We start from the raw sequence: 112650 nt of genomic DNA, 5'->3' as shown, positions 1-112650 counted from the left end.
CCATCATCCAGGACGGCGCCCCCGTGGCGCAGGCCAGCGCGCTGTTCGTGCGGCGTGGTCCCCAGCCCGACGGTCGAGTCTGGTCACCACCGGTGCAGATGCCGCCGATCCCGCTGGGCGAGCCGTACCCGACGCTGTTCATGCGCACCTACGGCTGGGGCTCGGATGTGCAGAACCCCGATCCGGACTGGCCACAGACCGGCGGCCCGAAATACACCTGGCTGCACGAGAATCGCCCGTTGATCGACGACGAACCGCTGAGCGCCTTCACCCGCGCGGCAATGGCCGGCGACATCACGGCCTCGATCGCCAACTGGGGCACCAATTCTCTGGAGTTCATCAACGTCGACTACACGCTCACGCTGACCCGGCTGCCCGAGGGCGCCCACATCGGGCTGGCCTCTCTCACTCATCACAGCCACGACGGGGTGGCCAGTGGCTCCGCGGTCCTGGTCGATGCGAAGGGGCCGATCGGCACCGGCGTGTCGGTGGCCGTCGCGCACTCGGGATTTCGTCCGCCCTCCACCAATCCGTCGGCGCGGTGACGGTGGCGGGCGGCACGTTCTGGGCGTTGATTGCCGATGCGGCGCAACGCGGATCGAACCGGCCGCTGCTCGCCGACGAGCATGGACGCAGCCTGACCGCACGCCAACTCCACGACGCCGCCTGCGCAACCGCCGCCGCCCTCGCGGAACGGGGAGTCCGCGCGGGAACCGTGGTGTCCTGGCAGCTGCCCACCACGCTGGAAACCATGGTGGTGATGGCCGCACTGGCCCGGCTCGGCGCGGTGCAAAACCCGATCATCCCGCTGCTGCGGGAAAGCGAAGTCGGCTTCATCACCGGCCAGTTGAACACCGAATTCTTTGTCGTACCGGAAATTTGGCGCGGCTTCGATCACGGCGGCCTGGCTCGCGAGTTGGCGCGCGACAACAAGTTTGAGGTCATCACCCTCGACCTGGCAACACCCCCGGCCGGCAGGCTGCGCCTGCCCCACGCCGACACCGACTCCCTTCCCGCGCCCCCGCGATCGGCTGACGACGCCCGCTGGGTCTACTACTCCTCAGGGACGACCGCGGCCCCCAAGGGGATCCGCCACACCGACACCTCGGTCATCGCGGGCTCGGCGGGAGTGGTGGGCATGGTGGGCGCCACGAGTAGCGACGTGGACCCCATCGCCTTCCCGATCGCCCACATCGGCGGGGCGGCGATGCTGGCCACCGCGCTGCTCACCGGCATGCGGCTGGCCCTGTTCGAGTCGTTCGACCCGGCGACCACGCCGCTGGCCATCGCCGCCCACAACCCCACCTTCCTGGGCACCGCGACCCCGTTCTTCGTGGCGTTCCTCGAAGCCCAACGCGCCCACGGAGATCGACGGTTGTTCACGAACGTGCGGGGTTGTCTGGCAGGAGGCGCGCCCATCACCGCCGAATTGGGCCGCCAGGTCCGCGAAACCTTCGGCATCGCCGGGATCGCCAACGCGTGGGGGATGACCGAGTTTCCGTGCGCGACGTCGCCGTCCCTGACCGCCCCGCCGGAGGTGCTCGACCATACCGTCGGCCCGCCGGTGCCCGGGGTCAAGGTCCGCGTTGTCGGCGCCAGGGAAATCGAACTGGGCGCCGGGCAGGAAGGGGAGCTGCGACTCAAGGGGCCCCAATGTTTTCTCGGCTACGCCGATCCGACGCTCGACGCCGAGGCGTTCGACGACGACGGCTGGTTGCGCACAGGCGATCTCGGCCTGATCGATGCCGACGGCAACGTCCGCGTCACCGGTCGCACCAAAGACGCGATCATCCGCAACGCGGAGAACATCTCCGCCCTCGAGATCGAAAATGCGCTCGCCACCCATCCCGCCGTCGCCGACGTCGCCGTCATCGGGATCCCCGACGCACGCACCGGCGAACGCGTCTGCGCCGTCGTCGTGCCGGCCACGGCCGACGGTGTGTCGCTGGAATCCCTTGTGCGGCACTGCCAATCGCGGGGGCTGAGCCGTTACAAACACCCCGAACATCTCGTGGTCGTCGACACGCTACCCCGCAACCAATTCGGCAAGGTGATCAAGAAGGACCTGCGCGAGGCCTTCGGGTAGGCGAGCCCGACCACCCGCGCGAATGTAACGCCATGGCGAGATTCCTCTGGATTTTGCGCCGCGGCGTTACGCCCGCGGCGCCATTCCTACAGTCCCTTGGGTGCGTCGCGAACCGCCTGCACCGCCGCGGCGTCGCCGTCGAACTCAACCTGGGCCGCGCGCCCGACGGAGAACAGCAACAGCTCCGCGGGCGCGCCGGTCACCGTCACCGCCGGACCCTGGCCGGCGGTGAGCAGCGTCTTGCCCTCCGGGGTGCGTAACGCCACCCGGGCGGGCGCCTTGGCGAGGGTCAAGCGGGCCATCAGCGGCAGGGTGCGGCGCAGCATCGTGGCCAGCGCGGGCTCCAGCGACCGCGGCTGCCAGCCCGGCTGCGCGCGGCGCACATCCTCGTGATGGATGAACATCTCGGCCACGTTGGCGACCGGGTCGAGCAACTTGAGCGGCGAATACACCGGAGGACCGGCTGCGACCTTGCCGACCAGCTCGTCCCACTCGCTGCGCTCGCTCACCTGGTTTTGCACCTTGGCGGTGTGGGAGGCGAAGAACGGGATCAGGATGCCCGGGGCGGCGTCGGGGCGGTACTCCCGGATCACCAGGTGGGCGGCCAGGTCCCGGGTCGTCCAGCCTTCGCAGAGAGTGGGTGCGTCCGGACCGACGTCGCGCATCGTTTCCACGAGGGCGGCGCGTTCGCGTTGAGCAACAGACATGCGTTCAGCCTAGAGCCGGCCGCGCCCGAAGAGGATGGGTCCACCGACACCAACGACCGACGGCTCGGTAAATTTGAAACGTCATGTTGTCGAAGGGAATGCCATGAACGCGCGCGTCGAGCAGTTGGAGTTTCAAGCAGAGGCTCGGCAACTGCTGGATCTGATGGTCCACTCCGTGTACTCCAACAAGGACTCGTTCCTGCGGGAGCTGATCTCCAACGCCTCCGACGCGTTGGACAAGCTTCGGCTCGAAGCGTTCCGCAACAAGGACCTCGACGTCGACACCTCCGACCTGCACATCGAGATCGACGTCGACCACCAGGCGCGCACCCTGACCATCCGCGACAACGGCATCGGCATGACCCGCGCCGAAGTGGTCGACCTGATCGGCACACTGGCCAAGTCGGGCACCGCCGAGCTGCGCCAGCAACTCCGCGAGGCCAAGAACGCCAAGAACGAGGCCGCCTCCGAGGAACTCATCGGCCAGTTCGGCATCGGCTTCTACTCGAGCTTCATGGTCGCCGACAAGGTCGAACTGCTGACCCGCAAGGCCGGCGAGAGCGACGCCACCAAATGGGAGTCCAGCGGCGAGGGCACCTACACCATCGAATCGGTCGACGATGCGCCACAGGGGACCTCGGTCATCCTGCATCTGAAGCCCGAAGACACCGAGGACGAGCTGCACGACTACACCTCGGACTTCAAGCTCCGGGGTCTGGTCAAGAAGTACTCCGACTTCATCGCCTGGCCCATCCGCATGCAGGTGGAGCGGCGCGAACCGGCGACTGAGGAGGGCGGCGAGGAGACCGTCACCATCGAGACCGAGACCCTCAACTCGATGAAGGCCCTGTGGGCCCGGCCCAAAGACGAGGTCTCCGAGGAGGAGTACAAGGAGTTCTACAAGCACATCGCGCACGCCTGGGACGACCCGCTCGAGGTCATCGCGATGAAGGCCGAGGGCACCTTCGAATACCAGGCGCTGCTGTTCATCCCGTCGCACGCGCCGTTCGATCTGTTCAACCGCGACGCCCAGACCGGCATCCAGCTCTACGTCAAGCGCGTGTTCATCATGGGCGACTGCGATCAGCTGATGCCCGAATACCTGCGCTTCGTCAAGGGTGTGGTTGACGCGCAGGACATGTCGCTCAACGTCTCGCGCGAGATCCTGCAACAGGATCGGCAGATCAACGCCATCCGGCGCCGGCTGACCAAGAAGGTCCTCTCCACCATCAAGGATCTGCAGTCTGAGCGCCCCGACGACTATCGGACCTTCTGGACCCAGTTCGGCAGGGTCGTCAAGGAAGGCCTGCTGTCGGACTTCGACAACCAGGAGACGCTGCTGCAGATCTCCTCGTTCGCCTCGACGCACAGCGAGGAGGAAGCCACCACGCTCGCCCAGTACGTCGAGCGCATGAAGGACGGCCAGACGCAGATCTTCTACGCCACGGGCGAGACGCGCCAGCAGATCCTCAAGTCGCCGCATCTCGAGGCCTTCAAAGCCAAGGGCTACGAGGTGCTGCTGCTCACCGACCCGGTCGACGAGGTCTGGGTGGGAACCGTCACCGAATTCGACGGCAAGCCGCTGCAGTCCATCGCCAAGGGCGAGGTGGACCTCAGCGCCGAAGGCGACGAGAGCGAGGCCGAGCGCGAAGAGCAGCAGAAGGAATTCGCCGACCTGCTCACCTGGATGAAGGAGACGCTGGCCGACCACGTCAAGGAAGTCCGGCTTTCCACCCGACTGACCGACTCGCCCGCCTGCCTGATCACCGACGCCTTCGGGATCACGCCCGCCCTCGCGCGCCTCTACCGCGCCTCGGGCCAGGACATCCCGGTGGGCAAGCGGATCCTCGAACTCAATCCCAACCATCCGCTCGTCACGGGCTTGCGCCAGGCGCAAAAGAACGCCGCCGACGACGCTGCGCTTGCTGAGATCGCCGAGACCGCCGAATTGCTCTACGGCACAGCACTTCTCGCCGAAGGCGGCGCGCTCGACGACCCGGCCCGGTTTGCCGAGATGCTGGCCGACAGATTGGCCCGCACGATCTAGACCCGGCCCGATCGGCAGATGGGCACGTTTTCGGGATTGAAAAGCCGCCGGCAGGGATACTTAGGTCCCATGGCTCAGTTCCGCGTCCTCGACCCGCACGGGCGGGTCGTCGCGACGAAGAATTTCGCCAACGCGGAAGCCGCCCACGCATGGTTCGTCCACTCGGTGGGCGGCAACACCGAACTGGGCTGGCGCATGGAGGTCAACGACGACGGGCAGTGGGCCTTCTTCGATGACACCGAAGGCTTTACCGCCCCGGTGAGCCGCCGGCCCACGAAGCGCTGAATCGACGATCGGCGCGCGCGGCCGGCCACGTAGGCTCCCCCCATGCACGTCGACGCGATGACGACCCCGCAGCCGCTCGGCCAGATCGGCGAACTTGCCCGACGAACCCGATCCGCCGGCTTCTCCGGTCTGTTGTTCACCGAGACGGGCCGCACCGCCTACCTGAACGCCGCCGTCGCCTCGCAGGCCGCGCCCGATCTCGAACTGTCCACGGGTGTCGCGGTGGCCTTCCCGCGCAGCCCGTTCGTCACCGCCGCCGCGGCGTGGGAACTGCAGGAGGCGACCAAGGGAAAGTTCCGGCTGGGGTTGGGAACCCAGGTGCGCACCCACGTCGTGCGACGCTACGGCACGGCCTTCGAGCGCCCCGGGCCGCGGCTGCGCGACTACCTGCTGGCCGTCAAGGCATGCTTCGCGGCGTTCCGCTCGGGCACGCTCGACCACCACGGTGACTTCTACGATCTCGACTTCATCACCCCGCAGTGGAGCCCGGGGCCCATCGACGCTCCCGACCCGAAAGTCGATATCGCAGCGGTGAATCCGTGGATGCTGCGGATGGCGGGCGAGGTGGCCGACGGGGTGCACGTCCACCCGATCGGCGAACCGGGCTACCTGTCCCGCCACGTCCTGCCGACCGTCGCCGAAGGGGCGGCCAAGGCCGGGCGTTCGTTGTCGGATCTCGCGATCATCGTGCCCGTCATGACGATCGTCGGCGACAGCGACGAGGAGCGCGACAAGCAGCGCGAAGTCGTGCGCGCCGGCATGGCGTTCTACGGAAGCACGCCCAACTACGCGTTCATCTGGGACGAGGCCGGTTTCGAGGGAACCACCGCGCGGATCCGGGAGAAACAGAAGGCCGGCGACTTCGCTGGGATGGCCGCCCAAGTCAGCGACGACCACATCGCCGTCTTCGCCACCGAGTCAAGCTGGGACGGCCTGGCAGACGCGTTGACCGACAAATACGCCGGGACGGCAACGCGTTTGGTGATGTACAACTCCGTGGCCGACCAGGATCGGTTCGAGCGCTACGGCGAGGTGGCCCGCCGGATACGGAACCGCCAATAGGGTTATGCCAGAAGGCATTTGGTGACGTGCATCGACCGCTACTGTTTGTCGACCTTCGCGGCGATCTGATTGGCGATGTTGACGCCGAAGTCCCCGACATCCTTGCGGCACGCGTCGACGTCGATGACGACGTTTCGGCGGGCGGTCAGGACCCGCTGACAGGGGACCGTGACGTTGGTGCCGTCCCCGTTGACGGCCACGTTCACCACGGTGCTCAGCATCCCGTTGGCGTTGGACACCGGCCCCACCTTCCACTGAAGTTCGGGGTGAGTGCCGTCGGCGGGGACGGTGTCCTGGCGGTTGGCGCAGGCGGGCCAGCGTTGCGACGACGTGGTGAAGAAGGCGTTCGCCTGCTCGGGGGACGGAAACAACACGACGAACTGGTAGACGTCAGGGGCTTCCAATTGATTGGCCCCGGGGGGCGTGGGCGCGAGGTCGTGGTAGCCGTACACCCCGGTGCTCCCGCTGTCGGCGTATTCGGACGCCAGCCCGGCATGGATCGTGTACTTGCATTCGGCCGGAAAGGTGTAGTCGGTGCGGTGCACCGGGTCTTCGCCGAAATTGGTGAACGGCGGATCGCTCGTCGTCCCGCGGGTGCCCAGCGCGCTGTCGATGTCGTCGGGGCTCAGCATCAGATCGGGCAGCGCGGCCTTCTCGAGGGGAGTCTTCGGCGACGCCGTCGTGGTCGTGCTCGACGGCGCGGCGGTGTCGCCCGCGTTGCTGTCCCCGCAACCCGCGACGAGCATCCCGGCGGCAGCGACGGCGACGGCGGCAGTTAGCTGGCGCATGGTGGGTGCCCTTCCTGCTTGAGCCGACTCCTCAGGGGTCGTTTGCGGTGGAGCATACGACAGCACCCGTGCGCCGCGAGCGGGTTCGGCGCGAAGCGCTATCTTCGCGGGGTGTCAGCAGTGAACTTCGCTTCGGTCGCGCCGATCGTCCCCGTCCGACATCTCGACGTCGCGCTGGACCGCTACCGCCGGCTGGGTTTCGATGCCCGCGCATACGACGGCCCAGACCGCTACGGCTTCGTCGACCGGGGATCGGTGTCGCTGCACCTCACCGAGTGGGACGAACACGACCCTTTGCGCACCGCCGCGAGCGTGTACTTCTACGTCAGTGATGCCGACGCCCTCTACGCCGAGTGGTCCGCGCTGGTCAATCTCGAGGGCCGCTTGATCGCGCCGCAGGACACCCCCTATGGCTTGCGCGAATTCGCCTACGTCGATCCCGACGGCACCGCGCACCGGGTCGGCTCGCCCCTGAACTGATCAGGCCGTTTCCCTTGACAGGCCGGGTTTTTCGTCAGCCGACGGGGCGGAAGCGGCCTGGCTGTGGGCCAGCGCGACCGTCGCCGCCGCCATCACAGCGATCGAAACGCCCAGGGCCGCCAGGCCGGCGCCATTGGTGTGCAGCGTCTCGCCTAACACGATGACACCGAGCAGCGACCCGACGACGGGCTCGGCGACGGTTACCGCCGGTAGCGACGCCGTGAGCGGGCCGGCCCGAAACGCCGATTGCTCCCAGGCCGTCGCCGCGATCGCCACCGCGATCAACACGTACAGCTCGGGTGTGCGCAACAACGCCGGGATGCCGCGGTCGAGCTGGTCCACGACGCCCTTGGTCACGACCGAAAACAGCCCCCACAGAGAACCGGACATCAGACCCAGCAACAGCGCGCCGACCGAACCCGGGAACATGCGCGCTGCGATCACACACAGGATCAGCGCCGGACCCATGACCAGCCCCACGATGGTCCAGGTCTGCAGCGACCCGCGCGGGGTGCCCGCCTGGGGGTCTCCGACCGTGAGTATCACCGCGACCGCGGCCACCAGCAGCACGGCCCAAAACCCTTGCCGGCGCGTGACTCTGCGGTGATTCACGCGCGCGCTGATGACCAACGCGAACAGCAGCGACGTCACCAAGATCGCCTGCACGAGGACCACCGAACCCACGCCCAGCGCCGCGGCCTGGAATCCGAAGCCGGCGGCGGCGACCAGGCTTCCCACCCACCATCGGCGATCGCGCAGGAGCCGTCGAAACAGCGCGACGGTGCCGACCGGTTGATCGGTGACCTGTTGAGCGGATCGCTGCTGGACGACGTCGCCGATGCCGACCATCAGCGCGGCCGCCACCGCGAGCGCCGCCGCAATGCCTGTCTTGCCCACTGGTCCTGTCCTCGACGATTAATCGGTTGCGCCGCAACGGCTTTGTGGCGGTATCTTCACAGCATGCCGGTCACAGACGCCACACGCGTCTCTCCGCCGGGCGACAGGCGAAGTGCCCGCCACTTGCACTCATCCTCCCGGGGCGGGGCCGGTGCGCCCAAACGCGACCGCGGTGAACATGGGGGCAGGTGGTGCCCGACGGTCGTGTCAGCTGTCGCGCCGGATCTTGAGCGCGGTGGTGATCATGGGAATCTGCAGCGGCAGCCGCGCCAGCGCGACGATCCGCATCGCCCACGGCTTGTCCCACCACAACCGGACCATGTTGACGTTGCCGGGAAAGACCCCGACGAACAGCGCTACGGCGGCCAGCGCGGCGCCTCGCCGAGTGCGACGCGGCACCAGCAGCGCCCCGATCGCCAGCTCGGCCACCCCCGATCCGTAGGTGTAGAGCCGCGGGCTCCCGGGCAGTTCGACGGGAATGATCGAGTCGAACGGTTTGGGCGCCACGAAGTGCAGGGTGCCGATGCCGAGCAGCATCGCCGCGACGCGGTAGGCGAGTTGCTGGCCGGCGGCAGCGCCGGCGAGGGGTCTGATTGTCATGAAGACATTGCATTGTGCCCATTGCGCCCGCTGCTTACGCGCGGTCGGCGTCGGTGAAGCGGATGATGCCGCGAATGTTGCGCCCCTCGAGCATGTCGCGATAGCCGTCGTTGATCTGCTCGAGGGCGTACTCGCGCGTGACCATGTCGTCGAGGTTGAGCTGCCCCAACTTGTACAGCTCGAGGATCGCCGGGATGTCGTATTGCGGGTTTCCGCCGCCAAAAATGCTGCCCTGCAAGCTTTTTTGCAGCAGCGAGAGTCCCGCAAGGTTGAGGGTGACGTCGTTGGCCATCACGCTGGCCATGCCGGTGAGGCAGCAGACCCCGCCTTTGGCCGTCAGGCCCATCCACGACTCGACGTCTTTGCCTTCCACGTGGCCCACGGTGACGATTACCTTGGGGCACATCATGCCTCGCGTCGCCTCGGCAATCCCGGCCGCGGCGCTGCCCACGTCCGCGAAAGCCGCTGTGGCTCCGAACTTCAGCGCCTGCTCGCGCTTCCATTCGTAGGGATCGACGGCGAATATGCGTCGGGCGCCGGCGATGCGGGCGCCCTGCAGCGCGGCGACGCCGACGCCGCCGATGCCGACGACCGCGACGTCCTCACCCGGGGATACCGCGGCGCTGCGCACCGCTGAGCCGTAGCCGGTGGTCACCCCGCAGCCCACCAGGCAGGCGACGTCGAAAGGGATCGCGGGATCGATTTTGACCACCGAGGTGTGATGCACCACCACATACGGCGCGAACGTCCCCAGCAGTGACATCGGGATGACGTCGCGGCCCCGCGCGGTGACCCGAAACGATCCGTCGGCCACGGATTGGCCCGACAGCAACCCCATACCCAGGTCGCACAGGTTGCGCAGCCCCGTCTGGCACGGCGTGCACGTGCCGCAGGACGGGATGAACGACATGACCACGTGGTCGCCGACGGCCAGGTGCTCGACGCCGTCGCCGACCTCGGTGATGATGCCGGCGCCCTCGTGCCCGCCGAGCACCGGGAAGCTGGGGATGGGGAAGTCACCCGTCAGTAGGTGGTGGTCGGAGTGGCACAAACCGGCCGTCTCCAACTGGACCGCCACTTCGCCGCGGCGGGGATCGCCGATCTCGATCTCGTCGATCACCCAGGGTTCGTTGAGATCCCAGACCAGGGCGCCTTTGGTTTTCAACGGGAGGCCTCCTGAAAACGTGTACTAACCGCTTAATTGTTAGCGCGGTCACAGACCGGCCCCCACCGAACTTAGACCAATACTATTGTCTATACAGTATTTGAAACGATTCGCCGCGACTGAACGCCGCCAGACCGCTCGAGGTTGGAAACATGGGTACACCCGTCATCGTCGGAGCCGTTCGAACGGCGATCGGCCGTTCCTTCAAGGGAACGCTCGTCAACACGCCGCCCGAGACGCTGATCACCGCGGTACTTCCCGAGGTGGTGCGCAGGTCCGGCGTCGACCCCGCCGCCATCGACGACATCATCTTCGCCGAATCCCATTACGGCGGTGGCGATCTCGCGCGGTACGCGGCGACCGCGACCGGCCTCGAGCATGTCCCCGGCCAGTCGGTCAACCGGCACTGCGCGGGCAGCCTCACCGCGATCGGCAACGCGGCGGCGCAGATCGGCTCCGGCATGGAGCGGGTGCTGATCGCCGGCGGTGTGCAGTCGCTGTCGATGACGCCGCTGACCAACTGGCGGATCCCCGGGCCCGAGCTGAAGTTCGAGGAGCGGTGGATGCCGCCGACGCACGTCGAGACGCCCGACGCGCCGGCCAAGGACATGTCGATCACGGTCGGCTGGAACACCGCCCAGACGGTCGGCATCACGCGCGAGGAGATGGACGCCTGGGCGGCTCGCTCGCATCAGCGCGCCGTCGCGGCCCAGGATGCGGGCAAGTTCGCCGACGAGATCCTGCCGCTGAAGATCTCCCAGGCCGACGGTTCGGTCATCGAGTTCGCCGTCGACGAGCACCCCCGCCGCGACACCACCGTCGAAAAGCTTGCCGGCCTCAAGGTGTTGCACCCCGAGATCGAGGGTTTCTCGATCACCGCGGGCAACAGCAGCGGCACCAACGACGCCGCTGCCGCGGTCGCGCTGGTCGACCGCGAGTACGCCGACGCCGAGAAGCTCAACGTGATGGGCACGGTCCGGGCGTGGGCCGCCGCGGGTGTGCCGCCGCGCGACTGCGGGCTGGGCGCGGTCAAGGTCATCGGGAAGGTGCTGCAGCGCGCCGGGTTGTCGCCCGGCGATGTGGCGTTGTGGGAGATCAACGAGGCGTTCGCGTCCGTGCCGATCGCGGCGTGCCGGGAATACGGCATCGACGAGGAGAAGGTGAACTTCTCCGGTAGTGGTTGCAGCCTCGGCCACCCGATCGCGGCGTCCGGCGCGCGCATGGTGACCACGCTGGCCTACGAGCTGGTCCGCCGCGGCGGCGGCATCGGCGTCGCGGCGATGTGCGCCGGCGGCGGCCAGGGCGGCGCCGTCGTTATCGAGGTCTAGCGGCGATCGCAAGGGCAGCGGGTCGCCGCCATGAGCTCTGACGGCTTCAGTTGCAGAACGTGTAGCCGATGAATTGGGTGCCGCGGGTGTCGCCGCTGGCGTAGTTGGCGAAGTGCACCGCCGGTTTTCCGTCGTACTGGGTGTTCATCTGCTGCACGGTCGGTGGCGGGAGGTCCTTGGGGAAGGCCAGGATCATGTCGGCGAAGATCTCCAGGCCGACCTGGCAGATGGCCTCGCGCCGCGGCGGCTGCGGATTCCACGCGTGCACGACGACCGGCTCGGTGAGCTGCGATCCGGCCGCGCAATTCGGGTCGCAGAGTTTGAACACGGCCGTGCCGGTCCCGTCGGCGCCCTGCGGCCCCCAGGAGTTCCACGACATGTCCTGCAGCGCAACGGCGACGCTGGCGCACCCGAGCACGTTGAGCTTTTTGGGACGCGCGACCGGCGGGACGGACGGGTTGTAGCAGCCCGGGATGGCAAAGCTCTCCGGTGCCGACGGCGGTGGGGTAGTGGTCGGGCCCGTCGCGCGGTGATTGCCTTCGGTTACCCGCACCCCCACGAAGGCCAATACCCCGGCCAGCATCACCGCCGCGATGCCGATCGCGATCAAGCGCCCCCGCGAGATGTGCCGCAACCGCCTCGAGGATCCGACGTTGGCGTTGCCGCTCACATGCACCAGATTACGGACGAATTTCCCGTCGGGGGTGGCGCCCGCGGTAGCTTCTCAGGGTAAAGTTGGTCATCACTGCCAACTTATTGAGGATTCAGTGGAGACGCCGATGAATGATCATGATCTGGCCGCGCGGTTGGCCGCCGAGGCCGGTCAGTTGTTGCTCGGGGTTCGGCAAGAGTTCGCCGAAGCGGAAGCGAGCGAACGGAAAGCCGCGGGGGACAAGCGATCCCACGACTTCCTGGTGGCGGCGCTCACCGCGGAGCGCCCCGGCGACGCGGTGCTGTCCGAGGAAGGCGCCGACGATCCCGTGCGGTTGCGCTCCGAGCGCGTCTGGATCGTCGACCCGCTGGACGGGACGCGGGAATTCTCCGAGCTCGGGCGCGACGACTGGGCGGTGCACGTCGCGCTGTGGGAGGCCGGCGAACTGGTTGCCGGCGCCGTGGCGCTGCCGGCGCAGGGCATCACGTTCGCCACGCCCGACATCGCCTCACCCCCGGCGGCGCCGAGCAAGCCGCGCATCGTGGTCTCGCGCACCCGCCCGCCCGCCATCGCGCTGAGCGTCCGGGACGCCCTGGACGGTGTGCTGGTGGAAATGGGTTCGGCCGGTGCCAAGGTGGCCTCGATCGTCCAGGGCTTGTCCGATGTGTACGTGCACGCCGGCGGACAGTACGAATGGGACTCGGCGGCCCCGGTGGCGGTGGCCCGCGCCGCCGGGCTGCACACCTCCCGCATCGACGGGACCGCCCTGGCCTACAACCAGCCGGACCCGAAGCTGCCTGACCTCGTGGTGTGCCGTCCCGAACTCGCGGAAGCCGTCCTCGCGGTTACCCGCTGACGCCCCGGATCGAGCTGTGTGTGCCGCCGCATGAGGCCTTGACTCATCCTCATGAGGCGGCGACAATCAGATATTACATCATTTGTAACGCTGTATAATTCCTTTCGGGAAATGAGTCAGTGACCGATCTCGAGGTGCGTCGGCCCAGGTTCGATTTCACGGATGATGTTCCGTGGGTGTGGCATCCGCAGAATCCGGCGTTCTCCTTCTTCATGAACGCGACGTCGATCATCGCGATCTGTTTCGAGCAGATGGTCGTGGCGGCGGTGCGGGAAGCCAATCCGCGCATGGTCGGCACCGAGGTGGCGGCCGAGGCCACCGCCTTCCTGCGGCAGGAGGCCCAGCATTCCAGCTCGCACCGCAAGCATGTGAACGCCCTCATCAGGCACTACCCGGGGCTGCAGCAGACTTTTGACGAGGCGATGGCGTGCTTCGACCGTCTCACCGACACCGCACCGCTCGAATTCCGCCTGGCGTACGTCGCCGACCTGGAGGCGACCTTCACGCCGTCGTTCAAGCTGATGCTCGACAACGAGGCGACGCTGTTTCGCCCGGGCGACGATCGGGTCGCGTCGCTGTTCCTGTGGCACTTCGTCGAAGAGGTCGAGCACCGCAGCTCGGCGCTGCGGATCTACGACGCGGTGGTCGGCGACAGCTGGTACCGGATCCGGGCCCTTCCCGCGGTCGTCCGGCACCTGCTGCGCGTCATGTCGGTGATCGCCGGCGGCGTGAACGCCCATGTGCCACTGTCGGATCGGAAAATCGATGCGCGAACGCTGTTGCCCGCCTACGGGGCGGCGCACAATCTGAAACGTAAACTTTCACCCGATGCGCGCGGCCAGGGTGTGCCATCGGCCTTCGCCGCCGTGCCCCGCAAGCAGATACTCGTCGCCGCCGGGCGGGTGCTGCTGAGCCAAACCCCGTTCCACAAGCCGGAACACGAGCCGGTGCCGCACTTCGCCGACCGGTGGTTCCGGCGCTGGGACGACGGCGGCGACGTCACCCGCTGGTACACCTCCGCCGCGACCGGCTAGGTCAGGGCGACGTCGCCGGCGTGACGAATCGCTCGACGTAGGGGGCGAACCGCCGGCGCAGGTCGTCCTTGTCCAGGCCCAAGTCTTCGGCGTGGTACTCGACGCGGCCCAGTCGTCCGCGCTGGTGGCCGGCCAGGTACGCCGCCACTGCCTCTCGCGAGTCCGCGGACGGGCGGTAGCCCGCAACGTCCCAGACCCGGCGCACCATCGCGAGGTCGTCGGCCATGAACTCGTCGAAGCGCACGTCGATGGTGCGGTCGGCGGGCAGCCGGTCGTGATCGCGCAGGCACGCGCTGAGCAGCTCGTCGATCCGGGTAATCCAGTACTCCGCAACTGTTTTCACGTCGACCTCATCGACGCTCATTCGCATGGTGTAGGTCATCATCGTGGCCATCGAGACCGCCACATCGACGGGATCGCGGTGCGTGACGATGAACGTCGCGTCGGGAAAGACATTGAGAATCGGGACGAACTGCTCGAGGTGCTGGGGCGACTTGAGCACCCAGCGCCGGTCGTAGCCGTCTTGGTGCTGCAGCAGTTGCAGCATCATGCGCAGGAATTGGTAGCCGGGAGTCTGGTCGTGGTCGCGCAGGTAATCCGACCAGCGGGGCAGGTGGGTGAGAGTGGTGAAAAAGCCGCTGGAGAAGTCCTGGACCATCAGCCCGATGTCCTCGTGGATGTGGTCGATCGTCATCTCGTGCATCAGCGTGAAGTACGGCATCAGCGTGTTGGAGATGTTGAGGGCGTCACCGGTGCGCTGGCGGCGCGGCTCGATGGTGCCCTCTTCTCCCGGCGCGGGCAGCGGTTCCTGGGCCTCCCAGTAGGGCAGGGACCGCAGCGCCGGGTCGGCCGCGAGCAGGCTGTGCAGGTGGGTGGTGCCGGTGCGCGGCAGGCCGGCGATGACCATCGGCGCCGCGATGTCGATGTCGAAGATCTCGGGGTGGTGCTTGAGATGGTCGATGACACGCAACCGGCCTTTGAGGAAGGTCAGCATCAGCGAGAACGCGTAGGTGCGGCCGAACGCCGTCATGTGGGGCAGTTCGCCGAAGGCCTCCAGCAGGACGGCCATCCGCCCCCGGTAGTCCTGATCGCCGAAGTCGGTCAAACCCGTTTGAGCAGAAGCCTGTTCGTGCAGGGCTTCGGTGGTCAGCGGGCAGTAGTCGGCCATCGCGGCCATGCCGTCGATGATCATCTGGGCCTCGGGCGTGAACGTCGGCCTGGCGAGGTCGGTGATGTGGATGGCGTCGGTCACGTTCGGACCCTACCGTCGGCGTTACACATTTTACAAGATACGATACACTGTATCATATTGCGATGACCACCTCCCCGGCCTCCGCCGCATGGCGCGAACTGCTCACCGCCTTCGCCGATTTCGAGACCCTGTTCCTCGAGGGGCCCAAGGCGGTCCGCGGCGAGTTGGCCGTCGCCGAGGGCTATCAGTTCCTCGCCACCATGCTGGGACTGTCGTTGGACGTGACGCTGTTCAGCGACCCGGTGGCGCCGCGATTCCTCGATCTGCTGACACCGTTCCGCCACGACCGACGCTGGGGTGGGGACAACTCCGACGCGTACTACAGCTACGCCGTGGTCGACCCGCACCGCACCTACCGCGTCAGCGGCACCCCGAACGGCAGCGCCATGTACTCGGTCGCCGTCTACAACGAGCCCGAGCCGGGCGCGTGGCCCAATCGCACCCTCGGCGTGCTGTACGGCGAGGACATGCCCCTCGACAGCGACGGTCGGTTCTCCTGTGTGCTGGGCCCGTCGCGGCCGGCCGGCTACGACGGCCCGTTCATCGCCCTCGACGACGACGGGCACGGCGTTCTCACCCGTGACTACCACGAAGACCCCGCGCGCAGCCGACGGGTGGACTGGTCGATCGAGGTCATCGATCACGGCGGCCGGCCGGCCGCTCCGGTGAAAACCGAAGAGGGCGTGGCGCATTCGCTGCGGTCGGCGCTGCGCTACGCCCAGGACATGTTCGCCCTCGTGCCGCTGGTGCTGCAGGAGCGCAAGCCGGCCGAACTCGCCGACGGGCAGAACCTCTTCCACAACACGTTCGCGCCCCCGTATCGCGCCGGCGGCGCGACGCATGGCTATTCGATGCAGAACGCGGTCTACAGCCTGGGCGCCTACTCGCTGGAGCCGGGCGAGGCGCTGGTGATCACGACGCGTCATCCGCGGTGCCGGTTCTGGAACCTCACGGTCTGGAACCAGTACATGGCCGCGACCGACCTCGAATATGGCCGTGCCGGAATCAATTCCGGCTCGGCGGTCGCCAACAGCGACGGCACCGTCACCATCGTGATCAGCCGCGAGGCGCTCGACCACCCGAATGCCATATCCACCAAGGACCATCCCGAGGGATTGCTGTCGTTCCGCTGGTTTCACGCCGACGAGCTGCCCGAGCAGCCGGCCACGACGGTCGTCGCCGCCGCCGAGGCGCCGCGCGAGGTGACCTAACCCGCTGAGCAGACGCAGAATCGCACTAAGTCCGGCGACTTCGTGCGATTCTGCGTCTGCTCGCCACGGGGCGCGGCGGCGTCATCACCACCGGGCCGATCCAATGTCTGAGCAGGGCACGGAGCTCGGTCGCGGGGCGCGGCGGCTGGGAGGGGACCAGCACCATGGACTGGATGAGACGCAGCAGGTACTCGACCAGAACGTCGAATTCTTTGCCGCGATAACCCAACGCCGCCCAGTCGATCCCGGTGTGCTCCAACAACACTCGCGATCGTGCGATCGATTCCCCCGTCACCATCTGACGGCTCATCAACCGCGTTCGGTCGGTTTCCAGCAGCGTCATCAGCAGCGGTTCCTGGGGCAGCCGCTCGACGAGATAGGCCACCGCCTCGACAAGCAGATCCACCGGGTCCTTGATGCCCGACGTCAGGTCGGCGATCCGCGCGGTCCACCCACCCAGGGCGACATCGCTGGCCGCGGTCACGAGCTCGTCGATGGTGGCGAAGTAGCGGTAGACCGTGGGTCGCGTGATGCCGAGGTCGCCGGCGATGACGGACAGGCTGGTCCCCTGCGGACCACGGCGCTCCATGCTGCGAATGGCCGCGTCGACGATGCGCTTGCGCGCCTCCTCGTCGTCGGCCGGCGGCGCGCCGCCCCACCCTTTCCTGCCCATGATGCGAAGACCTCACCCCGTTCACCGCTCAGTCACCCAATCATACAGCTGATCCCGAATTGTCAAATTCCAACGGGGATGAGCGGTAGTGTTCTGTCGAAAAGTGTTGTCGTCGATCAGTTTTGGCGAAATATCAGAGTAGGGCCTGCTGCCACGACTGGACGCGTTCGGCCAGTTCGGGTCCGCGGTCCTCTTGGATGAAATGACTGGCGTTGATGCGGGCGTGCGGCTGGCCCACCGCGCCGGGGATGTGCTGGATCAGCGGAGTGTCCGCCTGCCCGAGGATAGGGTCGCGGGCGCCGAAGATGGCGAGGAACGGCTTTTCCCAGCGGCCGAGCGCCTCCCACGCCCTCCGGTTGGCCGGAACCGCCGGATCGGTGGGCGAGGTGGGAACCAACTGAGGGAACGCCCGGGCCCCGGCCTGATACGTCTTGTCGGGGAAGGGGGCGTCGTATCCGGCGCGCACCTTCGACGACACCCGCCGCACCGTCCCGGCGCCGACGATGCGGCCCGCCGGCAGCACGGGGGAGTAGCGCGCGAAGGCGCGCCAGAGGTGGAAGGCGGGCGGGGTGCGCCGTTGCGCGGTCGGCAGGAAACCGTTGGCCACCACTAGCCGCCCGACGCGGTCGGCTTGTTCGGCGGCGATGCGCAGCCCGATCAGCGATCCCCAGTCCTGCACGAACAGCGTGACATCCCGCAGGTTGAGGTGCTCGAACCACGAGATCACCCACTCCACGTGCCGCTGGTAGGTGTAATCCTCGATGCGGCTGGGCTTGTCCGAACGACCGAAACCGATCAGGTCGGGTGCGAGCACGCGGTTCCCGGCGTCGGTCAGGGGCGGGATCATCGTGCGGTAGAGATAACTCCACGTGGGTTCGCCATGCAGCAGAACGATCGGCGGTCCCTCGACCGGCCCCTCGTCGAGGTAGTGCATGCGCAGCGGCCGGGTGTCGCTCGCCGTGACGTCAAGGTAATGCCCTATGAACGGGTAGCCCTCCAGGTTTTCGAATCGGGAGTCCGGGGTCCGCAGCACATGCATATTCAGCTCCTCCGGTGAACCGGCACCTCTGCTAGCCTCTCGCGCCGGCGCGTATTCGTCTAGTAGGAGATTCATTGAGCTAGGCCTGCGAGGCCATTAAACTGGCTTATTCATGGCAATTCGGCGCGCGGTTCTGCTCATAGCCGACATCGGCGGTTACACGCATTACATGCAGTGGAACCGGACGCACCTTGCCCATGCCCAGCTGACGGTCGCGGGCCTGTTGGAGGCGGTCATCAATGCCGGCAAGGGTCTGAAGCTGGCCAAGCTCGAGGGTGACGCCGCGTTCTTTTGGGGACCGGACACCAACGCCAAAGTGGTGGTGTGCGAGCGGCTGTCACGGATGCGCGCGTCGTTTCTGGAGCGGCGCGAGCAGATGAAGAACGACATTGCCTGCCAGTGTGCGAGTTGCGAACAGCTGGAGAAGCTGTCGCTCAAGTTCGTCGTGCACGTGGGTGAGGTGGCGGATCAGAAGGTGAAGCGCCACGTCGAGCTGGCGGGCTTCGACGTCATTGTGGTGCACCGGATGCTGAAAAACCTGGTGCCGGTTGCCGAATACGTGCTGATGACCGATCCCGTCGCGGAATGCCTCGACGAGCCGATGCGCGAGCTGTGCACGCCCCTGACCCACGTGTTCGACGACATCGGCGAAACGTCGACGCATTACATCGACCTCGCGACCTTGCAGGTTCCCGTGGTAGCACCCGAGCGCAGCTTGCTGCGCCGGCTCGGCGCCACGATGAAGTTCGAGTTCAACACTCTGCCGTTCACCCTGGGCATGAGGGAGCCCGCCGAAGGGTTCCGCAATCTGGGGCGAGGCGACGAAGAGATCTCCGCGTAGCCCTGCGACGCTATCGCACCTCGGCGAGGGCGCGGCCCATGCGCGACACGGCCTCGGTGAGGATGGCGCGCGAGGTAGCGAAGTTCAGCCGCACGTGCCCGGCTCCTCCGGTGCCGAACACGTGGCCGGAGCTGAGCGCCACCCGCGCGTGATCGAGGAACCATCGGGACGGCCCGGACAGGTCGGCAACCACCGCGAGGCCATCGGTGACCTCTTCGTCGAAGCCGAGTCCGGTGCAGTCCAGCCACGCGAGGTAAGTGCCTTGTGGCCATTGATATTTCACGTCCGGTAGGTGCTCGGCGACCAACTGGCCCAACAGTGCCCGGTTCCCGTCGAGCGCCCGCAGCGTCGCGTCAAGCCAGTCGCTACCGCTGCGGAACGCCTCGGCGTGCGCGATGACGCCGAGGTGGCTGGCCCCGTGACTGACCTCCTCCGGCATCCGGCTCAGGTCGGCGGCAGACTCCGGGCCCGCGATCGCCACCGCCGCCTTCAGCCCGGACAGATTCCAGGCCTTCGACGCCGAGGTCAGGGCGAAGGCGTTCTCCGCCCCGGGGACGGTCAGAAAGGGGGTGAATCGCGATCCCGGCAGAATGACGGGCGCGTGGATCTCGTCGGACACCACCCGGACGCCGTATCGGCGGGCGAGCTCGGCCACCGCGCGCAGCTCCTCGGGTGTGTGCACCGAGCCGGTCGGATTGTGCGGATTGCACAACAGATAGGCGACTTTGGCGTCCTTGCCGGCGCCCGCGCGGGCCCGGGAAAAGGCCTCCTCCACGGCGTCCGGGTCGATGCGGCCATCGGCGAGCGGCGCCTCGATCACCCGGCGGCCGTCGTGCGTCACGAACGCGTAAAACGGTGCGTAGACAGGGGGATTGACGACGACGGCATCACCGCGATCGGTGATCAGACGCAACACCTCGACGATGCCGAGCATGACGTCGGGAACGAGCGCGGTGCGGCCCACCTGCAGGTCATCCCACTCCCAGTGCCGCGCCGCGAACTCGCTGACCGCCTCCGCGAGCGACGTGCCGCAGGGGTATCCGGTGTCGCCGTTGTCGACGGCCCTGCGCAGCGCCTCGGCCACCGTCGGCGGCAGGTTGACGTCCATCTCGGCGACCCACAGCGGCAGGAGGTCGGCGGGATGCGCACGCCACTTCATGCTGGTGCGAAGCCGCAGTTGTTCGAGCGTGAGCTCCTCGAAGGGGTTAAAGGTCACCCCGGCAGATTATGTGCAAAGGCAGATTATGTGGCGAACGCGTGCTTCGGAATCGTCAACGGCAGGTCGACCGAGCTGAGCAATCCCGGCTCGGCGGCAACGACATACGGTACGGCGTTGACGACGCGCATCGCGGTGGCGACCATGGCGCCCGCCCCCGAGGTCATGCTTGCGATTCCCGCCCTGCCGGGATCCCGCAGCGTCGCCGCCAGGGTGCAGTCGAGGTCGGGGTCGCCGGTGATCATGACGCGATAGGACAGGTCGCCGATCCCGGTGGGCCAGTCGGGGGCCACGTCGTGGGCGAGCCGGGTGACGTGCTCGATGACGATGGCCTCGCGACCGTCGACCACCCCGATCGCCTGCATCCGCAGCGCGCCACAGGTTCCGGCCTCGACGGTGCCCATCGCGACTTCCAGCGTGCGGTTGGTGACGGCGCGATCGAAACTCTCGCGCACTTCCTGGACTTCGACCCCCAGGGCGTCGGCGATCAACCGGATCTGGCCCTGCCATTCGCCGGCAATCGCGCCGGGATAGCTGATCCAGGGCTGGTAGTCGAGCGGGCGGCCGAAACCGAGCGCGTCACTCATGATGTCGGGCACCCCGTAGTCGTCGTAGAGGCCGATCTCGAACGAGTGGATCTTTTCGATGAACGACGACTGGGTGGACAGCACCAGCGGCAGGTAGTCGGCGGCAAAGCCCGGCTCGATCCCCGACGCGTACAGCGATGCCTGGCCCTGCTTGGCGGCGGCGACCAGTTGGTCGCGCCACTCGGCGGGTTCGTAGGCGTGCGGGTTGACCAGCCGCGTGGTGCTGGTCGTCACGACGTTGAGCCCGGCCTCGAGCAGTTTGACGTAGTCCGGGATGGCCAGCGCGTCGCGCTCCGGGCCGCTGGCGGCGTAGATGACGCAGTCGGGCTTGAGGGCGATCAGCGCGTCGGCGTCGTTGGTCGCTTGCACGCCGATCGGTTCGCCGCCGGCCAGTTCGCCCGCGTCCTTGCCGACCTTGTCGTCCGAGTGCACCCAGACACCGACCAGTTCCAGATTGGGGCGCCGGGAGATGGCGCGGATGGCGATCGAGCCGATGCCGCCGGTCGCCCACACCACCACGCGATGAGCTGTCATCCTGTTCCTCCTTACGTGCATACCGGGCGCCGGTGGCGTAAGGCCAACGGCCGCCGCGGTTTTCGTGTGTCCGTGACCCGCGCGGCCAGTCCGCGCGGTAAGGGTTAAGAAAGCAAGCACTATCTTAGCGAACAAATTTTAGGTTAGTCTGCAGCGGTGAGGGCCGAATCAGAGTTTTTTGCGCGTGCGAGCGACGATTCGGGCCCGCGTTGTCGCTGCGCGGCGGGCACTGAGCAGGGCGCGGGCGGGCGCTGATGTTCACGGTCAGGTTCGACATGCGCGCCCCCGGCTGGGGCGCGCCGGCCACCGACCTCTACGCGGCGGCCATCGACATGTGCGCGTGGGCGGAGACGCGCGGTGCCGTCGTGGCGGTGCTCTCCGAGCACCACGGCACCGAGGACGGTCACCTGCCCGCGCCGCTGATCCTGGCATCGGCGATAGCGGCCCGCACGCGCACGCTGGCCGTCATGCTGGCGGCGGTGCCGATTCCGTTGTGGGACCCGGTCCGGTTGGCCGAGGAAATGGCGGTGCTGGACCTGATCAGCGACGGGCGGGTGTCGTACGTGTTCGGCGTCGGGCACCGCGGCGCGGAGTACGACCACTTCGGCGCCGACATGGCCACCCGCGGGCGCAAAGCCGACGAAATCCTCGCCGTGCTGGGGCCCGCTGGTGCGCGGCGAGGCCGTCGAATACCGGGGCCGCACGGTGCGCGTCACCCCGGCGTGCGGGTCGTCCGACGGGCCGATGATGCTCATCGCCGGGGGCAGCGAGGCCGCCGCGCGCCGCGCCGGCAGGCTCGGCCTGGGCTTCGTGTCCCAAACGGATTCGCCGGCCCTCAAGGAGTTCTACGAGGCGCAGTGCCGCGCCCACGGGCACGAACCCGGGATCGTCCAATTCCCCGTCCCGGGCCTTCCCACAGCGGTTTTCGTGGCCGACGACGTTGACCGGGCGTGGGACGTCCTAGGCCCGCACCTGTTGCACGACGCGGTGATGGCCGCGTCCTACCGCCCCCATGACGACTCGGTGGCCAGCATCACCCGCGCCGACAGCGTGGGCGCGCTGCGCGACGAGGGCGGCCCCTACCGCATCTTCACCCCCGACGAGGCGACCGAGTACGTCCGCGCCGGAAGGCCGCTGCCCCTGCACCCGCTGTGCGGCGGCATCGCCCCCGACGTCGCCTGGCCGTATCTAGAACGCGCCGCGGCGGCCGCCGCGCGCGCGCACGATTCAGCGGGGCCGCGAGAGTGAATTCCACGACGCCGTGGCGGCGTGTCGCGTCGCAGGATTCACACTCGGCGCAGGACAGGTGAGGAGAATTGCTATGAGGGTTGTCGTGTGGTCCACCGGCGGCGTCGGCAAGGTCGCAATCGACGCCGTCAGCCGCCGCCCGGATCTGGAACTCGTTGGGGTATGGGTACATTCGGCGGACAAAGTCGGTCGCGACGCCGGCGAGCTGGCCGGCGGCGCACCGCTGGGCGTGGCGGCCACCGACGACGCCGAGGCCCTGATCGCGTGCAAGCCGGACTGCGTCGTGTACGCGGCCAGCGGTCCCGAGCGCGACGGGGCGGCGGTGCCCGATTATCTGCGGCTGCTGAAGGCCGGCATCAACGTCGTGTCGACGTCGTCGACCAGCCTGGTGCATCCGTCGTCGTATTTCTCCCCGGACTGGCGCGACCAGCTCGAGGCGGCGGCCCGGGCCGGCGGCGCCTCGTTCTACGCGTCGGGCATCTTTCCCGGCTTCGCCTCCGATCAGCTCGCGCTGCTGATGGCGACGCAGTCCAAGCGCATCCGGACCATCACGGCCAGCGAGGTCGCGCTCAACGACCACTACCCGGTGGCCGACGTGATGATGAACGGGATGGGATTCGGCCATCCGCTGGACTTCCGACCGATGCTCGCCACGCCAGGCTTTATCGAAATGGCTTGGCAGGCACCGATATACCTGATCGCCAGCGGACTCGGGGCGCAGGTGGAAGAGGTGCGCGGCTCGCTGGACCGCGTGTTGACTGAGCGCGATATCGAGGTGGCGTTCGGCACCATCAAGGCAGGCACCTGCGGCGCCGTGCGGACGCGGGCGGCGGGCGTGGTGAACGGCCGGGAGGCCATCGTGATCGAACACGTCATCCGGATGGCTCGCGATGTCGCGCCCGAGTGGCCGTCCTCGGAGTCCGACGCCACCTATCGGGTCGACATCGACGGTGATCCCGACGTCCACTGCGAGATGACGATGGGGGCGGCCCAGGGCCATGCCGCGGGGCACGCCGCCATGGCGTCGACGGCCATGCGGGTGGTCAACGCGATCCCGTACGTGGTCACCGCACCCGCGGGCCTGCTGAGCTCGCTGGACATGCCGATGACGCTGCCGCTTTACGCCTTCGACTGAAGGTGTAACGTGCATCACCAAGATTAGGCCACCTAGGAGTCTGCCGTGTACACACTGCGCTTCGACATGCGCGATCCCGAATGGGCCGCGGCCCCAACCGATCTGTACGCCGCGGCGCCAGAAATGTCGGCCTGGGCCGAGGAACACGGCGGCCTTGCGGCGGTGCTGTGTGAGCACCACGGCTCCGAGGACGGGTACCTGCCGTCGCCGTTTTTGCTGGCCTCGGCGGTGGCGGCGCGCACGCAGCGGCTGGCGCTGAGCCTGATCCTGATCCTTCCGTTCTACGAAACCGTGCGCCTCGCCGAGGACATGGCGGTCCTCGACATCATCAGCAAGGGGCGGGCGTCGTACATCTTGGCGCTGGGATACCGGCCCGAGGAGTTCGAGCACTTCGGCGTGCCGATCAAGAAGCGCGGTCGCGTCTGCGACGAGAAACTCGCGCTGCTGCGACGCCTGCTCGCCGGCGAAACGGTGGTCGAAGGCGGGCGTCGGATCACGGTGACGCCTCGCCCGTTGACCCCCGGCGGCCCGGGCTTGATGTGGGGCGGGGGAACGTTGGCGGCGGCCCGCCGGGCCGGTAGGTACGGGCTGGGCATGCTGGGCAACGCGAACGCCCCGGGCATCCGGGAGGCCTACGAAGAGGCATGCCGCGAGCACGGCCACGCGCCGGGCCCGACCATGTTTCCCGACCGCAACACGCCCTCGGTCGTGTTCGTCGCCGACGACGTCGACCGGGCGTGGAAAGAGATCGGCGACCACCTGCTGCACGATGTGCGCACCTACGCGGCATGGAATCCCGGTGATGAGACCACGGCCGGCTTCAGCCACGTGAACACCGTCGACGAGCTGCGCGAGACCGGAACCTCCCACGTCATCATCTCTGTGCCAGAGGCGGTTTCGCGGGTGAAGGCGGGTCAGGTGCTCAACCTGTCGCCGCTGTGCGGCGGCCTGCCACCGGACATCGCGTGGACCTATCTCAAGCGGGTCGGCGAGGTCGTGCTGCCCGAGGCGCTCGGCTGAGTTCCTCGGCCTATTCCTCGCCGAACCGATCGACGAGGTGTGAGTTGACGCCGTCGGCGTCGAGGCGCCGCGCCACCAGATAACCCGCACCCACCCAGGCGCGCCGCGACCAGTTGCCGAACGACACCCGCGTTCCCGGAGCACCCGATGCGGCCGGCATCATCTTGACGCGTTCGAGCGCCTCCTTGACGCCCCGCGGACTCAGCGGGTGCGCATCTGAGAGCGCCCGCAACAACGTGAACGCCACATCTCGATTCACCACCGGCACACACCATTCCGGTCGCCGGCCGTAGGCCTCGTGGTATTCGTCCAAGAATTTCTGCCCGACGAGGTTGCCCTCGTCGTACTGGTCGACCCCGGTCCAGCCCATGAAGGCGTTCCACATGACGGGGTTGAGCCAGGCGTTCTGGAAAGCGGTACCGCAGAACCGGGGCGGGTCCCACCCCAGCGCCTCCAGCGCCGGGTTGACGAACACGATCCCGAAGCCGAACCCGCAGTGCACGATGGCCTGCGCCTTGGCCTCGTGCAGCGCCTGCACGGCGGCCGTCACGTCCCCGGCGGTCTGGGCGATGGACGCCTCGGCCACGATGCGAATGCCCTTGCGGCGACACGCATCCCGGAGGTTCTTCAGATACGCCTCGCCGACCAGCGACTGCTCGACGAGCACGCCGATCTCGGTGTGACCGCCCTTGGCCAGCAGGTCGGACCAGAAGATCGGCTCGTCGGTGTGCGAGCCCATCGGGAACGCGAAGAACCATTCGCCCAGCGCGACGTCGGACCCGGTGACACTGATGCAGGGCACCTTGAAGCGCTCCTCGATGGCCTCTCGGGTCGGAATCGCGTTGTCGCCGATGTTCGGGCCGAAGACGGCCAGGCAGCCCTCGTCACACAATTCGCCGTAGGCGTCGATGACCGCTTTGACCGACCCCTTGGGCAGCCCCTCGACTTCGCGGTAGATGACCTCGATCGGCCGATCGATCAGTCCCTGCTCGACGCCCTTGCCGAAGACCAAATCGAAGGGCTGCGTCAGATCCTCGAAATATGTTTTTGGGAATCCCTTGGGCAAGCGGAAATCCATCAGGTAGCCAATTTTGATCGGCTCGGCGCTGCTTTCGTAACCCATCTGAACTCCTAGGTGTTCCAACGTCGAGTTGTTGTCGAAAAAGGCCCAATCTCGCGCAACGACTCGACGCTCGGCGGCTAGCGCGGTTGGTTGGGGACGCCCGGGTACAGCTGCTCCGTCGGCCCCGCGGTGACGTAGCCGCCCAGCTTCGTGATGAGGTGTGGCGCAAAGACCGCGCCGTAGACCAGGTGTCCGACGACGATGACAGCCACGACGGAGAGCGCCGCGGACTGCCCCCGGCTCTTCGCCCTCTTGTCCGCCCACATGTCGATGACATTTCGGCCCTCGGCATCGGTGCGTCCGAGCAGATATGTGAACAGCATCATCTGGATGCCCATGGCCAGCGAGTCGTAAAGCGGGTACTGGTGCTTGGTCCCCTCGAAGATCGCGAGGCCGGGAATCACGTACCCGTAGTAGAAGTTGCCGAGCTGGGCGCCGGTGAAGGCGTTGAAGAACAATGCCCAGCAGAAACCGACGATGAGGCCGACGACGAGCAGGGTAATCGGCCTGCGCCAGTTGAACTTTGCGCTCAGCCACCGTCCGAGGGCGGCGCCGGTCAGGGCAGGAATGATGAAATAGGAGACGTAACCGATCGGCACCGCTAACGGCAACCCGCCCCACGTCACGTTCAGCGGCCACCAGGATGGCATGCGAGGCAACGCGGGCGGAAACTGCGCGTACATCGCCCAGTCGTAGGGCGACTCGATCCACGAGAACGAGATCGCCGAAATGGCGAGAAGCAGCAGTGGGTGGATGCGGCGGCGCCGGTAGCTCAGGTAGACGCCCGCGATCAGGAACGCGATGCTCGCGGCGTAGGAAAAGTACTGGGCCCCGGCCATCACCGGTGTCATTTGTGTGTTCACCGGCCGTCCTCGTCGCCCGGCGCGCGGCGCGCCTCGGGATCAAAGCGCAGCACCAGCCCGAAGATCAGAATGATCAATCCGAACAGCGTGCCCAACATGATGACAGCGCCCATGATGTCACCCTTCCGATGGTTTCCCCTTTAAGGTAGTGGATACTATCCTATCGAGATAGTGGATACTATCCCCAAGGTCGTTCGAGGATTGGACATCGGTGCCCCAGCGAGCAATCAAGCAGCCGCCACCGGCCACGGCGGTGCGCCGGCCCCGTGGCGAGCCGCGTCGGCTACTGCTCGACGCCGCCCGGCAGCTCTTCGCCGGCCAGGACTATCGCAGCACCACGACGCGCGAGATCGCCCAGGCCGCCGGCGTCACCGAACACCTGCTGTTCCGCAACTTCGGTTCGAAGGCCGCGTTATTCCGCGAGGCGCTCGTCGTGCCCTTCGTGAGCTTCGTCGACGAATTCGGCCAGACCTGGCAGTCGGTGGTTCCCGAGGAGACCGACGAGCAGGAGCTGGCCCGGCTGTTCGTCTCGCAGCTCTACGACGTGTTCGTCGAGCACCAGGGTCTGCTGTTGACCCTGATGGCCGCCGAGAGTCTCAGCGACGAGGAGAAGGACGACGCCGGCATCGCCGAGATCCGCCGGGCGGTCACGGTGCTGGGCGAGATCAGCGTCGAAGGCATGCAATTGCGCGGGTTGCGGTCCGATCACCCTGACCTGCCGGCCCATTCGACCGTGTCGATGATCGCCGGCATGGCCGCGCTGCGTTCGACCTACTTCGGGACCAACCCACCGCCGCGGGAGGTGATCGTTGAGGAACTCGTCCAAGCGCTCCTGCATGGCTTCTTGCACCGCAACGACTGAGATAGGGATCCGACAATGACAAGTCCCAGCGCCATCGAGTTGTACTACGACCCCTTCGACGTCGAGATCGACTCGGACCCGTATCCGGTGTGGAAGCGGATGCGCGAAGAAGCGCCGCTGTACTACAACGAGAAGTACAACTTCTATGCGCTGAGTCGGTACGACGACGTGGTGCGCGAACTGCCGAACTGGGAGACGTACCGCTCGGGCAAGGGCACCACCGCCGACATCTTGTTCGCGAACATCGAAGTGCCGCCGGGCATCCTGCTGTTCGAGGATCCGCCGCTGCACGATCTGCACCGCAAACTGCTCTCCCGCGTCTTCACGCCGCGGCGCATGCTGGCCGTGGAGGACCTGGTCCGGGGGTTTTGCGTCCGCGAGCTCGACCCGCTGGTCGGACAGGGTGGTTTCGATTTCATCGCCGATCTCGGCGCGATGATGCCGATGCGGACCATCGGATACCTGCTGGGCATTCCGGAGGCGGATCAGGAGAAGATCCGGGACCAAAGCGTCGCTAACATCGAAATGACGAAGGACAGCGACCCCGCCGCGGTCGATGCGAGTGTGTTCGCGAATTCCATTGCCCTGTTTGCCGAATACATCGAATGGCGGGCCAGTAACCCCTCCGACGACCTGATGACCGAGCTTTTGCGGGCCGAGATCGACGAGCCCGACGGCACCCGGCGTCCGCTCTCCCGGACCGAGGTGCTGGCCTACACCGCGATGATCGCCGGGGCGGGCAACGAAACCACCGCTCGCCTCATCGGTTTCATGGGCCAACTGCTGTCGGATCACCCGGATCAACGCCGCGAACTCGTCGCGGACCCGTCGCTCATCCCCGGAGCGATCGAGGAGACGCTGCGCTACGAGCCGCCGTCACCGGTACAGGCCCGCTACGTCGCGCGCGACGCCGAGCACTATGGTCGCGTGGTTCCGGAGGGGTCGTTCATGCTGCTGCTGAACGCGTCGGCCAACCGCGATGAAAGCCACTTCCCGGATGCGGATCGCTACGACATCCACCGCCGCGGCGCCCATCTCAGCTTCGGGCAGGGCCTGCATTTCTGCTTGGGCTCGGCGCTGGCCCGCCTCGAGGCGCGGGTGGCCTTCGAAGAAGTGCTGAAGCGCTGGCCGGACTGGGAAGTCGACTACGCGAATGCCCAGCGGGCGCACACGGCGAGCGTGCGCGGGTGGGCGCGCCTTCCCGTTGTCACCGCGTGAGTTTGTCCGCGAGCGTGACGGCACAGTCACGCTCGGCGCCGAATGTGACTGCAGCGTCACGCTCGGCGAAGGCTAGGGCGCGCTCTGGTCCACCAACACCGCGCCGTCGGGCTGGTTTCCCAACGTCTGCAACGGGATGTCGTCGCCCCGGGCGGTGAGGCGCACGATCTGCGCCAGCTGTCCCGGGGCGTCGCACTGCAGATAATGGTCGGCGCCCGGCACCACCCAGTAGCGGTTGCGGCCCGGCTTGTCCTTCAGATACGCCTGCCAGACGTGGTTGGGCACCCGCAATGGCGCTACGTTGTCGTGAACGCCCCACACCACGGTGGTGTTGACGTCGCTCGTGGAAAGCGCTTCCAGCCAACCGGTTTCGTCGGCGGCGCGTTCGTGGAGGTATTGAATGGTGTCGGGCAGCACGCGGATTCCGTCATTGTGGGCGAAGCATTGCGCCAACGCGGCGATCTCCGGATCTTCCAATGTCCGCCGCGGCATGAAGGTGCTGGCACCCAAACCGGCCGCCAGCATCTCCGGCGTCGTCGCCGCCGCGGTGCCGCGCCCGGTACCCGGATCGAGCAGCGCGGTCTGGAACGCGGTGAGGTTCGAAAGGGGAAGGTAGATATTGGCATTCGTCACGATCAGATCGGCAGGCACGGCCGGCGGCTCAAGGGCCGCCAGCATGCCCAGCGCGATCATTCCGACGCTGCTGCCGCGGTCGTGGGTGAGCATGCGGTACTCGGTCAGCTGCCACACCTCGGTGATCGCATAGGCGAGCAGTCGCGCGTCGTCGTAGAGCGAGTACACGTATGGCTCGGGCGGTTTGTCGGAGAGTCCGTAGCCGGGAAAGTCCAGCGCGTAGATGTCGAACTCCGCGCCCAGCTCGCCCGCCAGCGCGAAATAGTCGATGCTCGACGTCGGAAACCCGTGCACCAGCACCAGCGCGGGCGCACCCGGGGTGCCGCAACGGCGGCTGAAGATCGCGACTTCTCGGGCATCGTTGGCCGCGGTGGTCGACCGCCAGCGAAGTTCGGTGCCGCCGCTTTGCCACTGCGCGAAGATGTCCAAGCTGTCAGCCTCTCAGAGGAACTCGCGGCAAACAACCACGGCTAGGGACATGTCACGTGGATTCCGAATCGCACGTCGCGCACCCCACTCTGCCCGGGTGTGGTCGCCTGGCCGGTGCCGGTGATCGTGTAGCCCTTGCCGTCCTTGGTCGCCTGGACCTGCGTGGGTGAATTGGTTCCCTGATAGGGCAGCTGATACTGGCCGTTGTCGAGCTTGAGCGAAATCGCGAAGCCGTCGACGCTGGGCGGCCGTTCGTCCGAGACGGCCAGGGACACCGATGCCGCGTCGTCGTGCACGCTGATGCGGGTGGTGAGGTCTCCCGATTCCGGCGGCGACGCGTTCGGCTGGGCCGCCGAACTCGTGCAGTCGACCGCGGCGATCAGCGTGTGCTTGTTCCCGTCGATCATCACGGTCGTGCTCGTCAGCGCCGGCGTCGAACTCGTGGGGGCCGCCGGGTGACTGTCCTTGCCGGAACAGGCCGTGGCCCCCAGCGCCAGCACGCCGAGCGCGGCGGCGGCACGAGCGATCCACGGCCGAAGGTTTGTCATGTCGGTCCTCCGCTAGACGGTCATGAGGACTATAAACCCGCTCGCTACGGCCAGACCTCCCAGCTGATCATGCTGCGCAACGGCCCGGCGAACACGGGCCGCACGGCCATTGAACGCCAACGCTCTTCGATGAGGGGAGCCAGGGCGGCGACGGTTTTCAGCGGATCCTCGTCGAGGTAGATGACGCTGATGTATTGGTGATCGGTTCGCCAGCCCCGGGGCAGGTGGCTCCATCCGCCGCTGGACCCGAATGTCCACGCGCCGGCCGTGCCCGGTGTCGCGAGCAGCGCCGGATAGTGCTCGGCGTGCAGCCATTGCAGCCAGTCGTCCGGTCGGCCGTCGGTGGGCTCCTCGACGATCAGCACGATGCCGCGGTGCGGACGGAACGGCACCACCTCGGGCGAGACCAAAGCGTGCGGCGAGGACCGCCACTGCAGCAGGCGCAGGCCGGCCACTTGCAGCGACGGCCGCACGACGGGGAAGCGGCCGTTGTCGCGTAACGCGCGGCCGAGGGTGACGAAGTCTTCGAAGGTCTCTTCGACCGGGTCGGTGACCAGATACTGGACCGCGTTGCCGATCTCGCCCAGCGGGCCGTTCGCCGCGAGGCGGTGGTCGGTGTACTCGCCGTCGGCGATCCAGCGCAACCCGTTCACGATGCCGGGCAACTGGTATTGCTCGGGCATGTGATCGAGCAGGTGCCAGCGCAGATAGCCGTCATCGCCGGGCGGCGCCGCGGCGGTGAGGCTGAAAATTCCTGCCTGGACGCGCATTACGCGCCGCCGGTCGGGGGATGCAGTTCGGCGAGGGCTTGCAGGTTCTCCAGGTAATGCGACAGCGAGGTGTGGCGGAACGCGGCGCTGACGGTGGTCGCACCGTGCGCGGCCGTCTCGCCCACCAGGTCGCGGGTTCGCTCCGGCGCGCCGATCGGGTCCAGCAACGCGGACGTAGGCAGGACGACCTCGAAACCGGGCCCGAACTCGAAGCGGCCCAGCCACTCTCGCACCTGCGGCAGGCTCACGTTGAAGGGCGCCCAGCCGTCGGCCAGGGTGGCGGCGCGGCGCAGCGATCGCAGCGTTTGCCCCCCGATCCAGAGGGGCACGCGGTCTTGGGCCGCGCACGGGTCGACGACCATGCCGCCGAATGAGTAGAACTCGCCGTGGTATTCGGGTTCGGGTGCCGACAGCGCGGCGCGCAGCGCCCGCAGCGCGTCGTCGGCGCGCCGGCCGCGGTCGCCGAAGGGCGCGCCGAGCAGGTCGAACTCTTCCTTGAGGCTGCCCACACCGACGCCGAGGATCAGCCTGCCGCCACTGACCTGGTCCAGGGTGCCGTAGCGTTTGGCGATCTCGAGCGGATGGTGGTATCCGAGCACCAGTACGTTGGTGGCCAACCGGATTCGTCGCGTGCGCGCGGCCAGGTAGCCGAAGGTCGCCAGCGGATCCCAATAGCGGGTGCCGCGCCGTCCCGTCTCGGCCGCGGGCAGCGCCACGTGCTCGCTACACGTGAGGTGGTGATAGCCGAGCCGATCGGCGGCCTCGGCGACCTGCGCCAGGTCCTCGATGGTCGCGTTCTTCTCCCAGTCGCCGCTGCTCCGGGGGAACATCGTCACGACCGGGGTCGCCACCGACAGTTTGGCATGACCGCTCATCCCTGCATGTACCCTCCGGCGTCGACGGGGATCGATTGGCCGGTGATGGTGCGGCTTTCGTCGCTGGCAAGAAACAACGCCAGGTTCGCGATGTCCTCGGGGGAGGAGATATCTTGCAAGGCAACACCTTTGAGCTGCTTCGCGCGGACCGCTTCGGCGTCGATGCCTTGCTCGTCGGCGGTGCGCTGCACCCACTTGCGCCACAGGTCGGTGTCGATGGCCCCGGGCACGATGCAGTTGCACCGGATGCCGTGCGGGCCGACCTCGAGCGCGACGGCCTTGGTGAACGCCCGCAGTGACGCCTTGGCGGTGACGTAGTGCGTTTTGCGCACCATGCCGGAGTAGCTGACCGTGGAGGAGAAGTTCAGGATGACGCCGCGGCCGCGCTGCAACATCGATTGGTTGAGCACCTCGCGGGTGCACAGCATCGCGGCGGTGACGTCGATGGCGATGGTGTCGTTCCAGTTGTCGAGCGTCTGTTCCCAGATCCAGCGGTCCTGTCCCGGCGCGGCGGCGTTGTTGCACAGGATGTCGACGTGGCCGAACTCGTCGACCGCGCGGGCCACCATGGCCGCGACGTCGTCCTCGTCGGTCACGTCGGCGCGCATGGCGATGGCGCCGGGGCCGGCCGCCTGCGCGGCCGCGCGGACCAGCTCTTCGCGGCGCGCGGCCAGCAGCACCTTGGCACCCTCACGGACGAACAGCGCGCCCAGCACCGGCCCCAGGCCGGTGCTGGCCCCGGTGATGATCGCGACCTTGCCGTCCAGCCGGCCGGTCATAACGTGGTCTTCCCAGGATGATTCATGCCGGGGTAGATTCTAACAGTGCTCGAATCTGGGCCCGCTGCGAGTCGGGGAGTGTCGCGATGACGGCCGTGGTGCGCCGGCCCTACGGCGAACTCGACCGCGCCCGCGTGGTGGACGCCCTGCGTGACCTGGCCCGCCGCGTCGGCGTGCAGGGCGTGACAATGCGCGAGCTGGCGGCCGAACTCGGCGCCGCGGTGCCCTCGGTCTACTACCACGTGCCCGGCAAGCGGGCCGCCCTGGACCTGCTGGCCGAATCCGTGCTGGCCGACATCCCGGTCATCGAAACGGGGTCCTGGGACACCCGGCTGACCGAGCTCTACTGCGCGGCCCGCGACGTGATCCTGTCGGTGCCGGGCATTGCCGGCGTCCTGCAAACCGGCGGCGGCGGCGAATCGGCCCGCCGGCTCGACACGCTCAGCCGCTCGCTGCTCGCCGAGGCCGGCCTCACCAAAGCGGTTGCCGCGCCGGCCCACTCGGTGTTGTACACCTACCTGCTGGGCTCGGTGAGCCTGCAGGAGACGCGGCCCGTCGGGCATGGTAAACGCCAGGCCGCCAACCACTTTCGCGCGGGCCTCGAGGTGATCGTCGCCGGGATCAGGGCCTCGCTTCAGGAAGGATCGGTGTCGTCGTGAGTGTTGCCAAACCCACGCTGGTGAAATCCCTTGTTCCGGAGAACATGGACACCGCGGCCGACCGCGACGCGGCCGCCGTGCTGGATCCCGACGCCTTCGTCGGCGGCGCCCCGTACGACGCGATGGCGAGGCTGCGGGCCAGCTCTCCGGTGCACCCGGTGCAGCTGCCCGGGCTGCCCCGGGCGTGGCTGCTGACCAAACACGCCGACGTGCGGCTGGTCAGCCGCGACACGGACACCTTCAGCAGCAGCAAGGGCAACACACTGGTGGAGGCCGAGGCCGGGCCCAACTCGGCGATGCTGCCCGGCATCGATCCGCCCCGCCACGTCCACTTCCGCAAGCTGATCAACCAGGGCTTCACCGTCCGCAACGTCCAGCGCCTGGAACCGCGGATGCGGCAGGTGGCCCGCGAGATCGTCGCCGACATCACCGACAAGGGCGAATTCGACGCCGTGACGGACATTTCCGCCGAGATGTCGCTGCAGGTGATCGCCGACGTGCTCGGTGTTCCCGCGCAGGACCGCATGGATGTCTTCCGCTGGAGCAACGCCATCGGCAGCCTGGGCATCGAAGATCCCGACTACGCCCCCACACCGGAAGCTTTGGGCCAGGCCGCGGCCGAAATGTTCTCCTACTGTGGGGAATTGGTGGAGCATCGGCGCAAGCACGGCCTGACCGACGACATCTTGTCGGCGCTGCTCGCCGCGGAGGTCGACGGTGAAAAGCTCAACCGCGACCAGCTCAACGAGTTCTTCCTGTTGCTGGCGATCGCCGGCAACGAGACGACGCGCAACACGCTGACCCACGGCATCTTGGCGCTCGCCGAACACCCCGAGCAACAGGCGCTGCTCGCCCGCGACCCCGCGGCGATCAAGCCCGCGGTGGAAGAGCTGTTGCGCTGGGCGACCCCGGTGATGCACTTCCGGCGCACCGTGACCCGTGACGTCGAGATCCGCGGGCAGCGAATCCCTTCCGGCGACTGGGTGCTGATGCACTACCTGTCGGCCAACCGCGACGAGGACGTCTTCGACCTCGCGGACCGGTTCGACGTCACCCGCCCCGACGCCGGTCATGCCGCGTTCGGGGGCGGGGGAGTGCATTTCTGCCTCGGCGCGCAGCTGGCCCGGCTCGAGGTGCGCGTCATGCTCGAAGAGCTCTACCGCGACGTGCCTGGCCTGGCCGTCACCGGGCCGCCCGACCGGCTGCGCTCGTCGTTCTTCCACGGCATCAAAAGGCTGCCGTGCACAACGTGATTCAGCCGCGTTCCACCGGACGGGAGGGATCCGAGCTCCACTCCGACCATGAGCCGGGATACAACGCCGCCTCCCGGCCCATCGCCGCGAGTGCGGCGATCGCGACCGTGGCCGTCACCCCCGAGCCGCAGTAGGCGGCCACGGCGTCGTGACGCTCGATCCCGCGATCGGACAACAGCTGCGCAACCGCGTCGTCACCGAGGAAGGTCCCGTCGGCCGCCAGCACGGCGACGCTGGGCAGATTCGTGGCGCCGGGGATGTGTCCCGCGGCCGGATCGAGGGGTTCCACCTCACCGCGGTAGCGCTCCGGCGCGCGCGCATCGAGGAGCGTCACCGTCCCGTCGGCGACCCGCTCAGCCGTCAGCGTCGGTCGGCTCCCCACGTACAGATCATCATGCGGCACAGTCACATTGCCGGTGGCCGCGTCGACGGGCCCGGTCTCGAGGCCGTAGCCGGCCGATCGCCACGCGGCCAAACCGCCGTCGAGGATGCGGACGTTGCCCACTCCGGCTGCGGTCAGTACCCACCATGCGCGCGCGGAACCGGCCCGATTCCAGTCGTCGTAGGCCACCACCGGCGCGTCCTGCCGGACTCCCCAGCGCCGCGCGGCGGCCTGTACGTCGCGTCCCGACGGCAGGGGATGACGCCCCCGGCCGGAAACCGAGTGGTCGCTGAGCTCGTCGTCGAGCGAGACGTACACCGCGCCCGGAATGTGTCCCTCCAAATAGGCCGCGCGGCCGTCGGGTTCGTCGATCCGCCACCGCACGTCCAGGATGCTCACCGGATCGCCGGCCTCGATGATGTTCGCCAGCTCGGCGGCGGTGATCAACACCCGATCGCGTGCGCGCACCCGGATCCTCCTTGTAGTCTCCGTCGAGACTAGCGAGGATCGCCGGTGGCTATGCGGTCCGTTCGGAATCGCCGCTGTCGAAGGCCGGCGCGCCCATCGACGCGAGCATGCCGGTCGCCGCCCGATGCCAGGTGAAGTCCTCGGCGCGCCGCCGGGCGGAAATGCGGCGCTGCCCTTCGGGCCGGCCGACGATGGCGCTGACCGCCCGCGCGATGGCGGCCGGGTCGTTGTCGGCCGACGCGCCGCTGTCGGGCGTGACGATCTCGGTCAGCGCCGAGGTGCGGGAGACCACGGCCGGCGTGCCGCATGCCAGCGACTCCAGCGCGGCCAGCCCGAATGTCTCGTGCGGCCCCGGGGCCAGCGTCACGTCGGCCGAGGCCAGCAGCTGCGCCACGACGTCGCGATCGGAGATGAAGCCGGTGAAGTCGATCGGTAGCCGCGCGGCCTGGCGTTGCAGCCGGGCCCGCAGCGGGCCCTCGCCCACGACCACGAGCCGGGCGTCGACGCCGGCGTGGCACAACGCGCCGAGCGCGTCGATGCTGCGGTCGACGCGTTTTTCCACCGACAGTCGGCCGCAGTGGACCAGCAGCAGCTGTGTCGGCGCCGCCCAGCGCTCGCGCACCAGGTGCGAGTGGCGGCGTGGGTGGAACGTCTGCAGATCCACGCCCAGCGGGACGGTGACGGTGTTGCCGGCGCCGATCCGGTCGAATTCCTCGCGTGCGAAACCGGTGGTGCACACGATCGTGTCGTAGGTCGCGGCGGTGCGTGCGTTGGCCATGTCGGCGAACTTGCGCGCGGCTCGGCCCGGAAGTACCTGGCCCACAAGGCGATCCAGGCGTTCATGGGAGATCATCAACGTGGTGGCGCCGTGGTCGCGGCCCCACCGGCCCAGTGACCGCAGCGTGAGCCGGTCCGACACCTCCAGCGCGTCGGGCCGCAACGCTGTCAGGAGAGCCTTGACGGGACCCGGCATCACCGCTCGGTAGCCGCCGGTGAATGGAATAAGCCTGGCGGGCAGGGTAATTCGCACCACCCCGGTGTAGAGCTGGATGCGCTCGGTGCGCTGTCCGGGCACGATCAAGAAGACCTCGTGTCCGCTGGCGCAATATTCGGCGCCCAGCCGGTCGATCGCGGTGCGAAGGCCGCCGGAGCGGGGGCCGTAGAAATTGGCGACCTGGACAACGCGCATAACGCGAGGACATCCGGTGCGCGTGTGCAGGCCTCAATGCCGAACCGACGCCCGCCTGAACAGTCCGTGAATTTCGCTTGCGGGCGGGGCTATTTGCTCGCCGGCGGTTCGAACCAACGGCGCAACGCCGCGCGCAGGGCCTCTTGGCGAGTCGCGCCGAATTCGTCGGCCGCCCATGCCACATAGCCGTCCGGCCGGATCAGCAGCGCCGCGGCGGGGCGTTCAGCGACGCTCGCGGTGACGACGTCGACGCGCTCGGCCCACCCTTGCGCCGCGGCCGCTTGGAAGCCGCCGCCGAGGTCGAGCAGGACGGGGCGGCCCTCATGGAGCAATTCGGCCACCCGTCGGCCGTCATCGAGCGTCAGGTCGGGAACGAGGTGGCCCGACAGCGGGTGGTCGTCGCCCACGTCGTACCGCACGTCGGAGCCGGCCAGGAGTGCCGCCATGTGTCGTTGCGTGTCCGGGAAGGTGAAGAGCTCGCCCAACAGCGTTCGCAGCGCGGCGACTTCGGGTCCCGGCGCCATGAGCGCGATCTGGGACAGCGAGTGCATCATGACACGCTGGCCGACCGGGTGCCGCTCGGACTGGTAGGTGTCGAGCAACCCGGCCGGCGCCGTCCCGTTGATCTCGGCGGCCAGCTTCCAGCCCAAGTTCATGGTGTCCTGCAGCCCCAGGTTCAGGCCCGGGCCGCCCATCGCGCTGTGTACGTGCGCGGCGTCGCCGAGCAGCAGCACCCGGCCGTCGCGGTAGCGCTCCGCGTGCCGCGTGTTCTGCCCGTTGATGCGCCGAAGCGCGTGCGGCCCCGGTCCTTTCGGCTCCTCGAACGGCACGTCGACGCCCAGCACGCGGCGAGTGCTCTCGCGCAGCTCGGACAGACTCATCGGCACCTCGTCGACCGGCGGGCTGAACTCGATGGTCCCGAGCAGCGCGCGGCCCGGCTCGAACTCGGCGTAGACCATGCCGCCCCGATCAAAGCGGCTGTGCCCGAAGCGGAGCGGACCGAATCCGGGAATCTCGATGCCGGCGATGTCCGGGCGGCGGTACTTGTCGGGGATGTCCACGTGGGCGAGGCGAGCGACCATCGCCGAGGTGGTTCCGGGGAAGTCGATGCCTAGGGATTTGCGCACCAGGCTGCGCCCGCCGTCGGCGCCGACGGCGTAGCCGGCGGCGAGGGCGTAGTCGCGTTCGGGCGACGAGACCGTCAGCGCAACGGATTCCGCCCCCGGCGCGATCCCGACGAGCTCGTGGCCCCAGCGCACGTCCACGCCGAGGTCGCGGGCCCGCTTCTCGAGCAGCCGCACCAGCCGGGGCTGGGGCATGAGCATCGCATACATCGGGTTGTCGCGCCCGTCGGAGAAGATGAGCGGCATCGCCGCGAACATCCAGCCGGGGCTCGGGCGGGGCGGCGCCTCGTCACCGGTGAAGCCCTGATACATGCCGCGCATGTCGAGCATCCGAACGACTTGCCCGACAAGGCCGTTGGCCTTCGGCTCGGAGCTGGGGCCCGGCAGAGTATCCAGCACGACGGGCCTGATGCCGGCCAGCGCGAGCTCGCAGGCCAGCATCAGCCCGTTGGGTCCTGCCCCGGCGATGACGACGTCGGTTTGTTCGTCAGCCATGAGCCGCCTTCTTTCTGGTGGGTTCCGGTAGCCCCGCCTCGACGGCGGCGAAGCCCGACCGGATCAGCGTGGTGATCGCCACCGGGGGATCGGCCCACGCGTAGGCGTCCGCCGCCGCGTCGCCGACGGCCTTCACGACCGCCATGACCAATCTCGGGTACAGGTCGTGCTCGGGGTCGGTGCCGGTGCGTTCGGCGATCGCGTGGAGGAAGTCGTCGAAAAGGTTCTGCGGCACCGAGTTTCGCACCTGTGGCTGCATCAGCAGCTTGCGCACCTCGACGAGCTCCTGGCGGCTGGGTGCCCGGTTCTCCTCGCCGTAGATGTCGCCGAAGTCGTCCTCCAAGGGTTCCAGCACGGCGCGGGTGATCGCCGTCCACAGCGGTTCGTCGGCCGGGCGCTCGCGTAGCAGGGCGACGCTGCGGCGCAGGCGTTCGGCCTGCCGGTAGGCCAGCGCCTCGTATTTGCCGCTGAAGTAGTTGGTGAACGTGCGCAGTGAAACGCCGGCCATGGTGGCGACGTCTTCGCGCGTCACGTTGTCCAGTCCGCGCTCGAACGCCAGGCGCAGCGCGGCATCACTGAGCGCCCGCCGCGTGTCGGCCTTTTTGCGTTCGCGCAGTCCGCTCACAGGTGCCACCGTACGCAAAACATGCCCGGCAGGCAATATTGCCCTTCGGGCAACTTTCACGTGGCGCGGCGGTCGCGGTCGCTTACGCCGGTCGAGTGTGCACTGAGGGCTTTCAGAGTTAAGCCACGGCGGCGACACGCCGAGAAAGCCCGCCAAGGTTTCACTCGCAATGCCCAGGATTCACACTCGACGCCCGGCGTTGGCGACGCATGCCACGCGCACGCGAAAGTCCCTAGCGCGCGCCCCAATCCCACCGCGGCGTCGATGATCAGCGTCTGGCCGCTGACGCGCGTTTCGCCCCAGTGCTTGTACAGCTCGATCTCGATCGCCTGCCCATCGGCGGCCTCCAAGGCCGGCGCCGTGTCCAGGAACTCCAGCAGCGACCGCGAATGCGTGACGACCACGACCTGGGTCTTCGCGGCGGTGGTGCGGATCAGCGACGCCAGCGGCGCCACCAGGTCGGGATGCAGCGAGGTCTCCGGTTCGTTGAGCACCATCAGCGAGGGCGGTTGCGGGCTGAGCAGCGCGGCGGCCCACAGCAGGAAACGCAGTGTGCCATCGGACAATTCGGCCGCGCGCAACGCGCGCAGCATGCCGCGCTGTCGCAGCTGAAGATCGAACAGCCCGTCGTGGATGGCCACCGAGAGGGTCGCGCCGTCGAACGCCTCGGCGACCGCGCGGCTGAGGTCGTCGAACCCCGCTTCGAGGATCGTCTGGATCGCGGCCGCGAGGTCGCTGCCGTCGTCGGAGAGCACCGGGGTACGGGTGCCGACCTGCGGGTGCCGCGCGGGCGCCCCGTCGTCGACCCGGAAGCCGTCGTAGAAGCGCCACCCGCGCAGTCGTTCTCGCACCGCGGCCAACTCGGGAAGCGCATGCGGGTGGGCGTATTCGGCCAGCACGCTGTGATAGGACGGCAGCGATCGGGACAGCTCGTCAAAACCGCGGCCGTCTGCCGCGCTGGCCTCGGCGAACACCCGCGACCGGCGCACCAGCGTCGTGCTGGGCCGCAGCACCGGGCCGGCGAACAACAGCTCCCGTTTGATCTCCGGATCGCGGGCGAACACCGACTTCCCGGCGGACTGGGGGATGCCAAGATCCACCAGGTAACCGAAATCGTCGGCGGCGAAGCCCATTTCGAGCGACGCCGGCCGGGTGCGCACGGTGCCCTCGGTCTTGCCGGTGCGCCGAGCACCGGCCACCTGCTCGGGGCCGGCCCACAGCACCGATTGCAGCCCGCCCTCGCGGGCGAGCGACCCGATCACCTCGCCGCGCCCGCAATCGGCCAGCAACCGTAGCGCGCGATACAGCGACGACTTGCCGGATCCGTTGGCGCCGGTGATCACCGACAGCGGGCCCAGCGGCAGGATCACCTCGCGCAGCGAGCGATATCCGCGGATAGCGACGGTCTGCAGCATGGGCCGACTGTACGGTCGGCCACCGACGCGCCCCTATTCGTCCTCGTCGCCGTCGTCGACGGCCGCGGCGAGGAGCTGCACTTCCTCGAGATCCATCTCGTTCTGCAACTCGCGCAGCACGATGTCGTCGATCAGGTTCTGGTTGCGCAGCGCGGTGATTTCCCGGCGCTTGTGTTCGAGCACGCCCAGGCGCACCTGGCGGACCTTCTCGCGGCCCTTGAGGAGGCGGTGGTCGGTCGAGCCGTCCTCGGTGGCCAGGACCAGGGCGGCCTTTTCCTCGTATTCGGTTTGCAGCCGCCGGCGCAGGTCGTCGCTGATGCCGACCTCGTCGGCGACCGCGGGCAGGGCGGCCAGGGCGGCTTGGGACCCGCGGCACCGAGCCAATTGCAGTTCCTCGGCGTGGGTGGCGTCCTCGGGCATCTTCGCCCAGCGGACGACGGCCGGCAGGGTGCTGCCCTGGACCAGGACGGTCACCATGATGACGACGGTCACGATGAAGATCAGCAGACTGCGGTCGGGGAACGGCGCGCCGCTCAGCGTCGTCATCGGCACGGCCACCGCGGCGGCGAGCGACACCGCCCCGCGGAACCCCGCCCAGACGGTGACGAAGCGCTGGCGCCAGTTGACCCGGCGTTCGCGTTGCACCTGCCGTCGGTCGATCAGCCGGATCAGCAGCGTGGTGATCTCGCCCCAGAAGATGCGCGACACGATCACGACGGCAGTGACCACCAGCGCGACAAACAGGGCGTGGCGAATTCCGCCGTCGACGCCGGCGATGCCGCGCAGCGCGCCCGGGATCTGGACACCGACGAACACCCACAGCGAGCCGTTGAGCAGGAAGGTCGCGATGTCCCAGAACGCCGAGGACTGCAGTCGCGAGCGGGCCCGGATCACCACGGGCCCGGCGTAGGCCAGCACCAGCGCCGACACCATCACCGCGACCACTCCGCTGCACTCCATCGACTGGGCGAGCAGGAAGGCTGCGAACGGCGTCACCAGGCTCAACGCCCCCTCCTCCTGGGGCGCGTCGATTCGCTTGCGCAGCAGCGTCACCGCGCCGCCGACCAGCAGCCCGGCGGCGATCCCGCCGAGGTAGGAGCCGATGAACCGGGCGGTCACCTCGGGCGGGCTGATCGCGGCCCCGCCGATCGCGACGTGGACGCTGACGGCGAACAGGACCAGGGCGGTGCCGTCGTTGATGAGACTCTCGGCCTTGAGCACGGTCAGCGAGCGGCGCGGCAACTTCTTCGCGAGACCGGCCACCGCGGCCGCGTCGGTGGGCGACAGCACCGCGCCCAGGACGCCGGCCGCGTGCGGATTCATGCCCAGCGCCCGGGCCGTCCACGACACCGCCACCGCGGTCGCGATCACCAGGGCGACGCTGAGGAACACGATGATGCGCGCGTTGGCCCGGATCTCGCGGAAGCTGGTGTTCAGGCCCTCCCAGTACAGGATGGCGGGCAGGAACAGCAGCAACACGATCTCGCCGTTGACCCGCACGTGACCGAAATGGGGGACCAGGCCCAGCAGCACGCCCATCAGGATGAGCAGTACCGGGGGGCCCACGCGATAGCGCCGGCCGATGACCGTGCCCACGATGACGGTGGACACCAGGGCGACGATCAGTTCGAGGCCAAACACCAGCCCATCCTGCCGTACGCAGGGTTCATCGCGTCGTCGCCTATGTTCGGTCTGGTACTAGGCTCCGGAGTCGGAATTGAAGGGGGATCTGGTGAAGGTCAGGCTGCTGGCAACAGTCGCCGTGCTCGTGATGTCGACCGTGGTGGGCTGTCACTTTGCGTCCAGGAATCCGCCGTCGACCAAGACTCTCCAGGTCCCCATGACCGAGGTGCTGACGCAGAGCGAGATCAGCCAGAGCATCACCCTCGACGTCGGCAACACGTTGGTCGTGGAGTTGGGGTCGAACTACACCACGCCCTATCGGTGGACGCCCGACACCAAGATCGGCGACTCGGCGATCATCAGGCAGCTCAGTCACGAGTTCGTGCCGCCGGCCTCCGACGCGCTGGGGGCGCCGGGCACCGAGACGTGGACGTTCGTGGCCATGCGACCGGGGACCACCACTATCGTCGCGACGTACACCAGCTTCGTGGAGAAAAGCGCCAAACCGGGGTGTGTCTACACCCTGAACGTGACCGTGCGCTAAGTCCTTGCGGCGGTTGCCGTTACGCGACGGCCACCTGGCGCTGCCGCGCATAGATTTCGGCGAGGAATTGCTCGACGGCCACCGCGGTGTGCGCGGCGCGCACCGAGCCGAAGATGTCGAAAGCGTGCTGGGTGTAGGGCAATTCGGCGTACACAACCGGCTGGGCGCTTTTCTGGCGCAGCTTTTCGACGAAGGTGCGCGCCTGTTCGACGTAGGCCAGCGAGTCGTTGCGGCCGTGCAAGACGAAGAACGGGGGAGCGTCGGGGTGGACGTGGTTGACCGGTGATGCGGCTTCGAATGTCTGCCGGTGGGTCGCGGGCTTTTGTTTGATGATCGACTTGATCAACAGCCCCGGCATCATCGGGTGCAGCGTCTTGTCGAAGCGGGTGAAGTCGTAGATGCCGTAGAACGGGACGGCCGCCTGCACGCGGGTATCGACGTCCTCGAAGCCGGGCTGGAATTGCGGGTCGTTGGGGGTGAGCGCGGCCAACGACGAGAGGTGGCCCCCGGCCGAACCGCCGGTGATGGCGATGAAGTCGGGGTCGCCGCCGTACTCGGCGATGTGTTGTTTGACCCAGGCGAGGGCGCGCTTGACGTCGACGATGTGGTCGGGCCAGGTGTTGCGCGGGCTGTGCCGGTAGTTGATCGCCACGCAGATCCAGCCGAGCTCGGCGAGGTGGCTCATCAACGGATGGGCTTGTCCGCGTTTGTTTCCCGTCGTCCAGGCGCCGCCGGGGATCTGGAACAGGACCGGGGCCTTGCCGGCCGGGTCGAGGTCGGGGCGTCGCCAGATGTCGAGGTGGTTGGCGCCGCCGAATTCGCCGTAGCTGATGTTGGAGTCGTGGGCGTAGTCGCGGTAGATCCGAAGCATCCGCAGCAGTCCCGGTGTCTTGGCGGTGCCGCCGCCGGACGGGCGGCGCCACAGGCTGGCCGACTCGGTCAGCCGGTCAGGTCCCAGCCCGCCGTCCAGCGCCTCGGTCAGCGGCACGTTGGCGCGATGGCCCGCGCGGGACAGGTTCAGCAGGCCCACCGCCGAGAGACCGGCGACCAGCCAGGCCGCGATGCGCACGGGCCGCGTCAGGCGTCGTGCCGTCAGGGCCAGGCCGCCGAGCTGGCTGATCAATGTCTGCAGCGGCAATTCGGTGACGGCGAGCCCGACCATCCAGGAGTACAGCGACGGGTAGCCGCCGCGCGCGAGCGGGCGGTAGGCGTTGAGCGTGGACGCCGCGGTCACCGCGGTGACCACCAGCGAGCCGATCTGCCGGGTGAGGTGGATGATTCGAGCTGTCCGCATTGCCTCACCTTACGAAACGTCTGGTTTTCAATAGCGCCGGTGCTAGCGGATTTGGGAAGGCGGTAATGGTCTGAAGAGAGGGCGGTCCGGTCGCACCGGTCGCGGCCGCGCGGTTCCGACGCCCCCGCCAGCCCGGTCCCGGCGCCCGCGCAGGCCTGGTCCCGACACCCGCCCACGCCAAGGTCCCGCCGCCCGCCCAGCTCTCCGGGTGGGGATATGTGACTCGCCGATTTAATAGCGCCCGTGCTATCAACCCGGCGTGAACCACTACACCTACCGCGTCGCCTGGTCACGGCACTACGACCGATACGACGCGTCGTGCGTCGAGTTGCCGTTCATGCGGCGCGAGGGCCGCACGGCACCGGAGGCGATGGTCGAGATCGAGGAGGCCGTCGACCGGCATGTCCAGGCCATGCTGGCGTGCGGCGAAACGCCACCGCTCGCGATGGCGGACCGAAACTACAGCGGCACGATCGTCGTCCGAACGTCCCCGGAGCTGCATGGCCGCCTGGCCGTGGAAGCCGCCGAGCAGGGAGTGTCGATGAACCAGTGGGTCGTTCAGAAACTCGCCGGGCGGCGCCCCAGCGACACGTTCGGCCTGTCCGGGTGGGACTAGCGAGCGGCTACGACGCCTCGGCTCTGCTCTCCAGGCTCTTCACCGGTGCGGGGTCGTTCTCGGTCAGCCCGACCTTCGCCGCTCCGCCGGGCGAGCCGAGCTCGGTGAAGAAGTCCGCGTTGATCTGCAGGTAGCCGCTGTGCTCGTCGGGCAGGTCGTCCTCGTAGAAGATGGACTCGACCGGGCACACCGGCTCGCAGGCGCCGCAGTCCACGCACTCGTCGGGGTGGATGTAGAGCATCCGGGCGCCCTCGTAGATGCAGTCGACGGGGCATTCCTCGATGCATGCCTTGTCCTTGATGTCGACGCAGGGTTCGGCGATCACGTAGGCCACGAATGTTGTCCTTCCGTCTGGCTAGCGGGGTCAGCCGGCTGCGGGCCGCAGCAACTCGGTCAGGCTGGCTAATTTAGCGCGGTCGCGTCCGCGCGGCTCACCGGCCCTTTCGGGCGGCAATGTCCCCATGGTTCCGGCCCGGGCGGGGCATGAGTAGAGGTTTGGCGTTGTGGTGTCACAAGCTATAGTTGTGGTCACACGATTTGATTGTGAGCCGTCGACCATGCCACTCAGCCCCCGGCTGCCCGAACTGGCCTCGTTCGAGGCGTTTTTGGCGATCGCCGAGACGGGTAGCCTCGGCCGCGCCGCCCGCGAACTCGGGCTGACGCAGCAGGCGATCTCGCGTCGCCTGGCCACCATGGAGGCCCAGATCGGCGTCACCCTGGCCGTCCGGACCACGCGCGGCTCCCAGCTGACGCCCGCGGGCCTGATCGTCGCGGACTGGGCGACCCGCCTGCTCGAAGTCGCCCAGGAGGTGGATGCCGGGCTGGGCTCGCTGCGCAAGGAGGGGCGCGAACGCATCCGGGTGTCGGCCAGCCAGACCATCTCCGAACAACTCATGCCGCACTGGCTGCTGTCGCTGCAGGCCGATGCGGCGCGGCGCGGCGACACCGCGCCGCAGGTGATTCTGACCGCCACCAACAGCGACCACGCCATCGCCTCGGTCCGCGACGGCACCGCCGACCTCGGGTTCATCGAAAACCCCGGAACGCCAAAGGGTTTGGGCAGCTGCGTGGTGGGGGAGGACGAGCTGGTGATCGTCGTGCCGCCCGACCATAAGTGGGCCCGACGGTCGCGGATCGTGACCGCACGCGAACTCGCGCAGACGCCGCTGGTCTCCCGCGAACTCCATTCGGGCATCCGCGATTCGCTGGCCGCGGCGTTGCGTCAGGTGCTCGGTGAGGGCATGCAACAAGCCCCGCCCGTGCTGGAATTGACGTCCGCGGCGGCGATGCGCGCCGCCGTCCTCGCCGGCGCGGGTCCGGCAGCCATGAGCCGGCTAGCGGTGGCCGACGACCTGGCGGTGGGTCGCCTGCACGCGGCCCACATCCCCAAATTGGATCTGCGGCGCAAGTTTCGGGCCATCTGGGTCGGCGGGCGCACCCCGCCGGCCGGGGCGATCCGCGACCTGTTGAGTCACATCATCAGCCGCACAACGGCATAGAACCTGCACCGGGGCCGGGCTCAGGCCGCGGCGTCGGCCGCCAGCGCCTCGTCGTAGCGATCCAGCACGGTCTCGGCCACCAGCCGGTGCGCACCCAGCGGCTCGGCCATCCGAATGTCGTTGTCGCGGGCGAAGGTTGACACGCCGTCGGTGATGAATCCCGGCGCCAGGAACCACGGCGCGATCACCAGCCGGCGCGCGCCGCGGCGGTGCAACTGGTCGGCGGCGCGGGCCACCGACGCCTCGGGCCGGGTGGCGAACGCCGTTGCGGCACCCGCCCATCGGGTGCCGGCGGCCAGCCGGGACGCCACCTTGGCGGTGCGCGCGTTGGCGGCCAGGTTCGACGAACCGATCGCGACGACCATCACCCCGAGATCGTCGTCGTCCGGGGACACGCCGACCTCGGCGAGACGCTCGCGCAGGACGCTGATCAGCCGGTCGTCCTCGCCGAGCACGTCGGACTGCCGGATGCCCTGGGCGCCGGCGCGGGCGATCTGCTCGGGGATGTCGAGGCGCGCGTGATACGCGCTGGCCAACAGCAACGGGGCGACCACGGCCCGGCGGCTGTCGGGCAGCCCGGCCAGCACGTCGACGAAGTTCGGGGTGTTGAGCTCGAGGAACGCCAGCCGCACGTCGAGGTCGGGCCGCATTTCCCTCAGCCGCCCGGCCACGGCTTCGGCGTTGGCGCCCGACCGGGGGTCGCGGCTGCCGTGCGCGGTGAGGACGAGAGCGCTCACCGCAGGTCTTCTTCGTCGGCACGCAGCGCCCACGACGCGAAAGCCTCACCGCTGTCGCGCTTTTCGAGGTACTTGCGGGTCACGCGGTCGATGTAGTCGCCCAGCTCGTCGCTGGTGACCTTGTGCTGGCGCAGTTTTCGGCCGAAGCCGCTCTGCTCGCCCAGCCCGCCGCCCAGATGCACTTGGAAGCCCTCGACCGAATTGCCGTCGCCGTTGTCGATCCACTGGCCCTTGAAGCCGATGTCGGCGACCTGGATTCGGGCGCACGAGTTCGGGCATCCGTTGAGATGCACGCTGATCGGCGCGTCCAGCCGGGACTCGACGTCGGCCAAGCGCTGCTCGAGCTCGGGCACCAGAGTCTGGGTGCGCACCCGGGTCTCGGCGAACGACAGCTTGCAGTACTCAATTCCCGTGCACGCCATGGTGTTCTTGCGCCATGACGACGGCCGCGACGGCAGGCCAAGCGCGTCCAGGCCCGCGACCAACTCGTCGACCTTGTCGTCGGCCACGTCGAGGATGACCAGCTTCTGGAACGGGGTCCAGCGTGCGCGGTCGGAGCCGGCCTTCTCCATCAGGTCGGCCACGGCCGACAGGGTGCTGCCCGACACGCGGCCGGCGATCGGCGCGACGCCAACGGCGTTGAGGCCGTTCTTGATTCGCTGCACGCCGACGTGGTCGATCGTGTGCTTGACCGGTGTGGGCGCCGGGCCGTCGATCAGCCGACGGTTGAGGTATTCCTCTTCGAGGACCTCACGGAACTTCTCCACGCCCCAGTCCTTGACCAGGAACTTCAGCCGGGCCTTGGCGCGCAGCCGCCGGTAGCCGTAGTCGCGGAACAGCTGGGTGACGGCCTCCCAGACGTCGGGCACCTCGCTCAGCGGAACCCAGACGCCGAGGCGCTGGGCCAGCATCGGGTTGGTCGACAGGCCGCCGCCCACCCACAGGTCCAGGCCGGGCCCGTGCTCGGGGTGCTCGACGCCGACGAACGCGATGTCGTGCGTCTCGTGCGAGACGTCCTGCAAACCGGAGACCGCGGTCTTGTACTTGCGCGGCAGGTTCGCGTACTCGGGATTACCCAGCGAGCGGCGGACGATCTCGTCGATCGCGGACGACGGGTCGAGCACCTCGTCGAGCGAGTCGCCGGCCAGCGGCGAACCGTGGATACCGCGCGGGCAGTCGCCGCACGCCTCGGTGGTCTGCAACCCGACGGAGTCGAGCCGGCGCCAGATCTCGGGGACGTCCTCGATGCGGACCCAGTGCAATTGCAGGTTTTCCCGGTCGCTGATGTCGGCGGTGTCGCGGGCGAATTCGGTCGAGATCTGGCCGAGCGTGCGCATCGTGTGCGCGGTCATCGCCTTGCCGTCGGAACGGACCCGCATCATGAAGTACTTGGCTTCGATCTTGTCGGTGTTCTCGTCGCCGGTCCAGCTGCCGTCGTAGCCCTGCTCGCGTTGGGTGTAGAGGCCCATCCAGCGGAACCGTCCGCGCAGATCGGACTTGTCGATGCTGTCGAAACCCTGCTTGGAGTAGACGTTGATGATGCGGTCTCGGACGTTCAGCGGGCCGTCGTCGTTCTTGATCTTCTCGGTGTCGTTGAGGGGTTCGCGATCCCCCAGCGCCCACTGACCCTCGTTGCGGGTCTTGACGGGACGTGCGGTGGTCATGTGGCGTTCTCATTCCTCGCGGCGGCGCATTGTGGCGGTTGTGCGGCCACACGGCGGGCTTGGCGGACCTTCTTGCTGCCGGGCCGCGGCATCGCGATGATGTTGGGTCTGTAGGCACCCGCAGGTTCGTCTTTGGACCCACGGGTCGCGATTTCCATAGTGCACTTCTGGCGGGTGTGTCAGTAGAGGTCATGTGTTGTGAAGGCACAACCACGCGTTGTGTGCGCTGTTTCACGTCTTTGCCTTGGCGGCCAGAGGGATTGGGTCGGCGGTTACCGGATGCGCAGTAATGTGGCCGCTTATGAGCACCTCCGACGTCCACGACGTGATCATTATTGGTTCGGGTCCTGCGGGGTATACCGCGGCGTTGTATACGGCGCGGGCGCAGTTGGCGCCGGTGGTGTTTGAGGGGACGTCGTTTGGTGGGGCGTTGATGACGACCACTGAGGTGGAGAACTACCCGGGGTTTCGTGAGGGGATCATGGGCCCGGAGTTGATGGATCAGATGCGTGAGCAGGCGCTGCGCTTTGGGGCTGATCTGCGGATGGAAGACGTCGAATCCGTGTCGTTGGATGGTCCGATCAAGAGCGTGACCACCAGCGAGGGTGAGACGGTTCGGGGGCGGGCGGTCATTTTGGCGATGGGTGCTGCGGCCCGGTATTTGGGGGTGCCCGGCGAGCAGGAGCTGTTAGGTCGCGGGGTGTCCTCGTGTGCCACGTGTGATGGGTTCTTTTTCAAAGATCAAGACATCGCGGTGATCGGGGGTGGGGATTCGGCGATGGAGGAGGCCACGTTTTTGACCCGCTTTGCCCGCAGCGTCACCCTGGTGCACCGGCGTGAGGAATTCCGGGCCTCGCGGATCATGCTGGAACGGGCGAGGGCCAACGAGAAGATCACGTTTGTGACCAACAAGGCGGTCGAGGCGGTCGAGGGTGCCCAGACGGTGACGGGGTTGCGGTTGCGCGACACGGTGACCGGTAAAGAGTCGACGTTGGCGGTGAGCGGGGTGTTCGTGGCGATCGGGCATGACCCGCGTTCGGAGTTGGTGCGCGAGGTGCTCGAGACCGATCCCGACGGTTATGTGCTGGTGCAGGGTCGTACCACCAGTACCTCGATTGAGGGGGTGTTTGCCGCTGGGGATCTGGTGGATCGCACCTACCGCCAAGCCGTGACCGCGGCCGGCAGCGGTTGTTCGGCCGCCATCGACGCCGAACGCTGGCTCGCCGACCACGAGGAAACCGACGTCGACGCCTCCGTCACACCGGCTATAGGTCGACAGTCGTTGCGTAACTGAAGGTTTCAGGCGACGTCGGCGACCAGGACACCCATCCGGCGCAGGCCCAGCCGCGCGATAAACGGCAGTCCGTCACCGTCGGCGCCGGTGGGTAGCACCCGCAGATTGGTGATGTGCACGTCGCGATTGCGGACCTGCAGATCCGCCTCACCCGCGGCCAGCAGGTTCTTGACCCAGTCAGTCTTGCCGTGGCCCAACAGGATCGTGAGGGTATTGCCTTTGCGATACGCGTTCACCACGGTCCGATACGGCTTGCCGGACTTGCGGCCGCGATGGTTGACCACGACGAACGTCGGCAGATAGCGCGCCGCCTTTCGCATGACCGGGTTCATGTACTTCATCTGCAACCGGTCGATCCACGATGGAAAGAGCATCGGCAGGCCAGGAGCGCTGTTGGGGTGATCCTTGGGGGACATGAGGACTCCTGAGATTTAGACGGGCAGTATGGCGGAAGTTGTTCTGCGGCCGCCGAGTTGGGCCGGCAGTCGAAGGTAGCCGTGCAAGTTGATCAGCTCGCGCCGCTGTGGCGGCGCGGCGAGGCGCAGATCCGGAAAGCTCTCGAAGAGTGCGCGCAGTGCGGTCGCACCCTCGATGCGGGCCAGCGCGGCACCGAGACAGGCGTGGATTCCGGACGCGAAGGCCAAATGGTCGCGCGCGTTGGGCCGGGTGATATCGAAAGTGGTTGGGTCCGCGAACGTTTTCGGATCGCGGTTGGCCCCGCCGAGGAACAGCCCGACCATGTCGCCGGCGGCGATGTGGGCCCCGGCGATTTCGACGTCGCAGCTCGGGGTGCGTGCGGTCATCTGGACGGGGCTGGCGAGCCGCAGGATCTCCTCGACGGCCGCGGGCCACAGGCCCGGATTGTCGTGCAGCAGGGCCAACTGCTCGGGGTGCTGCAGCAGCAGGACGATGCCGTTGCCGATCAGATTCACTGTCGTCTCGAAGCCCGCTCCGACGATCAACGCGGCGTTGGCGGTGAGCTCGCGGTCGGTCAGTGAGCCGTCGGCGACCATGCGGCCAAAGGGATTGTCGCTTCGATTTTCGGCGCGCAGTTTGTGGAAGTGCTCAAGCAGGTAGTCGTCGGCGCCGCGTAGGCCGTCGATGGCGTTGCGGTAGGTCTTCCAGTCGATCCCGATATCCAGCAGCGGAGAGCCGCTGCGACCCCACGCCAGCATGCGGGGATAGGAATCAACGGGAAGGCCAAGGATTTCGGCGATGATGGCGACCGGCAGTTGCGTCGCGAAGTCGGCGATCAAATCGGGCTGCGGGGTGACCGCAATGCGTTCGATCCGGTCCATGGTCACCTCGGCGACCCGGGTATCCAGCGAGTCAATGGCGCGGGGAGTAAAGCTTTGTGCCACCAGCTGGCGATAACGCGTGTGATCGGGCGGATTGACGATCACCATGGCGGGCGGTTCCACCGGGTTGGCAACGCCGGGGTCGGTTTTGGCGATGAGCGCCTTCAGGGGCCGTGGCAATTCCATCTCGGAGGGCGCCGTGACGCCAAAGCGCTTGTCTCGCAGTATTTGTCGACACACCGCATGGTCGACACTGGCCCACACGAACGGGGAGCGCACCACCGGCCCGCGCGCCCGGATCTCCTCCATCAGCGCATACCGGTCCTCACCCGGGGTGGCGGTACGCAGCAGTCGGGCCAAAGGGTCGCCACGGCGGGCCTGAACGGCGAAGTATGCCCGCGGTACCCCGTGCATGGCTGCCCACCGGGCCCGCAGTCCGACACGCATAACGATCCCAACCTCTCGTGGAACGTGCGATACAATGAGACTCTCAATGTCTCATATGCTTCGACGGCAACGATACGACGACCGTGACGAACGGGCAAGGAGGGATCGATGACCTCGACGCGAACGGCGGAGTTCGTGCGGCGACTCACCGAGCCCGATCCCGTCGTCCTAGCCCAGGTCGTCAGTCCCGACGAGATCACCGCCCGCATCCTGGCCGCCACCATCGAGCAGGCCGAACTGGTGGGAATGCGCCGCATCACCATGGAAGACGTCGCGCGGCGTAGCGGCGTCGGGCGCGCGACCCTTTATCGGCGTTTCCCGACCAAGGCGGCACTCGTCGATGCCGTCGTGCTCGCCGAAGCGCGCCGTTTCCTCGAGGGCGACGCGCAGGCCTGGGCGCAGGGCGCGACGCTCGAAGACCGCATGGTCCACAGCACGGTGTTCTCGGTGACGTTCATGCGCGAACACGCCCTGCTCAAAAAGCTGCTGCGCACCGAGCCCGAAACGATTTTGCCCAGTCTGACCATCGACGCGGGCGCGATTCTCGACTACGCCACCGAGCACGCCATGCGGCTGCTGCGCGCCGAGCTGCACGGCACGTCGAAAACCACTGCGGCCCAAGAGCGCCACCTGCGCACCGTCGCGGAACTGCATACCCGGCTGACGTTGTCGTTCATCGTCACGCCGCACACCGGCATCAACCTGGCCACCATCGACGACACGCGCACCTATGTGCGCAACTACCTGATGCCGATGGTCACCGGGCCCAGTTAGTCGGTTGTTTTGGGTCCGGCTGGTGGGGCCCATGCGCCACTTTCGTCTCTCCGCGCGGCGGCGCCGAATTACGCGACGGCCCAGTCACTTCCGTGTCGTCTAACGCGACGTGAGGTGGGCGGTGACGACCGGCGCCACCCGCGCGATGAGTTCGTCCACCGGAGCGGACGCGATCGGCTCGACCTGAAGGACGTGGCGCAGGTAGGCGATGCCCAGGAGTTGGGCCATGGCCAGATCGACGCGCAGTTCGGTGTCCGACCCCTCCAGCAGCTTGGCCATCTGCGGATACAGCTGGCCCGCAATGAACTGGCCCACCAAAGCGGCCGACTCGTCGTGGGTGGCGGCGCCCCGCAGGATCGCCAGTAGGGAGGCGCGGGAGTCCGGCTGCTCCCATGCCGTGAAGAACACTCGCGTCAGGCGCTCGCCGATTTGCTTGCGATTGCTGCCGGCGATGCGCTCGCCGATGTCGGCCGGGTCAAATGGCCACCCCATCGTGGACCGGAACAGCTCGGCCTTGCTGCCGAAATAGTGCCGGATCAGCGCCGGGTCCACGCCGGCGGCGGCGGCGATGTCGCGGACCGAGGTCTTGTCGTAGCCGGAATCGGCGAACAGCCGTCGAGCGGTCGACACGATGGCGTTCCGGGTGTCGGGGTTGCCCGGGCGTCGTCCAATGGGGGGCACAGTCCAGAAACTCTACAGTCGTTGACTTCCGCATGCCCGCGCTTTAGCCTGGAAGCATAAATTCCCCAAGTGAGGAGTTAAGGAGATGCCAGCACCGCGATGGGTTGCCCGGGCCAACAAGATCGGGCTCAATCGGTTCACCAAGTTCATCGCCCCCTGGGCGCCGGGATGGGGAGTCGTCGTCCATCGCGGGCGCAAATCGGGGCGCACCTTCCGCACGCCGCTGTGGGTCTTTCGCCGCCACAACGGATTTGTGATCGCGTTGACCTACGGTCCCGAAACGGATTGGGTGCGCAATGTCCTCGCCGCGGGGGGCTGCGAACTACAGACCCGGCGGCGGCGCTACCAGCTCGGCGCGCCCGTCGTCTTCCACGACGACAAGGCGACCGACATGCCGGCGTTCATCCGGTTCATGCTGCGCAGGGTGATCAAGGCGCCGGATTTCCTTCGGCTCGACATCGTGAGCCAATTGGCCACGGCGCGTTGATTACCCGCCGCCCGACGCAAACACCACGTCGGGGTTGAGGATCCCCGCCGGGTCGAAGCCGGCCTTGATGCGGCGCATCAGATCCACCTTGACCGGGTCCTCGAGCTCCACGAAGTACGCGGTCTTGGCGCGGCCGAGCCCGTGCTCGCCGGAGATCGCCCCGCCCAATTCCATTGCCAGCGCGAAGATGTCGGTCAACAACTTCTTTCGTGCCGTCGCGTCCGGGCAGAAGATGGCCAGGTGCACGTTGCCGTCGCCGGCGTGCCCGCAGCCCGCCGCGGCTCCGCCGGCCGCAACGGCCATTTCACGCGCGGCACTCAAAAACTTCGGCATCGCGCCGCGCGGCACGACGGTGTCGATGAGGTCGTCGGCGTTGAGCGCCTTGAGCGTCCAAAACGCCTTCTCCCGCGCCTCGATCAGCTTGCGCGCCGCGCCGCCGTCGAGCACATAGGCGTCCACCGCACCCAGCTCGGCGAGCAGCTCACCCGTCGTCTCGACATCCTCGTCCAGCCGGTCGGCGCTCCGGTTCTCAAGGGCCACAACGAGATAGGCCTGACAGCTGTCGCGGACGTCGTCGGGAACCCCGAGCTCCAGGTTCTGGGTGTGGACGAGCGCGGCCATCGTCACGTTGTCGACGTATTCCAGGATGTAGGGCGCCAGGCCGCTGAGCAGGATCCTGGGCACCGCCTGCATGACCTGGTCGAAGTCGACGAACGGCGCGAGCACGGTGGCGCTGTGGTCGAGCCGCGGATGCAGCTTGACGATCACCTCGGTGGCCAGCGCGAGGGTGCCCTCGGAGCCGACGATGAGCTGGGTCAGGTCGTAGCCGGTGGAAACCTTGGCGATCTTGCCGCCGGTGCGGATGAGCTCGCCGGTGGGCAACGCGGCCTGCAATCCGAGCACGTTGTGGCGGGCGATGCCGTACTTGACCGCGCGCATGCCCCCGGCGTTGGTGCCGACGTTGCCGCCGACGCTGGAGGACAGCTCGCCCGGGTGGACCATGTAGCGCAGCCCGGTGCCGGCCGTCGCGGCGTCCAGCTCGGTGAGCGTCACGCCGGGTTGGACGACGGCGACCTGGTTGGTGACGTCGACCTCCAGCACGGCGTTCATGCGCTCGAAGGAGATCAGCAGCCCGTCGGCCCGCGGGACCGCCGCGCCCGACAGGCCGGTCCCCGAGCCGCGGGCCGTCACCGGCACGCGGGTGTCCGAGGCAACTTTGAGCAGCCGGGCGACCTCGTCGGCGCTCGCCGGCTTGGCCAGGTACGCCGGCTTCTGCGGGGGCGTCGTCAAGACCTCGTCGTGCGCGTAGTCCTCGGAAATGGCGTCACCGGTGAGCACGTTGTGCGCTCCGACGATCTGCGCGAACTGCGCCGTCATGTCGGTCATCGAAGGCCCCACCTTCTCCCGCGTCGGACAGAAGCTCACTGTATCGGTGCCGCTAGGGTGGGGCTGGCGCGGTTTCATGCAGTGCGGCGGGGGACCATAACTGCCGGCCGTGGTGCCATGCGGTTACGACACGCGTGAGCCTGCGCACGTTATGTCGTCGCCCGATTCGGGAACACGCGGGCTGGACTGTCTCCGACGTTGCGGAAGGATTGCGCAGTGGCCTCCTCGTCCCGCGGTTCGCGGCTCGGTACCCGGTTCGGGCCGTATGAGCTGCGATCACTGATCGGCACCGGGGGACTGGGCGAGGTCTATCGGGCCTACGACACGGTTAAGGACCGGATGGTCGCGCTCAAGCTGTTACGTGGCGAGACGGCCGCGGACCCTGGCTTCCAGCAACGGCTTTGGCGTGAATGCCGCAAGGTGACGCGGCTGCAGGAGCCGCACGTCCTGCCGCTGCATGACTTCGGCGAGATCGACGGGGCGCCCTTCATCGACATGCACCTGGTCGACGACGGGGGTAGCCTCAAGGACCTGCTGCGCGAGCAGGGCGCGCTGGAACCCTCGCGCGCGGCGTCGATCACCGCGCAGGTGGCGCGCGCCCTGGACGCCGCGCACGCTGGTGGGTTGGTGCACCTGGACGTCAAGCCCGAAAACATCCTGCTCACCCACGACCACTTCACCTACCTCGCCGACTTCGGCATCGCCGAAGCCGCAGGCGACGAGCATATTTCGCGGACCTACATGGCGCCCGAGCGATTCACCACCGGACGCATCGGGTCGCAGACCGACGTCTACTCGCTGGCATGCGTGCTCTACGAGTGCCTCACCGGCCAGCCGCCGTTCGAAGCCGAGGACGCGGGGGAGTTGAAGAGCGCGCACCTGCTGTCGCCGGCGCCGCGGCCGAGCATCATGCGCCGCGGTGTCGGCCGCGACTACGACGACATCATCACCCGGGGCATGGCCAAACAGCGCACGGCGCGATTTGATTCGGCCGGCTCACTGGCCCGAGCCGCCAGCGAAGCTGTGTTCGCGGCCTATGAACCGGTTTCCGTTGGGGGCGGCCAACTTCCGCTGCCGCGCACCCGGCCGTTCCAGGCGGTCACTCTTCCGGATGCCGACTCCGGTTCCGAGCTTTCGTCTGCTCCGGCGCGTCGTTGGAGTGTCGGGCGCACGCCTTTGGTGGTGAGCGCGGTGGCCGCGGTGATGTTGATCGCCGGGCTGGTGTTGTCGGCGAAATCCGTGGTGGGAACGCATCACCACAATGCGGCGTCCCCGCCGCCGTCTTCGGTCAAGGCTTTGCCGTCGGCCACGTCTCCGCCGCCACCGTTGACGCCGACATTGTCGCGTCCGGTGAAGGGCGCCGACGGGTTAGGGTTCGTCGGCGAGACGGCCCGCTGCGACCCGGGCAATCCGCCGGCCGCCGTGGTCCGGACGGCCAAGTCGCTGGCGGTGGTGTGCGAAAACCTCAGCGGGACTTACTACTACCGCGGCGAGCGGATTCGCGACGGCGCCCACATCGAGCTCTCGAATGCTTCGCGGGTCGGGGACGGATTCGACGTCACCAATCCGGTCGACGGCGTCGTCTACGAGGTGCGTCCGTACCGGCTGCGGATCATCAGCTACGGGCACGTCGATTCCGCGGAGCCTGTGCTGCAGTTCGCGACGGCGTCGTAATCGCCAGGGGCGCGTGGTTTTTCGGCTCTTTTGGGCGCTGGCCGAGGGGGACAAGCGGGCGGTCCTGGTTCACATAGGACTCATGGGCCACAGGGGTAACGAGATTCCGACCATGACGTGACTTACAAACGTGCTAGCGAATGTGATAGCGCCTCGCACATGATCCCGGGGCAAGCACAGCCGAAAGCGCTGGTTGCCAACGGCTTTGCTTGAGGCGCGGTATCGACACGGCGTGGCTGACGAGTCCGATGCCCGCGCCGAGGATGGGCCAGATCGGCCAGAAGTAGGTCGCGTCGGTCGTCAGGGCAACCGCGGCCCAGACCGTGAGCACGACGACGACCATGGCGAGGTACGCCACGAGGTGAGCGCGCACTCCGCGGCGGGCCGCGGCGACGCGAGCGGCGCGCCGGCGCGGATCGTGTCGCCGGATGCGGTCGAGCGGCAGGCCGGCGAGGAGTTCGTGCAGTTCTTCGGAGGTCTGCGTCTGGAAAACCTTCTGCAGCCGTTGGTCGTACTCGTCGACCTGCAGGTAGCCCTGGGCGAGGGCCTGGCCGAGCAGGTCGGCGGTCTTCTCCCGGTCGCGGGTGCCGGCGAGCGTGGATGTGGTGTCCAGCAGATTCGTCATGTCGCCTCCTTGGTCGCCGATGTGAATAGCATTAACATAGACCGTAATGTTAATGTCGTCAACATGGCAGTGAAGCGGCCCGCGACGCGGCGGCGCGAGAGCTATCACCACGGTGATCTCAAGCGCGCGTTGACCAGCGCCGCGCTCTCGTTGGTGGCGGAGAAGGGGCCGAAGGGGTTCACGCTCACGGAGGCGGCGCGACGCGCCGGGGTGAGCGCCGCGGCTCCGTACCGGCACTTCGCCGACAAGGCCGAGCTGCTGACCGCCGTCGCCGAACAGGGATTCCGCGACCTGCATGCCGAGTTGGCCGCAGCGGCCGATCGGGCGTCGGATCCGCGAGAGCGGGTGATGGAGCTCGGTCGCGCCTATGTGCGGTGGGCCGTGGCCCATCCCGATCACTATCAGGTGATGTTCGGGGCGGAGTCGCTCAAGGTGGAGCAGCCGGGCATGGCGGTGGCCGGCGCGCAGGCGTTCGGGGACCTCCTCGACGCGATCACCCAATGCCAGGAGGCGGGGATCGTCGGGGATCGGGATCCTCGGGAGATCGCCGGGCCGCTCTGGTCGCTGGTGCACGGCATCGCGTCGCTGGCCATCGGCGGCCACCTGCGCGCGGTTGGCATTACCGGGGCGCCGGAGGGCCTGGTTGATGGTGTTGTGGCTCAGGTGCTTTGAGCTCTTACCAGGGTCGTGACGTTTTTTGGCTCGTTCCGGGTGCGAAGGTGACGGGGAGTTTGCCCAGCCCGGTCATGCTCGGATTGCCGAGGTATTGGTGGACATTTTCGACGTCGACTTGATACTCGGGGATGCGGTCGAGGACGGCCTTGACCATCGCTTGCGACATCAGCCGCGCGAGATGCGAACCGATGCAGCGGTGCGGCCCCAGCCCGAAGGCGACGTGGCGGTTGGGGGCGCGGTCGAGGATGATCTCGTCGGGCCGGTCGAATTCGTTTTCGTCGTGGTTGGCTGACAGCCAGCTGAGGATGACTTTGTCGTTCTTGCGGAGGCATTGGCCGCCGAGGACGACGTCGTGAGTGACTGTGCGGCTGAGGGTTTGGTTGACGGAGAAGTAGCGCAGGAATTCGTCGGTGGCGGTGCGGTAGAGCTCGGGGTGGTCGATGAGTTGCTGTCGGAGGTCGGGGTGGGTGCCCAGGTGTCGTAGCGTCAGCGATGTTTGGGAGGTGGTGGTGTCGACGCCGCCGCCGATGAGGTTCCAGAGGATGTTGAGCAGCTGTTCGTCGGTGAGGCGGTGGCCGTCGAATTCGAAGTGCAGCAGGAAGCTGGTCAGGTCGTCTTTCGGGTTGCTGCGTCTGGCCGTGGCGAATTCGATGACTTCTTGCATCATGGCGGGCACTTTGGCGATGGCGCCGGCGTACTCGTCGCTCTCTTGTGGGACGGCCATGACGGAGTGAAAGAGGTTGGCGTACAGGTGCCAGTTGTCGTAGGGCAGGCCCATCAGCTTCATGGTCAGGATGGCCGGGACCGGGCTGGCGTAGTCGAGCACCAGGTCCATGTGTCCTTGGGTGATGTGTTGGTCGAGGAACCAGTGGGCGGATTGCTCCATGATCGGCTTGAGCTTCTCGACGGCTCCGGGGGAGAAGAACGGGGCCAGCGCGTGCCGTAGGGCTTGGTGGTAGGGGCCGTCGACCTCGCCGATGCCCAGGGCCGGTTGGCCGTCGGGGCGCGGGACGCCCATCTCGCCTTGGTAATTCACGCCGTCTTCGGCGTCCGGTTCGTATTTGTGGGCGAAGGTGTCGCCGTCGCGGGCGGTGTGGCTCACCGCGTCGTAGCTGCTGAGGTACCAAAAGCCGTCGTAGTTCTCGTTCCAGGCGACCGGACATCGTTGCCGCAGTTCGGCATTGACCGCTAGCTCGTTGAGGTTGAACGCGTCGGAGTGATGGTCGAAGTCGACGGTGGCGTCTGGTCGGACCTTCGGGCGTGTGACCATCGAAAAGCTCTCCCACGGAAGCGGTCTGCTTAGTTGGCGGTGACGGGCGCTTATTGGTTTATCTTTGCATTATTGCGCGTTCGAGCCGCGTGGTGAAGCGTGGTTGAAGGTCGGTTTTAATCGTGTTCGTGAGGGGTCTGACTTGCTGCGGAGGTTGGGTTGAGTAGTCATCGAACAGTTTTCAATCACGTTGGGTTGTGCGTGACTGACCGCGAGCGGTCGCGCCGGTTCTACGAGGGGCTGCTGGGGTTCCAGTTCTGGTGGGAACTCGATCCGCCGGACAGTGCGACGTCCCATTTGGTGGGGCTGCCCGAGCCGCTCGGTGTGCACGCGACCTATCTGGTGCGGGACGGGTTCGTGCTCGAGCTGATGGACTACTCGAAGCGTCAGGTGCATGCCGGCTCGGAGCGGGTGATGGACCAGATCGGGCTGACGCACATCTCGTTGTCGGTGTCGGATCTTCCGGGTGTTCTGGGTCGGGTGGCGGAGTTCGGGGGAACGGTGGTCGATTCGTCAGTGTCCGCCGGCGCGGCGATGATTCGGGATCCGGATGGGCAGTTGCTGGAGTTGCTTTCGGATAGGTGGTTGAAGGTGTTGCCGCCGAAACCGCAATAGGTTGTTTCCCCTTGCTTTAGTCGTTGGGTGTCTCAGCGAGTGCACGACCGATGGCCACGAGTACCTTGCTCTGTTCCTCGTGCTCCCAAAAGCGCATCACTACCCAACCAGCTGATGTGAGAGCGGTCGTCTGATCGTGGTCTCGCCTGACATTCCTTTCGAGCTTTGGTGACCAATATTCTCCGTTCACGCCCGGCTGTCGTCCATGTTCGGGGCAACAGTGCCAAAAGCAGCCATCAACGAATACCGCGATGCGACGCCTGGTGAACGCGATGTCGGGCCGGATGAGTTTGCCCTCGATCCGGATAGGGTGGTCCTTGCGAAATCGGTAGCCTAATCGGTGCAGCGCCGAACGTAGTCTGACCTCCGGCTTGGTGTCGCGCCGCTTGATTGCGGCCATGTTGCGAGAGCGCCCCGCTGATGTGACATATCCCGTGACTTCACTCGCCGTCGGCGCGCCAACGCCATCGTATGCGCCCATCCAGATACGGTACTTCTCCAGTGTTTGACGCCCTGGGTGGTCAAGCGGTAATGTTTCGAATCGAACGTATGTTCGAATGGGAACGGGAGGACTGCGGTGGTCGGCCGATTGAGCTGCATCGAGATTTGCGCCGGCGCTGGCGGTCAATCGCTGGGCCTCGATCAAGCGGGGTATGCACATGAGCTTGCGGTTGAGATTGAACCTGAGCCTTGCGAAACGCTTCGTATCAACCGGCCGCAGTGGAAAATCCATGAGGGTGACGTCCGCGAGATTAACGGCGCCGACTTTCGTGGTGTCGACTTACTTGCAGGGGGCGTGCCATGCCCCCCGTTCTCGATCGCGGGAAAGCAGCTCGGAGAGGATGACGAGCGCGATCTATTTCCCGAAGCACTGAGGCTGGTCGCTGAGGCGCAGCCGAAGGCTGTGATGCTCGAGAATGTCCGCGGTCTATCGACGGCGAAGTTCCAAACCTATCGCAACTCGGTACGCGCGCGCCTCTCGGAGCTCGGCTATGAGTCTGACTGGCAAGTATTGAACGCGAGTGAGTTTGGCGTACCGCAGCTGCGCCCACGATTCATACTTGTCGCGGCTTTGCCGAAGTATTTCGAGCACTTCGAGTGGCCGGGGGCAAAGAAAAGGCCGCCGACGGTCGGCGAGGTTTTGCTTCCATTCATGGCTTGTGATGGCTGGACTGGTGCCGAGGCGTGGGCTAGGCGCGCTGATGGGATAGGTCCGACGATTGTTGGTGGCTCTAGAAAACATGGGGGCCCCGACCTGGGCCCCACACGCGCCCGGGCCGCCTGGTTGGAACTTGGGGTCGATGGTAAGGGCCTTGCGAACCGGTGTCCGGACGAGTTGACTCCGTTCGGCCACACGCCGCGTCTCACGCTAGAAATGGCAGCCGCGCTGCAGGGCTTTCCTCCCGAGTGGCATTTTTTTGGCCGCAAGACAGCTGCGTATCGACAGATTGGGAATGCTTTTCCCCCACCGGTGGCCGAGGCTGTTGGTCAAGCGATCAAGAAAGCGCTGTGCGGCAAGGTATCTCGCCGTCGCCATGCTAGCGATGTGCTATCGGTCGCCCGATCAGCTTAAAGTTCCAATGGGTTGAGAAGTCGGGAATGCAACGTCATGCGCTGCCCGCAAACGCAAATCCACAGGGTACGGCTATTAACCCGGCCATTGTGGCTTTCCCCGCAAAATGGGAAGGCATCTGTATCCTTGTTCGCTTAGCGGGGAAATTCCGCTGCTAAGCGCACCTGGTGGCACATCTAGCTTCACAGATTCCCACCTGCCACCAGGCTGGTCCTTCGGTGCGGAAGCAACCAGCCATGCGCGATTTATCGTCGCAATGGCGACGGGATTCAGCTCCTCGTTAAGGCGCACAGCCACCAGAAGCCAATTGCTGTCGCGCTGCATCGTTTCGAACTCATTGCGCGACAGAAAGATACGTAGTCTTCCTCGGCGTGTGGTGGACTTCACCTCCAGATGCAGACGCATTGGAGGTGCATCCGCCTCCACATTGATGTCGTATCCGTACCCGTCCGAGATCAAAGCGACATGCTGAACGTGAAGCTCTTTAACGGCTTGGAGCAAGGCTGTCAGTGCGCGTTCACCCGCAATACCAACCCGCGAACGTTCAGCGGCGTCCACTTTGCCCCAAAGAGCTCTAAGCAGAGTGAATGCCTCATCAGGCGAGATGTTCAGCGCCTCCGCAGCGCAGACGCCGTCCTCGGGCAGCGTATCCCTATCGGGGACAAGAACATCCGAGTCTGCGAACCAGAGTGTCTCTTGGAGGGCTGCTTCAAACACGGCTCGTCTGCATTCCCCTGCCGGGAATCTGATGCAGAGGAGACCACTGTTTTGGAGCCATACATAGGCGGCTGCATATTGCGTGGGTGTGATGTCGCCGAAGGCGGGGTGGGATGTGAACAGTGCCCGGATTTGGGTGTCGCTCGACTCGCCCCGATGCTCAAGCCACCGTGCTGCTGCCCGAAGTACCGGGCTAGCCGGCATCGGCACGAAGATGCCCCATTAGCGTCTGAAGATCACTTTGATCGAGTCCACCACCAATTGCTGGTTCCTCGTCTAGGTCAGCGAGTTCTTGTACTGCGGGATCATCCAGAATGCGTCCCATAAACTGCAATTTGGCTTCAAGCCGTTGGTTCACGGCTTCGTCAATGGTTCCGGCGCTTGTGAGCACAGTGACACGAGTGTCGATGTCTGGCGGCAGCCCCAACCGATGGATACGATCGAGGCTCTGCAAAAAGCGGCCCGCGCCGAAATCACGATCAACATAGACAGCGTCATGGCATTCATAGTGCAGGCTGATCCCTTCGCCAAGCGTTGCCGGGTTTGACAGAAGCACCATGCATCCTGGATCAGCTCTAAAGCGCGTTATTTGACCATCGCGGTCCTCGGTCCCTCCGTGAACGACCGCCGGGTCAAACTCGCGCAGCACGTCAGCAAGGGTGTTAATGCTGCGTATGAATGATGACCATATAAGAGTTTTGCGTCCCAATGCAGCGTTGGACGCAACGATTGCGAGTGCTTCCTGGTACTTGGGCGATAGCTCATAGCTAGGTAGGTCATGCATCAGCTTCATTAGGTTCGATCCGGCTGGGATAGGTAGAGGAGGAACTTGGTATGCGAGCGGCTCATATTTTGTTGTCCCAGCGGCTAGTAGCGCGGGGCTCACTGCGGCCATGAGCAGGTACACGAGAATCTTCCCAAGAAGTTGCAAGTCGTCTTGGGATGTAGCTGCCCTGGCTGAATACATTCCAATTAGGCCATCATAAATTTCGCGGTGTAATGGAGGCAGCTGAAGAAGACGGTGGCTGAGTCTAACTGGCGGAAGGCCAAGTTCGCCTTTTGTGGTGCGCGTAAACAGTGGCCGTAAAACCCGGCTAGCAGAGGAAAGATTGCCGCCGGCGACAGCGTTGCTCACCGTGCGTCGACCATGTCCGGGCCAAACGAACCCGAAGAGATTCTCGAGGTCCTTGGCACCATTAGGCGCCGGAGTCCCGGTGAGAATTAGTCGACGCCGCGCACGAGGCCCTAGCGCCATGCATGACGAGCCGTATACGCCTTCGGCTCCCAGCTTCATTCGATGGGCTTCATCAAGAACCAGAAGTGTGGGTCCTGCCATCACCCAGCGCGCCAACGAGTTTAACGAGCCACGCAGACGTTCATAATTCACGACTATTGCTTCTGCGGTCGGGTCGACCCGTGCATCGAAGATGTTCATCCGCAACGGGGCCGCAAAACAAGTGGCATTCTCGGACACCCATGCTTCATAGCAGGACTTGGGCCCTATGATGAGCAGCCGCTGAACTTCGCCCATGTTTCGCAGTGCCTGAAATACTGCGAGAGTGACGCGAGTCTTGCCTGCCCCAGGAACCGAGAAGTTTGCTCCATGTCGGAGGGACAAGAGACGGGCGACATCACGACGTTGGAACTGAGTCAGTTCGCCCACCCATCCAGCCCCGAGTAGTTCTTGAACCGAATCGAGTGACACAGCTGCGACGTCGGATACGTCGTCAGCCAGATGTGCAGCTACATTCTGAGCGTCGATGGTCGTATCGCGCGCCAGCGTGGCGAGATCTTCTTGCCACATTACACTTTCGGGATAAGGCCAATTCGCTAGCTCAGCAAGATTCACCAGTAGATCGTCGACGGCAATATCCACAACTCCATGTGGTTGCAGGCGTGCAGTCCGGAATCTTGTCGCCAGCCGATGCAGTTCGTCTTGATACCCGTCGCTTGTATGCAGTCGGGCGGTCACAGCGTCGTCGCCAAAGCTGATCTCCAAGCTCGGCTCGGATTCGCTCATTGACCCGCCTCGGCCACCTTCAACAGCCAGTCAACGCCTTCGCCCGGCTCGGTAAATGTGCGACGGGCCTCTTTGGCCAGTTTCTCAATCGCGTTGCGGAGTCTTATAACGGCGTCGTCGAACGCAGAATCATCGATAGCACGTGTGGCCCTGCTCTGTGCTAGATCACCAGCGCACAGTTCAATGTCGTCGCATGCGTCTGAAAGACGCTCTGGTGCGGCCAATTTTCGCTTCTGGAGGCGGGCATCCCGCCCAGCAGGAGTCAACGCGCGGTCAAAGGACTCACGCGCCGCAGCCAGTGTTGCAGCGGCCGCGTTCGCATTGCCAAGCCCCCCTGCTGGTGGGGTTGGGGCCTGGGCTACTGCCTTCGCTTTAAGCAATTCGTCGGTCAGGGACTTAGTCATCCGCGCCTGCGGGCCGGCGGCGGGGACTTCGACGCCCGCAAGGCCAGGAATGCTAATCCGCTGGGGCGCTTCAGCTTTCGGCTTGATTCCGTCTGGCAACTTGGATTGGAGATACTTTTCGTAGAAATCGGACTGCGCGAAGCGCAGATCAGTCTTGGCATAACCAAGGACGATCATCGCCAGACGAGTCTCTTTGAGAGCGTCCGCAGCGTCGTGATCAGTTGCAGCCACCTTCGTGTACGCACGATACAGCTCACGAAGCTTTTCTTGGTGGTCCTCAAAGTCGATCTTCCGCAAAGCCGCGCCGCCACTAGTTGCGCTTCGGTCGATTGCGTCCTTGATGACGCTGTAGACCCATTGATCTTGCTCCAGCGTCGACTTCTTGATCCTGAACTCACGGGCGATGTCTTCCGGGCGACGCCCAAGCTGGAGTTGCTCATCCATCGCGATAAGGCGATTTATATATGAGTAATCTCGCTTCTGCTCCTTCCGTAGTTGAAGTGACAATTCGACTGTGTTGATGTCATCCCAATCGGAAGTCTCTGGTAGGACGCCGACCCGAATGTACTTCTCGCCAAGCTCGCGCAATGCGGCACATCTGGTGTTCCCGTTGACGAGCACCCCGTGGATCGAGATTAGGCCGGGATCACGCTGGCCGAAGGATTCAAGGTCATCGCGAAGCGCTTCAAAGTCCGGATCTACCTTGTCCGGATCAGACGGCTGACTCTTAAGAAGCGCGTTTAGGTACTCTTGGCCAATCGCACCCCAGGGCTGCTCTTCGAGCGCTTTGTCGCGCTCAGGGTCCAGCGACCGCTGCGCCCTGATGCGGTGTGTGTCAGGGTTGTAGTAAAGGATGTCGACCGGCATCGAGATCACATACAGGTGTTTTGGTTGCCCGCGCCACTCGATTGTGATCTTCTCGCCGTTCGACTTTGATGCTTCTTCGATCCGCGCTCTGACCATCTCAAAGATCTGCTCGCCGTGAGGCGGGATCTCATACTCTGACGCCATCGACGTCTGTTCCTCCCTTGATTATCTGGTCTCACGGACATGTTGCCAGCTCCTACCGACAGCTGGGGCACAATCACTAGATCGAACACGCCAGATGGAGTGACAGTGATACTGCCTAAGTGGAATGACCCTGAGTTGTCGGCTGGAACAATGGTTCGAGGAGCCCTTTGGCTGTTACAGGTGGTCGGTGAGGGCAACGTCTTTACGAAAGAGCAAGTTAGAGGGGCATTTCCAGGTGTTTCGCAGGCCGATCGCAGGATGAGGGACCTGCGTGACTACGGATGGGTAATCTACTCGAGCTCAGACGACGTCGCGCTGAGCCTAGATGAGCAGCGATTTGTCCAGGCTGGCGCCGCAGTATGGGACCCGGCGGCTCGTCGACAGGTCCAGCTCAAGACGATCACAGCAAAAGAGCGTCAAGCAACGATGGCGGCCGACGGCCACCAATGTGTTCACTGTGGCATAGCCGGTGGTGAACCATATCCTGAGTCACCCAATGAAACGGCAGTTTTGGGGGTCTCAAAGCAGCCCGTGCAGCTCGCGGACGGTGCGACTGATCGACAACTTCTAACGGTGTGCAAGCGCTGCCGTGTCGGTGGTGCGGGATCACCCAAGCCCGATCTTGGCCGCCTGATTGAGGACGTCCGTAACCTCGATGGTACGGACTATAACCGCCTGTGTCGTTGGGTTGAGCGGCGTAGGCGCGGACCGACACCGCTCGATCGTATTTGGAATGCCTATCGTCGGCTGCCAGCCGAATCCAGGCTTGAGTTTGAAAATCACCTCGACTGTACGAGTAATCAGTAAGCGCATCGGTCAGAATTCGCTGTGCTCGCCGGTCACGGACTTTTTGGCCTTAGGGCACGCAACACGCCGAATAGCGGTTGATGCTCCGGATTGTGCCAGCTGGACGTAAAATCTTCCGAAGGAGGAAGCGTGCTTCAGAAGATCATAATAAAAAATTTCAAATGCTATAAAGACTTCAGCTTAGAATTCAACGCTGATGTCAACATCATCGTTGGTAATAATGAGGCAGGCAAATCCACGCTACTCGATGCCATCAACCTCGCACTTACTAGCCGCGTTGCAGGCCGCCTCCTCCAAAATGATATTTCACCACACTTGTTTAACCAGGATGTTGCTAAATGCTACATCCAGCAAATAAATGAGGGAGTGAATGTTCTTCCGCCCGAAATGATCATCGATCTGTATCTGGCAAGCGATCCCCAGACTGCGCATCTGTGCGGGACGAACAACTCGACTCGAGAAGATCTTCCCGGTGCTAGAATCCGCGTAGCCTATAATCACGAGTTTGCTGATGAGTACCAAGCATTTATAGTCGCCGGAGGAGCATCTACTGTACCGGTCGAATATTACACCGCTGAGTGGACCGCTTTTTCTGGAAGTGCAATCACGCAACGCAGTTTGCCAGTAGGAGCTTCGTTGATAAATGCTGCAAATATACGCTTGCAGAACGGTGCCGATTATTATCTACAGAAAATCATCAAAGGGCATTTAACTGATCGTGAACGCGTTGAGCTTTCAAGGGCATATCGTGATCTCAAGCAGAGCTTTACTGATAACCCGGCAATCAGTGCCATTAATCAAAAGCTCGACGGCGCGAAGGGCGACGTCACCGACAAGACGTTCTCGCTTGGTGTAGACGTCTCACAGCAGGCGGGCTGGGAGTCGGGGCTTATACCGCATCTCGACGAGCTGCCATTCACGATGATTGGCTCGGGAGAGCAGAACGCCATGAAGATTCTCCTCGCAATCACAAGGCGTATTGAGGAATCTCATGCCATCTTGATCGAGGAGCCCGAGAACCACTTGTCGTTCGCTACCCTTAACACTCTGATCAGCAAGATCGAGGATAAGTGCAAAGAGCGCCAGGTGATCATCACCACCCACAGCTCGTATGTCATAAATAAGCTGGGACTCGGGAAACTCGTTCTGCTGCACGATCAACAAGCCGCTAAGATGACTGAGCTCGATGCCGCAACCCAGGACTACTTCATGAAGTTATCCGGTTACGACACGCTACGCCTTGTCCTTGCCCGCGAAACTATCATCGTCGAAGGGCCATCTGACGAGTTGGTTGTGCAGCGCGCATATATGGACACCCATGATGGCCGCCTTCCGATCCACGACGGGATCGATGTGCTTAACGCCAGAGGGCTGTCATCTAAACGGTTCCTTGAAATCGCTGCGCTGTTAGGCAAGCGGGTCCACGTCGTGACTGATAACGACGGCGATCCCGGAGCTGTCGATAAAAAGTTCGAAGATTTTGCAGCATATGGCAACATCACCATCCACCGCAGCGGCGACGCGAATCTGCCAAGCCTTGAGCAGCACCTCCATAGTCTCAATGGTTTAGACAAGATGAATCGGATACTTGGGAGCAGCTTTCCGGACGACGAAAGCATGCTGGATCACATAACAAAAGACCGCAACAAAACCACCTGCGCGCTCGCTATCTTCGGAACGAGTGAGACGGTGGCGATGCCGGAGTACATCCTGAATGCCATCGGATAGTCGAGTAATTCTGGCGGCGGCCGGCTCGAGGAAAACAGAGTCGATCATCCAGGCCGTAGCCAACGCAGATCCTGCCCGCCGTATCCTAATTACCACTTATACCATCGAAAATCTAGCTCAAATATCTGAACGTCTTACAAAAAGATTAGGAACAATCCCGCCGAATGTTATCATAAAAACTTGGTTTACTTTCATGCTTAATGATTGTATTAAGCCCTATCAGAATTTTTTAACCACTACCAATCGAATCCGTTCAATAAATTTTATGACGCGGCCGGGGCGCTATGCACAGAAAGCTAACGTCGATGGTTATTACATTGACTCTGGATCCAACATATATAGTGACAACGCGGCGGACTTTGCCGTTGCCCTGAACGAAGCCTCTAGCGGAAGAGTAATGCGCCGCCTCGAAAGTATCTACGATGACGTCTACGTGGATGAGATTCAGGACCTCGTAGGGTATGACCTCGACCTGCTCGATCTGCTGATCGCAGCTGATGTCTGCCTGACGATGGTAGGTGACCCGCGGCAGAGCACATATACCACGAGCAGAACCCGCAGGCACAGCTCATATCAACGCCTTAACCTCTATAAGTGGTTCGAGGAACGGGAAGCGGCTGGCGAGTTAACAATCGAGTGGCGCAACGAGAGCTTCCGGTGTAACCAACAAATCTGCGATTTTGCTGATGCTCTCTATCCGGACCTTCCCAGGACTACGTCGCGAAATTCTACTTCAACTAGGCACGACGGTATTTTTCAAGTTGCTGCGTCCGAAGTCGTTGAATACGTGGCGACATACCGGCCAGTCGTGTTGCGATACAACGTTAATACCAATACCCTGGGTTGCTCAGCGATCAATATTGGTATATCCAAGGGGCGTACATACGAACGTGTACTGATATTCCCAACCGGCAAGATGAAAAAATATTTGCTCACCCAAAATGTTGCCGATGCCGGTGATATCGCAAAGTTCTATGTTGCGGTCACGCGTGCGCAGTACAGTGTCGCCTTCGTCGTTTAGCAACTGACTCATGTTACGAATAGTGACCGATACCTGAGGTGCCTGGGCGCGGGGCGTGGCAAGACTGAGCCGGCCGTCGCCCGATGACTTACGTAAGTGGAGGAGCCGGTGCGCCTGCCCGGCGCGGATCTGCAATGCGCACCGTCGGGCCGCTCGGAATCATGGTCGTAGTAGTTCTCGAGCAAATTGCAGCTTGATCGGGGCTTCGTAGCAATTCACCGTATGTTGATGAGCATGTCCTTCCACGTCTTCGGCACCTTCGCCCGCACCAAATCCGACTGCCGATACATCTGCCCATCGGGCGCCACATACCTCCCCGTCCCCGGGTCGTAATGCAGCACCGCAACCGAAGGTGACACACCAGAACCGTTGGCGCCAAACGCGCTTGGCGCCGCTGGCACGGCACCCGCATCGGGCGCTGTCGGCGGCCGGTTGAGCGACCCCGGCGCAACCGGCCCCGGCGGTGTCCCAGCCGGCGCCGCCCCCGGCGGCAACGGCGTCCCGTCAACCGGACCGAAAGTCCTGTCCTCGATACCAGCTCGGTCGTCCGGCGGCAAACCCTGCGACAGCAGATTCGGATCCAGCGGATACGGCCCCAGCGCGTGCTGCCTCTCCGCCACCGGCACGTACTCTTTGTCGCTGTTGCAGATTTCGACTGTGGGAGCGCGCTTTCCGGGCTTGGTCATGCAGGGATAGTTGCGCGCGCCGCGCACGGATATCGGCGAGTCCTGCGGCAGCTTGCAATACAGATTGTCCGGAGTGTCGGCCTCACTCACATCAGCCGGCGAGCGCCACTGCGACGGCGGCAGGAACCCGACCGTGCACGCGGGCGGGTCGGCGATGGTCAGCGTGAACCCGCCGACCGCCAGACCCGTCGGGTTGTTGGTCACGCCGTAAGACCCATACGCCGCGACCGACGGGGGGAGCAGCACCAGCAGCTGTTCCAGCGCCGGGTGATAGGTCACGCCGACCTGCCCGATGGTGGACAGGTTCGCCAAGAACACCGGCAGCGTCGGCTTCACCTGATCGAGGAGCCGCGAAACCTCCTGTGCGAAGCCGGGTCCCGTCTGCATCAGCTTCCGAAACTGTGCGTCGTCTTTCACCATCTGGTCGGTGAACCCGGCGAGGTTGTGCGCCCACCGCCGTGTCTGGTCGGAGGTCTGGACCTGCGCATCCAGGAAGGGCCGGCCGTCGTCGACCAGGGCGCGGGTGTGGTCGACCACCGCCGAGGCGTCGTGCGAGAGCCTGGCCGACGAGTCCAGCATGGATTCTAGGTCGTACCCCGACCCGTTGAACGCCGTGAACGTCTCGTCGAGCAGCTGCCCGAGCTTGTCCTTGGGGATGCTCTTAACCAAGGCGCTGAGCTTGTCCAGCATCGGGCCGACCGGCCGCGGGATGCTGGTGTCGCGCGCGGCGATCACCGACCCGTCGCGCAGGTACGGCCCCGACCCCGAGCGCGGCACCAGATCCACGTACTGTTCGCCCACCGCCGACATGCTGCGCACCGCCGCGTGCACATCGGCGGGAATCTTCGGCGAAGTGTCAATCGCCAGTGTGGCTTTCGCCCCGGTGGCGGTCGGGCCGACCGCGGTCACCTTGCCGACCTGCACCCCGCGATAGGTGACATTGCTGAACCGGTACAGCCCACCGGTGTCGGGCAGCTCCAAGGTGACGCTGAGCTTGCCGACCCCCAGCAGCGTCGGCACCTGCATGTACTGGAAGAACATGAACGCCATCGCGACCACCGACGCCAGCGCGAAGATGGTCAGCTGAATCCGGACGAAACGCGTGAGCAGCATCAGCCACCGCCCCGCGTCGGTTGATCCACGGGCGCAATGGCACTCAGATCAGGGGCCACAACAGCGGGAGCAGGCGGGCCCGCCGACGAAGGCCCACCAGGCGCCGGCAAAGGGGCAGCGACGGCGAACCCCAGCGGGTCATACGTGTAGTTGCCATACCAGGGATCACCCGGGGCGGGCACCAGCGGCGCGTCCGGGTCGCCCCAGCGGGTGCCGGCCAGCAGTGTTCTCTTGAGCCGGGGAATGGTCATGTCGATGACGGCGAAAACGTTGAAGTAGTCACCGCGCACCGCGCGGTCGATGAAGTTCTGTGTGAACGGAAAGGTCGGCACGTATCCCAGCACGGTGCTGAGGTCGGGGCCCACGTCGGCCAGCGCCTGGATCGTCGGCTCCAGGTTCTGCAGGTTCTTCACCAGGTCGGCCTGGGTGTCGTTGACGAGCCGGGTGGTGGTGTTGCTGAAGACGCGCAGCTTGTCCAGGGCCGCGGTGATGCGCGGGCGTTCGCGGATCAGCACGTCGAGCGCGGGCGGGATCGTGCGCAGCGCTTGGGTGATCACCTCGCGCTGGGAGGCGAACGTGCCGGCCAGCCGGTTCAACGCATCGATCGACGCCATGATCCGGTCGCGCTGTTGATCGAGCACGCCGACGAACTCGTCGAGGCGCGTCAACAGTTGACGCACGTCGTTCTCGTGGCCGGACAACGCGGCACTGAAGTTATGCACGATGTCGCCGATCTGGCCCAGCCCACCGGAATTGAGCACCACCGACAGCGCCGAAAGCGTCTGCTCGGTCGACGGATACGACGACGAGCGGTCCAGCGGAATCGTGGCCCCGGGCTGCAGCCGCCCCCGCGCGGGCTCGCCCAGCGGTCGATTGAGCTCCACATGCATCGACCCCAACAGGCTGGTCTGCCCGACGGCGGCCACCGCGTTGCCGGGGACCACGACCTCGGGCTTGACCGAGACCTCGACGTCGGCGTGATCACCCTTGACCCGCATCTTGCCGACACTGCCCACGATGACGTCGCCCATCATCACCGGCGAATTCGATTCCAGCGTGCCGATATTGGCGATCTCGACGTGATAGACGTTCGCGTGCGGGCCGCGTCCCACCGCGCCGGGCAGCGGCAGCGAGTTCACGCCCTGAAACGCGCAACCGCCCACCGCGAAACACGCCACAAGCAGCCCGAGACGCTTGATCACGGCGCCCCCAGGCCGGCCGCCGCCGGCTGATCGCTCGGCGCCGGCCGGCCATGGTCGGGCAGCAGCAGGTCCTCCACGCTGTGCGGCGTCGAGTCACCGTTGATGCCCGTATAGGCCGACACCGCCGGCGGGGACTCGGGGGGAATCGGCGACGGCCCTTCGCCGTCCGGCGCCAAACGCGGTTCGGCGTAAATGATTTTCCCGGGCGTGGCGATCTGCTGCAGGATGATGTTCGTCGGGATGGGCAGGTAATTGAAGTTCGCGGTCCGCATCCCCGGGCCGCCGTACTCCGCGCACAGCTTCCCCGATTCCGTCGCGGTGACGTTCGCGACCGCCCCGATCGCGTCGCACAGGAAATGCACCGGGTTGGAGAAGTTGTTGATGATGAAGCTGCCCATGGCACCGGGCGTGTTGGGGTTATAGATGTTGTAGCCGTTGGAAAACGCGGTCGGCGCGGCATGCAGGATGTTCTCCACATCCATCCGGTGATCGACCAGAACCTGAGTGACATTGGTCAGCCGCTGGATCTGCTCGGCGGTCTTGTCCCGGGTTCCGGCGACGAAGCGCTGCACCTCACCGACGGCCACCGACAGGTTGGACAGCGCCGCATCCAGATCCGAGCGGCTGTCGTCGAGCACGGTGCTCAGCGTCGTCAACCGGTTCTGGAACTGCACGATCTGCTGATTGCTGTCGCGCAGGGCGGTGACGAAATTCTGCAGGTTCTTGATGATGTCGACGATGTTGCCGCTGCCGTTGGCCAGAATCCGGCTGATCCCGGACAACTGCGCGAGGGTCTGGCGCAACTTCTCGCCGTTGCCGTCCAGGGCGTTCGCGGCGGTCGTGATGAACCGGCTGGCCGACGTCGACGACACGTCAGCGGCCGGGCCCAGATCGGTTGCCAGGCGGGTCAATTGCTCGGTGACCTGGTCCCACTCGACGGGAATCGCCGTCCGGTCGGTGTCAATCACCGCCCCGTCGGCCATCTTCGGTCCGCCGCCCCGGTGATAGGCGGGGGTGAGCTGCACGTAGCGGGCCGCCACCAGGTTTTGCGCGACGATGATCGCCTTGGCGTCGGCCGGGACCGACACGTGGCGGTCGACGTGCAAGACCAGCTTGGCCCGGCTGGGCTGCGGTTGCACGGAGGCCACCGTGCCGACCTTGACGCCGGACACCCGGATTTGGTCGCCGGCATAGATCCCGGTCGCCGACGGAAAGTAGGCGGTGATCGTCAGCGGACGAAAGAACTTCTCCCGCACCAGGAATCCGCTCGCGGCCACGAACACGCCGACTAATAGCGCGGCGATGAGGCGGCGCGCGGTCATCGCGAACCACCCGGGATGGCGTTGTGCGGCCAGGGGAACAGCGCCCGCGGCATGTTCGGGTCGTTGCGGCGGAACCCCCAGTAGTAGTCGAAGAACGGCTGAATCAGCTCGGGGATCGCCAGGTTGGGCACAAAGGCGTTGTAGTAGAAGCCGTTGGACACCGACTCGCCCGAGGTGATCTCGAACTTCTTCAGGCCCGGCAGCGCCTTGGACAGGTTCTCGCGGTTCTTTTCCAGCATGGCCGCAACGGAATTCAGCCGGTCCAGGGTCGGCTTGAGCTTGGCCTCGTTGTCGGCCACCAGCCCGGTCAGCTGCTTGGCGACCGCCGAGACGTTGGCCAGCAGCACGCTGATCGCGTCGCGCCGGTGGACCAACGTTTCGAGCAGCACGTTGCCGTCCAGGATCAGCGAGTTCACCCCCTGGCTGCGCTCGGAGAGGATGCCGGTGACGTTGTTGGCGCTCGTGAGCAGCGCGTCCAAAGTTTCGCCGCGGCTGTTGATCGCCCGCGACAGCCGGGTCAGCCCGTCGAACGTCGGGCCCAGCTGCGGGGCGATTTGGTCGATGGTCGCCGAGAGCGCGTCCAGCGATTGGTTGAGCGTGTCGGTGCTCGTGGTCGCCAGGTTGGTGGTCGCCTCCGAGACGGCCTCGGTCAGCGAATATGGCGACGACGTCCGCGACAACGGAATGACCTCCGACGGACGCAGCAGGCCGGTGCCGGCCGACTCCAGGGTCAGCACCCGCGCGCCCAGCAGCGAGCCGGTGCGGATGTGCGCGGTGGTCAGCGGCCCGAGCCGCACCTTGCCGTTGACGCCGAAATTGACCACGGCGTTGCCGTCGTCGTCCAGCGAAACCGCGGACACCAGGCCGACATTGACGCCGGAGACCAGCACCTTGTTTCCGGGCTCGAGCCCGCCGGCCTCGGAGAACAACGCCTGGTAACGGATCGTCGTCGCCCAGGACACCAGCCGGTCGGGCGCCAGCCCGACGGAGACCACCAGCAGGATCAGTACCGTCCCGATGAAGCCTGCGCGAATGAGGTTTGCGCCACGGTATTTCAGCATCAGGGCTCCGCGCACCTTCCCTCGGTCTGCTTCAGCCACGGGTAGACCGCCGTGCGGCCCTGCAGATCGGTGACGCGGAACGTGAGCCCGCAGATGTAGTAGTTGACGAAGCTGCCGTAGGCCCCGGTGCGGGCGAGCTTGCGAAAGTTGTGGGGTGCCCGCTGCAGCGCGTCGTCGAGGCGCCCCTTGCCCTGCTCGAGTAGGGGAGCCAGGCGGTTGAGCTGATCGACCGTGCCGGTCAGCGGCGGGCGCGCGGCGCTGAGCAGGTCGGTAACCGACGCGGTGCCGGTGGCCAGCGCCTGGATGGCATCCCCGATCGGATCGCGTTCCTGCGCAAGCTCACCGACGAGGCGCTGCAGGCGTTCGATCGCGCCGGAGAACTGGCCGCCCTGGTCGGCGAGGGTGCGCACCACGGTGTTGAGGTTGTCGATCAGGCTCTCGATGGCCTTGTTCTTTTCGGCGACATCGCTGGAGAACGACGACGTCTTCGCCAGCAGCGACTGCAGCGTCTGGCCCTGGCCCTGGAACACCTGCAGCAGCGCGGCGGCCAGCGCGTTGACGTCGCGCGGATTGAGGCCCCGGATAACCGGTTTCAGCCCGCCGAGTAGCAGGTCGAGGTCCAGCGAGGGCATCGTGCGGTCGATGGAGATCTGCGAGCCCGCCGGCAGTACCCGCATCGATCCGGGCCCGATGATGAGTTCGAGGTAGCGATCGCCCACCAGGTTGAGGTAACGCACGGCCGCGCGCGTGCCGGTGGTGAGCGCGACGCCCTCGTCGGCGTCGAAGTCCACCAGCACCTTGTTGTCCGGCTGCAGCGCGACGGCGTTGACCGTGCCGACCCGAATCCCGGCCACCCGCACTGAATCTCCGGTCTTCAGCTGCGAGGCGTCGATGAAGATGGCCGAGTACCGGTGGGTGGGGCCGTTGCGGAACTGGCCGAAGATGAAGAACAGACAGGTCGTCAGCGTCAGCATCACGGCGGCGAAGATGCCGAACTTCACCAGGATGCGGCCGGTGCCGGTCATCCCGGTTGGCCGATCTGTGCGGTGTTGCGGGGCGGTCCGTCGAGGGGGCCGTAGAGGAACTGCTTGAGCCCGTCGGAGTTCAGCAGGATGCCCTGTTGCCCGTATTGCCACGGGTTGGCGCCGATGTCGGCGACGTCAAACGGCGGGAAAGTGTTGTAGGCCACCGGCAATTCGTGCTCACACTGCGAGCCGCCGCGGGCGGCCACCTTCGGCAGGTTCTTGGGGTAGCGGTAGCGCTCGGCGCCCAGCGTGATGCCCCCCAACACCTCGAGCCCCGGCACCGGGGTGGGCGGCTGCAGGGCCAGTGGGAACATTCCCTTGAGCGAACACGTCAGCGCCTGGTGGTACTCGTTGGTGAGGTCGGTCGTCGGCACCAGCAGATGGGTTACCTGCGCGAGCTTTTCGCGATTGGCGCCCAGGACGTCGTTGCCCAGGTCGGCCAGGCCGATCGAACTGATCAACAGCGCGTCGAGGTTCTGCTGTTCGTCGACCAGGGTCTGGCTGACGCGCGTCGTGCGGTCCGCGACGGTGATCAGGTCGGGCGCGGCGTCGGCGTAGGCGGCCGACACGTCGGCGGTGGCCTCGATGTCGTGGCTCAGGGTGGGCAGGCTCGGCTCGATCTTGCCGAGAAACGCGTTGAGATCACTGAACAATTGGCCGAGCCGGGCGCCGCGGCCGTTGAGCGCCGTGGCCATCGCGCCGAGCGTCTCGTTCAGTTTGGCCGGATCGACTTTCGCCAGTACCGCGGTGAGTTGTTGGAATACCGAGTTGATTTCGACGGTGACCCGCCCCGCGTCGAGCACCTGCCCCGCGCGCAGGCGCTGCGGCGACGGACTCTGCGGGGGAATCAGCTGGATGAACTTGGCGCCGAACGCCGTCGTCGCCACGATGTTGACGAGGACGTTGGCCGGGATGAGCTGCAGCCGCGACGGCTCGAGCGCCAGCCGAATGACCGCCTGCCCGTCGGGCGAATCCTGAATGGAGGCGACGCTGCCCACCGGCGCGCCGTGCAGCTTGACCTTGGCGCCCGGGTTCATCATCAACCCCGCGCGGCCGGCCATCACGGTCACCGGCACCGTGGTGGTGAAGCCGCCGCGGAACTGCGTGACCGCCAAGGCGACGATCGCGACGGCGACGACGACCGTCACCAATCCCGCGACCGGGCGTGCGTAGATGTGGCGAAACGTGGCGCGGGGGTCGGCGGTCGCCGGCGGGAGGGGCGAAGGAGCTGGGAGCCCCGCCGGCACGGCCTGGATTCGTCTGGTCACCTAGGCCCCTTCGCCGAAGCAAGGGCCCGGGCGGACGCGCCAGATCGCCGGTGCGGCAAGGGAAGTCGCATGGCCATGCCGGCTACAGACCCCCATAACGCTGTCCCGATCCATCGTCATTCCAAGCCAACCGGTCCGCGGTGTGATACAAATCTCACGTAGTAGCGAGCAGAACGATACATCCGCATTACTAGAACTTCAATACTGGTCAGCACGAGAGTGTCGTTCTACGCTGGCCACGGCTGAAGCGTCACCGGAGGAGCGATGTGACCGGTATCCGAGTGGTCGCGCCCGAGTTGGCGCGCCGCTACGAGGAGCGGGGCTGGTGGACCCCGGACACGCTCGGGGACCTGCTGGCCCGCGGCCTCAAAGACAACCAGGACACCACCTTTCGCGTCCACTCGGCGGTGCGCCCGTTCACCGGCACGTTCGGTGACGTCGAACTGATGGCCCGCCGGCTCGCGGCCGGCCTGCGAGCGCGCGGCGTCGGCCCCGGCGACGTGGTCGCGTTCCAGCTGCCCAACTGGGTGGAGGCTGCGGCCACGTTCTGGGCGTCGGCGTTCCTGTCCGCCGTCGTCGTCCCGATCGTCCACTTCTACGGGCCCAAGGAATTGCGCTACATCCTGTCCACGGTCCGGCCGCGGGCCTTCATCACCGCCGAAGGATTCGGGCGGATGACCTACGCGCCCGAGGTCTGCGCCGACGTGCCGATCGTCGCGCTGGTGGGTGAAGGCTTTGACGAACTGCTGGCCGACGAACCGATGGAGGGCACGCTGGCCGCCGACCCCGCCGGCCCGGCGGTGATCGCGTTCACGTCGGGCACGACCAGCGACCCCAAGGGCGTGATCCACAGCCATCAGAGTTTGGGTTTCGAAACGCGCCAGCTGCTGGAGAATTACGCACCGGGCCGCGCCCGCCAACTCACCGCGCTGCCCGTCGGCCATTTCATCGGCATGCTCGGCGCGTTCCTGATCCCCGTCCTCGACGGCGCGCCGATCGACCTTACCGACGTGTGGGACCCGGACAAGGCGATCGACCTGATGGACACCGACGGCGTCGCGCTCGGCGGGGGACCGCCGTACTTCGTCACCAGCCTGCTCGACCATCCCCGGTTCACCGATGAGCACCTGCGCTACATCACCCACATCGGCCTCGGCGGATCCACCGTCCCGGCCGCCGTCACCCGGCGCCTGGCCGATCTCGGGATCGTCGTCACCCGCTCCTACGGCAGCTCCGAACATCCGTCGATCACCGGTTCGCATTTCACCGCACCCGAGGACAAGCGGCTCTTCACCGACGGCAAGGCACGCACCGGCGTCGAGGTACGGCTGGCCGACGACGGCGAAATCCTTTCTCGCGGACCGGATTTATTCATCGGCTACACCGATCCCGCGCTGACCGCCCGCGCGTTCGACTCCGACGGCTGGTACCACACCGGCGACATCGCGGTCATGGACGACGACGGTTATCTGACCATCACCGACCGCAAGTCCGACATCATCATCCGCGGCGGCGAGAACATCAGCGCGCTGGAGGTCGAGGAGGTACTGCTCGGCATGCCCGCGGTCGCCGAGGCGGTCGTGGTCTCCGCCCCGGATGCGCGCCTCGGTGAGCACGCCGCGGCGGTGCTGCGCATCAAGACCGGGCAGCTCATGCCGACCCTGGGCGAGGTCCGCGACCACTTCGAGCGCGCCGGGGTGGCCAAGCAGAAATGGCCCGAATCGCTGCACCAGGTCGACGACTATCCGCGCACCGCCAGCGGCAAGGTGCAGAAGTACGTTGTCCGCCAAAGCATTCGGGACAGGGCGTAGCGCTGGGCGCCTCGACCCGCCACAAATTGAGAGTTGAACTTCTGGCCAAAGAAGAATATCGTTCTACCGTCACCTGATATTTAGGAGTTGACGTGGCGATAGTCGCGGAGCGGCGGACCTTTGTCGCGGGCAGTTGGGTCACCGGTGACGACGTAGTCAGCGTCGAAAATCCCGCCGACGAGACTCACGTCGCCGACATCACCGCGACACCGCTGGCCGAGGTGCGTCGCGCGATCGCCGAGGCGCGCCGCAGCTTCGACGACGGCGTCTGGGCCGACGCGGCACCGAGCGAGCGGGCACGCGTGCTGCACGCGTTCGTCGACCACGTCGAATCCGCCCGCGACACGCTGGTTCCCACGCTGGTCGCCGAGGCCGGGCAATCGACGTTCTTCGCCGAGATGACGCAATTGCGGGCCGGGGCCGCCATCGCCCGCCAAACGATCGACCTCTACCTGTCGATGGCCCACGAGGAAGCCAGCCCGGTACCCGTCGACGACCTGGTGCGCGGCCGGGTCGCTTTGAGCGTTCGCCGCCACGAACCCGTCGGCGTGGTCGCCGCCATCACGCCGTACAACGCGGCGCTGATCATGGGCTTCCAGAAGCTGATTCCCGCACTCATGGCCGGCAATTCGGTGATCCTGCGGCCCAGCCCGCTCACGCCGATCTCGTCGCTGATCTTCGGTGCGGCCGCCGACGCGGCCGGCCTGCCGCCCGGCGTGCTCAGCGTCGTCGTCGAATCCGGCATCGCCGGGGCGGAGCTGCTCACCAGCGACCCGGGCGTCGACATGGTGTCGTTCACCGGCTCGACGATCGCGGGCCGCAAGATCCTGGCGCAGGCGGCGCCGACCGTCAAACGGGTCTCGCTGGAACTCGGCGGCAAGTCGGCGCAGATCTACCTGCCCGACGCCGTGCACCGCGCCGCCGGCGGCGCGATGATCGTGGTCCTGTCCACCGCCGGCCAGGCCTGCGTCGCCGCGACGAGAATGCTTGTGCCGCAGGACAAGAAAGGCGAGGTGCTCGACGCGGTGAGTGGCGCCTACGGGTCGATCAAGGTGGGGCCGCCCAGCGACGAATCGGCCATGATGGGACCGGTCATCAGCGCCGCCCAGCGCGACAAATGCGAGCAGTACGTGAAGCTGGCCGAAGAACACGGCGGCAAGGTGTTCTGCGGCGGCGGACGCCCGGCGGGCCTGGACCGCGGCTACTTCTTCGAGCCCACCGTGCTCGACCTGCCCAGCAACGCCAATCCCGCTGCGCAGGAAGAGATCTTCGGCCCGATCATCGGCGTGCTGGGCTACCGCGACCTCGACGACGCCGTCGCGATCGCCAACGACAGCATCTACGGCCTGTCCGGCCAGGTGTACGGGAGCGACACGACCGCGGCCCTGCAGGTGGCGCGCCGGCTGCGCACCGGCGCGGTCAACGTCAACACCAGCGTCTTCTCCGCCTACGCCCCGAGCGGGGGCTACAAGCAAAGCGGGCTGGGCCGCGAACGAGGCCCGGACGGCATCCGCGAATTCCAGGAGGTCAAGCACATGTCGATCGGAGAGTTGAAGTGAGCGAATACGACCTGAACTGGCTGATCTCGGTCGACGACCACATCCTCGAACCGCCCAACCTGTGGGTCGACCGGGTGGCCGCCAAGGATCGCGACCGCGCCCCGCACATGGAGAAGGACGACCACGGCATCGACAACTGGGTCTACGACGGCAAGCGCTACCCGAACTCGGGCCTGAGCGCCGTCGTCGGAAAGTCGAAGGAAGAGTTCAGCCCCGAGCCGCTGTCGTATTCGGAGATGCGGCCGGGCTGCTACGACGCCAAGGCCCGCGTCGAGGACATGGACCGCTCGGGTGTGCTCGCCTCGCTGTGCTTTCCGACGATCACCCGCTTCTGCGGACAGTTGTTCATGGAGGCCAGCGACCGCGAATTCGGCTTCGAATGCCTGCAGCACTACAACGACTGGCTCGTCGAGGAGTGGTGTGGCGCCGCGCCCGGCCGCTACATCCCGCTCATGCTGATCCCGATGTGGGACCCCAAGCTCGCCGCCAAGGAGATGGAGCGGATGGCGGCCAAGGGCGTGACGACGTTCGCGTTCTCCGAGAACCCGGAACCGTTGGGGCTGCCCACGATTCACGATGCCGACGGCTACTGGGAGCCGGTCATGGCGGCGGCCAACGAGCTGCACATGGTGGCCAGCATGCACGTCGGTTCGTCCTCGACGCTGCCCAAGATCTGCGCGGACGCACCGTTCATGGCCAACCTCACCTGGGGCGCCTCGCGCACGTCGGGCACCATGCTGTCCTGGTTGTTCAGCGGGATGTTCCAGCGCTACCCCAACCTGAAGATCGCGCTGTCCGAGGGTGAGGTCGGCTGGATGCCCTACTTTTTGGAGCGCGCCGAACAGGTGCTGGACAAGCAGCGGTACTGGGTGATGCGCGGCGCGAAGTTCGACACCCATGCGGGCGCGGGCAAGGCGATCGACCTCGACACGCTCGACATCCGCGAGACGTTCCGCAACCACATCTACGGCTGCATCATCGAAGACCGCCACGCGGTAAGGAGTCTGGACGAACTCGGCGAGGACAACATCATGTGCGAGACCGACTACCCGCACTCGGACTCCACCTGGCCCGACTGCATCAACGTCGCCCGCAACACCATGAAGGACCTTCCCGAGGACGTGCAGTACAAGCTGCTGCGCGGCAACGCCGAACGCCTGTACCGGTTCACCCCGGCCGAGCCCCCCGTCCTCGCGAGCGCCTGATGGCCGGAGTGCTCGACGGCAAGAGCGCCATCGTCACCGGCGCCGGCTCCGGAGTCGGCCGGGTATCGGCGCTGCGGTTCGCCGAGGAGGGCGCCCGCGTGGTGGCGGCCGACATCGAACTCGACCATGCGAAAGACACTGTGCGCCGGATCGAATCGGCGGGCGGTACCGCGATCGCCGTGGGCGTCGACGTCGCCGACGAGCAGCAGGTCCAGGCGATGATCGCGGCGGCCGTCGACCAGTACGGGCGCCTCGACATCCTGTTCAACAACGTCGGCATCCCGACGCCGCGCCTCGGGATGATCTTCGAGGACCACACCCTCGAGGACTTCAACCGCCTGGTCGCGGTCAACCTCGGCGGGGTGTTCCTCGGCACCAAGTACGCGGTGCTGCGGTTCAAGGAGCAGGGTTCCGGAGGGGTCATCCTCAACACCGCGTCGGTGGCCGGCCTGGTCGGCTGGGGCGGCTCGGTGTACGGCGCCACCAAGGGCGGGGTCATCCAGCTCACCCGGGCCGTCGCAATCGAGGCCGCCCCCTTCGGGATTCGCGTCAACGCGATCTGCCCGGCCGCCATGCCGCTGACCGGTTTCATGGCGGCGGGCGGGCTTCAGGTCGACGCGGAGCAGCAGGCGGCGATCGCCGAATCGGTCGGCGGGCAGCATCCGCTCGGGCGCGCCATCACCGCCGAGGATTGCGCCGAGGCCGCGCTGTATCTGGTATCCGACGCGTCGCGCAACGTCACCGGGGTGGCGCTGCCCGTCGACGGCGGGTTCGTGGCGAAATGACCAGTCAGGTTGGGGGGCCCGCCTTAGACCGCGATCGACTGCGGGAACTGTTCGACCTGCGCAGCTCCTACAACGCCTGGGCCGGTGGCGCTTACGAGGACGATCCCTATCCGGTGTGGCACCGCCTGCGCCAGGAGGGCCCGGTGCTGCCCGGCATCCTGCACGAGCTGACCGGCAGCACCGACACGATGTTCTTCCACGGGCTGCCCTACCCCGACAGCCCGCATTTCACGGTGTTCGACTACGACACCTGCATGGTCGTCTACCGCAACCCGGAGGTGTTCGCCTCGTCCCCGAATCCGGTCGACCTCGAGAACGGCCCGCTCGGTTTGACCAACAGCATGCTGTCGATGAACGGTGCGCAGCACAAGAGATATCGCGCGCTGGTGCAACCGTCGTTCCTGCCGGCGAACAGCAAGTGGTGGATTGACAATTGGATCACCGAGACCGTGGACCTGCTCGTCGACGGCCTCGTCCACGACGGGCGCGCCGAACTCAACGTCGACTTCTGCGCGGCCATCCCCGTGCTCACCATCACCGGCAGTTTCGGGGTGCCCGTCGAGCAGGCGCTGGACATCCGGGAGGCGCTGGCACGGGACCCGCAGAAGGTGGTCGATCTGCTCATGCCGGTCATCGCCGCGCGCCGCGAGGAGCCCCGGGACGACCTGATCAGCATCCTCGTCCAAGCCGAGCTGACCGACGAGAACGGCGTCACCGACCGGCTCACCGATCGCGAAATCGATTCCTTCGTGCTGCTTTTGCTCGGCGCGGGCTCGGGCACCACGTGGAAGCAGATGGGCACCACGCTGACCACGCTGTTGCAGCGCCCCGAACTCCTCGAGGCGGTGCGCGCCGACCGGACCCTGCTGCGCCCCGCCATCGAGGAGGCGATCCGGTGGATGCCGACCGATCCGATGTTCTCCCGCTGGGTCATGGCCGACACCGAACTGGCCGGCGTGGCGATCCCCGCCGGATCGGTCGTGCATCTCGCGCTCGGCGCCGCCAACAGGGACCCCGCGCGGTGGAACCGCCCCGACGAGTACGACATCACCCGAAAGTTCAAGCCGTCGTTGGGTTTCGGGCAGGGAGCGCACATCTGCCTCGGCATGCACGTGGCCCGCGCCGAGATGACCATCGCGATCTCGGCGCTGCTCGACCGGCTGCCCAACCTGCGTCTGGACCCCGACGCCGAACCGCCCCGCTTCGTCGGGATGTACGAGCGCGGCGCCACGGCCATCCCGGTGGTGTTCGATGTCTGATTACACCCAGCCCGACCTCACCCTGCTCGGCGAGGACCACATCCGCGCGTATCGGGACAGCGGCGGCGAGGTCGGCTACATCTGGAACGGGGTCCCGACGCTGCTGCTCACGACGACCGGTCGCCGCACCGGCCAACGACGCACCTCGGCGCTGATCTTCGGCCGCGACGGCGACGACTATCTGGTGGTGGCCTCGATGGGCGGCGCGCCCATCCACCCGTCGTGGTATTTGAATCTGCGAGCCAATCCCGCCGCCGGCATTCAGGTCAAGGCCGACGAACTCGCGGTCGTGGCGCGCACCGCGACGGCCGACGAGAAGCCACGGCTGTGGAAGATCATGACCGAGCAATGGCCCAACTACGACGTCTACCAGTCACGCACCGAGCGCGACATTCCCGTCGTTGTCCTCACACCGGCATGAGCACGGCTAGCATTTCTTCGGTGTCACGTGCTGAAGAACGGGCCGCGGAGCGGTCGGCGGCGGTGCAGCGTTCGCGCGAGCGCATCGCCAACCAAGTCAGGCTGATGCTCGACGCCGCCCTGCGGCTGATTCGGGAAAAGGGCGACAGCTTCACCACCCAGGAGCTGGTCAAAGAGGCCGGCGTCGCGCTGCAGACCTTCTACCGCTATTTCGCCACCAAGGACGAACTGCTGCTGGCGGTGATCGCCGACGCGATGACCGACGCGTGCGGTCGCTGGGCGGAGGCCGCTCGGGACCTGCCCGACCCGGTCGCGCGGCTGCGTTTCTACGTCACGGCGGTCATCGAGGTGCTCGACAGCGAGGGCGGCGACGGCGGCACCGCGAAGTTCGTCGTCTCGACGCACTGGCGGCTGCACCGCATCTTCCCCGACGAGCTCGCCGAGGCCGAGAAGCCGTTCGTGGATCTGCTCCTCGGCGAGATCAACGCGGGCATCGAGGCCGGGCTGCTGGCGCCGGCGGACCCGGAATGGGCCGCGTGGTTCGTCGCCGAACTGGTTCGGTCGGTGTACCACTACTACGCCTACGCACCGCGGCAGGTCGACGTCAAAGAGCAACTGTGGCAGTTCTGCCTGACCGCATTGGGTGGGACGACACGCAAATCGCGCGGTAGCCGATCGAAATAGAGGTACGCCATGCCCCATGCGAAACCCGACGAACTGCCCAGCGGCGGAGGGGGTCGGTGGCCGTTGGCCGGCGACAACTTCCGGTCGGTGCAGTGGGGCGACATGGAGGTCGGCTACACGACCACCGGGCCGCTGGATTGCACGGCGCTCTACCAGGTCGGCGGGCTTCCCGGCGGCGTATGCCCCTGTCCGCATTACGGATTCATCTTCGAAGGGACGATCCGCGCGACCTATCCGAACACCGACTGGCCGGACGAGACGGCGACCGCCGGTGAGGTGTATTTCTTTCCGGCCGGCCACATCCTGATCTACCCCGAACGCACCCGGGCCCTGGAATTGAACCCCGCGTTCGCGCTGCAGCAGTGCATGGACGCGATGCAGCGGGCCGGGCAGTCATGAGGACCTCGCCTGCGACACCGGCCACTGGGCGGAAGGCATATGTCGAATTGCCCACCTTGCAGCGACAACTCAGGCGCGTCCGTGGTTGTCGCTGAGAGGAGGGCGAATGCCCTTGCGCCTCTAGCCAGTGGCGGATGTGACCACCGCGACGCGTCGGGCTACATGCGGGACAGCGCGAACGGATACGTTTGCGTTCCGGGGGCTCCGTCGCAGCCCGCGGCGAACGAGGACTCGAGCGATCCGGCCAGCGTGACGGCGTCCCAGGTGTAGACGTCATGGGTGGGAATCGTTGGGCCGTAGTAGATGTCGCCGCACCGGAGGCCGTCCGGAACGTCGACGGCCAACGTGTACCGCCCGTCGGCCAGGTGCGCGTCGCCGGTGTAGGGGAAGGCCTTGGCCACCGGCCTGGCGAGCGCGTTCACATGCACACACCCGCCGCCGGGGCATGCGGTGATCGCCCACACCCAGGTGTGAAAGTCGTATCGGCCCTCGATCTGAAGGTCGTAGTTGCCGAACGGCATCGCGGCCCGCGCGACGGGGGCGGCGACGACGGCCAGCAACCCGAGGAGCGCCGGAATCTTGCATGCGAACACTTTGAATCCCATGACGCTCCTCATTGTTCGAGTCCCCAATTTTACTTGGACAACGGCGTTTTCGATAGATGGTTGCTGACGTGATCCGCCTGCTGGAGATTTCAATCGGCGCAGGCGTTCCCGAGACCAGCGCCACCCGCCCGCCGTCCGCGTTCGACGACGACCTCCCGGAATTCTCCGAGGACTACACGGAGGTCGAATATCTGCTCGCGGGCACCGCCAATCGCTACACCGGACCCGCGATCGGACCTGCGACGGTAATCAGCGGCGGACACCGCTACGTCACCCGAGTGCTGGCCCGCTACCCGAGCGACCCGGATCGCTTCAGCGGCCGGGTGCTCGTCGAACCGTTCAACACCACCTACGGGGTCGACCGCGACGCGCTGTGGTTGCACGCCGCCAGCCTGCTGCAGGCGCAGGGCGACGCGTGGATCGGCATCACCGAACGCGCCACGTCGGCAACGCAACTCAAAGGCTACGACCCCCGGCGCTACGCCGACGTCGAGATCGGTTCCAACGACCTCGCCTGGGACCTGCTGCGCGCGATCGGGACGGTGCTCAAAGAGGGCGGCGAGCACAGCCCGTTGCGCCACCTGCCGGTCCGGCACGTCTATCTCGGCGGCTACTCCCAAAGCGGCGTCGACACCGCCACTTTCGCGGCGGCGTTCGGCGCGCTCGGCCGCCCCGCCTACGACGGCTTCTTCCCGGCCTGCCACGCCGCGAGCCTGACGCCCCTGGCCGTGGGCGATGGCCTGCCGCGCTTCGAGTACGCTCCGATCCGCGCGGCTGGGGCTCCGGTCGTCGAAATCCAACCCCAAAGCGACGTCGAAGGATTCGACGCGGACGGGTTCGTCAACCCCGGCAGCGCCTCGGTGCGCCGCGAGGACGCCGACGATCCGGGGGACCGCTTCCGGCTCTACGAAATCGCGGGCGCGCCGCACGCCGCAAAGATTCCCGGCTGCGACGGGGACGGGTCGAGCTTTCCGATGTCCGCCTTTGTCCGCGCCGCGCTGCGCAACCTGTTCCGGTGGGCCGAAGACGACATCACGCCACCCAGGGCGCCGCGCATCGCGCTGAGCATTGACGGCCAGGTGGCCGAGGCGGCCGTCGACCGGTTCGGCAACGCGATCGGCGGCGTGCCGTCACCGTTCCTCGACGCGCCGCTCGCGCGCTACGAGGCGCACTCGACACCCGGACCACTGTGCAAGCTCGCCGGCCGCGAGGTGCCCCTGCCTCACGAGGTGCTCGCCGAGCGCTACGGCGACCTGCAGACCTACCTCACCGAATTCACGATCAGCCTCGACGCCACCATCCGGGCCGGCTATCTCGTCGAGCAAGACCGCGCGGAACTGCTGAAAGACCAGACCGCCAAGGCACATACGGCCTTCGCCCGGATGGCCGCGCCGGCATGAGCGTGGCGACCGTGCCCGTGCCGGACACCCTCGAGCAGGCGCTGTCCGCCGAATGGCTCACCGCGGCATTGGGCATCGAGATACGCGACGTGGCACCCGGGCCGGTCGTCGATCGGATCTCCACCAACGCACGATTCACCATTCGAGCCGCCGACGGCCGCTCACGCGGTCTCTGCGTCAAGGGCTACTTCAACGACATCGGCCGGGCCGCCCGCTACGTCGGGGCTCCAGAGGCCTACTTCTATCGCGAGCTGGCGGCCGCCACCGGCGTGCGCACCCTGCACAGCGTCTACGCCGACATCGACCCGCACACCCACCACGGCGTCGTCATCACCGACGACGTTGTGGCGCAGGGCGCGACGTTCCTCGACGGCAACAGCCCGTACACGCCCGACCACACCGCGCAGACCCTCACCGAGTTCGCCCGCCTGCACGCCGCGACCTGGGAATCGCACCGCTGCGCCGAGGTGCCATGGCTGGCGCCGCGGCTGGGGCGCGCCCTGGAGGTGTGGGGGCTACAGACCACCCTCGACATCATCGGCCGCAACCTGAACGGCCCCAACGGGCAGCGGGTTCCCGCCGAGGTGCGCGACCCGCAACGCCTCGTCGACGCCTACCGCGACCTGGTCACGACCGACGCGGGACCCTGGTGCGTGATCCACGGGGACGCCCACGTGGGCAACGTCTTTCTCGACGCGCGCGGCGCCGGATGCCTGGTCGACTGGCAGCTCGTCCAGCGCGGCGGCTGGTACCTCGACGTCGGCTACCACATCGCCTCGACCCTGACCGTCGACGAACGCCGGCGCACCGAGCGAGACCTGTTGCGGCACTACCTCGATGCGCTCGCCTCGCACGGCGTCACGCCGCCGCCCTGGGATGACGCCCGGCGGGCCATCGCTTTCGGCATGGTGCACGGATTCTATCTGTGGGGCATCACCACCAAGGTGCAGCCGGCGATCATCGCCACCCTGCTGCACCGGCTCGGCACCGCGGTGGCCGACCACGAGGCTTTGAGGAGGTAATCAATGGACGCTTTCGAGGGGCTGCGCGTCGTCGAGTTGGCGCAATGGGTCTTCGTCCCGGTGGCCGGCGCGCTGCTGGGCGACTGGGGCGCGGACGTCGTCCGCATCGAACGCCTCGAGGGCGACCCCTACCGGGGGCTGGCGACCCAGGGCATCGGCACCGACCGCGACGGCGTGAATCTGTCGATGGCCCTGGCCAATCGCGGGAAGCGGTCGATCGCCCTGGACCTGCGCCAGGACGCCGGGATGGCCGTGCTGCACGAATTGCTGGCCACCGCGGACGTCTTCCTCACCAGCCTGCGTCCCGGCGCGCTGGCCCGCCTCGGGCTGGACGCCGACACGCTGCGCGCCCGGTACCCGCGTCTGATCTACGCCCGGGGCCACGGCTTCGGGACGCGCGGCCCGGACGCCAACCAGCCCGGCTACGACAGCTCGGCGTTCTGGGCGCGCGGGGGAGTGGGCCACATCCTGACCCCGCCCGAACGCGACTACCCGATCAGCCAGCGCGGCGCGATGGGCGACCGAAACGGCGCCATGGCACTGGCTTTCGGTATCGCCGCCGCGTTGCTCCAGCGTTCGAACACCGGCACCGGCTCCGTCGTCGACGTCTCGCTGTTGGCCACCGCCATGTGGATGCTGTCCTCGGATCTGCTCGCGGTGCTCAACGGCGGCGAGGCCGGACCCGTGGGCGGCCGTGGCCCACAGGTCAACCCGCTCACCGGCAACTACCGAACCAAAGATGGCCGCCACATCCAGCTGATGTTCCTGCAGGGCGACCGCTACTGGGCCGAGTTCTGCCGCCTGGTCGGCCGCGACGACCTGATCGAGGATCCGCGCTTCGCCGACATGGCCGCCCGGCGCGCCAACTGCGCAGCCTGCGTCGAGGAGCTGGACGGCGTGTTCGCCCGCCACACCCTCGCCGAATGGAAGGAGCTGCTGGCCAAGCTCGACGCCCCTTGGGCCCCAGTGCAATCCGTGACCGAGGTGATCGAGGACCCACAGGTGATCGCAAACGGCTACGTGGGGGAGGTGCGGCTCGAGGGTGGACAGGCCTACCGGTTGCCCACCGTGCCCGTGCAACTCGACGAACAGTCGCCACCCATGCGGCGCGCGCCCGAGCACGGCGAGCACACCGAGGCGCTGCTCGCCGAGCTCGGCTACGACTGGGACCGGATCTCCTCGCTGGCCGACCAGGGTGTGATCCCGTGAGCGCACGCCCGCTGCCGGTCCCCGACGAGACCTCGGCGCCGTTCTGGTCGGCCGCGGCCGACCACGTCCTCACCGTGGCGCGCTGCGCGCAATGCGGGCGCTTCAGCATGCCACCCGGTGTGGCGTGCCCCCATTGCCACGCAACCGATCCCGGTTTCGCATTCACCCCGGTCAGCGGGCGCGGCGTCGTCCGATCCTGGACCGTGGTTCGCCAGGCCTTCCTGCCTGGCTTCGACGCGGACCTGCCCTTCGTGCTCGTCGACGTCGAGCTCGCCGAGCAGGCGGAGCTGCGGCTCATCGGTCGCCTGCTCGACGGCCCCAAAGTTCTGGATGCGGAGCTGCACGTCGGCGACGCTGTCACAGTCGGCTTCGAGGACCTCGCACCCGGCGTGGCCGTCCCCGCATTCGAGTTGGCGTGAGCGCCAGATTCGCGGCGAGCAACGAGGTCGCCATCGTCGGCTACGGGCACAGCCAGGTGTGCCGCCGCGCCGACCGACCGCTGGGGGCGCTGGCCCTCGACACCGCCCGCGCCGCCATCGCCGACGCGGGACTGCGCCTCGACCAGATCGACGGATTCGTCAGCTCGAGCCTGCTGCCCAGCGCGGGCGGTCAGGCCGCCGAGAACGGCGTCAGCACGGTGTCCTCGGCCTGGCTCGCCCAAAACCTCGGCGCCGCACCGCGTTACGTCGCCGGGTTCGACGGCATCGGCCAGATCACCGGCTCGGTCGCCATGGCCGTCAACGCCATCGCCACCGGCGCCGCCGGTTATGTGCTGCTGCACCGCGCCTTGCACAACCCCGTCGGCCGCTACCACGCCAACCCGATGCGTGAGGCGCGCGGCCCGTTGCAATGGACGGCGCCGCAAGGCTTTTTCGGGCCGCTGGCGATGATCGCGCTGCCGCACAACGAGTATCTGCAGCGCTTCGGCGCGCGACGGGAGTCGATGGCGGCCGTGGCGGTGGAAGCGCGCAAGAACGGCGCGCGCATCCCCTGGTCGTTCTGGCGCGGTCGCCCGCTGAACACCGACGAATACCTCTCCGCGCCAATGCTCTTCGATCCGGTCTGCCGCTACGACTGCGACATCCCGGTCGACGGCGTGGCCGCGTTCGTGCTCACCTCCGCCGACCGGGCCAACGACCTGCCGCACCCGCCGGTCTACATCGCCGGATACGCCTCCGGCATGCCCGCCCGGCAACGCCTTCCGCTGCACTGGCCGCTGGACGACATCCTCGAGGGCGGCGCGCAGACGGCGCGGCGGCTGTGGGAAAGCGCCGGAATCTGCGGCGCCGACATCGATTTGCCCCAGGTGTACGACGGCTTTTCGCTGTTCGTCTGGCTCTGGCTGGAAGTGCTCGGACTGTGCCCGGCCGGCGAGGCGCACCGCTTCGTCGAGGCCGGCGGCATCGACAGCGACAGCCCGGACGGCATCCCCGCGCTGTCGGGGGGCGGAGCGCTCGGCAACGGGCGCATGCACGGCATCCCGCAAATGCTCGAGTGCTACCTGCAACTGGCCCGGCGCGCCGGGGACCGCCAGCGCCACAACGCAACAACCGGCCTGGCCTGCCATTCCTCGCCCCACTTCGGTGGCGCGGTGGTCTACACCTCCGAGCCATTCTGAGAGTTGCGTTCTCTGAAGCATCAGAATATCGTTCTACTGTTACTGGCGTTTAGGGAGTCGTTGTGACAGTCCCGTCGGAGTCCTGGGTGGAGCGCGCTGTCGACCGGTCGGCGGCCGTGCAGCGCTCCCGCACCCGCATCGCGAACCAGGTGCGGTTGATGCTCGACGCCGCCCGCCGGCTCATCGCAGCGAAGGACGACTTCACCACCCAGGAACTGGTGGCCGAGGCCGGCGTCGCGCTGCAGACCTTCTACCGGTACTTCGCCTCCAAAGACGAACTGCTACTGGCGGTCATCGGCGACGCGATGACCGAGGCCTGCGACCGCTGGGCCAAGGCCGCCGCCGACATGTCAGACCCCATGGATCGCCTGCGTTCCTACATCACCGCGCCGCTGCAGCAATTCCACGGCGACAGCCGGGAAGCGGCAGGCATCCGGTTCATCGTCTCCGCGCACTGGCACCTGCACCGCATCTTCCCGACCGAACTCGCCGAGGCCGAGCAGCCGTTCGTCGACCTGCTGCGCGCCGAGGTCGCGGCCGCCGCCGACAAGGGGTTGCTGCGCCCGCGAAATCCCGATTGGGACACCTGGTTCATCGTCGAGTTGCAGCGCGCGATCTACCACTACTACGCCTATGCGGCCAAGACCGACGAGGACTTGGCGGCCACCGAGGAAAACCTCTGGGAATTCTGCAAAGCCGCGCTCGGAGCGGCACGAGCATGACCGCCGATCGCCAAGGAGGGTGCCAGTGAACGACTTTGACGACCTCGACTTCTTCACCGATCCGACTCTCGTCCCCAACCCACACCCCTACTTCGACCACCTGCGCGCCAAGGGCCCCGTGGTCACCGAGCCCCACCACGGCGTGGTCGCGGTCACCGGCTACGACGAGGCCATGGCGCTCTACAAAGACGTCGACTCGTTCTCCAGCTGCATCGCGGTGGGCGGCCCGTTCCCGCCCCTGCCGTTCGAACCCACCGGCGACGACATCAGCGCGCTGATCGACGAGCACCGCGCGCAGATGCCGCTGCACGAGCACATGGTCACGATGGACCCGCCGGATCACACCCGCGCCCGATCGGTGCTGAGCCGGCTGCTCACGCCGGCACGGCTGAAGGAGAACCAGGACTTCCTGTGGAGCCTGGCCGACCAGCAACTGGACGAATTCGTCGGGCGCGGCGAATGCGAGTTCCTCGACGCGTATTCGAAGCCCTACGCCCTGCTGGCCGTCGCCAACCTGCTCGGGGTGCCCGAAGCAGACCACAAGGAATTCCGCGCCGCACTGGCGAATTCGCACACCGCGGGCAACCTCGACCACGATCCGGCCGCGATCAACCCGCTCGAATTCCTCGACGAGAAATTCAGCTTCTACATCGAAGACCGTCGCCGCGAGCCGCGCGGTGACGTGCTGAGCGATCTCGCCGCCGCGCGGTACCCGGACGGGTCCACACCGGAGGTCGTCGACGTCGTGCGGGCCGCCACGTTCCTGTTCGGGGCCGGCCAGGAAACCACGGCCAAGCTGCTCGGCGCCGCGCTGCAGATCCTGTGCGACAAGCCGGAATTGCAGCAGGCGCTCCGCGACGACCGCAGCCTCATCCCCGCCTTCATCGAGGAGGCGCTGCGGATGGAGGCCCCCGTCAAGACGACGTTCCGGTTGGCGCGCAAGGCAACCCGGGTCGGAGACGTCGACATCGCGGCCGGCACCACGGTCATGCTGTGCCCTGGAGCGATCAACCGCGACCCCGACCGCTTCGAGGAACCGCACGAATTCCGGCTCGACCGCGCCAATGTGCGCGAGCACATCGCGTTCGCGCGCGGCGTGCACAGCTGCCCGGGCGCGCCCCTGGCCCGCGTCGAGGGCCGCGTCTCGCTGGAGCGCATCCTCGACCGGATGGGCGATATCCGGATCAACGAAGCCATCCACGGCCCGGCAGGTGATCGCCGCTACGGTTACGCGCCGACATACATCCTGCGCGGGCTCAACGAACTACACCTGCAATTCACGCCGATCACGTAGGCGGTGACCGAGTGCGGCGGCTGATCTCGATGGCGCTTGCGGCGTTGGTTCTCGCCGGCGGTGTGGCGCCGAGCGCCGCCGCCTCCGGTGACCAGTGGGGGCTCAACGGCACCTACCTGGCGACATCCAATGGCGATTGGGCGAAATCCAACGACATCTACCACAACGAGGCCACCGTGCGGAGCAGGTGGACGATCAGCACCACATGCAGCACGCCGCTGGAATGCACCGGCCGGGTGACCAGCGACCTCGGGTGGAGCGCCGACGTCGGGCTGCACGGCAGCGAATACGTGGTCAAGCGCGACGTTCCCAATTGGGAGCCGTGCCCGAACGGTGCCGCCCGAACGGGCCACCAGATCTACCGCTTCTATCCGGTCGACGAGAAAGGCTGGGTGGCAACCGATTCCAACTCCACGACCCTGGCGGGCGTCGACCAGACGACGGGGGACAGCGGCGCGTGCGGCATCAACAAGGCGCTGGTGATCTCGCTGCCGTTCCGGCTGGACAAAGTGAGCTGAACTAGAGTCGAGGCGTGACCCGCATGCCGCTCGCCGACGCGGACGAGCAACCCGAACACCTCCGCGAGCTCCTCTCCCGTCCCGACACGCTCGACGTGCTGCGGCTGATCGCCAACGCGCCCAACATCTTCGACGGGTGGTCGCTGATGGCCGGCCGGCTCTTCGAGAGCCCGACCTTCAGCCCGCGGATGCGCGAAGTGATCATCCTGCGGGTGGGTTACCTGCAGGACTCGCCCTACGAGCTGGCCCAGCACGTGATCTTCGCCCGCAACGCGGGACTGACCGACCAACAGATCGACGCCCTGCGAGACAAAGCGGACCCGGACGCGGCCGGATTAAGCAGCAGCGAACGCCTGGTCATCGACACCGTCACCGAGCTGTGCACGACCCGCCGCCTGTCCGACGACTCGTTCGCCGCGGCCCACGCCCTGCTCGGCGACGAGGCGCTCACCGAGATGCTGATGATCGTCAGCTGCTACTACGGCCTGGCGCTGGTCCTCAACGCCGTCGACCTCGACATCGACGCCCCCGCATGACCCGCATCCCGTACCGCCGCCCCGAGGACATGCCCGAACTCGCCCGCGAATTGACCGAGCGGCGCGGCAATCTCAACGTCTACCGCGCGCTGGCCAACGCCGAGAAGGTGTTCACCAGTTGGATGGTGGCCGGCGACGCCGCCCTGACCAGCCCGGTGCTCCCGAGAAGGCTGCGCGAACTCATCGTCCTGCGCACCGCGTATCTCATGGATTGCGCATACGAGCTCGGCCAACACAAAGACATCGCACGAACGGTCGGGATCGACCACGACAGCATCGACGCCCTCACCTCCGAATCGGATTGGCAAACCGCCGATTTCGACCCCACCGAGCTAGCCGTGCTGGAGCTGACGACCGAGTTGGTCACCACGCGCCGTGTTGCGGCACCGCTTTTCGCCTCAGTGCACAGGGCCCTGGGTTCGGAGGCCACCATGGAGGCGTTGATGGTCATCAACCGATACGCGGGCCTGGCGCTGATGCTCAACGCGCTCGACGTGGACCTCGACGAGACCGCGCGGCTCCCGGTGCCGCCGACGCGATGAGGCGGCGGTAACCAGCGGTTCCCCCGCCAGGCCGGTTGCGCTTCCCGTAGTGTCCACGGTGTGGTGGTGCGCAAGCAGCCGTCGACCCGCCTGTCGGCCGAGGACTGGCTCGAGGTGGGCTACACCGTGCTCGCCGAAGAGGGTGTGCGCGCACTCAAGGTCGAGCGGCTGTGCCAGCAGGCGGGTGTCACTCGCGGCAGCTTCTACTGGCACTTCGAGGACATCGACCATTACCGGGCGGCGCTTGTCGAATCGTGGAACAAGTTCCTCGAGCGCGACCGGCAGGCGCTGTCCAAGCTCGACGAGCTGCCACCCCGCGAACGGCTGTTGGCCCTGACGCTCACGCTGGTCAGCCCCCAGTACTGGGTGCTCGAGCGGGCGATGCGCGAATGGGCGCGCCTGGACCCGGTCGCCGCCGAGAACATCCGCGCGGCCGACCGGCTCCTGCTGCGCACCGTGATGAACGCCTACTGCGACTACGGGTTCAGCCCCGAGGACGCCAAGCTGCGCGCGGAGTTGACCTTCGCCGCCGGAATCGGACTCCTGCACCTCACCAGCTCGGCCGAGCAGGCCCAATCGCTGTCCCAGCGGGAACGATTCCTGACCGTGATGCTGGGCGAGTCCGCGACCGCCGGCTCAGACCATGGCGATGGGTGAGATCTTCGCGCCAATCGCCAACGCGCCCGCCAACTCTCGGCTCGTGTCGTAGTCGAACACCACATGCCCCGCGGCGATGTCCACATCGCGCTTGGCGCGCTGCAGCGGGCTGGACAAGAAGTGAGCGCTGGCGCCGGCCGCCTCCATGAGATCGGCGATGATCGCCCGGCACTCGTGCACCGTGCGCGCGGCCGCCAGCCGTGCATCGGCGCGCACCGACCGGCTCACCCGCTCGCCGCTGACCACGATCGTCTCGATCTCGTCGGCGGTCGCCGCGATCAACGCCCGCAGTGCGCTCAGCCGTGCCCGCGCATCGCCGAGCCGGATCTGCGCGGCGGGCTGATCCTTTTGCGCCACCCCGCTGTAGGCCAGCACCCGCCCGCCCAGCCGCTGCGCGAACAGCTCGGTCACCCGTTCGGCCGTGCCGAGCACGGGCATCGACGCCGTCAGCGCGAGCGCGGGAACCATCGGCCATCGGTACGTCGGGACCCCGTGCTCACGCGCGCCGGGCGCGGTGCCGCCGTAGATGTCGGCCACGGCGACCAAGCGGTGCTCGGGGACGAAGACGTCGTCGACGACCAGATCATGCGAACCGGTGCCGCGCATGCCGGCCGTGTGCCAGGTGTCGACGACCTCGACCTGGTCGGCGGGCAGCACGACGAGCGCCGGATCGATCCTGTCCGCACGCTCGATCAGCGCGCCGACGATCATCCAGTCGGCGTCCATCGCGCCCGTCGCCCACGACCACCTGCCGGTCACCCGCACGCCGTCGTCGGCCGGGATGCCGCGACCGGTCGGGGCCAGAGGGGCGGGCGCCAGCACCGGTCCCGATGCGAACACCTCCTCCTGGGCGCGCGGATCGAACAACGAGAGCATCCAGTTGTGCAGCGCGTAGAAACCCAGCGTCCAGGCGCTCGAGGCGCAGCCGTGCGCCATCCGTCGAATCGGTTGCAGGAGTTCGGGAAACGAGGCCTGCAGGCCGCCGAACCGCGCCGGCAGCAGCAGCCGGAACAAATCCGTCTGCTTGAAATCGCTCACCGTCGCCGCGGGTAGGCGCCGCAACCGCTCGGCCTCCTCGGCGCGATCGGCCAGCCGCCCAACGAATTCGTCGGTGATGCCGTGCAGGGGACGGCTTTCGACCACGGACATGCCGCCGACCCTAACATACTTTTTAGTATGTAACGGCGACCGGGCGGGTCCCTCGCCGGTTGTTACCATCGCGCGGTGAGTGATCGCCCGGGCGGACTGCGATCCATCGCGCGCCGTGACGTCCTGAAAATCGCCGCGGTCATGCCGGCGCTCCTCGGCGCAGCGGCCGTGCTGCCCGCGCCGCGCGCGGCCGCCGGTGTCGCCGGAATGTCCGTCTTCCTCGACCCCGGCCACAACGCCGTCAACGACGCCTCGATCAACCAGCAGGTGCCCAACGGCCGCGGCGGCACCAAGCCGTGCCAGACCTCGGGCGCCGCCGCCGGCGACGGCTACCCCGAGCACACCTTCACCTGGACGGTGGCGGGGCTGGTCAGCGACGCGCTGAACCAGATGGGCGTTCGCACCCAGCTCTCGCGCGACAGCGACAGCGGTGTCGGCCCGTGCATCGACCAGCGCGCGGCCGCGGCCAACGCCATGCGCCCGGATGCGATCGTGAGCATCCACGCCGACGGGGGACCCCCGTCGGGCAGCGGATTCCACGTCAACTACTCGAACCCGCCGCTGGGTGACGTCCAGGCCGGGCCCGCTGTGCAGCTGGCCCACGCGATGCGGGATGCCTTGGCCCAGTCGGGTTTACCGCCGGCGAACTACATCGGCTCCGACGGCCTGTATGGGCGCGACGACCTGGCCGGGCTGAATCTGGCGCAGTACCCGGCGGTCCTGGTCGAACTCGGCAACATGAAAAACGCGGGCGACGCCGCGCGGATGGAAAGCGTTGACGGCCGGGCGGCATATGCCGTCGCAGTCACCCGGGGGATCGTCGCCTTTCTGAACTCCAGGGCCGGCTGAGTCAGTCGCCGAAGCCCCCACCCGCCGGTGGCGGCGCCGGGGCCGGGGCGCCCATGCCGAGGTGGCTGGAGGCGAAGGCGACGCCTTTGTCGATGATGGAGCCGTCGTCGGCGTAGGTGTTGTGGGCGGCGAAGTTCATGCCGTCGGAGCACACGGGGTCTTCGACGGCGCAGACTTTCAGGGTTTTGTCGGCGTAGGTGGGGCCGATGACGACGGGGGGTTCGCCCAGGAAGTTCATGGCCCGCACGTTGGGCATGCCGAAGAGCACGACCGAGGAGACGTGGTTGGCGACGTCGGGGGCCAGGGGTTTGGGGACGGTGGCCGGGTCGACGCCCTCGGGGACGGCGGCCGAGGTGACAAAGCCCATGACGGCCGCGCCCTGGGAGTAGCCGCCGAGGACCATTTTGGTGTTGGGGCAGTCGTGTGCCATGGAGACGACGTGGGTGCTGGCGTCGCGGATGCCGTCGATGCCGGTGTCCCATTGGTCGGTGGCGGGGTAGTTGACGGGGTAGACGTCAAAGGAGCGGTCGCCGACGCGTTGGTGCAGGGCGTCGACGAAGGCTTGGCCGGTGGGGCCGATGCCCGGCTCTTCGCCGGTGCCGCGGGCGAAGACGACTTGGACGTCGGGGCATGCGGCGGTGGCGGTGGGGATCAGGGAACCGGTCATGGCCGAGGCGGCCATCCCGGATGCGGCGATAACTACTGCTGGACCAACGGAACGAACGATGTGACGCGCAAACATGCCGTCCAAAGTCCCCATGCGAGCCCCTCCCAAACTGTCAATCTGCCGACCATTTCGTGATCGTTTCCTGTATAGCGCGGCGGCGCGGATAGCGACTGCGTCGCCTCCATCGAAGCGAAGCCACTGCGCCGTCGCTGCCGTTAGCGTCGTCTGGCGCTGCCCATCCTAGCCACAGGCCACGTGACGCTCACCGCCGGAGGGCCGGTGACATGGCAACGGGCGAAACGGGTTTCGACGACGTAACCTTCGATTCTATTTCCGTTCAACACCACTCGGTGATGGCGGGCCGCGGCGACGGCCCATGCGCGGGCGGTTTATGCGATCGGGACTTCGGTGCGCTGAATTGGCTTCCGAGTGAGCCGAAATTGCTGAGCGAGCGCACAGGTGTCGGCATGGTCACATACCGACAACGCTCAGGTGCGCTCGGCGTGGCGTCCTACTAAAGTGACATATCTTAAGGAAAGCTTATGATTCGTTAAGTATGGAAACTGGTAGCACGGAGCAAGGCTGTGAAAACGGACCGTTTCGACGCGATCATCGTAGGCGCAGGTTTCGGCGGCATCGGCGCCGCTATTCAGCTCAAGCGCCTCGGATTCGACAACTTCGTCATCCTCGACCGCGAGGATGACCTGGGTGGCACCTGGCATGTCAACCACTACCCGGGCGTGGCCGTCGACATCCCGTCCACCACATACTCGTACTGGTTTGAGCCCAATCCTGAGTGGTCACGGCTGTTCGCGCCGGGCGCGGAGGTCAAACGCTACGCCGAAGGCATCGCCGACAAGTACGACGTGCGCCGCCATATGCGGTTCAACACGACCGTCGAGGGCGCGCAGTGGGATGAGGAAACCGCCGAATGGCGGGTCGGACTGGCCGGCGGCGAGAGTCTGACCTGCCGGTTCCTGATCACCGCGACGGGGTTCCTGTCCCAGCCGCACATGCCGGACATCCCCGGCATCGCCGGCTTCGAAGGCAAGGTGGTGCACACCACCGCGTGGGACCACGACTACAGCTATGAGGGGCGCCGCATCGCGGTCATCGGCACCGGGGCGTCGGCGGTGCAGGTCATTCCCGAGTTGGCCAAAGAGGCCGGGGACCTGACCGTCTACCAGCGCACCGCGGCGCACATCCTGCCCAAGCCCGATTTCCCGTTCTCTCCGAGCGTGCAACGCATGTTTGCCCGGCTGCCCGTGCTGCAACGTGCGCTGCGCTGGGTGACCGACATTGTCATGGAGCTCATCCTGGTCATCGGTGCGCTGAAATTCGTGCAGACCCGGGGGCGGGGGAATATCGCCTTCGCCGACCTGGCCAAGATCAACCGGTTCAGAACTCTCCGGGACAAGGACCTGCGCGCCAAGTTGACACCAGACTACGACTGCGGCTGCAAGCGGCCCACCATGTCCAACGAGTTCTACCGCGCTTTCACCAAGCCGCATGTGCACTTGGAGACCAACACAATCGAGCGCATCGAGGCCGACGGCATCGTCACGGCGGACGGGCGTAAGACCGTCATCGACACCCTGGTGCTAGCGACCGGTTTTGACCTGTGGGAAGCCAATTTCCCGGCCATCGAGGTCATCGGCCGCAAGGGACGCAACCTCGGAAAGTGGTGGCGGGAGACCAAGTTTCAGGCCTACCAGGGCGTGTCGATTCCCTACTTCCCCAACTACTTGGGCCTGGCCAGTCCGTTTGCCTTCTCCGGGTTCTCGTTCTTCCACACCATCGAATACCAGATGCGGCACATCGACCGGCTTTTGGGCGAGGTCAAGCGTCGCCGCGCGACAACGTTCGAGGTGACCGAGGAAGCTAATAACCGTTTCCGCGAACGGATGAGCGAACTGTTGGAAACCTCGGTGTTCAACAAGGGCGACTGTGCGACGTCGCGGTCTTACTATTTCAATCCCAGCGGTGAGGCGACCTTGCTGCGGCCGACGTCCACACTCAACGCGGTGCGCGAAGGCCGGTCCTTCCCGCTCAGCGACTACGTGATCGCCTAGCGCCTCAGCGGTGCGCGGACCCGGTCAACGGTTGCCCGTTGGCGGACTGCAGCAAGCAGATGACGGTGCTCGGGGTGGGGTTGGCGCCGGTGCGGTCCTGGTTCGAGTCGATCAGATAGGTGATCGAAAACCGGCCGCCGTCAACGGGTTGCCCGGTGTACGGGGCGAATCCGGCGGCGCAATCCCGGCTGGCGACGGTGGCAATGGCGGTGTCGACGGCCATCGGGGCCCGCAGATACACCTCGGCCAAATGCGCTGTCGCGCAGTCGACCACGGTGACGTCGACACGGCTCCCGTCGGCCGGTGGCAGGTCGGCGACGCACTGACCGGCCCGCAGGTCGATCCATTTCTCCGTGTGCGAGCCCGGTGGTAACGGGGCGGCGGTGGCGGTGGGAATCAGCACGGCCGTGACGGCAAGGACGCCCACCGGGTGAAGGCGTGAAATTCGCATCGCGGCCTCCCTTGCTCTTAGGGGTGGAGTTTAGGAGGTGTTCGTCAGCGCGGGGTCCGGTTTTCCCGAAGACATCGACAGGAACCCGCGAACGCAGCGCGCGGCCAGCCACCAGTTCGCCGGCCTCCTCATGTCCAGCCCGCCCAGGAGTTGTTTGACCATGGTCAGGCTGTCGAAGTAGATGCGTTCGCAGACAAGGGTTTCCGTGTTATCGAAGACGAAGTAGGCGGTCATGCGGACGCGGAACCGGCTGCCCGTCGGCGGAACCTTGCCCAGGTAGCCGCGGTGGGTGCCCATCAGCCAGAATTCGACGATCACCGCGTCGGCGCTGTGCCGCAGCGCGATGATCTCGTGGTCCTGGTCGGGAAACGCCGTACGGGTGTCGGTGTAGTAACCGCGCACCGCCGCGTCGCCGTCGTGCACGAGCATCTGGGGGATCAACTCGTAGCGAGGATGCGGGAAGGTCGACAAGACGTCGTCCCAGTCCTGGCGCACCTCGTCGTGAAAATGGTCGAGCACGAGTTTCTGGCGGGCGGCCAGCACCTCGGCAGGCGGAAACGCGGGGATGCTCACCTCGTCAGCGTAATCCCGGGTTCTCCGGCGAGCAGACGCAGAATCGCACGGCGGCAGGCGATATCGTGCGATTCTCTGTCTGCTCGCGAGAAGACGTGAGGTGACCTAGCGCGGGGGAGTCCAGGCGACCGGCAGGGTCTTGATGCCGTGGATGAACTGCGACAGCAGCCGCGCGGGCTCGTCGGTCGCCACGATATCGGGTATCTCGCGGCGCAATTCGTCGAAGACCACCCGGATTTCGCGACGAGCCAGGTTGGCGCCCAGGCAGAAATGCGCGCCTCCGCCGCCGAACCCGAAATGCGGATTGGGGGTGCGCGCGACGTCGAAGACCCAGGGATTGTCGAACGTCGACTCGTCGCGATTGGCCGAGTTGTACCACAGCGTGGCCTTGTCGCCGGCCTTCATCTTGGTGCCGGACAGCTTGAAGTCCCGGGTCAGCGTGCGGCGCATGTAGATCACCGGGGACGCCCACCGCACGATCTCCTCGACGGCGGTGGGCGCCAGGCGGTCGAAATTGGACCACCACTTGTGCCGCTCGGCTTGATAGCGCGACAGCGCCAGCACGCCATGGCTGATCGCGTTGCGCGTCGTCTCGTTGCCGGCCACGACCAGCAGGATGAAGAACGACGCGATCTCGGTCGAGGTGAGCCGTTCCCCGTCGACCTCGGCCTCCACCAGGCTGGTGGTCAGGTCGTCGTGGTGGTTGGAGCGCCGGTCCTCGGCCAGCGCGCTGGCGTAGGCGCCGATGTCCATCGACACCTGCAGGAACTCCCCGAAATCCGTGGCCAGGTCCGGGTCGCCGAACCCGAGAATCACGTTGGTCCAGTGGAAGATTCGCTGATGGTCCTCCTCGGGGATGCCCATCATGTCGCAGATGACCTGCAGCGGCAGTGGACCGGCGAGCTCGCTGACGAGTTCGGCCTCCCCGTCGGGATGGTTGGCGATCAGCGAGGCGACCAACCGGCGGGCCCGCTCGCGGACCGAAGCCTCGATGCGCGCCACCACTTTCGGGGTGAACGCGCGGCTGACGATCGAGCGCAGCCGCTGGTGTCGGGGATCGTCGAGCACGATCATCGAGCCGAAGTATTCGCTGATCTCCGGGGTGTTGTCGTTGATCGTGATGTTGGGGCTCGAGCTGAAGATGTCCGGGTGACGGCTCGCGAAATAGACGTCGTCGTGCTTGGTCAGCGCCCAGTGCCCGTCGCCCGGTTCGAAGCCCTCGTACTCGATCGCCGGCCAGAACGAGATCGGCGCCTCGCGGCGCAGGGTCGCGAACGTGCCGTCGCGGACGTCGTCGTCGAGCGCCCAGAAGTCCAGCGACTCAAGGTGGATGTCGGCCAGCGGAATCTCCGGCGGCGCCGTCCCGTTCGTCCGCGCCGCCAGGCCTTTCTTCGGACCCGTCTTGAGGCTCACCTAGACCTCCTCCTGTCGTGCGGGGGACCGCTCGGTCAGTGGGTGCAGACCGTTCGTGCGGGCGTGCCGACGGTGGCCGTCGCCGCGCTGACCACGTTGCCGTCGACCAAGATCTTGCAGGAGATGGGGCCCGGCCCCTGCGCACTGATCGTGAACACTTCCCCGCCGAACCCGGTGAACTGCGTCGACCACGGCAGCGGCGCGTTGACCTGATGCAGCTGACCGGTGTCGGTTTGGTAGTAGATGAATTCGGCGACCGCGGGCCCGTTGACCTCGTAGCGGATCTGCGGCATCTGGGGCAGGGCGTTGGCCGCGCCGCAGGCATTCACGAATCCGAAACCGACGGCCAACAGGATCGCAGGTCCGGTGAGGTGCTTCGTCATGAATTGCATCGTGTCACCACGGGCGACGGTAGGGAAGCTTAATGTGAAGTTCCGAGCGGGGGCCGGTGGCATCGAAAGGCGGCGGTACGGCATGGCAGGACACGGCTCGAAGCGCGTGGTGGTGTTTGGCACTGGCTTCGTCGGCAAGATGGTGATCCCCGAGATCGTCAAACACCCGATGTTCGAGTTGGTGGGCGTCGGTGTCAGTAACCCGAACAAGGTCGGCCGCGACGTCGGCGAGATCTGCGGAATGGGCGAGAAGGTGGGCGTTCTCGCGACCGACGACATCGACGCCCTGATCGCGTTGAAGCCCGACGCGCTGGTGCATTACGGCCCGACGGCCATGCACGCCAAGGAGAACATTCTGCTGATCACCCGCTTCCTGCGGGCCGGCATCGACGTGTGCTCGACGGCGATGACCCCGTGGGTGTGGCCGACGATGCACCTGAACCCGCCGAACTGGATCGAACCGATCACCGAGGCCTGCGAACTCGGCGAGTCGTCGTGCTTCACCACCGGCATCGACCCCGGATTCGCCAACGACCTCTTTCCGATGACGCTGATGGGCCTGTGCTCCGACATCCGCCGGGTGCGCGCGTCGGAACTGCTCGATTACACCAACTACGAGGGTGATTACGAATTCGAGATGGGCATCGGTCGCGAGCCCGAATTCACGCCGATGCTGCAGGACCGCGACATGCTGATCTTCGCGTGGGGCGCCACCGTCCCGATGATCGCCCACGCCGCCGGCATCATGCTCGACGAGATCACCACCACCTGGGACAAGTGGGTGACACCGACGGAGCGCAACTCCGCGCGGGGCGTCATCAAACCCGGCCACGTCGCCGCCGTCCGGTTCACCATCAACGGCGTCTACCAGGGCGAGACCCGCATCCAGCTCGAGCACGTCAACCGGATCGGGCTCGACGCCGCCCCGGACTGGCCGACCGGCCACGACAACGACGTCTACCGCGTGGACATCGAGGGCACCCCGAGCATCTTCCAGGAGACCGCGTTCCGGTTCACCGACGGCTCGGGCAGGGACGCGGCCGCGGCCGGCTGCCTGGCGACCGGGCTGCGGGCGCTCAATGCCGTGCCGGCGGTCAACGACCTGCGGCCGGGCTGGGTCACCCCGCTCGACCTGCCGCTCATCGCCGGCGCGGGCAACATTCGCTGACCGACACACAGCGGCCACATAGCTGCCGCCGACACGCGATACAGGATTTCGCGGCACAATGGCGGCGAGTTGGTGCTGCGAACACGGGGATCGGACTATGGCCAATGGAGCTGGGACCGCACTGGGCTTGTCGATCGGCGTCACCAACCTGGCGGCCGCGACCTCCGATAACGCCATCACCCGCAAACCCGTCCTGACGCTGTACCCGGATCGGCCCGCCGAGATCGGCCTCCCCGCCGAAAACCCGAGACTGCAGGGGCCGGGCGTGGTGCTCACCGGCTTCGTGAACCGCGTCGGCGACCCGCGCGGAACCGTGGCCCCCGACGGCTCGGTGCACCGCAGCGAGGTCCTGCTCGCCGACGGGCTACGGGCGCTGGCCTACGCCGCGACCGGCGGGCGCCCGCTGCCCGACGACGTCGCGGTGACCTATCCGGCCCATTGGGAGTCGCCGGCGGTCGAGGCGCTGGGCGCCGCCCTGGGCGAAATCCCCGAATGGTCGGGGCGCGCCCGCCCGATCCTGTTGATTCCCGACGCCGCCGCGACGCTGCTCGCCGTGCGGGCCAACCCGGGCATACCGTCGCGCGGGACCGTCGCGGTGTGCGACTTCGGCGGCAGCGGCACCAACATCACGCTGATGGACGCCGACGGCGACTACCGGGCGCTGGCGCCGACCGTGCGGCACCGCGACTTCTCCGGCGACCTGATCGACCAGGCGCTGCTGGGTGTCGTGGTGGCCAACATGCCGACCACCGGCGCATTCCCCACGGGCACGGCGGCCATCGGCTCACTGAGCCGGCTGCGCAGCGGGTGCCGGATCGCCAAGGAACAGCTGTCCTCGAGCACCACGACGACGCTGACCAACGGGCTGACCGGGGCGCGCGGCGAGCTGCGGGTCGCTCGGCACGAACTCGACGACGCGATCCGCCCGGCGCTGACCGGATTCATCGAACGGCTGGATGAAACGGTGGCGCGCAACGGAATCCGCGACCTCGTCGCGGTGGTTTCGGTGGGCGGCGGGGCCAACCTGCCAGCCGTCACCACCACGCTGGCGCGTCATTTTCGCGTCCCGGTCGCCACCACGCCGCGGCCCCAGCTCACCGCGGCCGTCGGCGCCGCACTGCGGGTGGCGCGCGGCGCCGATGATGCGACGTCTGCCGCGCCCGCCGCACCCTCGGCTGATCTGACTGCCAGGGCGGCGAGGCCGGATCGCACCGCGACCGCCCAGGTGCCGCCCGCGAATCCAGCGTCGATGCCGATCCGGGCTTGGTCGGCCACGGCGCACCAGTCGCGCCTCACACCGGCCGCCGATGCGGACGCGCCCACCACCCGCATCGACGCGCCCGCCGTACGGCGCAAGGGGTTGTTCGCGCGGTGGCGCCTGCTGCCGGCGGCCGCGGTCCTCATCACCGCGGCGGCGGTGCTGCTGGTGGGCACCGCGCTGACGGTCGGGCTGAACTCACCGGACCAATCGGCGACGACGCCCGCGCCCGCCGTGACCACGACGCCGTCCGCGCCGGCGCCCCCGAGCGCAACCGCCGAACCCGGGCCCGTGGATGTTCCGGTGCCGTCGACCTCCGATACCAACCCACCGGCCGGGACCGAGACCCCGATGACCACGACGCCGCGGGCCACTCCCCAGGCGGCCCCGCCCGCACATCCGATAGCACCGCATCGGGCCGCGGTCCCGCCGATTCCATCGATCCCCGGACTGAACGAACCCATCCCCGGGCTCGACCGGGTCAACCAGATCATTCAGGACATCCAGGGCGGCCTGGGCATCAACGCCCTGGGGCCATTGCCCACCCGCTGAATCCTGAACGGGAATTCCCGCTCAGCTCAATCCTTTTCGCCCTTGTTCTCCGCGGTCGCGGCTTCCCGCAGCACCTCGTTGAGGGCCTTGTCCTTCTCGATCTGGTCCTCGAGATCCTGTTCGTCGCGGCCGTCGCCCTCGGCCTGGGCGTCCGTGCCCCCGGCCTGGGCGTCCGTGCCCTCGGCGACTTCGTGCTTCGGGCTGCCGTCCTCTTCCAACCACTCGTTGACCGCGGTGCCGGACACGCTCCCCCCGGTTCCCGGCAGCACGATCGTGGGCTTTTCGTTGTAGGCCTCCATCATCTCGGCGGCCTTCTTCTTGTCGTCCTCGTCCGGCTCCGGCTTTTCAGTTAATCGCGCCTCGTCATCCTGACCGGACGATTTGTCGTCCTGCACGCTCATGCAGCTACCCCCTTGCATCGCAGATTCGACGATTGCAGGGGACTACCCGTTGCTCGGCTGTGCCGAAACTCTCCTCAGCGCGACCCGTCGCCCTTGACCAGCACAACCAGGGCCTGCGGGATCCGCATCGGCTCGGGTGCGCGTGACAGGCGCTCGGTGACCGCGCCCTGCAGCTGCTCGACGAACTGGCCGGCCCGTGCGTCGTGGATGCCGCCGTCGAGCGCACCCGCCAGGGCGGGGAACAGCGCCGAGCGCGCAAACCCCGCCCACTGGGCACCGAACGCGTGCGCGTCGTGGTCGGACTGGAAGCGGGCCCAGAATCGATCCTCGGCGTTGAAGATCTCGAGGTGCTCGATCATCAGGCCTTCGAACCGCCCCTTGGGCGCGAACGGGGCGCGAAAATCCTTCTCAGTACGGGCGAAGGTGGGAATTGTCATGCGCCGCAGCTCATCTGGGCTCAGCAGGCCGTCGCGTGCCTGCTCGTCCAACGCTCCGACGATCGCGTCGAGCAGCGGCGCGAACCCCGCGCTCTCGTCCTCGTCGGCCGCCAGCGTCAGCGCCACCAGCCGGCCCTCGGGCGCCAGTTCCCGCCCGCGAAACGCCACGAAGTTATGCCAGTCCAGCGCGGCCTGGTCGGAATACGCCGAGCGCACCGCATCGTCGGCGGTGCACGAGACATGCACGTGATCGGGCACCTCGCAGGGCGTGCGGCTCAGCCACTGCGTCGCCCAGGACGTCCAGCCCAGGTTGACGGTCTTGGAAGGCACGATCTGGCTGTAGAAAGACCGGCCGATCGCCGACGTGAACGTGGCACCGTCGAGGTGCAAATAGCTTTCCGGGTCGTCGGCCACCGTGTCGAACAACGCGGTGAAGTCATTGCGCGGTACGTCGGTGTGCGCCACCAGGATTGCGTGATCGTGGCTGGTGCGCCGGCGCAGCACCGCGATGGCCGCCGACAGCGGCCGCAGCGAGTTGTGGCCGTTGGCGGCGCCGTAGTCGGCGAGGACCATCGGCTGTGGAGATCGGGGCAGCGCCACTTGTTCGGCGGCCCTCTCGAACACCGCGATCGCCTTCGCCAAACCGGCCGCGCGCAGGCGCGACGCCTCGGTGAAGGTCGGCTCGGGGCGGACCACAATGCTCGATTCGGGCATCGGTGGTACGGGCTGCATGGGGGAAACGATAGTGGTTGGGCTAGTTGCGCCTAGCGGTGTCAGTGGCCGCGCGCCACCCACTCCTCGTAGTGCACGATCTCGTCGCCGATGGTGGTGCTGTCGCCGTGGCCGGTGTGCACCACGGTGTCGCCGGGCAGGGTGCCGAGCCGCCCGGAGATCGACTGCAGGATCGTCGGGAAATCCGAATAGGAGCGTCCCGTCGCGCCCGGCCCGCCGGAGAACAGGGTGTCCCCGCTGAACACCACACCGAGCTCCGGGGCGTACCAGCACACCGAGCCGGGGGAATGCCCCGGCGTGTGCAGCGCCAGCAGCTCGGCGCCGGCAACGTCGATCGTGTCGCCGTCGGCGATCGTACGGAAGTCCTTGTCCGGGTGCGTCATTCGCCACAACACGTCGTCACCGGGGTGCAGCAGCACCGGCGCGTCCAGTGCCGCACCCAGCTCTGGCGCCACCGTGACGTGGTCGTTGTGGCCGTGGGTGCACACCACCGCGACCACGTTGCGCTTGCCGACGGCGGCCAGGATGGGCTCGGCGGCGTGCGCGGCGTCGAACACCACGACGTCGGAGCCGTCACCGACGATCCAGATGTTGTTGTCGACTTCCCAACTGCCGCCGTCGAGTTCGAACGTTCCGTGGGTGACCAGGCGCTCGATCTCTGCCATCAGAGCACCACCACCGAGCGCAGCACCTCGCCGCCGTGCATCTTGTGGAACGCCTCCTCGATGTCGCCGAGCCCGATGCGTTCGGAGACGAACTGCTCGAGGGGGAGCCGGCCCTGCAGGTACAGGTCGATCAGCGTGGGGAAGTCGCGTTCGGGCAGGCAGTCGCCGTACCACGACGACTTCAGTGAGCCGCCGTGGCTGAAGAAGTCCACCAGCGGCATTTCCAGGGTCATGTCGGGGGTCGGAACACCCACCAGCACAACGGTTCCGGCGAGGTCGCGGGCGTAGAAGGCCTGCTTGTAGGTTTCGGGGCGGCCCACCGCGTCGATCACCACGTTGGCGCCGAACCCGTCGGTGAGGTCCTGGATCGTGGTGACCACATCGACCTCGCGCGCGTTGACGGTGTGGGTGGCGCCGAACTTACGGGCCCAGTCCAGCTTGGTGTCATCGGTGTCGACGGCGATGATGCGCCGCGCACCCACCAGCGACGCGCCGGCGATCGCGGCATCGCCCACCCCGCCGCAGCCGATCACCGCGACGGTGTCGTCACGGGTGATGGCGCCGGTGTTGATCGCCGCGCCGAGTCCGGCCATCACCCCGCAGCCCAGCAGGCCCGCGACGGCGGGGTCGGCCTCGGGGTTGACCTTGGTGCACTGGCCGGCGGCCACCAGCGTCTTGTCGGCGAAGGCCCCGATCCCCAGGGCGGGGGTGAGCTCGGTGCCGTCGGTCAGCGTCATTTTCTGGGTGGCGTTGAAGGTGTCGAAGCACAGGTGTGGGCGGCCGCGCTTGCAGGCCCGGCACTGTCCGCACACCGCGCGCCAGTTCAGGATCACGAAGTCGCCCGGCGCCACGGCGGTCACGTCGGGGCCCACGGCCTCGACCCGGCCGGCGGCCTCGTGGCCGAGCAAAAAGGGGTACTCGTCGTTGATCCCGCCCTCGCGATAAGTCAGGTCGGTGTGGCACACCCCGCAGGCAATGACGTCGACCAGAGCCTCCCCGGGCCCGGGGTCGGGGACAACGATGTCCACCAACTCGACGGGCTCGCCCTTCTTGCGTGAAATCACGCCGCGCACTGTCTGACTCATGGGCTCCAACTTAGGCGTTCGCCGCCATACATCTCGCGGCGGGCTGTCCACCCATCGAGCCGGTGTAGCGTCGCAGGGCGTGACGGCTTGGGAGACAACCGAAGAATTCACCGAACGAATCGCCGCGACGCTCGACGGCGCCAGCCTCACAATCCTGCTGAGCATCGGGCACCAGACCGGCCTGCTGGACACCATGGCCGCACTCCCGCCGTCCACCAGCGCGCAGATCGCCGACGCCGCCGGGCTCAACGAGCGCTACGTCCGCGAATGGCTGGGCGGCATGACCACCGGGCACGTCGTCGACTACGACGCCGACACCGCCACCTACGCGCTGCCCGCCCACCGCGCCGGCGTGCTGACCCGCGCGGCCGGGCCCCAGAACCTGGCCGTGGTGGCCCAATTCCTGCCGCTGCTCGGCGAGGTCGAACAGAAGATCATCGGCTGCTTCCGCGCGGGCGGCGGACTGCCCTACAGCGAATTTCCGCGCTTCCACCAGCTGATGGCCGAGGAGAGCGGCGCGGTGTTCGACGCCTCGCTCGTCGACGTCGTGCTGCCGTTGGCGGACGGCCTCGTCGAGCGGCTGCGCGCTGGAGTCGACGCGGCCGATTTCGGTTGCGGCAGCGGCCACGCCATCAACGTGATGGCGCAAGCGTTTCCGGCCAGCCGTTTCACCGGCATCGACTTCTCCGAGCAGGCGATCGCCACCGGAATCCGCGAGGCCGCCGAGCGCGGCCTGACGAACGCCGCCTTCGAAAGCCACGACCTTGCCGGGGCGGGCGTGGCCTCAAAAGAGCAGGCCTACGACGTCATCACCGTGTTCGACGCCATCCACGATCAGGCCCGGCCGGCGCGGGTCCTGGAAAACATCTACCGGGCGCTGCGCCCCGGCGGTGTCCTGCTGATGGCCGACATCAAGGCGTCGAGCCGGCTCGAGGACAACGTCGGGGTGCCGATGAGCACCTACCTGTACACGACGTCGCTGATGCATTGCATGACGGTGTCGCTGGCGCTGGACGGCGCCGGCCTGGGCACCGCCTGGGGAACGCAACTGGCCGTCGCGATGCTCGGCGATGCCGGATTCGACAACGTGCGCGTCGCCGAGATCGACGCCGACCCGATCAACAACTACTACATCGCCACGAAGTGATGGCGGCCCTCGACGTCCTGGCCGAGTGGCCGGTCGGGGCCGCGGCCGCCGCCGTCGTCGGGCCCGGCGGCGTGCTGGCCGGCCACGGCGACACCGAGCGGGCGTTCGAGCTGGCGTCGGTGACCAAGCCGCTGGCCGCCCGGGCCGTGCACGTCGCCGTCGAGGAGGGGGCCGTCGACCTCGACACGGCCGCCGGACCGCCCGGTTCCACCGTCCGCCACCTGCTGGCGCACACCTCGGGTCTGTCGATGCACACCGAGAAGGTGCTGGCCGCGCCGGGCGCCCGCCGCATCTACTCCAACCAGGGCTTCACCGTGCTGGGCCAGACCGTGGAACGCGAGACCGGCATCGAGTTCGCCCGCTACCTGGCCGAGGCGGTATTCGAGCCGCTGGGCATGGCGGCGACCCGCCTTGACGGCGGCGCGGTGGCCGCCGGGTTCGGCGCGACGTCGACCGTGGCGGACCTGGCCGCGTTCGCCGGGGACCTGCTGCGCCCGGTGACGGTCTCGGAAGGCCTGCACGCCGAGGCCACGACCGTGCAGTTCCCGGGACTGGACGGCGTTCTGCCCGGATACGGGGTGCAGCGGCCCAACGATTGGGGGCTCGGGTTCGAGCTCCGGGATGCGAAATCGCCGCACTGGACCGGCGTGCGGAACTCGGCGCGAACGTACGGCCATTTCGGCCAGGCAGGCGGGTTTATCTGGGCAGATCCGGAGATCGGGCTCGCGCTGGTGGTGCTTACCGACCGCGAATTCGGGGAGTGGGCGCTGCGGCCGTGGCCGGAGATTTCCGATGCCGTGATTGCCGAATACAGCTAATTCGGACTGCACACTAGCGCAACACGGGTATCACGAGGCACAATAGACACGCACGACACATAAAAAATCGAAGATTTCGCACAGGCTGCCCTGCTTCGGGGTCCACAGGTCGTTGGGGAAGACGTCCCTCGTGGAACCGAAGGAGCAGGAAATGCGAGCGTCGAATCAATTCGCCGACGTGACGACTGGCGTGGTGTACGTGCACGCTTCGCCGGCGGCGGTGTGCCCGCATGTCGAGTGGGCGTTGTCGTCGTCCCTGGGTGCCAAGGCGAACCTGAACTGGACGCCCCAGCCGGCGATGCCCGGTCAGCTGCGCGCGGTCACCAACTGGGTCGGTCCCGTGGGCACCGGCGCCAAGTTGGCCAACGCGTTGCGCTCCTGGTCCGTGCTGCGGTTCGAGGTCACCGAGGACCCCAGCCCCGGCGTCGACGGCCACCGCTTCAGCCACACGCCGCAGCTCGGCCTGTGGAGCGGGGCGATGAGCGCCAACGGCGACGTCATGGTCGGGGAGATGCGGCTGCGGTCGATGATGGCCCAGGGCGCCGACACCCTGGCCGCCGAGCTGGATTCCGTGCTGGGAACGGCCTGGGACGAGGCGCTCGAGGCGTATCGCGACGGCGGCGACGTCGGCGAAGTCACCTGGCTGAGCCGCGGCGTCGGGTAGCCGATCGGGCAGCCTCTCTGGAAGTAGTAGGCGACTCTCAAAACAGCTAGCGCATCTGCTAGCGCTTTCGAACGCGCGTCGCTGGTTCCTGGAGACCGGGGCCTACCGCGTGGCCGGGCGCAGGATCTGCAGGGCGGCGGGCACCACCGAGATCTCGGCCGGCAGCGCGCACGCGAAGTCGCCGTCGGCGTAGACGTTGATGCCGGGGCACTCGACGTGAACTGAGTGGGCCCGCGCGGTGCTCACCTCGTCGAGGTCGACGTGCGTGCCTTTCATCACGGTCGGGAACAGGCGGACCAGCTTGGCGCGGGATGCCGAGTGCACCATGGTGATGTCGAGCAGGCCGTCGGTGTAATCGGCGGCGGGGCAGATGCGCATCCCGCCGCCGTAGCTGGGGGTGTTGCCGAAGGCGGCCAGCGTGATGTCGGCGTCGATCTCCTCGGTGCCGTCGAGCACCATGCGAAAGGGTAAGAGCCGCAACTGGGACAGCTCGGCGAGCATCGCGAGGTAATAGCGCAGCCGACCGTGCGGCCAGCGCATCCGGTTGGCGCGATCGGTGACCAGCGAATCGAAGCCGGTGGCCGCCACGGTGCCGAACCACTTGCTCACCCCGTCGCCGTCCGTAATCCGGCCCAGGTCAACGGTTTCGGTCCAGCCGTCGACGATGACGTCCGCGGCCGCCTCGGGGTCCTGGGTGGGGATTCCGAATGCGCGGGCGTGGTCGTTCCCCGTTCCCGCGGGGACGATCCCGGCGGGAACGTCGGTGCCCGCCAACACTTGTAGAGCGTTGGAGAAGACGCCGTCGCCACCGGTCACCATGACCGCGTCGGCGCCCTTTTCCAGCGCCGCGCCGACCAGGTGCCGCGCGTCTTCGGCGTCATCGCCGATGATTTCGACGACCTCCACGCCCCGCTTGTGCAGCCGGGCGATCGCGAGCTGCGCGGCGCGCACCGCGGCCCCGTGCCCCGAGACCGGGTTGGTCAGCGCGATCACCTTGCCGACCTCGCGCCTGGCCGTCACGGAATCAGCTTGCCGGGGTTGAGGATTCCGGCCGGATCCAGTGTCGCCTTGACCGCGCGTAACACCTGCACTCCCAAGTCGCCGATCTCGTCGCGCATCCACGGCCGGTGGTCGGTGCCCACAGCATGGTGGTGGGTGATGGTCCCGCCCGTGGCCATGATCGCATCCGACGCGGCCCTTTTGGCCGTCTTCCACTGCTCGATCGGATTGCCGCGTTGCCCGGCGACGACGGATTGCCCGGCGACGACGGTGAAGTACAACGACGCGCCGGTCGGGTA

Annotated in this window: 112 protein-coding genes and 2 pseudogenes (2 of these 114 only partly in view); 57 read left to right on the top strand and 57 right to left on the bottom strand. The window is 66.8% G+C overall.

All coding sequences use genetic code 11. From position 1 onward, the window contains the following. Both ACZ50Z_RS10935 and ACZ50Z_RS10930 read left to right on the top strand, forming a co-directional pair. A protein-coding gene (locus tag ACZ50Z_RS10935; RefSeq protein WP_464483564.1) for a thioesterase family protein crosses the window boundary here: on the top strand, positions 1–545 show its 3' portion. 298 nt of this gene lie to the left of the window's left edge; the window shows 545 of its 843 coding nt (coding positions 299–843); the start codon falls outside the window, past its left edge; the stop codon is at positions 543–545. 2 nt (positions 546–547) lie between these two features. Continuing rightward, the gene (locus tag ACZ50Z_RS10930) at positions 548–2086 is read left to right on the top strand and encodes a class I adenylate-forming enzyme family protein (protein WP_464486182.1); all 1539 of its coding nucleotides are present in this window, start codon (positions 548–550) and stop codon (positions 2084–2086) included. An 86-nt stretch (positions 2087–2172) separates the two neighbouring features. On the opposite strand, the gene ACZ50Z_RS10925 is transcribed toward ACZ50Z_RS10930, so the two are convergent. Then, on the bottom strand, positions 2173–2793 hold the full coding sequence (locus ACZ50Z_RS10925; protein ID WP_464483563.1) for a TIGR03085 family metal-binding protein: 621 nt from the start codon (positions 2791–2793) through the stop codon (positions 2173–2175). A gap of 103 nt (positions 2794–2896) precedes the next feature. Between ACZ50Z_RS10925 and htpG the strand changes: the two genes are divergently transcribed. The 3 genes from htpG to ACZ50Z_RS10910 all read left to right on the top strand — a co-directional run bounded on the left by htpG (position 2897) and on the right by ACZ50Z_RS10910 (position 6187). Beyond that, positions 2897–4840, top strand: coding sequence for a molecular chaperone HtpG (htpG, locus tag ACZ50Z_RS10920; protein WP_464483562.1), 1944 nt, complete (start codon positions 2897–2899; stop codon positions 4838–4840). Between the two features lie 69 nt (positions 4841–4909). Beyond that, the gene (locus ACZ50Z_RS10915; RefSeq protein WP_464483561.1) at positions 4910–5125 is read left to right on the top strand and encodes a hypothetical protein; all 216 of its coding nucleotides are present in this window, start codon (positions 4910–4912) and stop codon (positions 5123–5125) included. A gap of 42 nt (positions 5126–5167) precedes the next feature. After that, on the top strand, positions 5168–6187 hold the full coding sequence (locus tag ACZ50Z_RS10910; protein ID WP_464483560.1) for a TIGR03617 family F420-dependent LLM class oxidoreductase: 1020 nt from the start codon (positions 5168–5170) through the stop codon (positions 6185–6187). Between the two features lie 38 nt (positions 6188–6225). Here ACZ50Z_RS10910 and ACZ50Z_RS10905 read toward each other — a convergent pair whose 3' ends face one another. Beyond that, on the bottom strand, positions 6226–6975 hold the full coding sequence (locus ACZ50Z_RS10905; RefSeq protein ID WP_464483559.1) for a sensor domain-containing protein: 750 nt from the start codon (positions 6973–6975) through the stop codon (positions 6226–6228). Positions 6976–7095: 120 nt separating this feature from the next. On the opposite strand from ACZ50Z_RS10905, the gene ACZ50Z_RS10900 reads away from it, so the two are divergent. Beyond that, positions 7096–7455 (top strand): bleomycin resistance protein, encoded by a 360-nt coding sequence (locus tag ACZ50Z_RS10900; RefSeq protein WP_464486181.1) that lies wholly within the window; start codon positions 7096–7098, stop codon positions 7453–7455. On the opposite strand, the gene ACZ50Z_RS10895 is transcribed toward ACZ50Z_RS10900, so the two are convergent. From ACZ50Z_RS10895 to ACZ50Z_RS10885, 3 genes are all read right to left on the bottom strand, one after another. After that, complete coding sequence (locus ACZ50Z_RS10895) at positions 7456–8352, bottom strand: DMT family transporter (RefSeq protein WP_464483558.1); 897 nt, start codon at positions 8350–8352, stop codon at positions 7456–7458. A gap of 207 nt (positions 8353–8559) precedes the next feature. Beyond that, complete coding sequence (locus ACZ50Z_RS10890; RefSeq protein WP_464483557.1) at positions 8560–8952, bottom strand: DoxX family protein; 393 nt, start codon at positions 8950–8952, stop codon at positions 8560–8562. Positions 8953–8986: 34 nt separating this feature from the next. Beyond that, a complete protein-coding gene (locus ACZ50Z_RS10885) occupies positions 8987–10117 on the bottom strand; it encodes an NDMA-dependent alcohol dehydrogenase (RefSeq protein ID WP_464483556.1) in 1131 nt (376 codons plus the stop codon). A gap of 152 nt (positions 10118–10269) precedes the next feature. Between ACZ50Z_RS10885 and ACZ50Z_RS10880 the strand changes: the two genes are divergently transcribed. Then, complete coding sequence (locus tag ACZ50Z_RS10880; RefSeq protein ID WP_464483555.1) at positions 10270–11445, top strand: thiolase family protein; 1176 nt, start codon at positions 10270–10272, stop codon at positions 11443–11445. A gap of 46 nt (positions 11446–11491) precedes the next feature. On the opposite strand, the gene ACZ50Z_RS10875 is transcribed toward ACZ50Z_RS10880, so the two are convergent. Then, the gene (locus tag ACZ50Z_RS10875; protein WP_464486180.1) at positions 11492–12028 is read right to left on the bottom strand and encodes a hypothetical protein; all 537 of its coding nucleotides are present in this window, start codon (positions 12026–12028) and stop codon (positions 11492–11494) included. A 196-nt stretch (positions 12029–12224) separates the two neighbouring features. Here ACZ50Z_RS10875 and ACZ50Z_RS10870 point away from each other — a divergent pair, with 196 nt between their 5' ends. Then, positions 12225–12953 carry a 3'(2'),5'-bisphosphate nucleotidase CysQ gene (locus ACZ50Z_RS10870; protein WP_464483554.1) on the top strand — a complete coding sequence of 243 codons (729 nt, stop codon included), beginning with the start codon at positions 12225–12227 and terminating at the stop codon, positions 12951–12953. A gap of 119 nt (positions 12954–13072) precedes the next feature. Next, positions 13073–13987 carry a metal-dependent hydrolase gene (locus tag ACZ50Z_RS10865; protein WP_464483553.1) on the top strand — a complete coding sequence of 305 codons (915 nt, stop codon included), beginning with the start codon at positions 13073–13075 and terminating at the stop codon, positions 13985–13987. A 1-nt stretch (position 13988) separates the two neighbouring features. Here ACZ50Z_RS10865 and ACZ50Z_RS10860 read toward each other — a convergent pair whose 3' ends face one another. Beyond that, on the bottom strand, positions 13989–15179 hold the full coding sequence (locus ACZ50Z_RS10860) for a sulfotransferase family protein (RefSeq protein WP_464486179.1): 1191 nt from the start codon (positions 15177–15179) through the stop codon (positions 13989–13991). Between the two features lie 122 nt (positions 15180–15301). Between ACZ50Z_RS10860 and ACZ50Z_RS10855 the strand changes: the two genes are divergently transcribed. Further along, on the top strand, positions 15302–16450 hold the full coding sequence (locus tag ACZ50Z_RS10855) for a DUF1214 domain-containing protein (protein ID WP_464483552.1): 1149 nt from the start codon (positions 15302–15304) through the stop codon (positions 16448–16450). 25 nt (positions 16451–16475) lie between these two features. On the opposite strand, the gene ACZ50Z_RS10850 is transcribed toward ACZ50Z_RS10855, so the two are convergent. Both ACZ50Z_RS10850 and ACZ50Z_RS10845 read right to left on the bottom strand, forming a co-directional pair. Next, positions 16476–17123 (bottom strand): TetR/AcrR family transcriptional regulator, encoded by a 648-nt coding sequence (locus ACZ50Z_RS10850; protein WP_464483551.1) that lies wholly within the window; start codon positions 17121–17123, stop codon positions 16476–16478. 133 nt (positions 17124–17256) lie between these two features. After that, positions 17257–18162 (bottom strand): haloalkane dehalogenase, encoded by a 906-nt coding sequence (locus tag ACZ50Z_RS10845; protein WP_464483550.1) that lies wholly within the window; start codon positions 18160–18162, stop codon positions 17257–17259. Between the two features lie 112 nt (positions 18163–18274). On the opposite strand from ACZ50Z_RS10845, the gene ACZ50Z_RS10840 reads away from it, so the two are divergent. Beyond that, a complete protein-coding gene (locus ACZ50Z_RS10840) occupies positions 18275–19003 on the top strand; it encodes a DUF2652 domain-containing protein (RefSeq protein ID WP_464483549.1) in 729 nt (242 codons plus the stop codon). A 10-nt stretch (positions 19004–19013) separates the two neighbouring features. On the opposite strand, the gene ACZ50Z_RS10835 is transcribed toward ACZ50Z_RS10840, so the two are convergent. Together ACZ50Z_RS10835 and ACZ50Z_RS10830 are read right to left on the bottom strand one after the other, a co-directional pair. Further along, entirely contained in the window at positions 19014–20162 is a 1149-nt protein-coding gene (locus tag ACZ50Z_RS10835) for a MalY/PatB family protein (protein ID WP_464486178.1), read from the bottom strand. Between the two features lie 83 nt (positions 20163–20245). Further along, positions 20246–21340 (bottom strand): NAD(P)H-dependent amine dehydrogenase family protein, encoded by a 1095-nt coding sequence (locus tag ACZ50Z_RS10830; protein WP_464483548.1) that lies wholly within the window; start codon positions 21338–21340, stop codon positions 20246–20248. 254 nt (positions 21341–21594) lie between these two features. Between ACZ50Z_RS10830 and ACZ50Z_RS10825 the strand changes: the two are divergent. The 3 genes and pseudogenes from ACZ50Z_RS10825 to ACZ50Z_RS10815 all read left to right on the top strand — a co-directional run bounded on the left by ACZ50Z_RS10825 (position 21595) and on the right by ACZ50Z_RS10815 (position 24743). Beyond that, positions 21595–22588 (top strand): annotated as a pseudogene (locus ACZ50Z_RS10825) (LLM class flavin-dependent oxidoreductase). Positions 22589–22661: 73 nt separating this feature from the next. Beyond that, entirely contained in the window at positions 22662–23723 is a 1062-nt protein-coding gene (locus ACZ50Z_RS10820) for an NAD(P)H-dependent amine dehydrogenase family protein (RefSeq protein ID WP_464483547.1), read from the top strand. A gap of 45 nt (positions 23724–23768) precedes the next feature. Beyond that, on the top strand, positions 23769–24743 hold the full coding sequence (locus tag ACZ50Z_RS10815; protein WP_464483546.1) for an LLM class flavin-dependent oxidoreductase: 975 nt from the start codon (positions 23769–23771) through the stop codon (positions 24741–24743). 10 nt (positions 24744–24753) lie between these two features. Here ACZ50Z_RS10815 and ACZ50Z_RS10810 read toward each other — a convergent pair whose 3' ends face one another. Together ACZ50Z_RS10810 and ACZ50Z_RS10805 are read right to left on the bottom strand one after the other, a co-directional pair. Next, positions 24754–25866, bottom strand: coding sequence for an ABC transporter substrate-binding protein (locus tag ACZ50Z_RS10810; protein ID WP_464483545.1), 1113 nt, complete (start codon positions 25864–25866; stop codon positions 24754–24756). 77 nt (positions 25867–25943) lie between these two features. After that, positions 25944–26729 carry a spirocyclase AveC family protein gene (locus ACZ50Z_RS10805; RefSeq protein WP_464483544.1) on the bottom strand — a complete coding sequence of 262 codons (786 nt, stop codon included), beginning with the start codon at positions 26727–26729 and terminating at the stop codon, positions 25944–25946. A gap of 211 nt (positions 26730–26940) precedes the next feature. Here ACZ50Z_RS10805 and ACZ50Z_RS10800 point away from each other — a divergent pair, with 211 nt between their 5' ends. Both ACZ50Z_RS10800 and ACZ50Z_RS10795 read left to right on the top strand, forming a co-directional pair. Beyond that, a complete protein-coding gene (locus tag ACZ50Z_RS10800; RefSeq protein ID WP_464483543.1) occupies positions 26941–27591 on the top strand; it encodes a TetR/AcrR family transcriptional regulator in 651 nt (216 codons plus the stop codon). 15 nt (positions 27592–27606) lie between these two features. Further along, positions 27607–28809 carry a cytochrome P450 gene (locus ACZ50Z_RS10795; RefSeq protein ID WP_464483542.1) on the top strand — a complete coding sequence of 401 codons (1203 nt, stop codon included), beginning with the start codon at positions 27607–27609 and terminating at the stop codon, positions 28807–28809. Between the two features lie 72 nt (positions 28810–28881). Here ACZ50Z_RS10795 and ACZ50Z_RS10790 read toward each other — a convergent pair whose 3' ends face one another. The 5 genes from ACZ50Z_RS10790 to ACZ50Z_RS10770 are packed head-to-tail and all read right to left on the bottom strand — an operon-like array spanning position 28882 to position 32843. Then, positions 28882–29871, bottom strand: a complete 990-nt coding sequence (locus ACZ50Z_RS10790; RefSeq protein ID WP_464483541.1) for an alpha/beta fold hydrolase — start codon at positions 29869–29871, stop codon at positions 28882–28884. A 41-nt stretch (positions 29872–29912) separates the two neighbouring features. Beyond that, the gene (locus ACZ50Z_RS10785; RefSeq protein ID WP_464483540.1) at positions 29913–30419 is read right to left on the bottom strand and encodes a lipoprotein LpqH; all 507 of its coding nucleotides are present in this window, start codon (positions 30417–30419) and stop codon (positions 29913–29915) included. 44 nt (positions 30420–30463) lie between these two features. Beyond that, positions 30464–31189 carry a hypothetical protein gene (locus tag ACZ50Z_RS10780; protein WP_464483539.1) on the bottom strand — a complete coding sequence of 242 codons (726 nt, stop codon included), beginning with the start codon at positions 31187–31189 and terminating at the stop codon, positions 30464–30466. Then, entirely contained in the window at positions 31189–32064 is an 876-nt protein-coding gene (locus ACZ50Z_RS10775; protein WP_464483538.1) for an LLM class F420-dependent oxidoreductase, read from the bottom strand. The genes ACZ50Z_RS10780 and ACZ50Z_RS10775 overlap by 1 nt, the downstream gene beginning before the upstream one ends. Further along, a complete protein-coding gene (locus tag ACZ50Z_RS10770; RefSeq protein WP_464483537.1) occupies positions 32061–32843 on the bottom strand; it encodes an SDR family NAD(P)-dependent oxidoreductase in 783 nt (260 codons plus the stop codon). The genes ACZ50Z_RS10775 and ACZ50Z_RS10770 overlap by 4 nt, the downstream gene beginning before the upstream one ends. Positions 32844–32929: 86 nt before the next feature. On the opposite strand from ACZ50Z_RS10770, the gene ACZ50Z_RS10765 reads away from it, so the two are divergent. Both ACZ50Z_RS10765 and ACZ50Z_RS10760 read left to right on the top strand, forming a co-directional pair. Beyond that, entirely contained in the window at positions 32930–33502 is a 573-nt protein-coding gene (locus ACZ50Z_RS10765; protein WP_464483536.1) for a TetR/AcrR family transcriptional regulator C-terminal domain-containing protein, read from the top strand. After that, entirely contained in the window at positions 33499–34755 is a 1257-nt protein-coding gene (locus ACZ50Z_RS10760) for a cytochrome P450 (RefSeq protein ID WP_464483535.1), read from the top strand. Before ACZ50Z_RS10765 ends, ACZ50Z_RS10760 begins: the two co-directional genes overlap by 4 nt. A gap of 1 nt (position 34756) precedes the next feature. Here ACZ50Z_RS10760 and ACZ50Z_RS10755 read toward each other — a convergent pair whose 3' ends face one another. The 6 genes and pseudogenes from ACZ50Z_RS10755 to ACZ50Z_RS10730 all read right to left on the bottom strand — a co-directional run bounded on the left by ACZ50Z_RS10755 (position 34757) and on the right by ACZ50Z_RS10730 (position 42094). Next, on the bottom strand, positions 34757–35605 hold the full coding sequence (locus tag ACZ50Z_RS10755) for a sulfurtransferase (RefSeq protein ID WP_464483534.1): 849 nt from the start codon (positions 35603–35605) through the stop codon (positions 34757–34759). 49 nt (positions 35606–35654) lie between these two features. Further along, entirely contained in the window at positions 35655–36794 is a 1140-nt protein-coding gene (locus ACZ50Z_RS10750) for a glycosyltransferase (protein ID WP_464483533.1), read from the bottom strand. An 89-nt stretch (positions 36795–36883) separates the two neighbouring features. After that, a complete protein-coding gene (locus ACZ50Z_RS10745; RefSeq protein ID WP_464483532.1) occupies positions 36884–38413 on the bottom strand; it encodes an FAD-dependent monooxygenase in 1530 nt (509 codons plus the stop codon). Beyond that, positions 38406–39038, bottom strand: a complete 633-nt coding sequence (locus tag ACZ50Z_RS10740) for a TetR/AcrR family transcriptional regulator (protein ID WP_464483531.1) — start codon at positions 39036–39038, stop codon at positions 38406–38408. The genes ACZ50Z_RS10745 and ACZ50Z_RS10740 overlap by 8 nt, the downstream gene beginning before the upstream one ends. 232 nt (positions 39039–39270) lie before the next feature. Continuing rightward, positions 39271–40453 (bottom strand): annotated as a pseudogene (locus ACZ50Z_RS10735) (AAA family ATPase). 33 nt (positions 40454–40486) lie between these two features. Then, the gene (locus tag ACZ50Z_RS10730; RefSeq protein ID WP_464483530.1) at positions 40487–42094 is read right to left on the bottom strand and encodes a Na+/H+ antiporter; all 1608 of its coding nucleotides are present in this window, start codon (positions 42092–42094) and stop codon (positions 40487–40489) included. A 91-nt stretch (positions 42095–42185) separates the two neighbouring features. Between ACZ50Z_RS10730 and ACZ50Z_RS10725 the strand changes: the two genes are divergently transcribed. Next, positions 42186–42620, top strand: a complete 435-nt coding sequence (locus ACZ50Z_RS10725; protein ID WP_464483529.1) for a protease inhibitor I42 family protein — start codon at positions 42186–42188, stop codon at positions 42618–42620. Between the two features lie 19 nt (positions 42621–42639). Here ACZ50Z_RS10725 and ACZ50Z_RS10720 read toward each other — a convergent pair whose 3' ends face one another. Next, positions 42640–43914 carry an alpha/beta hydrolase fold domain-containing protein gene (locus ACZ50Z_RS10720; protein WP_464483528.1) on the bottom strand — a complete coding sequence of 425 codons (1275 nt, stop codon included), beginning with the start codon at positions 43912–43914 and terminating at the stop codon, positions 42640–42642. Positions 43915–44173: 259 nt separating this feature from the next. Between ACZ50Z_RS10720 and ACZ50Z_RS10715 the strand changes: the two genes are divergently transcribed. Beyond that, a complete protein-coding gene (locus ACZ50Z_RS10715; protein ID WP_464483527.1) occupies positions 44174–44530 on the top strand; it encodes a type II toxin-antitoxin system HicB family antitoxin in 357 nt (118 codons plus the stop codon). Positions 44531–44537: 7 nt separating this feature from the next. Here ACZ50Z_RS10715 and fdxA read toward each other — a convergent pair whose 3' ends face one another. Next, positions 44538–44864: a ferredoxin gene (fdxA, locus tag ACZ50Z_RS10710; protein ID WP_067176317.1), complete on the bottom strand. Its 327-nt coding sequence runs from the start codon at positions 44862–44864 to the stop codon at positions 44538–44540. Positions 44865–45087: 223 nt separating this feature from the next. On the opposite strand from fdxA, the gene ACZ50Z_RS10705 reads away from it, so the two are divergent. Next, on the top strand, positions 45088–46029 hold the full coding sequence (locus ACZ50Z_RS10705; protein ID WP_464483526.1) for a LysR family transcriptional regulator: 942 nt from the start codon (positions 45088–45090) through the stop codon (positions 46027–46029). Positions 46030–46049: 20 nt separating this feature from the next. Here ACZ50Z_RS10705 and ACZ50Z_RS10700 read toward each other — a convergent pair whose 3' ends face one another. Together ACZ50Z_RS10700 and ACZ50Z_RS10695 are read right to left on the bottom strand one after the other, a co-directional pair. Then, on the bottom strand, positions 46050–46766 hold the full coding sequence (locus ACZ50Z_RS10700) for a sirohydrochlorin chelatase (RefSeq protein WP_464483525.1): 717 nt from the start codon (positions 46764–46766) through the stop codon (positions 46050–46052). Next, positions 46763–48430 carry a nitrite/sulfite reductase gene (locus ACZ50Z_RS10695; RefSeq protein WP_464483524.1) on the bottom strand — a complete coding sequence of 556 codons (1668 nt, stop codon included), beginning with the start codon at positions 48428–48430 and terminating at the stop codon, positions 46763–46765. The genes ACZ50Z_RS10700 and ACZ50Z_RS10695 overlap by 4 nt, the downstream gene beginning before the upstream one ends. Positions 48431–48731: 301 nt before the next feature. Here ACZ50Z_RS10695 and trxB point away from each other — a divergent pair, with 301 nt between their 5' ends. Further along, entirely contained in the window at positions 48732–49724 is a 993-nt protein-coding gene (trxB, locus tag ACZ50Z_RS10690) for a thioredoxin-disulfide reductase (protein ID WP_464483523.1), read from the top strand. A gap of 5 nt (positions 49725–49729) precedes the next feature. Here the strand turns inward: trxB and ACZ50Z_RS10685 are convergent, their stop codons facing one another. Both ACZ50Z_RS10685 and ACZ50Z_RS10680 read right to left on the bottom strand, forming a co-directional pair. Further along, positions 49730–50140, bottom strand: coding sequence for a nitroreductase family deazaflavin-dependent oxidoreductase (locus tag ACZ50Z_RS10685; protein WP_464483522.1), 411 nt, complete (start codon positions 50138–50140; stop codon positions 49730–49732). Positions 50141–50155: 15 nt separating this feature from the next. Continuing rightward, on the bottom strand, positions 50156–51469 hold the full coding sequence (locus ACZ50Z_RS10680; protein ID WP_464483521.1) for a cytochrome P450: 1314 nt from the start codon (positions 51467–51469) through the stop codon (positions 50156–50158). A gap of 108 nt (positions 51470–51577) precedes the next feature. Here ACZ50Z_RS10680 and ACZ50Z_RS10675 point away from each other — a divergent pair, with 108 nt between their 5' ends. Next, positions 51578–52243 carry a TetR/AcrR family transcriptional regulator gene (locus ACZ50Z_RS10675; RefSeq protein WP_464483520.1) on the top strand — a complete coding sequence of 222 codons (666 nt, stop codon included), beginning with the start codon at positions 51578–51580 and terminating at the stop codon, positions 52241–52243. Between the two features lie 99 nt (positions 52244–52342). On the opposite strand, the gene ACZ50Z_RS10670 is transcribed toward ACZ50Z_RS10675, so the two are convergent. Continuing rightward, a complete protein-coding gene (locus ACZ50Z_RS10670) occupies positions 52343–52924 on the bottom strand; it encodes a TetR/AcrR family transcriptional regulator (RefSeq protein WP_464483519.1) in 582 nt (193 codons plus the stop codon). Positions 52925–53009: 85 nt separating this feature from the next. On the opposite strand from ACZ50Z_RS10670, the gene ACZ50Z_RS10665 reads away from it, so the two are divergent. Beyond that, positions 53010–53411, top strand: coding sequence for a nitroreductase family deazaflavin-dependent oxidoreductase (locus tag ACZ50Z_RS10665; protein WP_464483518.1), 402 nt, complete (start codon positions 53010–53012; stop codon positions 53409–53411). On the opposite strand, the gene ACZ50Z_RS10660 is transcribed toward ACZ50Z_RS10665, so the two are convergent. Continuing rightward, entirely contained in the window at positions 53412–54797 is a 1386-nt protein-coding gene (locus ACZ50Z_RS10660; protein WP_464483517.1) for an FAD-binding oxidoreductase, read from the bottom strand. 216 nt (positions 54798–55013) lie between these two features. On the opposite strand from ACZ50Z_RS10660, the gene ACZ50Z_RS10655 reads away from it, so the two are divergent. After that, positions 55014–56471: a serine/threonine-protein kinase gene (locus ACZ50Z_RS10655; RefSeq protein WP_464483516.1), complete on the top strand. Its 1458-nt coding sequence runs from the start codon at positions 55014–55016 to the stop codon at positions 56469–56471. A gap of 133 nt (positions 56472–56604) precedes the next feature. Here the strand turns inward: ACZ50Z_RS10655 and ACZ50Z_RS10650 are convergent, their stop codons facing one another. Beyond that, a complete protein-coding gene (locus ACZ50Z_RS10650; protein WP_464483515.1) occupies positions 56605–57096 on the bottom strand; it encodes a DUF1707 domain-containing protein in 492 nt (163 codons plus the stop codon). Between the two features lie 69 nt (positions 57097–57165). On the opposite strand from ACZ50Z_RS10650, the gene ACZ50Z_RS10645 reads away from it, so the two are divergent. After that, complete coding sequence (locus tag ACZ50Z_RS10645) at positions 57166–57768, top strand: TetR/AcrR family transcriptional regulator (protein ID WP_464486177.1); 603 nt, start codon at positions 57166–57168, stop codon at positions 57766–57768. Positions 57769–57772: 4 nt separating this feature from the next. Here ACZ50Z_RS10645 and ACZ50Z_RS10640 read toward each other — a convergent pair whose 3' ends face one another. After that, positions 57773–59041: a cytochrome P450 gene (locus ACZ50Z_RS10640; protein WP_464483514.1), complete on the bottom strand. Its 1269-nt coding sequence runs from the start codon at positions 59039–59041 to the stop codon at positions 57773–57775. A gap of 159 nt (positions 59042–59200) precedes the next feature. Here ACZ50Z_RS10640 and ACZ50Z_RS10635 point away from each other — a divergent pair, with 159 nt between their 5' ends. Next, entirely contained in the window at positions 59201–59656 is a 456-nt protein-coding gene (locus ACZ50Z_RS10635) for a VOC family protein (protein WP_464483513.1), read from the top strand. A gap of 16 nt (positions 59657–59672) precedes the next feature. On the opposite strand, the gene ACZ50Z_RS10630 is transcribed toward ACZ50Z_RS10635, so the two are convergent. Further along, entirely contained in the window at positions 59673–60137 is a 465-nt protein-coding gene (locus ACZ50Z_RS10630; RefSeq protein ID WP_464483512.1) for a very short patch repair endonuclease, read from the bottom strand. A 108-nt stretch (positions 60138–60245) separates the two neighbouring features. Between ACZ50Z_RS10630 and ACZ50Z_RS10625 the strand changes: the two genes are divergently transcribed. After that, on the top strand, positions 60246–61229 hold the full coding sequence (locus ACZ50Z_RS10625; RefSeq protein ID WP_464486176.1) for a DNA cytosine methyltransferase: 984 nt from the start codon (positions 60246–60248) through the stop codon (positions 61227–61229). A 75-nt stretch (positions 61230–61304) separates the two neighbouring features. Here the strand turns inward: ACZ50Z_RS10625 and ACZ50Z_RS10620 are convergent, their stop codons facing one another. The 3 genes from ACZ50Z_RS10620 to ACZ50Z_RS10610 all read right to left on the bottom strand — a co-directional run bounded on the left by ACZ50Z_RS10620 (position 61305) and on the right by ACZ50Z_RS10610 (position 65381). Next, entirely contained in the window at positions 61305–61946 is a 642-nt protein-coding gene (locus tag ACZ50Z_RS10620) for a protein NO VEIN domain-containing protein (protein WP_464483511.1), read from the bottom strand. A gap of 193 nt (positions 61947–62139) precedes the next feature. Then, positions 62140–63966, bottom strand: coding sequence for a DEAD/DEAH box helicase (locus ACZ50Z_RS10615; RefSeq protein WP_464483510.1), 1827 nt, complete (start codon positions 63964–63966; stop codon positions 62140–62142). Beyond that, positions 63963–65381, bottom strand: a complete 1419-nt coding sequence (locus ACZ50Z_RS10610; RefSeq protein WP_464483509.1) for a hypothetical protein — start codon at positions 65379–65381, stop codon at positions 63963–63965. Before ACZ50Z_RS10610 ends, ACZ50Z_RS10615 begins: the two co-directional genes overlap by 4 nt. Before the next feature lie 936 nt (positions 65382–66317). Here ACZ50Z_RS10610 and ACZ50Z_RS10605 point away from each other — a divergent pair. Both ACZ50Z_RS10605 and ACZ50Z_RS10600 read left to right on the top strand, forming a co-directional pair. Further along, positions 66318–67916: an ATP-dependent nuclease gene (locus ACZ50Z_RS10605; protein ID WP_464483508.1), complete on the top strand. Its 1599-nt coding sequence runs from the start codon at positions 66318–66320 to the stop codon at positions 67914–67916. Further along, the gene (locus tag ACZ50Z_RS10600) at positions 67903–68937 is read left to right on the top strand and encodes a UvrD-helicase domain-containing protein (RefSeq protein WP_464483507.1); all 1035 of its coding nucleotides are present in this window, start codon (positions 67903–67905) and stop codon (positions 68935–68937) included. The genes ACZ50Z_RS10605 and ACZ50Z_RS10600 overlap by 14 nt, the downstream gene beginning before the upstream one ends. Before the next feature lie 215 nt (positions 68938–69152). Here ACZ50Z_RS10600 and ACZ50Z_RS10595 read toward each other — a convergent pair whose 3' ends face one another. From ACZ50Z_RS10595 to ACZ50Z_RS10570, 6 genes are read right to left on the bottom strand one after another with little or no spacing between them, the layout of a single operon-like run. Beyond that, complete coding sequence (locus ACZ50Z_RS10595) at positions 69153–70733, bottom strand: MCE family protein (RefSeq protein WP_464486175.1); 1581 nt, start codon at positions 70731–70733, stop codon at positions 69153–69155. 2 nt (positions 70734–70735) lie between these two features. After that, positions 70736–71938 (bottom strand): MCE family protein, encoded by a 1203-nt coding sequence (locus tag ACZ50Z_RS10590; RefSeq protein ID WP_464483506.1) that lies wholly within the window; start codon positions 71936–71938, stop codon positions 70736–70738. Then, positions 71935–73260, bottom strand: coding sequence for an MCE family protein (locus tag ACZ50Z_RS10585; RefSeq protein WP_464483505.1), 1326 nt, complete (start codon positions 73258–73260; stop codon positions 71935–71937). Before ACZ50Z_RS10585 ends, ACZ50Z_RS10590 begins: the two co-directional genes overlap by 4 nt. Continuing rightward, complete coding sequence (locus tag ACZ50Z_RS10580) at positions 73257–74321, bottom strand: MCE family protein (protein ID WP_464483504.1); 1065 nt, start codon at positions 74319–74321, stop codon at positions 73257–73259. The genes ACZ50Z_RS10585 and ACZ50Z_RS10580 overlap by 4 nt, the downstream gene beginning before the upstream one ends. Continuing rightward, positions 74321–75346 (bottom strand): MCE family protein, encoded by a 1026-nt coding sequence (locus ACZ50Z_RS10575; RefSeq protein ID WP_464483503.1) that lies wholly within the window; start codon positions 75344–75346, stop codon positions 74321–74323. The genes ACZ50Z_RS10580 and ACZ50Z_RS10575 overlap by 1 nt, the downstream gene beginning before the upstream one ends. Further along, positions 75343–76614 carry an MCE family protein gene (locus tag ACZ50Z_RS10570; RefSeq protein ID WP_464483502.1) on the bottom strand — a complete coding sequence of 424 codons (1272 nt, stop codon included), beginning with the start codon at positions 76612–76614 and terminating at the stop codon, positions 75343–75345. The genes ACZ50Z_RS10575 and ACZ50Z_RS10570 overlap by 4 nt, the downstream gene beginning before the upstream one ends. Before the next feature lie 266 nt (positions 76615–76880). On the opposite strand from ACZ50Z_RS10570, the gene ACZ50Z_RS10565 reads away from it, so the two are divergent. From ACZ50Z_RS10565 to ACZ50Z_RS10530, 8 genes are all read left to right on the top strand, one after another. Beyond that, positions 76881–78425, top strand: a complete 1545-nt coding sequence (locus ACZ50Z_RS10565; RefSeq protein ID WP_464483501.1) for an AMP-binding protein — start codon at positions 76881–76883, stop codon at positions 78423–78425. 92 nt (positions 78426–78517) lie between these two features. Next, positions 78518–79984: an aldehyde dehydrogenase family protein gene (locus tag ACZ50Z_RS10560; RefSeq protein WP_464483500.1), complete on the top strand. Its 1467-nt coding sequence runs from the start codon at positions 78518–78520 to the stop codon at positions 79982–79984. Next, the gene (locus tag ACZ50Z_RS10555) at positions 79981–81189 is read left to right on the top strand and encodes an amidohydrolase family protein (protein WP_464483499.1); all 1209 of its coding nucleotides are present in this window, start codon (positions 79981–79983) and stop codon (positions 81187–81189) included. Before ACZ50Z_RS10560 ends, ACZ50Z_RS10555 begins: the two co-directional genes overlap by 4 nt. Continuing rightward, entirely contained in the window at positions 81189–81974 is a 786-nt protein-coding gene (locus ACZ50Z_RS10550; protein ID WP_464483498.1) for an SDR family NAD(P)-dependent oxidoreductase, read from the top strand. The genes ACZ50Z_RS10555 and ACZ50Z_RS10550 overlap by 1 nt, the downstream gene beginning before the upstream one ends. Further along, positions 81971–83233, top strand: a complete 1263-nt coding sequence (locus tag ACZ50Z_RS10545) for a cytochrome P450 (RefSeq protein ID WP_464483497.1) — start codon at positions 81971–81973, stop codon at positions 83231–83233. The genes ACZ50Z_RS10550 and ACZ50Z_RS10545 overlap by 4 nt, the downstream gene beginning before the upstream one ends. Beyond that, positions 83226–83654: a nitroreductase family deazaflavin-dependent oxidoreductase gene (locus tag ACZ50Z_RS10540; RefSeq protein WP_464483496.1), complete on the top strand. Its 429-nt coding sequence runs from the start codon at positions 83226–83228 to the stop codon at positions 83652–83654. The genes ACZ50Z_RS10545 and ACZ50Z_RS10540 overlap by 8 nt, the downstream gene beginning before the upstream one ends. A 62-nt stretch (positions 83655–83716) precedes the next feature. Then, positions 83717–84337 (top strand): TetR/AcrR family transcriptional regulator, encoded by a 621-nt coding sequence (locus tag ACZ50Z_RS10535; protein ID WP_464486174.1) that lies wholly within the window; start codon positions 83717–83719, stop codon positions 84335–84337. Positions 84338–84439: 102 nt separating this feature from the next. Then, positions 84440–84736, top strand: a complete 297-nt coding sequence (locus tag ACZ50Z_RS10530) for a cupin domain-containing protein (RefSeq protein WP_464486173.1) — start codon at positions 84440–84442, stop codon at positions 84734–84736. Positions 84737–84894: 158 nt separating this feature from the next. Here ACZ50Z_RS10530 and ACZ50Z_RS10525 read toward each other — a convergent pair whose 3' ends face one another. After that, the gene (locus ACZ50Z_RS10525) at positions 84895–85257 is read right to left on the bottom strand and encodes a hypothetical protein (RefSeq protein WP_464486172.1); all 363 of its coding nucleotides are present in this window, start codon (positions 85255–85257) and stop codon (positions 84895–84897) included. A gap of 140 nt (positions 85258–85397) precedes the next feature. On the opposite strand from ACZ50Z_RS10525, the gene ACZ50Z_RS10520 reads away from it, so the two are divergent. The 11 genes from ACZ50Z_RS10520 to ACZ50Z_RS10470 all read left to right on the top strand — a co-directional run bounded on the left by ACZ50Z_RS10520 (position 85398) and on the right by ACZ50Z_RS10470 (position 94859). Next, entirely contained in the window at positions 85398–86741 is a 1344-nt protein-coding gene (locus ACZ50Z_RS10520; protein ID WP_464483495.1) for an alpha/beta hydrolase domain-containing protein, read from the top strand. After that, complete coding sequence (locus ACZ50Z_RS10515) at positions 86738–87763, top strand: phosphotransferase (RefSeq protein ID WP_464483494.1); 1026 nt, start codon at positions 86738–86740, stop codon at positions 87761–87763. The genes ACZ50Z_RS10520 and ACZ50Z_RS10515 overlap by 4 nt, the downstream gene beginning before the upstream one ends. A gap of 3 nt (positions 87764–87766) precedes the next feature. After that, positions 87767–88972, top strand: coding sequence for a CaiB/BaiF CoA transferase family protein (locus tag ACZ50Z_RS10510; protein WP_464483493.1), 1206 nt, complete (start codon positions 87767–87769; stop codon positions 88970–88972). Next, the gene (locus ACZ50Z_RS10505; protein WP_464483492.1) at positions 88969–89391 is read left to right on the top strand and encodes a Zn-ribbon domain-containing OB-fold protein; all 423 of its coding nucleotides are present in this window, start codon (positions 88969–88971) and stop codon (positions 89389–89391) included. Before ACZ50Z_RS10510 ends, ACZ50Z_RS10505 begins: the two co-directional genes overlap by 4 nt. Continuing rightward, entirely contained in the window at positions 89388–90590 is a 1203-nt protein-coding gene (locus ACZ50Z_RS10500) for a thiolase family protein (protein WP_464483491.1), read from the top strand. Before ACZ50Z_RS10505 ends, ACZ50Z_RS10500 begins: the two co-directional genes overlap by 4 nt. 116 nt (positions 90591–90706) lie before the next feature. Next, the gene (locus ACZ50Z_RS10495) at positions 90707–91312 is read left to right on the top strand and encodes a TetR/AcrR family transcriptional regulator (RefSeq protein WP_464486171.1); all 606 of its coding nucleotides are present in this window, start codon (positions 90707–90709) and stop codon (positions 91310–91312) included. Between the two features lie 25 nt (positions 91313–91337). Further along, positions 91338–92606: a cytochrome P450 gene (locus ACZ50Z_RS10490; protein WP_464483490.1), complete on the top strand. Its 1269-nt coding sequence runs from the start codon at positions 91338–91340 to the stop codon at positions 92604–92606. Between the two features lie 11 nt (positions 92607–92617). Further along, positions 92618–93124 carry an Rv2253/PknI dimerization domain-containing protein gene (locus tag ACZ50Z_RS10485; protein ID WP_464483489.1) on the top strand — a complete coding sequence of 169 codons (507 nt, stop codon included), beginning with the start codon at positions 92618–92620 and terminating at the stop codon, positions 93122–93124. 14 nt (positions 93125–93138) lie between these two features. After that, positions 93139–93660, top strand: a complete 522-nt coding sequence (locus ACZ50Z_RS10480) for a carboxymuconolactone decarboxylase family protein (RefSeq protein WP_464483488.1) — start codon at positions 93139–93141, stop codon at positions 93658–93660. Further along, entirely contained in the window at positions 93657–94202 is a 546-nt protein-coding gene (locus tag ACZ50Z_RS10475; RefSeq protein ID WP_464483487.1) for a carboxymuconolactone decarboxylase family protein, read from the top strand. The genes ACZ50Z_RS10480 and ACZ50Z_RS10475 overlap by 4 nt, the downstream gene beginning before the upstream one ends. A 114-nt stretch (positions 94203–94316) precedes the next feature. Then, positions 94317–94859 (top strand): TetR/AcrR family transcriptional regulator, encoded by a 543-nt coding sequence (locus ACZ50Z_RS10470; protein WP_464486170.1) that lies wholly within the window; start codon positions 94317–94319, stop codon positions 94857–94859. Here ACZ50Z_RS10470 and ACZ50Z_RS10465 read toward each other — a convergent pair. Further along, positions 94839–96008, bottom strand: a complete 1170-nt coding sequence (locus tag ACZ50Z_RS10465) for an acyl-CoA dehydrogenase family protein (RefSeq protein ID WP_464483486.1) — start codon at positions 96006–96008, stop codon at positions 94839–94841. The two genes, ACZ50Z_RS10470 and ACZ50Z_RS10465, sit on opposite strands and share 21 nt — an antisense overlap. Positions 96009–96083: 75 nt before the next feature. Here ACZ50Z_RS10465 and ACZ50Z_RS10460 point away from each other — a divergent pair, with 75 nt between their 5' ends. Further along, entirely contained in the window at positions 96084–96857 is a 774-nt protein-coding gene (locus ACZ50Z_RS10460) for an Rv3717 family N-acetylmuramoyl-L-alanine amidase (RefSeq protein WP_464483485.1), read from the top strand. 1 nt (position 96858) lies between these two features. Here ACZ50Z_RS10460 and ACZ50Z_RS10455 read toward each other — a convergent pair whose 3' ends face one another. Next, complete coding sequence (locus ACZ50Z_RS10455) at positions 96859–97617, bottom strand: cutinase family protein (RefSeq protein ID WP_464483484.1); 759 nt, start codon at positions 97615–97617, stop codon at positions 96859–96861. A 191-nt stretch (positions 97618–97808) separates the two neighbouring features. Between ACZ50Z_RS10455 and ACZ50Z_RS10450 the strand changes: the two genes are divergently transcribed. Both ACZ50Z_RS10450 and ACZ50Z_RS10445 read left to right on the top strand, forming a co-directional pair. Then, positions 97809–98042: a hypothetical protein gene (locus ACZ50Z_RS10450; protein ID WP_464483483.1), complete on the top strand. Its 234-nt coding sequence runs from the start codon at positions 97809–97811 to the stop codon at positions 98040–98042. A 66-nt stretch (positions 98043–98108) separates the two neighbouring features. Next, entirely contained in the window at positions 98109–99596 is a 1488-nt protein-coding gene (locus tag ACZ50Z_RS10445) for a flavin-containing monooxygenase (RefSeq protein WP_464483482.1), read from the top strand. A 4-nt stretch (positions 99597–99600) separates the two neighbouring features. On the opposite strand, the gene ACZ50Z_RS10440 is transcribed toward ACZ50Z_RS10445, so the two are convergent. The 4 genes from ACZ50Z_RS10440 to ACZ50Z_RS10425 all read right to left on the bottom strand — a co-directional run bounded on the left by ACZ50Z_RS10440 (position 99601) and on the right by ACZ50Z_RS10425 (position 102416). Next, positions 99601–100047: a hypothetical protein gene (locus tag ACZ50Z_RS10440; protein ID WP_464483481.1), complete on the bottom strand. Its 447-nt coding sequence runs from the start codon at positions 100045–100047 to the stop codon at positions 99601–99603. A 30-nt stretch (positions 100048–100077) separates the two neighbouring features. Further along, complete coding sequence (locus tag ACZ50Z_RS10435) at positions 100078–100620, bottom strand: ester cyclase (RefSeq protein WP_464483480.1); 543 nt, start codon at positions 100618–100620, stop codon at positions 100078–100080. Positions 100621–100725: 105 nt separating this feature from the next. Then, positions 100726–102033: a cytochrome P450 gene (locus ACZ50Z_RS10430; protein WP_464483479.1), complete on the bottom strand. Its 1308-nt coding sequence runs from the start codon at positions 102031–102033 to the stop codon at positions 100726–100728. 35 nt (positions 102034–102068) lie between these two features. Next, positions 102069–102416 (bottom strand): MmpS family transport accessory protein, encoded by a 348-nt coding sequence (locus ACZ50Z_RS10425; protein WP_464483478.1) that lies wholly within the window; start codon positions 102414–102416, stop codon positions 102069–102071. 91 nt (positions 102417–102507) lie between these two features. On the opposite strand from ACZ50Z_RS10425, the gene ACZ50Z_RS10420 reads away from it, so the two are divergent. Continuing rightward, positions 102508–103593: an NAD(P)H-dependent amine dehydrogenase family protein gene (locus ACZ50Z_RS10420; RefSeq protein ID WP_464483477.1), complete on the top strand. Its 1086-nt coding sequence runs from the start codon at positions 102508–102510 to the stop codon at positions 103591–103593. A 97-nt stretch (positions 103594–103690) separates the two neighbouring features. Further along, the gene (locus ACZ50Z_RS10415) at positions 103691–105403 is read left to right on the top strand and encodes an Hsp70 family protein (protein WP_464483476.1); all 1713 of its coding nucleotides are present in this window, start codon (positions 103691–103693) and stop codon (positions 105401–105403) included. A gap of 26 nt (positions 105404–105429) precedes the next feature. Here ACZ50Z_RS10415 and ACZ50Z_RS10410 read toward each other — a convergent pair whose 3' ends face one another. The 4 genes from ACZ50Z_RS10410 to ACZ50Z_RS10395 all read right to left on the bottom strand — a co-directional run bounded on the left by ACZ50Z_RS10410 (position 105430) and on the right by ACZ50Z_RS10395 (position 108723). Then, positions 105430–105804: a hypothetical protein gene (locus ACZ50Z_RS10410; RefSeq protein WP_464483475.1), complete on the bottom strand. Its 375-nt coding sequence runs from the start codon at positions 105802–105804 to the stop codon at positions 105430–105432. A 74-nt stretch (positions 105805–105878) separates the two neighbouring features. Continuing rightward, positions 105879–106973, bottom strand: coding sequence for a class I SAM-dependent methyltransferase (locus ACZ50Z_RS10405; protein ID WP_464483474.1), 1095 nt, complete (start codon positions 106971–106973; stop codon positions 105879–105881). A gap of 41 nt (positions 106974–107014) precedes the next feature. Then, complete coding sequence (locus tag ACZ50Z_RS10400) at positions 107015–107638, bottom strand: MBL fold metallo-hydrolase (RefSeq protein WP_464483473.1); 624 nt, start codon at positions 107636–107638, stop codon at positions 107015–107017. Further along, positions 107638–108723 carry an S-(hydroxymethyl)mycothiol dehydrogenase gene (locus tag ACZ50Z_RS10395; RefSeq protein ID WP_464483472.1) on the bottom strand — a complete coding sequence of 362 codons (1086 nt, stop codon included), beginning with the start codon at positions 108721–108723 and terminating at the stop codon, positions 107638–107640. The genes ACZ50Z_RS10400 and ACZ50Z_RS10395 overlap by 1 nt, the downstream gene beginning before the upstream one ends. A gap of 79 nt (positions 108724–108802) precedes the next feature. On the opposite strand from ACZ50Z_RS10395, the gene ACZ50Z_RS10390 reads away from it, so the two are divergent. The 3 genes from ACZ50Z_RS10390 to ACZ50Z_RS10380 all read left to right on the top strand — a co-directional run bounded on the left by ACZ50Z_RS10390 (position 108803) and on the right by ACZ50Z_RS10380 (position 111352). Next, entirely contained in the window at positions 108803–109870 is a 1068-nt protein-coding gene (locus tag ACZ50Z_RS10390; protein WP_464483471.1) for a class I SAM-dependent methyltransferase, read from the top strand. Further along, entirely contained in the window at positions 109870–110688 is an 819-nt protein-coding gene (locus tag ACZ50Z_RS10385; protein ID WP_464483470.1) for a serine hydrolase domain-containing protein, read from the top strand. Before ACZ50Z_RS10390 ends, ACZ50Z_RS10385 begins: the two co-directional genes overlap by 1 nt. A gap of 151 nt (positions 110689–110839) precedes the next feature. Beyond that, positions 110840–111352: a DUF3145 domain-containing protein gene (locus ACZ50Z_RS10380; protein ID WP_464483469.1), complete on the top strand. Its 513-nt coding sequence runs from the start codon at positions 110840–110842 to the stop codon at positions 111350–111352. Between the two features lie 102 nt (positions 111353–111454). Here ACZ50Z_RS10380 and ACZ50Z_RS10375 read toward each other — a convergent pair whose 3' ends face one another. Further along, a complete protein-coding gene (locus ACZ50Z_RS10375) occupies positions 111455–112372 on the bottom strand; it encodes a diacylglycerol kinase (RefSeq protein WP_464483468.1) in 918 nt (305 codons plus the stop codon). Then, positions 112369–112650 carry the 3' end of an FAD-binding oxidoreductase gene (locus ACZ50Z_RS10370; protein ID WP_464486169.1) on the bottom strand. It continues 1317 nt past the right edge of the window, so only the last 282 of its 1599 coding nucleotides appear in the window; the start codon falls outside the window, past its right edge; its stop codon occupies positions 112369–112371. Before ACZ50Z_RS10370 ends, ACZ50Z_RS10375 begins: the two co-directional genes overlap by 4 nt.

This window comes from Mycobacterium sp. NTMscope_MAC_269, assembly GCF_976985695.1.
This window is presented reverse-complemented; position numbering and strand designations above follow the sequence as displayed.

Bases quoted from the DNA above. Each gene is read 5' to 3' on its own strand.
- ACZ50Z_RS10925 (WP_464483563.1), bottom strand. From the start codon at position 2,793: ATGTCTGTTGCTCAACGCGAACGCGCCGCCCTCGTGGAAACGATGCGC.
- htpG (WP_464483562.1), top strand. From the start codon at position 2,897: ATGAACGCGCGCGTCGAGCAGTTGGAGTTTCAAGCAGAGGCTCGGCAA.
- ACZ50Z_RS10915 (WP_464483561.1), top strand. From the start codon at position 4,910: ATGGCTCAGTTCCGCGTCCTCGACCCGCACGGGCGGGTCGTCGCGACG.
- ACZ50Z_RS10910 (WP_464483560.1), top strand. From the start codon at position 5,168: ATGCACGTCGACGCGATGACGACCCCGCAGCCGCTCGGCCAGATCGGC.
- ACZ50Z_RS10905 (WP_464483559.1), bottom strand. From the start codon at position 6,975: ATGCGCCAGCTAACTGCCGCCGTCGCCGTCGCTGCCGCCGGGATGCTC.
- ACZ50Z_RS10890 (WP_464483557.1), bottom strand. From the start codon at position 8,952: ATGACAATCAGACCCCTCGCCGGCGCTGCCGCCGGCCAGCAACTCGCC.
- ACZ50Z_RS10880 (WP_464483555.1), top strand. From the start codon at position 10,270: ATGGGTACACCCGTCATCGTCGGAGCCGTTCGAACGGCGATCGGCCGT.
- ACZ50Z_RS10875 (WP_464486180.1), bottom strand. From the start codon at position 12,028: ATGCTGGCCGGGGTATTGGCCTTCGTGGGGGTGCGGGTAACCGAAGGC.
- ACZ50Z_RS10870 (WP_464483554.1), top strand. From the start codon at position 12,225: ATGAATGATCATGATCTGGCCGCGCGGTTGGCCGCCGAGGCCGGTCAG.
- ACZ50Z_RS10860 (WP_464486179.1), bottom strand. From the start codon at position 15,179: ATGATCATCGACGGCATGGCCGCGATGGCCGACTACTGCCCGCTGACC.
- ACZ50Z_RS10855 (WP_464483552.1), top strand. From the start codon at position 15,302: ATGACCACCTCCCCGGCCTCCGCCGCATGGCGCGAACTGCTCACCGCC.
- ACZ50Z_RS10850 (WP_464483551.1), bottom strand. From the start codon at position 17,123: ATGGGCAGGAAAGGGTGGGGCGGCGCGCCGCCGGCCGACGACGAGGAG.
- ACZ50Z_RS10845 (WP_464483550.1), bottom strand. From the start codon at position 18,162: ATGCATGTGCTGCGGACCCCGGACTCCCGATTCGAAAACCTGGAGGGC.
- ACZ50Z_RS10840 (WP_464483549.1), top strand. From the start codon at position 18,275: ATGGCAATTCGGCGCGCGGTTCTGCTCATAGCCGACATCGGCGGTTAC.
- ACZ50Z_RS10835 (WP_464486178.1), bottom strand. From the start codon at position 20,162: ATGAAGTGGCGTGCGCATCCCGCCGACCTCCTGCCGCTGTGGGTCGCC.
- ACZ50Z_RS10830 (WP_464483548.1), bottom strand. From the start codon at position 21,340: ATGACAGCTCATCGCGTGGTGGTGTGGGCGACCGGCGGCATCGGCTCG.
- ACZ50Z_RS10820 (WP_464483547.1), top strand. From the start codon at position 22,662: ATGAGGGTTGTCGTGTGGTCCACCGGCGGCGTCGGCAAGGTCGCAATC.
- ACZ50Z_RS10810 (WP_464483545.1), bottom strand. From the start codon at position 25,866: ATGGGTTACGAAAGCAGCGCCGAGCCGATCAAAATTGGCTACCTGATG.
- ACZ50Z_RS10795 (WP_464483542.1), top strand. From the start codon at position 27,607: ATGACAAGTCCCAGCGCCATCGAGTTGTACTACGACCCCTTCGACGTC.
- ACZ50Z_RS10785 (WP_464483540.1), bottom strand. From the start codon at position 30,419: ATGACAAACCTTCGGCCGTGGATCGCTCGTGCCGCCGCCGCGCTCGGC.
- ACZ50Z_RS10780 (WP_464483539.1), bottom strand. From the start codon at position 31,189: ATGCGCGTCCAGGCAGGAATTTTCAGCCTCACCGCCGCGGCGCCGCCC.
- ACZ50Z_RS10775 (WP_464483538.1), bottom strand. From the start codon at position 32,064: ATGAGCGGTCATGCCAAACTGTCGGTGGCGACCCCGGTCGTGACGATG.
- ACZ50Z_RS10770 (WP_464483537.1), bottom strand. From the start codon at position 32,843: ATGACCGGCCGGCTGGACGGCAAGGTCGCGATCATCACCGGGGCCAGC.
- ACZ50Z_RS10765 (WP_464483536.1), top strand. From the start codon at position 32,930: ATGACGGCCGTGGTGCGCCGGCCCTACGGCGAACTCGACCGCGCCCGC.
- ACZ50Z_RS10750 (WP_464483533.1), bottom strand. From the start codon at position 36,794: ATGCGCGTTGTCCAGGTCGCCAATTTCTACGGCCCCCGCTCCGGCGGC.
- ACZ50Z_RS10745 (WP_464483532.1), bottom strand. From the start codon at position 38,413: ATGGCTGACGAACAAACCGACGTCGTCATCGCCGGGGCAGGACCCAAC.
- ACZ50Z_RS10720 (WP_464483528.1), bottom strand. From the start codon at position 43,914: ATGCGGACAGCTCGAATCATCCACCTCACCCGGCAGATCGGCTCGCTG.
- ACZ50Z_RS10705 (WP_464483526.1), top strand. From the start codon at position 45,088: ATGCCACTCAGCCCCCGGCTGCCCGAACTGGCCTCGTTCGAGGCGTTT.
- ACZ50Z_RS10695 (WP_464483524.1), bottom strand. From the start codon at position 48,430: ATGACCACCGCACGTCCCGTCAAGACCCGCAACGAGGGTCAGTGGGCG.
- trxB (WP_464483523.1), top strand. From the start codon at position 48,732: ATGAGCACCTCCGACGTCCACGACGTGATCATTATTGGTTCGGGTCCT.
- ACZ50Z_RS10685 (WP_464483522.1), bottom strand. From the start codon at position 50,140: ATGTCCCCCAAGGATCACCCCAACAGCGCTCCTGGCCTGCCGATGCTC.
- ACZ50Z_RS10680 (WP_464483521.1), bottom strand. From the start codon at position 51,469: ATGCGTGTCGGACTGCGGGCCCGGTGGGCAGCCATGCACGGGGTACCG.
- ACZ50Z_RS10675 (WP_464483520.1), top strand. From the start codon at position 51,578: ATGACCTCGACGCGAACGGCGGAGTTCGTGCGGCGACTCACCGAGCCC.
- ACZ50Z_RS10665 (WP_464483518.1), top strand. From the start codon at position 53,010: ATGCCAGCACCGCGATGGGTTGCCCGGGCCAACAAGATCGGGCTCAAT.
- ACZ50Z_RS10660 (WP_464483517.1), bottom strand. From the start codon at position 54,797: ATGACCGACATGACGGCGCAGTTCGCGCAGATCGTCGGAGCGCACAAC.
- ACZ50Z_RS10650 (WP_464483515.1), bottom strand. From the start codon at position 57,096: ATGACGAATCTGCTGGACACCACATCCACGCTCGCCGGCACCCGCGAC.
- ACZ50Z_RS10640 (WP_464483514.1), bottom strand. From the start codon at position 59,041: ATGGTCACACGCCCGAAGGTCCGACCAGACGCCACCGTCGACTTCGAC.
- ACZ50Z_RS10630 (WP_464483512.1), bottom strand. From the start codon at position 60,137: ATGGGCGCATACGATGGCGTTGGCGCGCCGACGGCGAGTGAAGTCACG.
- ACZ50Z_RS10615 (WP_464483510.1), bottom strand. From the start codon at position 63,966: ATGAGCGAATCCGAGCCGAGCTTGGAGATCAGCTTTGGCGACGACGCT.
- ACZ50Z_RS10610 (WP_464483509.1), bottom strand. From the start codon at position 65,381: ATGGCGTCAGAGTATGAGATCCCGCCTCACGGCGAGCAGATCTTTGAG.
- ACZ50Z_RS10600 (WP_464483507.1), top strand. From the start codon at position 67,903: ATGCCATCGGATAGTCGAGTAATTCTGGCGGCGGCCGGCTCGAGGAAA.
- ACZ50Z_RS10585 (WP_464483505.1), bottom strand. From the start codon at position 73,260: ATGACCGCGCGCCGCCTCATCGCCGCGCTATTAGTCGGCGTGTTCGTG.
- ACZ50Z_RS10580 (WP_464483504.1), bottom strand. From the start codon at position 74,321: ATGCTGAAATACCGTGGCGCAAACCTCATTCGCGCAGGCTTCATCGGG.
- ACZ50Z_RS10575 (WP_464483503.1), bottom strand. From the start codon at position 75,346: ATGACCGGCACCGGCCGCATCCTGGTGAAGTTCGGCATCTTCGCCGCC.
- ACZ50Z_RS10550 (WP_464483498.1), top strand. From the start codon at position 81,189: ATGGCCGGAGTGCTCGACGGCAAGAGCGCCATCGTCACCGGCGCCGGC.
- ACZ50Z_RS10545 (WP_464483497.1), top strand. From the start codon at position 81,971: ATGACCAGTCAGGTTGGGGGGCCCGCCTTAGACCGCGATCGACTGCGG.
- ACZ50Z_RS10540 (WP_464483496.1), top strand. From the start codon at position 83,226: ATGTCTGATTACACCCAGCCCGACCTCACCCTGCTCGGCGAGGACCAC.
- ACZ50Z_RS10530 (WP_464486173.1), top strand. From the start codon at position 84,440: ATGGAGGTCGGCTACACGACCACCGGGCCGCTGGATTGCACGGCGCTC.
- ACZ50Z_RS10525 (WP_464486172.1), bottom strand. From the start codon at position 85,257: ATGCCGTTCGGCAACTACGACCTTCAGATCGAGGGCCGATACGACTTT.
- ACZ50Z_RS10520 (WP_464483495.1), top strand. From the start codon at position 85,398: ATGGTTGCTGACGTGATCCGCCTGCTGGAGATTTCAATCGGCGCAGGC.
- ACZ50Z_RS10515 (WP_464483494.1), top strand. From the start codon at position 86,738: ATGAGCGTGGCGACCGTGCCCGTGCCGGACACCCTCGAGCAGGCGCTG.
- ACZ50Z_RS10510 (WP_464483493.1), top strand. From the start codon at position 87,767: ATGGACGCTTTCGAGGGGCTGCGCGTCGTCGAGTTGGCGCAATGGGTC.
- ACZ50Z_RS10475 (WP_464483487.1), top strand. From the start codon at position 93,657: ATGACCCGCATCCCGTACCGCCGCCCCGAGGACATGCCCGAACTCGCC.
- ACZ50Z_RS10465 (WP_464483486.1), bottom strand. From the start codon at position 96,008: ATGTCCGTGGTCGAAAGCCGTCCCCTGCACGGCATCACCGACGAATTC.
- ACZ50Z_RS10455 (WP_464483484.1), bottom strand. From the start codon at position 97,617: ATGGGGACTTTGGACGGCATGTTTGCGCGTCACATCGTTCGTTCCGTT.
- ACZ50Z_RS10450 (WP_464483483.1), top strand. From the start codon at position 97,809: ATGGCAACGGGCGAAACGGGTTTCGACGACGTAACCTTCGATTCTATT.
- ACZ50Z_RS10440 (WP_464483481.1), bottom strand. From the start codon at position 100,047: ATGCGAATTTCACGCCTTCACCCGGTGGGCGTCCTTGCCGTCACGGCC.
- ACZ50Z_RS10425 (WP_464483478.1), bottom strand. From the start codon at position 102,416: ATGACGAAGCACCTCACCGGACCTGCGATCCTGTTGGCCGTCGGTTTC.
- ACZ50Z_RS10420 (WP_464483477.1), top strand. From the start codon at position 102,508: ATGGCAGGACACGGCTCGAAGCGCGTGGTGGTGTTTGGCACTGGCTTC.
- ACZ50Z_RS10415 (WP_464483476.1), top strand. From the start codon at position 103,691: ATGGCCAATGGAGCTGGGACCGCACTGGGCTTGTCGATCGGCGTCACC.
- ACZ50Z_RS10410 (WP_464483475.1), bottom strand. From the start codon at position 105,804: ATGAGCGTGCAGGACGACAAATCGTCCGGTCAGGATGACGAGGCGCGA.
- ACZ50Z_RS10405 (WP_464483474.1), bottom strand. From the start codon at position 106,973: ATGCAGCCCGTACCACCGATGCCCGAATCGAGCATTGTGGTCCGCCCC.
- ACZ50Z_RS10400 (WP_464483473.1), bottom strand. From the start codon at position 107,638: ATGGCAGAGATCGAGCGCCTGGTCACCCACGGAACGTTCGAACTCGAC.
- ACZ50Z_RS10395 (WP_464483472.1), bottom strand. From the start codon at position 108,723: ATGAGTCAGACAGTGCGCGGCGTGATTTCACGCAAGAAGGGCGAGCCC.
- ACZ50Z_RS10385 (WP_464483470.1), top strand. From the start codon at position 109,870: ATGGCGGCCCTCGACGTCCTGGCCGAGTGGCCGGTCGGGGCCGCGGCC.
- ACZ50Z_RS10380 (WP_464483469.1), top strand. From the start codon at position 110,840: ATGCGAGCGTCGAATCAATTCGCCGACGTGACGACTGGCGTGGTGTAC.